The organism is Pseudomonas sp. DCB_BI (assembly GCF_026240995.1).
Classification (GTDB): domain Bacteria; phylum Pseudomonadota; class Gammaproteobacteria; order Pseudomonadales; family Pseudomonadaceae; genus Aquipseudomonas.
Genome location: NZ_JAPFCG010000011.1, coordinates 111,926 through 192,714 on the forward strand (window position 1 = coordinate 111,926; position 80,789 = coordinate 192,714).

Genomic DNA, 80,789 nt, shown 5'->3' on the forward strand with positions numbered 1-80,789 from the left:
CGACTCACGGCGTAATTTCCCTTAACCAGCAAAAAGGCCCCGATTTGGGGCCTTTGTTTTGCCTGCAGCGCCGTGGATCGGCCGCTGCAAATGCGCAGTCGATTACTGCAGCCAGCTCTCAACGGTATCCGAGCCGTGTTCCTGCTTCCACTGCTTGAGGATCTTGTGATTGCCACCCTTGGTTTCCACGACCTCGCCACTGTGCGGGTTCTTGTAGCGCTTAACTTCACGCGGCTTGCGCTGAGCTCCGCTCGACACGCTTGCGGCACCCACGCTCACGCCCTTGGACGGGTCCAGAATGGTGATCACCTGGCGCAGGCTCATGCCGTACTCTTCCAGCAAGGCTTTCAGCTTCTGTTCAAACTCGATCTCCTGCTTCAGGCCGGAATCGTTTTTCATCGCATCCAGCTGTTGAAGTTGCGCGGCCAGCTGCGCTTCCAGTGCTTTGAATTCAGCAAGTTTGGACATGAGAGATCTTTCCTAGGTATGAGACATGTGAATGCATAATAACTGAGACACACTCAATATCCGAGTATTAATTCCCAATCTAAGAGTCATTTAATGCGCATTAATTGCAAAACTCTGTGACAGATCAGTCAGCCAAGTTCTGACAGAGATGCGCCACCACTTCGCGAGGCGCCCCGCTGCTGCCAATCTTGAACAAGATGTCGCGCTGGCTGCGCGGCAACTTTTTCGCACAGCGCTTGGCGGCAGACCGAATGGCAGCATCTGTGCCATGAATTCGGTCCGCCAGCAACACGATCAATACAGCATCACTCAGCGTCATCAGCGCCCCAGCTCAGAAAAATGATGCCGGTCAGTCTACCCCCACTCGAAAGGGTCGGCTATGCCGATCGACCGGCTAATCCGATGCGCCACACTTCGGATTATCGCACTCGCGAAAAAGGCAAAGGCGGTAAAGGGTAATGGTGTCAATGGAAGGGGGCGCAAGGGTAAGAGACTTATCCGAAAAGGCAAAAGGACCTTTTGAACGCAAGGCAGGTACTGCGATGAGATGCTGGTGGTTCAAACCGCAAAAAGGCCTTCCCGAAGAAACCACCCCCGCCGTCGTGGGCTTTCATCAACCTCTAACGGCGGAATCACTGCTTGCTGCCAGCCACCGGAAAAGGCTACTCGAGCGCATCTGGCAATACACGGCCCTCTCCCCGCTACAGTTCGAACAACTCTACCTCGAACCGATTCATCGCTACGCCACCTATGTACAGCAACTACCGGCCAGTGAGAGCCATCACCATGCCTATCCAGGTGGCATGCTCGACCACGGTTTGGAACTGGTGGCGTGCAGCCTGAAGTTACGCCAGTCCTACTTACTCCCCAGTGGTGCCGCACCGGAAGACCAAGCTGCGCAGGCTGATGCCTGGAGCGCCGCCATTGCCTACGGCGCCCTGCTGCATGACGTTGGTAAAATTGCCGTCGATGTCCAGGTGGAGTACCAGAATGGTGAACGCTGGCACCCCTGGCACGGCCCCATGAACCAGCCTTACCGCTTCCGTTACAATACCGACCGGGACTACCAGCTACACGGTGCCGCCGCCGGGCTGCTGTATACGCAGATCTTGACGCCCGCGCTACTTGACTGGCTCAGCAGTTACCCTGAACTGTGGAAACAATTGCTCTCCTTGCTGGCCGACCACTACGAGCACGCCGGCACCCTCGGAGAGCTGGTCCTGCAAGCCGACCGGGTATCCACGGCACAGAACATCGGCGCCAACCCCACCAAAGCACTGCAGGCACCTAAACATTCGCTGCAGCATCACCTGCTGATGGGGCTACGCCACCTGGTCAAAAACGAGTTCAAGCTCAACCAGCCTGGGGCTGCCGGCTGGCTCACCGCGGATCATCTGTGGCTGGTCAGCAAAACCGCGACCGACAAACTGCGTGCCTACCTGCTGGCTCAATCGGTGGACGGTATTCCCTCCTCCAATATCGCCTTGTTCGATGAGCTGCAATCACATGGATTGGTGGATGCGACAGGTGAAGGGAAAGCGGTGTGGAGCGCCGCAGTCACAGACGGGGACTGGCAGTATCGTTTTACCTTTCTTCGCCTGCGGCCGGGCCTGATTTGGGCCGATGAGCCCCGGCCAGACTGCTTCAGCGGCAAGGTTGAGCCGTTAATCGACGGTTCCCTAACGACCGGTGAAACAAACGAACTATCTCCGGATCGGCATCCAGCGGCACCAAAAGTTAATCAACCCGTTGCCGTGCTGCGAGATCAGAAATTCGACTACCTCGACGATCTAATAGAAATGTTGCAAGTACCGGGCGAACACGAGAGTGGATCAGGCGCTGAAAAGACGCGATCCGCCACTGCTCCACCAGAGAATGCGGTGGGGTTGGCCTTTCTTGAGTGGCTGCGCCAAGGGGTTCACAGTCATCGCTTAGTGATCAACGACAGCAGGGCCAAGATTCACACAGTCAACGACACATTTTTTCTGGTTTCGCCAGGTATTTTCCAACGATATGCGGCCGAGCATCCAGAATTGGTCGGTAGAGATACCGAGAGTGATATCTGGCGCTGGGTCCAACGCCAGTTTGAGAAGTTGGAAGTTCATAAAAGACAGCCGAACGGCCAAAACATCTGGACCTGTGTGGTAAAAGGTCGACGCAAATCCGGATCACTCAATGGCTATCTGCTTCAGAACGGCATAAGCATTGCAAGTGCAATCCCAAATAATAATCCGCACTTGATATTATCGTCAGCCTAAAAAATAACACGCCAATTAAAAACAACACCTCAAAAACCAAACTCAGCATCGCAGAAGTGAGTGACAAATCACGAGAAAAACTAATCATGCATTTCCAAATGCACCAAGCGCGCGCCACATACGCCCAACCACAAACCAAACCACAATCGTTGCAAAAATCAGCAGACGTACGAGCCGTTACTATTACCTAACAACACATCCCTACCAACGGTGCACCTTATCCACGACTTGGCTCGCAAGATGGGCAGCGTAAACTTTTCGACAACGAGACCGACTTACTTATTGCCTCCTGATTGAAAGCACACTATATTAATAGCCGGTTACCACACCCAAGCACTGGCGATGGGGTGGCCGACTTGAGCCCAGTTAGTTTTCGCTCAAGACCAAAAGAAAAATTAGCCAACACTTGGGATATCATGGAAAAATTCATTTTTGAGGCGCTTTCAATAGAAAGGATGATCGCGCATACAATCTTCGCCAGAACCAAAGATGGCGTACTCGTTCCTCCACAGCTTTCCGAAGAGCTGATCCAGCTAGACGTCGACTCCAAAGATCTTCTTCAAGTACGAATCACTGATGCATTAGGCAGCAACTCTCACGGAATTGAGATAAATGCTGATAAAATTGATTCTTCGTCGTTCATGCAAAAATCGGCTGAAGCAATTCGAGCGAACGAAGCAAGATTTGTAGAGATTTCAAAAGTCATCGCAGCCGACCTCGCAGAGGCACAGACAAATCCCAAATGGCCCGGCGGCGTATTAATTGTGCTCACTGGTAAAGTCGGAAAGCACCAACACCCATTCCTCGCAGCAATCAAAGCAGAAACGGACAAGGGCTTCAATATTGTTGAAAAAAATGGATCAGTGAGCCTCACACTAATTAAAAAGATGCTACTTTCACAGACTCAGCGCCTCTATAAAATTGGTGTCAGCGTAGAAGTATCCTACGAACCTCCAATTGGGAGCCTGTACAAACTAGATAACTATAAGTTTTTCCTTTTTGACCATTTACTTACCAGCACAGAAACAAAAGCAGCTGCTGCTTATTTTTACAACGCGTTCCTAGGCATGAATATTTTGAAATCATCAAAATATCAGACCCGGAAGTTCTATGAAGAAACCAAGACCTATATCAACACACTACCCTTACCACAGCCAGAAAGAGTTGAGTTGATTGAGGCCTTGCGATCTGAGCTCAGAAGCAATAAGGGCACAATGTCTGTTTCTACATTCGCTGCAGAGCATATGCCAGTCGAGATAAAACCCGAGTATATCGCGGTGATGACTGCCAAAGGCCTTCCAGAAACAGCCATGGTCAAAGATCTTGCCTACATCAAGTCCAAGCTGCGGCGGCCTCGTCGTGTCGATTTTAGTACAGGAGTAAAAATCCAAGTACCCGCAGATTTAGATTTCCGAGATCATGTTCAAACACTGGGCCAAGAGAACGGCTACACTAACGTCAGAATTAAGGGCGCCGTGGAGAGCCAAGAGTAATGAAAATTGAGCAGTTTAAAGAACATCTTTCAGCTGCTCAACCCGGCCTCAAAGCTTGGGGAGAGCTCGTTAAAAAAAGTATAAAACGAATCTCAAAAGATCATGACATAAAGTTACAAATATTATCACTACGAGTGAAGGATATAGATTCCGCAATAGGGAAACTTGCGCGAAAGTCTTATACCAACCCGCTACAAGAAATGACCGACCTAGTCGGAGTCCGAGCAGTCTGCTTATTATCAGCCGATGTAGAAATACTCTGCCAGGCAATAACCGCAACATCCGGATGGGAAATTCAAAAATCAAGAGACACTTCAAAAGAATATGAAGAGGCGCCAGACAAATTTGGATATCAATCACATCACTTTGAGATTCGTCCAAAAACAGACTTAGAGCTGGGAGGATCTAAAATATCTAAAACAACTTGCTGCGAATTGCAAATCCGAACACTGATGCAGCATGCCTATGCAGAAGTTGTTCATGATAGTATTTATAAAAGCTCTTGGAAAGCCCCTACTCGTGCGGTAAGATTTGTTTCAAGCAGCGCAGCATTGATTGAAACGGCGGACCACTTATTCTGTGAAACCATGAACATACTTGAGTCAGAATCTAAAATCCGAGGTAGCCTTCTCGAAGAGCTAACGGATATTTACGACTCAACAATAACCACTTCAAAATTTAAGGATCAAAAGTTCAATATGTTGGTCCTTGATAATTTATCCGACGTCATCAACGAGGACACACTGGATAATGTCCGCCATTTGCTAGGTGATAGAGCATACATAACAGAAAGGATAAAATCTCGCTTAGACTCTAATATTTTTTGGTCTCAGCCGGTATCAATTCTCGCCTACCTCTTGGCCGTCGAGCAGCCTTTAGCACTCAAAGAACTTTGGCCATATGCTGAATCCGAAGAATCTCTCGAGATAATTTATAGCGATCTAGGCAAAAAGTACCACAACTAGGGATTTTGCAGATCAGGCCTAAAATGACAACACCACCCACAAAGCAGTCATGTTTCGACTTCTAAGCAATCAGAAATACATCATTTAACACCACAACCCTAAAATAATGATTCAATACACTTCACATAACAAGACGCCACCCAAAGGTTCAAGCCTTGCACTCAATTTAACTCAAGACTTGTCCACAAGCACAGATGCGAGGGAGGCGTGAGAAAAGCCGAAGACCTTAATGCTGCATGAACAAAAGGGACCAGCCTAACTTAACGCAAGCATCAATAGCATATACTGCACGCCCCACTTAGCTCTAATTATTAGCCCGAACGCAGCATCTACCGCTTCGTACTTAAATGCGCCCTGAGCTTAAAGCCATCAATCTTTTCATAGCCTGCATATGCCATTTCATTGTACAGATTAAAAGGAACCTCCGAGTGATCTCCAAACACTTCAAGATCCATGTGCTTAAGTAAAGAAAAGCGCTCTACATAATACTTAAGGCCGTGACCCTGGACAGATAAGCAATTTAAGAAAATCACTCGCAATTCGCTCGGGCTCAATTGAGCTCGAAGCATGTTCGCATATTTCCTTTGAGAGATATAATTATCAATCCACGCCCTTAAATTTGCCCTAGAGCTTGGCTTTGAAACTCGCAATGCATCCATCCCAAAACCATCTACATGCTTCATTATCTGATAGAGATTTCTGCAATAATGAGCAAGCCTACTACTATAGTACTTTTGCATATTCGCACTATTAGTATCAAACCGCTGTTCGTAGCGAGCGACTGTCAATCCTGAATATGGCTGTGGAAAATACATTTCCGCAAGCTTATCAAAAGCCAATACACCATGATAAATATTGCTTGCCTCCCTGCCATCCACACCGTACTCACTCACACTTACTTGCAAGTCATTAACCAGCCTAGAGTGAACATCCAACAGCCTGAAGAAAACCGACTCAAAATTTTGCCTTTCGAATATCTGGCTTTGCTGAACTTGGATTCTATGATTTTCCTTAGCATCGTCTCTTGCAAGAGCCAATTCTTTACTTTGAACTCTTAGGCTATATATAACCGCTACTAGCGCTGCAAAACTTAATAATGGATTGAGCACTCCACCAACAAAATCTCCGATCTGCCCCCAATGCGCTGCAGTACCGGCATTTTTAACGTCAAACCAAGGAAGATCTATGCCATACTGAAAGTGCACGATTACGGCGCCAGTCACGAATAGAATAGGAACTACGGCTATCAGCGCAAGCAGATAGACTCCATTATCCCGCACCAAAGCTATCTTTGATAGCCAGTACATCTTGATCCGCTGAAGCTCAAAATTTGAAAGTACTTCCCAAAGATCCTCTAGATTCCCCGAATGAAGATCTTTCCGTTCTTCTTTTTTGTTAAAGCCCATACTGGTACAGCCCCAACTGCCGCGATTAAGATATAAAATGCGTTTCAGACCCGATAACTTCCATGCAGAGCATGCTCAACAGCAATCAAAAACATCTCCGTGACACCTTCGCACCATACATAGCCAGAGCCTTTTTTTGGCAACCCGCAAGCAAGGAAGCGAGCATGGACGAACCAGCCACAGATATCAAGTGGCCATCATGTTATAGTTAACCGATGCGAGCGCAACAGTACTTAATCGAAGACTCGCAGCCGTTGTGCACGATGGATTCGTGCATGAATGAAAGTCAAGAATGAAGTCAATTTGACTCGATAGACTCTCTTGTAGAAAATTTGCGTGTCACTAAACAGCAGATCTCGGAATTCAGGTGACCTGCTCCCAAGCTTCTAGGTGCACGCTTTATCACTCGATCATGACTTACTGTGCAACTCATGGTTTGCGCCACTTCAGCGAGACCGCTGAGCGTGTCGTGCATTTTGATTATCCAATTCAGGGTGTTTGGCCTTACCGTTGATCGGCTCGCCCTACGCCAAGGCGCGGAAGGCCGACACATAACTACGGTCGAGGTCAAAATAGCCGCGTGAGCACCGATGGTGAGCGCAACCTTTTGAGTATGCGTGTTTGGCTGTCAGGAACCGAACCATTTCGGGCGGATCTGCATTCAAAACCGCATGCGGCGTGGCCTACGCGGGGTAATGCCTTTCAAGTCTGATGAAAGCGAGGCATCGATTCAGAACGAGCTAGCAACGCCCAGCGCTCACGCATCCTCTTCTGGTTTCTAGTGCTGCGTGATTTTTCTGCGAAACCAAACATGACTGACTAGTAAGCTAAGCAAGAGAAATACTCAAATCTCTCAAGCACAGCCCAGCATACCAGCCGGGGCTTTGGGTCAGCATGTGCACCACTATCCGCACAGCACCATAGAAAGCCGACCTGAAAATGGGGGACCAAATGGGGGACCAAAAACGACCAGGCACAAAAAAACCCTGAAAAATCAGGGCTTTAATGAGGATTAGTGGCGGAAGCGTAGAGATTCGACCACATATCCGGGAACACTCCACCCGAAAAATTATACAAAAGCCGCTTCCGCGGCACTTATCACAATCAGTCCGCCTATCTGCTCGACTGGCCGATAATGACCTCCGCAGAGAAACGCAGGCGATTTCTCGGGTGGGGGGATAAGTAGGGGTATTTTTCCGATCAGTGAAATTTCTGATGCTCATAAAAAAATCCAGTCACCGCTAAGTGACTGGATTTTTTGGAGTTATTTGGTCGGGACGGAGTGATTCGAACACTCGACCCCTTGCACCCCATGCAAGTGCGCTACCGGGCTGCGCTACGCCCCGACTGGGCTTGAAGCATGTTCTCAATCTTGCCGAGAACGTTGAAGAATTTACCCTAACCCTCTGATAAATGGAAGCTTTTTCTCAAAAAAATTTCCATTCATCAGAAACCCGGTTTACTTCTTCAAAACCACCAACACATCCTCCAATTCAACAATCATCTGCCGAATCAGCTGCTTGTACTGGCTAGATTCATCTTTAGCCTCATCACTGGAGAGCCGTAACCGCGCCCCGCCAATGGTAAACCCCTGCTCATAAAGCAGCGCACGAATCTGGCGGATCATCAGCACATCCTGCCGCTGATAATACCGCCGGTTCCCCCGCCGCTTCACAGGGTTCAGCTGGTCGAACTCCTGCTCCCAATACCGCAGCACGTGTGGCTTTACGGCACACAACTCGCTCACTTCACCAATGGTGAAGTAGCGTTTGCCCGGTATGGGGGGCAGTTCGTCGTTATGGCTTGGTTCCAGCATAGGCCTCAACCCGGGCCTTCAACTTCTGCCCTGGACGAAAGGTGACGACGCGCCGTGCGGTGATCGGGATCTCTTCCCCTGTTTTGGGGTTGCGGCCCGGCCGCTGGCGTTTGTCGCGAAGGTCGAAGTTGCCGAAACCGGACAGCTTGACCTGCTCGTTCTCTTCAAGTGCGTGCCGAATTTCTTCAAAAAACAGCTCGACCAGCTCCTTGGCCTCACGCTTGTTAAGCCCCAGCTCCTCGTACAGCCTTTCGGCCATCTCAGCTTTCGTCAGAGCACCCATGCCGTTATTTCCTTAACGTGGTGTTCAACCTTTGTTCGAGCGAGGTGAGGATGTTTTGCAGGGTAGTGTTCACCTCATCGTCGTTAAGAGTGCGCGATGGATGCTGCCAGGTCAAGCCAACGGCAAGGCTTTTTCTATCAGGATCAATGCCTTTACCTTGGTACACATCAAACAGCCTGAGGTCTGTGAGCCATTCGCCTGCATTGTCACGAATTAATTCAAGCACCGCGCTAGAAGCGACGTCACGTCCTGCGATCAAAGCCAGGTCGCGGCGGGTTTCCGGGAACTTGGACAGTTCGCTGAATTTCGGCAGGCGGCCTTCGACCACGTCACCCAGCACCAGCTCGAACAGGAACACAGGGCGGTCCAGGCCCAGGGCCTTGGCCAGCTCTGGGTGGATGGCGCCGAGGTAGCCGACCAGTTTGCCGTCGCGCTCGATGGCGGCGGTCTGGCCTGGGTGCAGGGCTGGGTGTTTGCCGGCGCTGAAGGTGAAGTCGCTCAGGGCGCCGGAGTAACCCAGCAGGGCTTCGACGTCGGCTTTGACGTCGAAGAAGTCGACGCCGTCGCGGCCGTTGGCCCAGCCTTCTGGCAGGCGGCTGCCGGTGATGACGCCGGCAATCATTGGCTGCTGCTGCAGGTCACCCAGTTGGCCGACAAAGCGCAGGCCGCTTTCGAACAGGCGCACGCGGTCTTGCTGGCGATTCAGGTTGTGCTGCAGTGCCTTGACCAGGCCCGGCCACAGCGAGGCGCGCATGGCGGCCATGTCGCTGGAGATGGGGTTGGCCAGCAGCAGCGGCTCTACGCCAGGGCTGAACAGTTCGAACAGTTTCGGATCGATGAAGCTGTAGGTGATGGCTTCCTGGTAGCCGCGGGCAACCAGCAGGCGGCGCAGGGTCGGCAGGTCACCGCGGGTTTCCGGCTTGCCCTGTGGGGCCAGGCGGGCTTGCGGGTAACGAACCGGCAGGTTGTTGTAGCCGTACAGGCGGGCCAGCTCTTCGATCAGGTCCACTTCCAGGCTGATGTCGAAACGGTGGCTTGGAACGGTGACGGTCCACTGCCCTTCTGCACTTTTTACCGTGGTCAGTTCCAGGGCGTTGAGCAGTTGCTCGACCTGAGCTGGGTCCATTTCCATGCCGAGCATCTGGGTGATGCGTTCGGCGCGCAGGGTGACCGGAGCTACTTGCGGCAGGTGCTGTTGGCTGACGGCTTCGACGATCGGGCCGGCTTCGCCGCCAACGGTGTCCAGCAGCAGCTGGGTGGCACGCTCCATGGCTTCGCGGGCCAGTTGCGAGTCGACGCCGCGCTCGTAACGGTGCGAGGCATCGGTGTGCAGGCCGTAGGAACGGGCTTTACCGGCGACGGAAATCGGCTCGAAGAAGGCGCTTTCCAGGAACAGGTCGCGGGTTTTTTCGGTGTTCACACCGCTGTGCTCGCCACCCATGACGCCGGCGATGGCCAGGGCGCGGGTGTGGTCGGCGATGACCAGGGTGTCGGCGCGCAGGGCCACTTCCTGGCCGTCGAGCAGGACGAGTTTTTCACCCTCTTCGGCCATGCGTACGCGAATGCCGCCGTTGATTTCTGCCAGGTCGAAGGCGTGCATCGGCTGGCCGAGTTCGAGCATCACGTAGTTGGTGATGTCGACGGCGGCGTCGATGCTGCGAACATCGCTGCGGCGCAGGCGCTCGACCATCCACAGTGGGGTTGGCTTGCTCAGGTCGACGTTACGGATAACGCGGCCGAGGTAGCGCGGGCAGGCAGCCGGGGCGCTGACTTCAACCGGGCGTACTTCGTCGTGGGCAGCGGCTACGGCCGGCACTACCGGGCGAGTGACCGGGGTGTCGTACAGGGCGCTGACGTCGCGGGCCAGGCCGGCGATGGACAGACAGTCACCGCGGTTCGGCGTGAGGCCGATTTCGATGCTGGCGTCATCCAGGCTCAGGTAGGTACGAATGTTTTCGCCGACCGGGGCGTCGGCTGCCAGTTCCAGCAGGCCGTCGTTCTCTTCGCTGATTTCCAGCTCGGCTGCCGAGCACAGCATGCCAAAGGACTCGACGCCGCGCAGCTTGGCCTTCTTGATCTTGAAGTCGCCCGACAGCTCGGCGCCGATCATGGCGAACGGCACCTTGATGCCTGGGCGGGCGTTAGGGGCGCCGCACACGACCTGGAAGGTTTCCTGGCCGTTGGTCACCTGGCACACGCGCAGCTTGTCGGCGTCCGGGTGTTGTTCGGTGGCGAGGATCTCGCCCACCACGATGCCGCTGAACTGGCCGGCAGCGGGGGTAACGCTGTCGACTTCGAGGCCGGCCATGGACAGGCGGGCGACCAGTTCGTCACGAGAGACTTGCGGGTTTACCCAACCGCGCAGCCACTGTTCACTGAATTTCATGCTGTTCTCCTGAAAGTTGCGTCGGGCATTGACCTAGCGGAATTGCGCGAGGAAGCGCAGGTCGTTGTCGAAGAACAGACGCAAATCGTTGACGCCATAGCGCAGCATGGCCAGGCGCTCGGCACCCATGCCGAAGGCGAAGCCCTGGAACTCTTCAGGGTCAATGCCGGACATGCGCAGCACGTTCGGGTGCACCATGCCGCAGCCCATCACCTCCAGCCAGCCGGTCTGCTTGCACACGCGGCAGCCTTTGCCGGAACACATCACACACTGGATGTCGACTTCAGCGGACGGCTCTGTGAAGGGGAAGAACGATGGGCGGAAACGCACCGCCAGTTCTTTTTCGAAGAACACGCGCAGGAATTCTTCGATGGTGCCCTTGAGGTCGGCGAAGTTGATATCGCGATCGATCAGCAGGCCTTCGACCTGGTGGAACATCGGCGAGTGGGTGATATCCGAGTCGCAACGGTACACGCGGCCTGGGCAGACAATCCGAATGGGCGGCTGGGTGGACTCCATGGTCCGCACCTGCACCGGCGAGGTGTGGGTACGCAGCAGCATGTTGGCATTGAAATAGAAGGTATCGTGCATCGCCCGGGCCGGGTGGTGGCCGGGGATGTTGAGCGCTTCGAAGTTGTGGTAGTCGTCTTCCACCTCTGGGCCTTCGGCAATGCCATAGCCAATGTGGGTGAAGAACTGCTCGATGCGCTCGAGGGTACGGGTGATCGGGTGCAGGCCACCGGTGGCCTGGCCGCGGCCTGGCAGGGTGACGTCAATGCATTCGGCAGCCAGGCGAGCGCTGAGCTCGGCCTCTTCAAAGGCGGCCTTGCGGGCATTGAGCACAACGGTAACGCGCTCTTTGGCGTCGTTGATCAGCGCGCCGACTTTCGGCCGCTCTTCGGCTGGCAGGTTGCCCAGGGTCTTCATCACCTGGGTCAGCTCGCCCTTCTTGCCGAGATAATTAACCCGGATCTGTTCCAGGGCATTGATGTCTTCAGCGCGCTCCACGGCCTCTAGGGCTTGGGAGACCAGCGCATCCAGGTTTTCCATGTACAGACTCCAGATACGAAAATAGGGGAAGAGCTTTGAAGGCTCTTCCCCTATCGATGACGTTCAATGCCCGACGGCGCTAGCACCGCCGGGTGATTGTCGCGGGTACTTAAGCCAGAACGGCTTTAGCTTTCTCGACAATCGCAGCAAACGCCGCTTTTTCGTTCACTGCCAGATCGGCCAGAACCTTACGGTCGATTTCGATCGAAGCCTTTTTCAGGCCAGCAATCAGACGGCTGTAGGACAGACCGTTGGTGCGGGCACCGGCGTTGATACGAGCGATCCACAGTGCGCGGAACTGACGCTTTTTCTGACGACGGTCACGGTAGGCATATTGACCAGCCTTGATGACAGCCTGCTTGGCAACGCGGAATACGCGCGAGCGTGCACCGTAGTAGCCTTTAGCCAGTTTCAGAATTTTCTTGTGACGCTTACGAGCGATGACGCCACGCTTAACACGAGCCATGAGTAACTTCCTCTATCTAAACCAGAATTAACGTACGCGCAGCATGCGCTCGACTTTTGCCACGTCAGACGGGTGCAGCAGGCTGGCACCGCGCAGTTGACGCTTACGCTTGGTCGACATTTTGGTCAGGATGTGGCTCTTGAAAGCGTGCTTGTGCTTGAAGCCGGAAGCGGTCTTCAGGAAGCGCTTCGCAGCACCGCTCTTGGTTTTCATTTTTGGCATGTTGGAACTCCGCATTCGATAAAAATTACACAATAATCATCAGGCCTGCCGTGCCCGGGAGATTACTTCTTCTTTTTGGGGGCGATGACCATCATAAGCTGGCGTCCTTCCATCTTAGGATGCTGCTCAACGGCGCCGTATTCAGCCAGGTCAGCTTCAACCCGCTTCAACAGCTCCATGCCCAGCTCCTGGTGGGCCATCTCACGACCACGGAATCTCAGAGAGATCTTGGCCTTGTCCCCATCGGTAAGGAAACGTACCAGGTTGCGTAGTTTTACCTGGTAATCCCCTTCTTCCGTCCCTGGACGAAACTTGATTTCTTTGATCTGGATCTGCTTCTGGTTTTTCTTGGCTTCGTTGGCCTGCTTCTTCTTTTCGAAGAGGTGCTTGCCGTAGTCCATCACCTTGCAGACAGGCGGTACTGCGTCTGCAGAGATTTCCACCAGATCCAGCTTCGCTTCTTCAGCGATACGAAGCGCTTCATCAATCGAGACGATGCCAACCTGCTCGCCGTCTGCGCCAATTAACCGAACCTCGCGGGCCGAGATATTCTCGTTGATCGGGGCCTTCGGTACAGCACGCTTATCGTTTCTCATTTCACGCTTAATAGTCATTACTCCGATTCTTGGCGACCACGCCGGGAAACCGCATGTGTCAGCAGCTCAGCGAACTGGGCGACGGGCATGGAGCCCAGGTCAGCGCCTTCGCGAGTGCGCACAGCGACGGTTTGCGTTTCGACTTCGCGATCCCCTATAACCAAAAGGTACGGGACCTTGAGCAAAGTATGCTCGCGGATTTTAAAGCCGATCTTCTCATTTCTCAAGTCCGACTTGGCACGGAAACCGCTACCGTTCAGGGTATTTTCCACCTCGAGGGCAAAATCGGCCTGTTTGTCGGTGATGTTCATGATCACCGCCTGGGTCGGTGCCAGCCACGCCGGGAACACGCCCGCGTAGTGCTCGATCAGCATGCCGATGAAGCGTTCGAACGAACCGAGGATGGCGCGGTGCAGCATGACCGGGCGCACTCGGCTGTTATCTTCGGCGATATAGCTGGCATCCAGGCGCTCTGGCAGGTTCGGGTCGTACTGCAGGGTACCACACTGCCAGTTACGGCCGAGGCAGTCGCGCAGGGTGAACTCGATTTTCGGGCCGTAGAAGGCGCCCTCGCCTGGCTGGTATTCCCACTCCAGGCCCGATTCGTTCAGGGCGTCGGCCAGTGCACCTTCGGCGCGGTCCCACAGCTCTTCGGAGCCCACGCGCTTGGCCGGGCGGGTCGACAGCTTCATGGCAATGTCGGTGAAGCCGAAGTCCTTGTACACATCCAGGGTCAGCTTGATGAAGTCGGCGGCTTCTTTCTTCACCTGTTCTTCGGTGCAGAAGATGTGCGCGTCGTCTTGCACGAAGCCACGCACGCGCATGATGCCGTGCAAGGCGCCGGACGGCTCGTTACGGTGGCAGGCACCGAACTCGGCCAGGCGCAGCGGCAGGTCGCGGTAGCTTTTCAGGCCCTGGTTGAACACCTGCACGTGGCACGGGCAGTTCATCGGTTTTACCGCGTAGTCACGGCTTTCCGACGAAGTGGTGAACATGTTCTCGGCATAGTTGGACCAGTGGCCGGAACGCTCCCAGAGAATGCGGTCGACAACCTGCGGGGTCTTGATTTCCTGGTAGCCGTTTACGCGCTGGACCTGACGCATGTACTGCTCGAGTACCTGGTACACGGTCCAGCCGTTGGCGTGCCAGAACACCATGCCCGGGGCTTCTTCCTGAAGGTGGAACAGATCGAGCTGCTTGCCGATCTTGCGGTGGTCGCGTTTTTCAGCTTCTTCGATGCGCTGGATGTAGGCAGCCAGCTGCTTCTTGTCAGCCCAGGCGGTGCCGTACACGCGCTGCAGCTGCTCGTTCTTGGCATCGCCACGCCAGTAGGCGCCGGACAGCTTGGTCAGCTTGAATGCCTTGAGGAAGCGGGTATTCGGCACGTGCGGGCCACGGCACATGTCGACGTATTCTTCGTGGTAGTACAGACCCATGGCCTGCTCATCCGGCATGTCTTCGACCAGGCGCAGCTTGTAGTCTTCGCCACGGGCGGTGAACACGTCGATGACTTCGGCGCGCGGGGTGACTTTCTTGACGACGTCGTAGTCTTTTTCGATCAGCTCCATCATGCGCTTTTCGATGGCGGCCATGTCTTCTGGGGTGAAGGGGCGCTCGTAGGCGATGTCGTAATAGAAGCCTTCGTCAATGACCGGGCCGATGACCATCTTGGCGGTCGGGTACAGCTGCTTCACTGCGTGGCCAACCAAGTGGGCGCACGAGTGACGGATGATCTCCAGTCCCTCTGCATCTTTAGGGGTGATGATCTGCAGGGTGGCGTCTTGGCTGATCAGGTCGCACGCGTCGACCAGTTTGCCATCGACCTTGCCGGCCACGGTGGCCTTGGCCAGGCCAGCACCGATGGATGCGGCAACGTCGGCTACGGATACGGCGTGATCAAACGAACGTTGACTGCCATCGGGAAGAGTAATAACGGGCATGGCGCCTCCTCTCCTAGTGGTGACCCCTACCAAAGGTCACGTGGGTTGGGATGAGCCAGTACAAGATCCGACCTGCCTTCCTTAAAAGGAAGCCTGCCTCACAGTGGCAGAAGCCTTTCGGCTTGCGAGGGACGAACCAGAGTGACTGGAAAGAAAAAAGATAGCTGCGGCCGGCAACGGGGCGACCACAAGCCGAGCATGCTAGCACGCGGGTTGCACCCCAGGCAGAAATATTTGGCAATTACATCTTTCGGGTGAACTAACGCGGAAAAAGTCCTATCAGACCTTGGGAAGCAACCTACTCTTGATGAGACCTTAACCCAAGGAGTAACTGGTTATGCGAGTTCCGTCTCTTCTGGCCCTGGCGGCCGCTGGCGCCCTGCTGCTGCCGGTGGCTGCGAACGCTGGCAACTTCCCACCGGGGAAAGAGGCCGGTTACATGGCTCAGTGCACGCAAGTGGCCAGCGGCCAGGGCGTTGACGCTGCGACCGCGAAAAAACACTGCGACTGTGGCGCTCAAGCCATCAAGAAGAATTTCACCGACGCTGAAATTGCCGACCTGGACAGCCAGGATGGCGTGGACGCGAAACTGATGCAAAAGGCGCAAACCGTTGTAAAACAGGCCTGCGCGCCGAAGAGCTGAAACCTTAAAGCCAGGCCTGGCCGCCGATTCTTTGAGCTGGATCAATATCCTGCGAAGGTAAAAGGCGCTAGATGCGCAGAATTAGACTATGATGTGTCCCGTGCTCCGTAGCCTCGGCCGCATTGCACCACTGAAAAAACTAAATGTTCTGGAGATTCACCCATGTCCAATCGCCAACAAGGCACCGTCAAATGGTTCAATGATGAGAAAGGCTACGGCTTCATCACCCCAGCAGGCGGCGGCGACGACCTGTTCGTTCACTTCAAAGCCATCGAATCCGACGGCTTCAAGAGCCTGAAAGAAGGCCAGACTGTTTCCTTCGTCGCCGAGCGCGGCCAGAAGGGCATGCAGGCTGCACAGGTTCGTCCGGAGTAATTCGGATAGCTGTAAAAAAACCCGCCCTTGTGGCGGGTTTTTTTATGGCCGATTGCATCATCTGAGCAGGGACGGGATTGCCCGTGAAACAGACTGCAGGGTGGATGGCACAGGCTTCGCCCGCAGTGACCATGCCTGCCCGTGCATCAACCGCAGTTGACGCGGGTTACCTTGCCCTGCTCGTCCACGTTCAGGTTCAAGCGCTCGGAGCGGTATTCCAGGGTTACCACATCGTGCGGTTTGAGAATGCGCGCCATCTGCGAACCACTGGCCTTGCGTGCCTGCTCCAAAAGCTCGGCACTGCCCTGCTTGCCAATGGCGAAGTCTGCGCCGCTGGCTTCGCAGCGGCCATCGTTGCCAGCTGGGGTGGCCGGTGCAGCCCCCCCACCAGCGTCACCACCAGTGCTGCAACCAGCCAGGACAGCAGCCACCGCCAGGGTTGCCAGGTAAGCACGGGTACGGAACATGAAGCCTCCTAAATCGGTCTGGGAACTGTCTGATCCGACAGTTCCGCTCATCGTTTGTTGCAAAACCGATCAAGTCTGCCTGAACTCTAGCACCGAAGGCGAAACGCAATCGTGACTGGATTTTGCACAACCCGCTGCGTTTGCCATATGCTTAGCTCGCACGGTCACTGGCGCAAGGCCATGATTTGCTGCAAGAAGTGGAGCGCATCCCGCCTCCATCGAGCACCAGGGTCAGGTGTTCATTCCTTCGTTCCGGGCCCCTAGCGAGAGCTTTTCATGAGCAGCCACAGCATCGATGCCGATATCAAGGTCAAGTGGGCCGAGGGCCAGAGTGCGTACAGCCCAGGCACACCAGAGGAGTTGCTGCTGATTGGCATCGACCTGCTGGTGCGCGATCGCGGCGCCGAGGCGGCGCGCAGCTTCATCGAACAAGTGCTGGAGCGCTATGCACCGCACGCGGCTATTCCAATCGCGCCAACCGGGCGCTGAGCAGGTCGAACAGGCCCTGGGCATCGCCCTGCTCCACCCACAGCACGTTGGCCGGCTGCTTGAGCACACCGTACCAGTCGGCGATGGTCTGCCCGAAAGTCGGGCCTTCGCGGCTGTCGATGCTTACATGGATGCGCCGACCACTGAACAGTTCGGGCTTCAACAGGTAGGCGATGACACTGGCGTCGTGCACCGGGCCGCCGGGCATGCCGTACAGGTCCATGTCGTGGGTGATGTAGGCGTTGAGGATATCGACCACACGCTTGCTGGCCTGGTTGTTCACGGCGGCCAGTTGCTTGAGGCGCGCGTCGCTGGTCAGCAGCTTGTGGGTAACGTCCAGCGGCAGGTAGGTGAGCGGCACGCCACTGGCCAGCACCACTTCGGCCGCATGCGGGTCGGCGTAGAGGTTGAATTCCGCCGCCGGGGTGATGTTGCCGCCATTGAAGTGGGCGCCGCCCATGACCACCACCTGCTTGATGCCTTTGACGATGTCCGGGCGCTGGATCAGCGCCAGGGCCAGGTTGGTCTGCGGACCGAGCATGGCCAGGGTGATGCTGTGGGGCTTGGCAGTACCGAGGGTGTCGACCAGGTATTGCACAGCGTTGCCTTGGGCCAGTGGCGCTTTGGGCTCGTGCACCTGCACGCCGGTGAGGCCTTCTTCACCGTGGACCTCGGCGGCGTAGATGGGTGCGCGTACCAGCGGGCGGCCAGCGCCTGCGTACACGGGGATGTCTTCGCGGCCGGCCCATTCGCGGGCCAGGCGGGCGTTGCGCGAGGTTTTATCCAGGCGCACGTTGCCGGCAACGGTGGTGATGGCGCGGATGTTGAGGTCTTCGGGCGAGGCCATGGCCAGGAACAGCGCGACCACGTCGTCGGCGCCGGGGTCGGTGTCGATGATCAGGTCGATAGGGGCGGCCTGGAGGGTGGTGGCTGTGGCCATGAAGGCGATTCCTTGTAGCAAGGGCTTCAGCATAAGTCAGGCACTCCTTGTTGCCAGAGCAGATCATGCAGGCGAACCGAAATCTCATATGGGAGCGGGTTTGCCCGCGCCCATGGGAATTGCGCGAGCTTCAAGGTACCGCTTCGGCTGTTAGAACGTAACGCCGGAGACCAGGGCGATGTTGCTGTACGGCTGGCACTCCCCCGTACGCACCACCGCGCGGGCACTGCGCGACAGCACTTTGAAATCCTCATGGCTCAACCATTCGCGCTTGCCCAGCTTGCCCTTCAGGCGCTCGATCTCGACCAACGCTGGCGGCACCACTTTCTGCATTTCTTCAGCCAGCACATGCCGCTCTACCTGCAACTCGCTCAACACCACCCGCAACACACTGGCGAAATCCGGCAGGCCCGGAGTAATTGCCAGGTCGATCAGCTCGACACCGGGCGGCACCGGCAGCCCGGCATCGCCGATCACCAGAATATCGCCATGCCCCATGCCGGCGATGGTCCGCGACAGGGCAACGTTCAGCAGTTGCGTTTTCTTCATGGCGTCAACTCCGCAAGGTAAGGGATCGACGGTTGCGCGCCAGCGCGGGTGACCGACAGCGCGGCAGCACGCTGGCCGAAGGCGATAGCCTCGCCCTCTTCCCACCCTCGGACCAGCCCAGCAGCAAAACCGCCGATGAAGGTGTCGCCAGCAGCGGTAGTGTCCAGCGGCTGCACCACAGGCGCCGGATAGTGCTGATGCCCATTGGCAGTAACCAGCAACGCCCCCTGTGCGCCCAGGGTGATGATCACTTTACCCGCCCCAAGCTGCAGCAAACGCTCACCGGCAAGCAAGGCGCTGCGCTGGTCGGTGACAGGGATGCCAGTCAGGGCTTCGGCCTCGCTTTCGTTAGGGGTGAGGTAATCAATGCAGGCGAACCAGTCCGCGGGCAACGGGCCGGTGGCGGGCGCCGGGTTCAGGATCACCTGCTTACCCAGCTGACGCCCCCTGGCCAGGGTCCAGGCCACGGTTTCTTCCGGCACTTCCAGCTGGCAGATGACCACCTCGGCTGCCTGCAACAGCGCATCGAAGCGCTGGACCGATTCCGGCGTCAGCAGGCCATTGCCACCCGGAATGATGACAATGCAGTTCTGGCTGGCGGCATCCACAGTAATCAACGCCACCCCGCTGGACACCCCAGGGCAGGTGTTGACGCCCTGGCAGTCGATGCCCTCGACATACAGCGCCCGGTGCAACTGCCGGCCGTAATCATCGTCGCCGACATTGCCGATCATCGCCACACTGCCACCCAGCCGCGCCACCGCTACGGCCTGGTTGGCGCCCTTGCCGCCCGGCACGGTGAAAAAACTTTCGCCGGGGACTGTTTCGCCTGCACGGGGCAGGCGCTGGGCGCGGACCACCAGGTCCATATTGAGGCTGCCGACCACCACGACCTTGGCATTCATGACATTTCCTTAGCGTTAGCGGTAATCGTTGAACAGGTCCGGGCGCGGCCCGGTGGACTCACGCAGGACAATGCGCGGTGCAACAATGCGTTGCTCCGCCGCCCCTTGCCGGGGGGTGCCGATACGCGTCAGCAGCAGCGAGGCGGCGCTCTCGCCCAATTCGCGGATCGACTGGCCGACCGTGGTCAGCGGCGGATACACGTAGCGGCTGAGTTCGATGTCGTCGAAGCCGATCACCGACAATTCACTAGGCACGTTGATGTTGCGCTCGGCGGCGGCACGCAGCACGCCAAAACCGATCATGTCGTTACCGGCAAAAATCGCCGTGGGCCGCTTGCCGTCCAGCACCTGCGCTGCTGTCGCATGGCCGCCCGGGCTGGTGAAATCACAATGCCGCACGCGGTTGCCCAGCACTGGCGCCCCTACCTCGGCCATGGCCCGGCGAAAACCGCTCAGGCGCAGCTGGGTCACCCCGGTTTCTGCAGGGCCGCCGATATAGGCGATATCGCGATGACCCAGCGCCAGCAGGTGCTGGGTGGCAAGGTAGGCGCCCTGCTCATGGTCGATGCGCACCAGGTCGGCATCGACGCCTTCCAGTTCGCGGTCGACGATGACCATGGGCGTGCGCACGCTGGCCAGGCTTTGCAGCAGGTCGCTGTCCTGCCCCACCGAAGCCACCACCAGGCCATCGATGCGCTTTTCCAGCAGCACGCGCAGGTAGCTGCGCTGCTTTTGTGGGTTGTCGTCGGAGTTGCACAAAATCACGCAGTAGCCGTTGCGCTCGCAGGCGTCCTCGATCCCACGGGCCAGTTCGGCGAAGTATGGGTTGACGCTGTTAGGCACCAGCAGGCCGATGGTGGCAGTGCTGCGCGCTTTCAACGAACGCGCCACCGCACTGGGCACGTAATCGAGCTCGATGATGGCGGCTTCCACTTTCAGCCGCACCTGCTCGCTGACGGGTCGGGTCTTGTTCAATACATGGGACACGGTGGTGTACGAAATACCGGCCAGTGCCGCGACGTCTTTGATGGTTGCCATGTTTTCAGTTCCGCCGGCCTGCACGCCGGCTACGGTAAGTGTCGAGCACCACGGCGATGACGATCACCGCCCCGGTGATGATGCGTTTGGTCGGTTCGCTGGCACCGATCTGGGCCAGCCCGGCGGCCAGGACCGAAATGATCAGTACCCCAAAGAACGTGCTGATGACCGAGCCGCGCCCGCCCATCAGGCTGGTGCCGCCGATCACCACAGCGGCGATCACCTGCAGCTCCAGGCCGGAGCCGGCATTGGGGTCGGCCGCTTCCAGCCGGGAAATCTGGAACAGCGCGGCCAGGCCGGCGAGCAGGCCCATCAGGGCGAACACCAGCACTTTGTATGGGCGCGGGTCGATACCCGCGAGGCGAACGGCCTCTTCGTTGGTGCCGATGCCGATCAGGTAGCGCCCGAACACCGTGCGGGTCAGGACCAGATGGGCCAGCACGATTACCAGCAAGGCGATCACGAACGCCGGCGAGATGCCAAAGGCCACCGGGTTGGAGAACCAGGCATAGGCATCGCCGATATAGGCGGTACGCGAGTCGGTGAACTGGTAGGCCAGGCCGCGGGCCATTTCCAGCACACCGAGTGAAACGATGAACGACGGGATGCGCCAGGCCACGGTAACACCACCGGTGATGCTGCCCGCCAGCGCCGCCACGGCCATGCCCAACAGCGCCGAAGGCAGCACGCCCCAGCCCCAGCCGAGAATCGCCACACTCACCGTAGAGGCGGCCAAGGCCAGCACCGAACCTACCGACAGGTCGATGCCGCCGATGATGAGCACGAAGGTCATGCCCACCGCCAGCACCATCAGGTCGGGGATCTGGTTGGCCAGGGTGCTGAAGGTGTTGTACGACCAGAAGTGGGTGCTGAGGAACGAGAACAGCACGATCATCGCCAGCAAGGCGCCGGCCAGGCCCAAGTAGGTGCCCAGGCCAAAATAAGTGCCACTGCGGCGCACGGGGGCGGCGCCTTGGCTGTCGAGCGGGGTGGTTTTCATGCGTTCATCCTGGGGGCTGCCTCATGCAGCAGTGCGTCACGTTTCTGGTAACCAGCAAAGGCAGCGGCCAGTAGCTGGTCCTGGCTCCAGCGGTCGCGGTCGAAGGTGTCGATCAGACGACCGGCAGACAGCACCGCAATGCGGTCGCAGATCAGCATCAGCTCGCGCAGGTCGCTGGACACCACTACCAGCCCCTTGCCCTGGCGTGCCAGTTCGGCCAGCAGGCCGTAGATGTCGAACTTGGCGCCGACGTCGATACCACGGGTGGGTTCGTCGAACAGCAGCACCTGGCAGTCGCGCTCCAGCCAGCGGCCGATCACCACCTTCTGCTGGTTGCCGCCAGACAGCTCCCCGACGATTTGCTGCGTGCCAGCACTGCGAATGCGCATGGCCCGGACCTGGCGCTCGGCCAGGGCCTTTTCCGCCTCGCCATCAAGTATGCCGGCCCGCGACACGGCACCAAGGTTGCCCAGGGCGATATTGGCGCTGATCGACTGAGTCAACAGCAGGCCTTCGCCCTTGCGGTCTTCGGTAATCAGCGCGATACCGGCCCGGACCGCAGCCCTGGGGGAGTCGATGGAGACGGGCTGCGGGGGCTGGCCCAGTGCAATGCTGCCGCTTTCGGCACGGTCAGCGCCGTAGATCAGGCGCAACAGCTCGGTGCGCCCGGCACCGATCAGGCCAGAAATACCAAAAATCTCCCCTGCCCTGACCTCGAACGAGACCTCACGCACCTTGTCACCACGGCTGAGCCTGTCGACCTTGAGCAATGGTGCGCCGATCTGCCGGCGGCCGAGGTCAATATGCTCGCCCAGCTCGCGGCCAACCATCAGGTTGACCAGCTCGGCGCTGCTGTAGCGCTGGATAGGTTCGTCGCACACCAACTTGCCGTCGCGCAGCACGACGATGCGCTGGGCCACGCGTTGCAGCTCTTCCAGGCGGTGCGAGATGTAGACGATGGCCACGCCACGCTCGCGCAGGCGCTCGATCTGGGTGAACAGCAGCTCCACCTCACGTGCGGTGAGCATGGCGGTGGGTTCGTCAAAGATCAGCACATGGCAGTCGCCGATCAGGTTGCGGGCGATTTCGACCATTTGCTGATGGCCGATGCCCAGCTCACCAACCGGTGTATCCGGGTCGATGGCGTCGAGGCCGACCTGGGCCATGGCGGCCGTCGCCAGTTGGCGCAGGCGTTTGTGGCTGATCCAGCCAAAGCGGCTGGGCAGGTTGTCGAGGAACAAGTTCTCAGCCACCGTCAGCGTAGGCAGCAGGTTCAGCTCCTGCATGACCATGCGCACCCCAAGGCGCTCGGCGTCTCGCCGGCTGGCCGGCGCGTAGACCTGCCCGCGATAGACCATCTGCCCGGTGGTGGGGGTTTCCAGGCCGCTGATCAGCTTGGACAACGTGCTCTTGCCCGCACCGTTTTCGCCGGTCAGGGCCAGCACTTCGCCGGCCCGCAGGGTCAGGCTGACCTCGCCCAGCACGGGCTGGGCGTAGGTCTTGCCCAAACCGCTGGCGGCTAGCACTACTTCATTGGCCGATGCAGGCATGGCCGTTTCTCCAGGCAGTGTCAGGGCTTCTTGGTGATAAGTTCGACCGGGGTCTGGATCACGTTGTCGGCATCCACGTCAGGTTTTTCGCCATTAACCATTTTCAATGCCGCCTGAATACCGAATACGGCTTGTTGGCTGGCAGCCTGGTCGAGGGTGGCGAGCACACGGCCGTCGGCGAGCATCGGCTTGATGGCGTTGATGTTGTCGTAGCCCACCACTTGCACCTGACCAGCCTTGCCGGCAGCACGAACGGCCGACACGGCGCCCAACGCCATGCTGTCGTTACCGGCCAGCAGGGCCTTCAGGTCGGGGTACTCGTTGAGCATGGAGGCGGCGACGGCGTTGCCTTTGTCGATTTCCCAGTTGCCGCTTTGCACCGACACGATTTTCATCTGCGCAGCGTTCATGGCGTCTTTGAAGCCGGCGGTGCGCTGCTGGGCGTTGGTGGTGGTCGGCACGCCTTCGATGATGCCGACCTGGTCGCCGGGCTTGAGCTTCTGGCTGGCCAGGTAATCACCGACCAGACGCGCGCCCTTGCGGTTGTCGGGGCCGACAAAGGGCACGCTGATGCCCTTGCTCTTGAGCAATTCAGGGTCCAGGCGGTTGTCGATATTGACCACCACCACACCTTTGTCCATGGCCTTCTTCACTGCCGATACCAATGCTTTGGAATCGGCCGGGGCGATCACCAGGGCCTTGGCGCCGGAGTTGACCATTTGCTCGACGATGCGGATCTGCTCGGATGTGTCGGTTTCGTTCTTGATGCCGTTGGCGATCAGGTCGAAATCATCAGCGTGGGCTTTTTGGTAATCCTTGGCGCCGTCTTCCATGGTGCGGAAAAACTCGTTGGCCAGCGATTTCATGACCAGGGCGACCTTGGGCTTTTCTTCGGCGTGGGCGGCCGACACAGGCAGGGCGAATGACAACGAGGAAAGGACAGCGAGGGCGAGCAGACGACCGGGGAACGGCAGTTTCATGGACGATGACTCCGAATCTTGTTTTTTTATCGGATCGCAAACGTTTGCGGTACCTAACTATGGAAACAGGACCGTGGTTTGTCAAATCCGTTTGGCTGTCGGAGGCCAACGACTTCTGCTGCTGATTATCCAGATTTTTCCGAAAAACCGAACACCTTTTCCTATGCTTGTTCGGATTTACGAACGCCGCAGAAGCAGCCTGCCGTCGTAATGGGCTGTGTAACACACCCAACAGCCTGTGCCGAAGCGCCGATTTCCCGGGGCAATGCTCCCCTTTACCGATGGCAGGCTGCCACTGTGCAAGCAGCGCATACCGGCTTGGTACGAAAGATGCCTTGAAGCCTGGGCGACTCAATAATCATCTCACCGGAAAGAGAGAGAACAATAACGATGAATGCCGCACTTAAAACCTTCGCCCCCAGCGCGCTCGCGCTGCTGCTGATCCTGCCCGCCACCGCCTCCGCCAAGGAAGCCGAAAACCAGCAAAAGCTGGCCAACGTGGTCATCCTCGCCACCGGCGGCACCATTGCCGGTGCCGGCGCCAGCGCCGCCAACAGCGCCACCTACCAGGCTGCCAAGCTGGGCGTAGACAAATTGATTGCCGGCGTCCCGGAACTGGCCGACATTGCCAACGTGCGCGGCGAGCAGGTCATGCAGATCGCCTCGGAAAGCATCAGCAACGACGACCTGCTGAAACTGGGCAAACGCGTCGCCGAGCTGGCCGATAGCAAGGATGTCGACGGCATCGTCATTACCCACGGCACCGACACCCTGGAAGAAACAGCCTACTTCCTCAACCTGGTCGAGAAGACCGACAAGCCGATCGTGGTGGTTGGCTCGATGCGCCCGGGCACCGCCATGTCCGCCGATGGCATGCTCAACCTTTACAATGCCGTGGCCGTGGCAGGCGACAAGCAGTCGCGGGGCAAGGGCGTGCTGGTGACCATGAACGACGAGATCCAGTCCGGCCGTGACGTCAGCAAGTCGGTCAACATCAAGACCGAAGCGTTCAAGAGCGCCTGGGGCCCGATGGGCATGGTCGTGGAAGGCAAGTCGTACTGGTTCCGACTGCCGGCCAAGCGCCACACGGTCAACTCCGAGTTCGACATCAAGCAGATCAGCAGCTTGCCGCAGGTGGACATCGCCTATGGCTATGGCAACGTCACCGACACCGCCTACAAGGCATTGGCACAGAACGGCGCCAAAGCGCTGATCCATGCCGGCACCGGCAACGGTTCGGTGTCGTCGCGGGTGGTACCGGCGCTGCAGGAACTGCGCAAGAACGGTGTGCAGATCATTCGCTCGTCGCACGTCAACCAGGGTGGTTTCGTGCTGCGTAACGCCGAACAGCCGGACGACAAGAACGACTGGGTCGTGGCCCATGACCTGAACCCGCAGAAGGCGCGGATCCTGGCGATGGTGGCGATGACCAAGACCCAGGACAGCAAAGAGCTGCAGCGGATCTTCTGGGAATACTGATTGCCAAATGGGTTGGCCGGTGCCCCTTTGCACCGGCCAACCCTTAACCCCCAGGTAGCGAGCTGCGCCGCTGACACCTGGGTGTGGGCAAAGCATCCAGCATGTTGGCGGCTACCTGAACTGGTACGCCAACCCGGCCCCCGCATACCATGAACGCCCAGGCGCAGCCTCGTAGTAACGCCCGTTGCTATCCCCGACAATCACCGACCCCACATATTGCCGGTCAAACAGGTTGTCCAGCCGCACCAGCTGGTGGAACGTCCATGCCCCCACATGCTGTTCAAAGCGTGTACGCCAGTTGAACACCGCGTATGCCGGTGCTGCCTTGGCGTCGTTGCTGTCGTCCACATACACCTTGCTGCGGTACTGCCCTTCAACCCCCATGCTGACCGACGCAACAGGCCTCCACACCAGCTCGCCGTAAAGGTTGTCCAGCGGCACACCTGGCAGCCGGTTGCCACTTTGGATGGCCTGGCTGACATCCTCGGCGTAGCGTGCATCGGTGCGGGTGTACACCACGGTAGCCTGCCACTGCTCATTCAAGTCGCTCTGCAGGCTGGCCTCGAAGCCTCGCCGTAGGGTACGCCCCGCATTGCGGTAGCTGGTGCGGCCATCGGTAGCGCTGGCCACGACGATTTCGTCATCGGTATGAATCTCATACAGCGCCGCATTCAGCCGCGTACGTTCGCTCAGCCGATACTTCACACCCATTTCATACTGCAGGCTGGTAGCCGGCTTGAGCCCGAAGTTGAAGCTTTCGACTTCACCCGGTGCGTAGGCCATCTCGGCCTGGGTGGGCGTCTCGAAGCCCTTGCCAACGCTAACGTAGCCACGCAGGTCTGGCGTGAACGCGTACATCACCGACAGCGAAGGCGTGGCCTGCTGATACTTTTTCGAGCCGCTGGAATCGCCGTTTACCAGGTAATGGTCATCGACGCGCATGTTCATGGTGCTGTAGCGCAGCCCCAGTTCGCTGGTCCAGTTGCCGATTTCCCAATGCGCCTGCAGGTAGGGGTCCAGGCTGGTGGCGGTGTCCTGCTCGTCACGCCGCAGTTCGCCTTTCACGCCCAGCTGGCCACCGCTGAAGTTCTGGTAGCCGCGGCGGTCGTCCTTGCTCTGGTCATAATCGGCGCCCACAGTGAAGGTCAGGTCGCCGGGCACATTGGCAACCGGCTGGATCCAGCGCAGGGTGCCGCCATGGAACTCACGGTCGAAGTCGACCACGCCGCCGCCACGCTGGCTGTTGGAGGCCACCGACCTTGGAATGGACAGATACTGCACGACGCTGCGTTGCCCCGCGTACAGGTTGAACTGCAAGGTAGCGTCGCCGAAGTAGCGCTCGTAGTTCATGCCCACCTGCTGGTGGTCGATGCTTTTGCGCGTGTTGTAGGTTTGCGCCGCTGCGGCGGTGGAACGCGGGTCGTGCTTGTAGGCCTCCCAGGTCTGCCCTAGCGGGTCCTGGGTGTTGTTCTGCTCAAGGCTGCTGTAGATCAGCGCCATGCGCGAATCGTCATCAGGCTTGAAGTTGACCTTGGCGAAGGTCTGGTCACGGCGCGCGGCACTGTGGTCGCGGTAGCCATCGGTGTCCATGCGCGAGCCATCCAGCACGAACCCGGCAGCGTCGTTGCCGCCCTCGGCGGACAGGTGGTTCTTGTTGAAGCCGTCGCTGCCGAACGTGGTTTCGGCCCCCACACGGGCTGGGCCCTGGCCATCGCGGCTGAACATCTGGACCACCCCGCCAGCGTTGCTGCCATAAAGCGTGGCGGCCGGGCCGCGCAACACTTCGATGCGCTCGGCCACGTCCAGGTTCAGCGTAGCCGCCTGCCCTTGGCCGTCGGGGGTACTGGCCGGGATGCCATCACTGATCAGCTTGATGCCGCGCACACCGAATGCCGAGCGTGCGCCATAACCTCGCGAGGAAACCTGCAGGTCCTGGGCATAGTTCTGGCGGTTTTGCACCACCAGCCCTGGCACCTTGGTCAGCACTTCCGACAGGTTGACGCCAAGCTGGCCATCGGTGCCACGGGACAGGTCGACGGTGTCGACCGAAAACGGCAGGTCGAAGGAGCTGGTAGGCGCGTAGACGCCGGTGACTACCACTGGGTCGATCAACAGTGCATTGGAACCCTCGGCAGCGGCATGGCATGGGGCACTGATGCCCAATGTCAGAAAAACCAACCGCCCACAATGGGCGGGTATGCGTAAAACAAGCGGATACATTCAAAACTTCCATAAACCCAGCAGCCTTCAGGGCCGCTTCGCAGCTCGTCGTCGGCAGGTCAGGCGCCCACACGTACAGCGCGAAACTTCTCAGCTGCGCTGCACCCTTGGGCGCCCGGCTTGCCGGGGACGGGCACTAAATTCTATTGATGTAGCAATGCCCTTGAGTGCTGACCACAGACACCCGCTTTTCGATCGCCCTGCCCTGGTAATCCAGGGCGGTACGCACGATCTGCAGCAGCGGCGCCCCAGTTGCGATACCCAGCGCCTGCGCCTGGCTGGCATCGGCGCTGATGGCAAAGATCCGCTCCTGGGCATGGGCGACCGTCGCGCCAAAGCGCTGCTGGTACAACCGGTACAGGGTGTTGGGCAACACCTCGGGCTGCCGCTCGAGGCCAATGAAGCGGTCGGCACAGAGGATGATGTCCTCGTAGATGACCGGCTTGCCGTCCAGTTCGCGCGTGCGCGAAATGTGGATCACCTTGCCGCCTGTTGCCAGCCCCAGCTCCTGTGCTTCCTGTGCAGTGGCCTTGCGCACCTTGCGACCGAGCACCATTGACACCGGCAGGCAGCGTTCGCCGTCCGGGCGGCAGATGTTGAAGAAGCGGAACAAGGCATGGTCACCATCATGGGTGGCAACCGATGTGCCCTTGCCCTGCTGGCGCACTACGACATTCTCGGCCACCAGCTCATTGAGGGCCTTGCGCAAGGTGCCGACGCTGACCTGGTAAGTGGTCGCCAGTGCCGCCTCACTTGGAATGAACGTGCCAGGCGACCACTCCCCCGAATTGATGCGCTCCATCAGCAAGTCCTTGATCTGCATGTACAGCGGCTGGAAGGTCGGGGCCTTCTGCGGGTTTTGCAGTGCTTCGTTCATGGTCATCGGTCATCACTGGCGGGTGTTGCCCAAGTATAACCCGGACGAGAAAAAAACAACTCACCTTGACTATCCTATAACCCATGTCCTATACATGACTTACGGCATATGAATGTCCGTCACAGGAGAACAACAATGAGCATTGATTTTGTCGTCCACGATGCTGATGACGCCGTCGGCGTCGTAGTAGTCGAAGGCGTGCAGGCGGGCCAGAAGTTGACAGGCTGGGTCATGGACCAGGACCAGACCCTGGAATTCGTGGTACGCGACGCCATCCCGATCGGCCACAAGCTGGCCATCCGTGACCTGCAGGAAGGCGATACGGTGATCAAGTACGGCGTCGACATCGGCCGGGTGATCAAACCCATCCGTGAAGGCGAGCACCTGCACGTTCACAACGTCAAGACCAAGAGGTGGTAAGCATGCAATCCAATGGGCGCACTTTCCTGGGCTACCGCCGCGACAATGGCCGCGTGGGCATTCGCAACCACGTGATCATCCTGCCGGTGGACGATATCTCCAATGCGGCTGCCGAAGCCGTGGCCAACAACATCAAGGGCACCCTCGGGCTGCCACATCCATATGGCCGTCTGCAATTCGGCGAGGACCTAGAGCTGCACTTCCGCACCCTGATCGGCACGGGCTGCAACCCCAACGTGGCAGCGGTGGTGGTGATCGGTATCGAACCCGGCTGGACCCGGCGGGTGGTCGAAGGCATCCGTGCCAGCGGCAAGCCGGCCGAAGGCTTCTGGATCGAACAGAACGGCGACCACAACACCATCTGCGCCGCCTCCCGCAAAGCCCGTGAGTTCGTGCAGTACGCCACCGAGCTGCGACGCGAAGAATGCGACATCAGCGAGTTGTGGGTGTCGACCAAGTGCGGCGAGTCCGATACCACCTCCGGCTGCGGCGCCAACCCCACTGTCGGCAACGCCTTCGACAAGCTGTATGCACAAGGCTGCACCCTGGTTTTCGGGGAAACCTCCGAGCTGACCGGTGGTGAACACCTGGTGGCCGAGCGCTGCAGCACCCCGGCAGTACGCGAGCGGTTCCAGTTCATGTTCGACCGCTACAGCGCCATGATCGACCGCTGGAAAACCAGTGACCTGTCTGAGTCGCAGCCGACCAAGGGCAACATCGAAGGCGGCCTGACCACCATCGAGGAAAAGGCCCTGGGCAACATCCAGAAGATTGGCCGCAAATGCCGGGTGGATGGTGTGCTGGACAAGGCCGAGGCGCCCACCGGGCCGGGGCTATGGTTCATGGACTCATCATCTGCCGCCGCCGAAATGGTCACTCTGTGCGCAGCCTCCGGGTATGTGGCGCACTTTTTCCCCACCGGCCAGGGCAACGTCATCGGCAACCCGATCCTGCCGGTGATCAAGATCTGCGCCAACCCGCGCACCTTCCGTACCATGGGTGAGCACATCGACGTGGATGTTTCCGGCCTGCTGCGACGCGAAATCAACATGGACGATGCCGGCGACCGCTTGCTCGACATGCTGATGCGCACCGCCAACGGCCGCTACACGGCCGCCGAAGCACTGGGGCACCGCGAGTTCGTGCTGACCCGCCTGTTCGAAAGCGCCTGACCTGCCGCGCCGTTGCCTGCCAAGGGCAACGGCGCGCTTCCCTGCCTGCGTTCAAGAAGTACGTCTCACAACAACCATAAATGGAGACCTTCATGAAACCGCTCTGCCCTGCCCCTGCATCCCCAGCGTTGTTTCTCCCCAAGCCCATGCAGCGCCGACGATCGTCCTGACCGCCGCGTGTCACGCCCACGAACCGAACCTGCTCCCCTGCCCTGATCAGCGTGATTGGCGTGGGGTATCCGCTCATGGAGAAACAACCGTGAAAATCCTCAAGAACCTGTATGTCCAGGTGGTCATCGGCCTGATCGCCGGCATCGCCCTCGGCTACTGCTGGCCCGCACTGGGGGTGGAGATGAAACCTTTGGGCGATACCTTCATCCGCCTGATCAAGATGCTCATCACCCTGGTGATTTTCTGCACCGTTGCCATCGGTATCGCCCGCATGGAAAGCCTCAAGGAACTGGGCAAGGTCGGCTTCAAGACCTTCATGTACTTCGAGATCGTGACCACCCTGGCGCTGCTGCTGGGCATGGTCATCGCCAACCTGGTTCAGCCCGGTGCCGGTATGAACATCGACCCTGCCAGCCTCGACGGTGGCGCCATGTCGGAGTACCTGGACCAGGTACATGCTCAGGAATCGTCCAGCCTGCTGACTCAGCTGATTCCCAATTCGGTGGTCGGGGCGTTCGCCAGCGGCAACTTGCTGCAGGTGCTGCTGTTCTCGGTACTGTTCGGCGTGGCGCTGTCCGGCATGTCCAGGCGCAGCCGCCTGGCCGCGCGAGTGATCGAGCAGTTTGGCGAAACGCTGATGCGCATCGTCGGCATGATCATGTGGCTGGCACCGATCGGCGCTTTCGGGGCCATGGCCTTCACCATCGGCAAGTACGGCATTGGTGCCCTGCAGCAGATGGGCTTGCTGATCGTCTGCCTGTACGTCACCAGCCTGCTGTTCATCGGCATTGTCCTCGGCTCGATCAGTTTTGCCTGCGGCGTGAACATCTGGTCGTTGATCAAGTACTTCCGCGAGGAGTTGCTGATCGTGCTCGGCACCTCCACCACCGAGTCGGTGCTGCCGCGGCTGATGCAGAAAATGGAACGTCTGGGTTGCGACAAGTCAGTGGTCGGCCTGGTACTGCCAACCGGTTACTCATTCAACCTCGACGGCGCAGCCATCTACCTGACCCTGTCGTCGCTGTTCCTCGCCCAGGCATTGAACATTGACTTGTCATGGGGCCAGCAACTGAGCCTGCTGGTGATTCTGCTGATCACCTCCAAGGGCGGCGCCGGGGTCGCCGGTGCGGCACTGATCGTGCTGACGGCGACGCTGGCCAGCCATGACATCATCCCGGTGGCGGCGATTACGCTGATCCTTGGCATCGACCGTATTCTCAACGAGGTGCGCGCGCTGACCAACATGATGGGCAACGTGGTTGGCACCCTGGCGATCGCCCGCTGGGAAGGCAAGCTCGACCTGGCCCAGGCCCGCGCCGAGCTGACCACGCCTGTGCGTTCCCGGACGCTAGAGCAGCCCCCGCTGAACCTTTCGCAGAAAAAATCCTGAAGCCAGTTTGCAAGGAGCCCCCATGACTGTGCAAATCAGCGTTCGCCAGGCCCATGAACTGGCCATGCGGGCCTTACTTGCCGCCGGCATGCCACACACCACGGCAGTCAGCTGTGCGCAAGCACTGTTGCAGGCCGAGCGCGAAGGCCTGCCCTCCCATGGTCTGTCGCGCCTGCCGTTCTACCTGGAACAGATGGCCACGGGCAAAGTCGACGCAACGGCTGTGCCCGATGTGCAGGTCGATGGAGCACTGGTACGGGTCGACGCCCGCCACGGCCTGGCATTCGCGGCGATCGATGCCGGCCTCGGGCCGGCGATGACCACGGCACGCCAGCTGGGTATCGCGGCGCTGGCCATCGGCCGTTCGCACCATTTTGGCGTGGCTGGGCAGCCGGTGGAGCGGGCGGCACGCGAGGGCTTGCTGGCACTGGCACTGAGCAACGCACCGGCCGCGATGGCGCCGTGGGGCGGGCACACGCCACTGTTCGGTACCAACCCGGTCGCCTTCGCCTCGCCACGGCTGAATGCCGACCCGGTAGTCATCGACCTGTCGCTGTCCAAGGTTGCCCGCGGCAAGGTGATGCTGGCCAGGCAGGCCGGCACCGCGATCCCGGCGGGTTGGGCCATTGATCGCCAAGGTAATGACACCACGGACCCGGCTGCGGCTTTGGCGGGCAGCATGGTCCCGATGGGCGATGCCAAGGGTGCCGCACTGGCATTGATGGTCGAGCTGCTGACGGCGGGCCTGACAGGCAGCCATTTCGGCTTCCAGGCCAGTTCGTTCTTCGATGCCCAAGGGGAGGCGCCGGGGGTAGCGCATTTGCTGTTACTCATGGACCCGCAGCGTTTCGCAGTGGGGTATCAGGCACATGTCGAGGCACTGTTTGCGGCAATGCTGGAGCAACCCGGGGTGCGGTTGCCGGGGCAGCGGCGGATACGTGAGCGTCAGGTCCATAGTGATGTCATCGAAGTACCCCAGGCGTTGCTGGACAGGTTGCAAAGTTGCGTTTGAGTAGACACCCTGACGGTGCTTTGCGCCCCTTTCGCGGGACACGCCCGCTTCCACAGGATTGCGCTAGATTCTAGAAATCGAGCAAGCCAGTTGTTTGCCCAGGTACTGCTTCAGCCTCAAGCCTGCGGGGTATCTGTGGGAGCGGGCTTGCCCCGGGTACAAACCGGAGACATCGTTTACATTTCAAACCGGGGACATGGTTTACAGGCTAAAGCCACGTACTGTACAGGCCTCAGGCTGTGGGCGCGGCCGTGTCGCGAGAGGGCTGCACAGCAGCCCCGGCATCAATCAGACGAAGCAAGGTCAGGCATCCGGCAACAACACCAGCTTGCCAGCCGCCGTGCGCTGTTCATGCAGATCACTGAACGCCCGCGCACCCTCGCTCATTCCTCGCGTCTCGACCCAACCCAGCTCACCAAACGCCCCCTCCTCCAGCGCCCGCACCGTGGCATGCATGTCGGCCATGCTGTAGGTGTACGTACCAAGCAATGAGACCTCCGCCAGGGTCAGCTTGCGCATATCTATCTCACTGGCCCAGTCCTGCAAGCCGATGTGCATGATCACCCCGCCGGGCTTCACCGCTTCCAATGCAGCATCCCGGGTAGCCTTCGCCCCCACCGCATCGATGACGTAATCGAAGGTATTGGCCGCTGCTGGGGTTTCCAGCGGGTTGAACGCCTCGCAGCCGGCGTGCTCGCGAGCCGACTCCCGGCGCAGCGGGTTGACCTCGGCCATGCTCACCCGCCGGCAGCCATAGCTGCGCAGCAGCAAGGCCGCCAGCAGCCCTACCGCCCCGCCGCCAATCACCAGGGTGCGCAGCTCCGGCAGCGGCCGTGCCAACACCCGCATGGACAGGTTGATGGCGTGCAGCGCGGTCGCCGCAGGCTCGCTGATCGCCGCCTGGACCAGCGACAGGCCATCAGGAAGGGAAATCACCGAGGCTGCCGGTATCGCCAGGTACTCGGCAAAAGCCCCCGGCCGGCTCATGCCGATCATGCTGCGGTTGGCGCACAGGTTATCGCGCCCGCCACGGCAATACTCGCATTCGCCACAGGTAATCAGCGGGTTCACCGTTACCCGCTGGCCGGCCTGCAAGCGCGGGGCGGCACTTTCCGCCACCACACCGGCCAGTTCATGGCCCAGCACCAGGCCCGGCTGGCGCCGCGGATCATGCCCGTGGTACGCATGCAGGTCCGAACCGCAGATACCGGCAGCCGCCACCTTGATGATCACTTCCCCGTCGTGTAGCTCGGGGTAAGGCCGCTCCTGCAACTGCATGTGCAACGGCTGGGTATAGACAAGCGCTTTCATGGCATCTCCTTGTTATCGTGCTTGCAGCCGGCGCATCAACGCGCCGTGGCAGGTTCAAAAGCGGGCTCGGCCATGCCCACGGCCTGGTGCCGGCCTATCCAGCGGGCGCACCAGGCACTCAGCAGGCCGATACCCAGCACATAGCTGCACAGCAACCACGGGTTTCCGGCATTCAGGCCAGTCAGCAGCGCAGCGATGATCGGCGTCATGCCCCCGGCGAACACTCCCGCCACCTGGTACACGAACGAAATGCCGGTGTAGCGCACCGAGGCGTCGAAGCATTCGGAAAAGAGCGACGACATGGTGCCGAACACGGCGGCATGGAAAACCCCGAAGGGTATGATGATCGCCAGCCACACCAGCGCCAGCTGCCCCGGGAAACTGTGCATCACCCAGAACGCCGGGAACACCGACAGTGCCGACAGCAGCGCCCCGCTGCCATACACCCGGGCTTTGCCAACGCGATCGGCCACATGCCCCCAGAACGGGATGAAGCAGCTCATCAGCAAGGCACTCAGCATGATCCCGACCAGTGCACTGGTGCGCGGCAGGTTCAGCGATTGCGTAAGGTAGTTGAGCGAATAGACGCCGAACACATTGAAGAACACCCCATCGATCATGCGCGCGCCCATGCAGGCGAAGATCATCCGCGGGTAGCGGCGCAGCATGAGCACGATCGGCAGTGGCTGCCGTGTCTGCACTGCGGCCTCGGGCCGGGCCTGCTTGAAGTCCTGGGTTTCGCTGACATGCGTCCGAATGTAGCTGCCCAGCAGCACGAATACACCGCTTAACAGGAAGGCGCAGCGCCAGCCCCAGCTCATGAACTGCTCGTCGGTCAGCAGCCAGGACAGCAGGCCAATCACTCCCGAGGCGCTCACCAGGCCCAGTGACATGCCGATCTGCGGCAGGCTGGCGTAGAAGCCGCGCCGCGCCGGAGGCGCCGACTCGTAGGTCATCAGCACCGAACCGCCCCACTCGCCGCCCAGGCCGATGCCCTGGAGGACACGGCAGGCCAGCAGCAGGATCGGCGCCAGCACACCGATTTGTTCATAGGTCGGGACCAGGCCGATAACCACCGTCGCCCCACCCATCAGGGCCAGGGTGATGATCAGCATTCTCTTGCGGCCCAGGGTGTCACCGAAGTGGCCGAAGACGATGCCGCCCACCGGCCTTGCGATAAAGCCCACGGCGAACACGCCATACGACAGCAACACCGAAATCAACGGATCGTCGGCGGGAAAATACAGTTTGTTCAACACCAGGCCGGCGACGACGCCGTAAAGGAAAAAGTCATACCATTCGATCACCGAGCCAAGCACGCTCGAAATCGTGGCACGTCGCAGGTTGGATGAGGCAGGCGCAGTGGAAGTCATTGTTGTTATCTCCACGGTCGAACCGGTTGTGGCCGCCCCCTGGGCGGGCCGGGTTAGTTGGCGGTGTAGCCGCCATCGACCATCAACGTCTGGCCGGTGACATAGCTGCTGGCATTGCTGGCGAAGAACAACGTGGCACCGGCCAGGTCTTCGAGTTGGCCGTTGCGCCCGATGCAGGTGCGCTCGGCATGTCGCTGGGCCAACCCTTGGTCGGCGAACACCTGGGCGGTCAAGGCGGTGGGGAAGAAGCCTGGGCCGATGGCATTGCAGGTGATGCCGTGGCGCGACCAACGCTGGGCAATCGCCCGGGTGAGCTGGACGATGCCGCCCTTGCCGGCGCCATAGGGCGCGCTGTCGGCAAAGGCCCGGCTGGATTGCAACGAGGCGATATTGATGATGCGCCCCCAACCCGCCTCGGCCATGCCCGGGGCCAGGGCCTGTACCAGGAAGAACGGCGCTTTCAGGTGCAGCGCCAGCTGCTCGTCCCAGGTTTGCGGGCTCACCTCCTCGAACGGTTCACGGTGGTTGACCCCTGCGGCGTTGACCAGGATGTCCACCGTGCCGAGCGCCCGCGCCGCCGCCTGCAAGCTGTCAACGCAGGTCAGGTCACAGCAGCGGTAACTCGCCTCGATGTCCTGCTGTTGCAAGTGCTCGACCTGTTCCTGCAAGGCCGCTTCGCCACGCGCCATCAACACCACACGCGCACCTGCGGCGCCTAGGGCCTCAGCCATCACGGCACCAATGCCGCTGCCACCCCCCGTCACCAGCGCGGTCCGGCCGTGCAGGTCAAACAGTGTTGCCGGGTTCATGAAACACTCCTGTCGCCCGGGCCAGCGCCCGGGCAAGTCTGGGTCAAAGACATGTTCGATAGCCTCAACGGGTCACAGGCTCACCGCAGTCGAAGCGCTCGTCGGGGAAGTACTTGGCCAGCCGGTCATCGGCCGTGCGGGCGTGGGCCTCCATGCCTTCCAGGCGGGAGATGCGCGCGGTCACCTGGCCGATCTGGCGCACCGCCTCGCGGGGCATGCGCTGCCAAGTCAGGGTCTTGAGGAACTTGTGCACCGACAGCCCTCCAGAGTAGCGGGCCGCGCCCTTGGTCGGCAGCACATGGTTCGGCCCGCTGCATTTGTCGCCGAAAGCCACGGTGGTTTCTTCACCGAGGAACAGCGAGCCGTAGCAGGTCAGGTTGTCCAGCCACCAGCCCAGGTCGTGCGCGTGCACTTCCAGATGCTCGCTGGCATAGCGATCGGACACCTCCACCACCTCCTCGCGGCTGTCGCACACAATCACTTCGCCATAGTCGCGCCAGGCGCAGAAAGCGGCATCGCGGGCTACCGGCGGCAGTGCTTCGATCAGCTGCGGGACCTTGGCCATCACCGCTTGGGCCAGGCTGCGCGAGGTGGTGAACAACCAGGCCGGCGACTCGTGGCCATGCTCGGCCTGGCCCACCAGGTCACTGGCCACAATCGCCGCATCGGCACTGTCATCGGCGATGACCGCCACTTCCGACGGCCCGGCGAATACATCGATGCCCACCTTCCCGAACAAGCTGCGCTTGGCCTCGGCAACGAACTTGTTGCCAGGCCCCACCACCACATCGGCCGGCTTGCCGCTGAACAGGCCATAGGCCATTGTGGCGATGGCCTGCACCCCGCCAAGGGTCATGATCACGTCAGCACCGGCCGACTTGAAGGCATACAGCACGTAGGGGTGGATGCTCTCGCCGAGGAACGGGCTGGAGCAGGCCAGAATGGTCTTTACCCCGGCCGCCTTGGCCGTGGCGACACCCATGTAGGCCGAGGCGATATGCGCGTAACGCCCGGCCGGTGCGTAGCATCCCACCACGTTCACCGGCACCACCCGCTGCCCGGCAATCACCCCGGATGGCAAGGTCACTTGCAGGTCTTCGATGGAGCGGCGCTGGGCGCAGGCGAATTCGTATACCTGGCGCGCAGCGAAATCGATGTCGTCACGCACCCGCTTGGGCACCTGCGCGGTACGTCGGTCGATCTCGGCGTCACTGAGCACGATATCGCCCTGCCACTTGTCCAGCGTGCGTGCATAGTCGCGCACAGCGTCCTCGCCACGGCGCTGGATGTCGTCGAGCATGTCAGTGACCACGCGCTGTGCTTCGGCGGTGTTGGAGTCGGCGGTTTTGCTGGCCTGCTTGAGGTAGGTGATGGTCATGGCGTCTCCGGCAAGTTTTCATGCAAAGAAATGAAAGCGCTTTCATTCAAAGTAGTCGCCACCGGAAGCAGGTCAAGAATGCTGGGAAAAAAGTGCCGAATGGTTGTATTGTCAGGAACCGCTCCGATGCCAGACCGCCATGACTTCACGTCCACGCTTGCATGATGTAGCCGCCCTGGCCGGGGTGTCCCCCGCCACAGTGTCCCGTGCGTTGTCCAACCCGCAGCTGGTGCGCGCCGACACCCGGGACAAGATCCAGCAGGCTATCGAGCGCCTTGGCTACCTGCCCGACGGCTCGGCCCGGGCGCTGGCGTCGGGGCGTGCGCGCACCATTGGCGCAATCATGCCGACGCTCGACAACGCGATTTTCGCCCGCGCCGTGCAAGGCCTGCAGACCACGTTGGCCAACCACGGCTACCAGCTGCTGCTGGCCACCCACGAGTACAACCCCAGTGCCGAACTGGAACTGGTGCGCGCCCTGCTAGGCCAGGCCATCGATGGCCTGGTACTGGTAGGCGCCGAACATTCGCCGCAGGTATGGGAAATGGTGCGGGCGCACGATGTGCGGCTGCTGGTGACCTGGGCCAGCCACCCTACCCAGCCGTCGCTGGCATTCGACAACTACCGCATCGGCCAGCTGGCCGCTGAACACCTGCTGCGCCTGGGGCATCGGCGCATGGGCGTCATCTCTGGCTTCTTCCGCCATAACGACCGGGCGCGGGCGCGCCTGGCCGGCTTTCGTGAGACCCTGGCCGGCGCTGGTTGCGCGCTGCCAGACGCCACTATCGTCGAGCAACCGTTCGGATTTGAAGGCGGCCGTGCCGGGCTCAACCAGTTGCTGCGGTTGAACGAACGGCCAACAGCGGTGTTCTGCGGCAATGACGTGCTCAGCGTAGGCTGCCTGTTCGAAGCTCAGGCGCTGGGCTTGAACGTGCCGGCCGAACTGTCCATCGTCGGTTGTGACAACCTGCCGCTTACTGCGCAGGTCACCCCGGGTGTCACGACGGTGCTGTTGCCCACCTACGAGCTGGGCCAGCGGGCAGCAGAGACTTTGTTGCAATGGATCCGCAGCGGGCAACCGCCGCAAAGCGAATGCCTGCCGATCGAACTGGTCGTGCGCGGCACCACTGCACCGCCGCAGCCTGGGTGACGGCGCTTCGCCGGTGTAAGCGGTGGCGTACGCTGGACACAACCGCGCATGGCTCCACGCAGGCCTGAGCGCAGCTTTCACCTGACAAGCTGTTGCGAAATTACTTACACTCAAATACTGTACGCACATACAGCACAACAAGGAAATTCCTGTGTCCAGCACCGCCACCCCGAGCAGCTATGAACAGCTGGGTGTACGCATCCAGAAGATCATCAACAGCCCCACCGCCCAGCGCAGCCGCGCGGCGCTGATCTTCCGCCTGGAACAGGAAAGCCCGGACGATTGGGAAACCTTGCTCGAAGAAATCGCCGAGAACGACAATGTCACCCTCGCCCACCGTGACGATGGCGGCGTGCAGATTTTCTGGACCGTGCCAAAGGAAGACTGACCACGCATGCGCAGTCGCCGGTCTGCCAGTGGCATCCGTGCACTGCCTCGACTTTCACTTCAAGCGACAAAGTCTTACTGCTTTGAGGCTGTTTTTCGAGTGAATAGAAGCGAATAGCCTAGGCCCACTTTCGAATCAGATAGAGGTAGTGCCATGAAGGCTATCGTTTACTCCCAACCCGGGTTACCTATCCAGCACGCCCAGTCTCTGTATGACGCGGAACTCCCGCAGCCAATCCTCGGCGCCCGTGATCTGCTCGTCGAAGTCCGGGCTATTGCCGTCAACCCGGTCGACACGAAAATCCGGGCCAGCCGTGGTGGTGAGCAACCGCAGGTTCTTGGCTGGGATGCTGTCGGTGTTGTCCGCGAGACGGGCTCGGAGGTAACGCTTTTCAGGCCTGGGGACGAGGTGTTCTACGCCGGAGCCATCGACCGACCTGGCAGCTACAGCGAACTCCATGTGGTGGACGAGCGCATCGTCGGCCACAAGCCTCGCAGCCTGGACAATGCCGGGGCTGCCGCTTTGCCACTCACCTCCATCACTGCATGGGAATTGCTGTTCGACCGTTTGGCAATAGCAGAAAATGGCGGCGCAGGCCAAAGCCTTCTCGTCATCGGGGCTGCGGGTGGGGTGGGCTCGATCCTGGTACAACTGGCAAGGCAGTTGACGCAGCTTACCGTCATAGGCACCGCGTCAAGGCCCGAGACGCAAACCTGGGTGAAAGCGCTGGGCGCCCATCATGTGATCGATCACTCTGAGTCGATCCCGCTTCAGCTCGAAGAGCTCGCGCTGACGCCTGTCGATTACGTGATCAGCCTGACCCACACCGACACCTACTTGCCGCAGTTGGTGGAAGTGCTTCGCCCACAAGGCAAGCTCGCGCTGATCGATGACCCGGCGCAGTTGGATGTCATGCCACTCAAGCGCAAATCGCTGTCATTGCACTGGGAGCTCATGTTCACCCGCTCGCTGTACAAAACCGACGACATGGTCAAGCAGCACCAGCTTCTCGAACGGGTCTCGCAACTGGTCGATGAAGGGGTGCTGAAAACGACTGTTGGAGAGCATCTCGGACGCATTTGCGCCGACAACCTCAAACGTGCCCATGCTTTGATCGAAAGCGGCAAGGCCCGAGGCAAGATTGTCCTGGAAGGTTTTTGATCAATACTCAAAAAAGCCCGCGTGATCGCGCGGGCTCTTTTGCATGGAGAGTGATCAGTTATCCAGTTCGTCCTTGATGACTTTGCCATCGTGTGGATCGACCTGGAACTCATATTGTTTGCCGTCAGCTTTCAACCCCTCACCTTCCCAATGACCATCATCGGCCTCGATCTTGGTGATCTGTGTGTAGCCGGCGCCTTTCAAAGTGGCCTCAGCCTGGTCCTTGGTTACCTTCCAGTCAGCGCCAGGCTGGTCTGCCCAGGCTGAAGTGCTTGCCAGTGCGCCAACAATGGCAAGGCCAGTGAACAGTCGGGTCATCGCTTTCATCGCTAACATCCTTTCTGGTGACAGTTAACGATCCGACCCGCCCGCTAATCTCGTTGTTCAGTTTATGTGCGCAGCGACGATGTAGTGCAGGACGTTGCTCACCTCAAGGGCGCCAACGGCGCTCACGCCCGGGCAATCCAGCGCAGGCCCGGCCAGATCTTGATGCACGTGAAGCCCCTCGTTTAGCCCTCGTTAATGTAGAGGGGCCTCTTGGGCTCGTGCTCTAAACGTGTGGCGAGCCATCAAAACCGAAAAACATTAATTGACACTGCGACTTCAAGGAAAGAATATCACGCCGCTTTATGGGAAATATTCTTATTAGCATTACGCTTCCTATTGGAGGCCTGGCTTTCCTTACGAACTGGAGTCAATGGATGTCCGCTTGTTTGTCGTCTACCGCTATCAGCATTCGCCGAGCTGCACTGGCGTTCAGTCTCTCGGGGTCTTTGCTAGCGGCTACCAGTGTCCACGCGGACGCTGTCAGTTACAGCATTCCGGCAGGGTCTCTGGCCAATGCCCTGAACCAATTTGCGAGTGCCAGCGGAGTGACGGTCAGCTTCAGCAGTGAGGAAATAGCGGGGTTGCGCAGCGAGGGGTTGCGAGGCAATTACGACCTGCAACAAGGTTTCGCTCAACTACTGGAAGGTAGCGGCCTGCAGGTACAACAGGTGGGTGACAACCGCTACAGCGTGGTTCGCCCAAGCCAGCACGGCTTGATGGAGCTTTCCGCCACGACGATTTCCAGCGCCGGGCTGGGTGCCACCACTGAAGGCACCGGCAGTTACACCACTGGCTCGGCCAATACCGCGACCGGGCTGCGACTCTCGCAACGTGAAACGCCACAATCCGTCAGTGTGATTACACGCCAGCAGATCGAAGATCAGAACCTCAACAGTGTTGCCCAGGTGCTTGAACAAACCCCGGGTGTGGTCGTCGACAGCATGGGCCCTGCTGGTAGTGATGCAAACCATATCTACGTGCGCGGTTTCGAGGTAGGCAGCATCCAGGTGGATGGTATCAACAGGCCCGATACCTACGGATTCCGGGACGACCTCGCCGACATGGTGTCCTATGACCGGGTAGAAGTGGTACGGGGTGCCACAGGGCTGATGTCCGGCACAGGCGATCCTGGTGCAACAGTCAACCTGATTCGCAAGAAGCCGACGCTGGAAACGCAACGGAAACTGACCCTCAAGGCTGGTTCCTGGGACGACTATCGCCAGGAATTGGACATGTCTGGCAAGTTGTCGGAAAGCGGCAACTTACGCGGGCGGATCGTCGCGTCGAACACCAACAGCCAGAGCTACGTCGACCGCCAATCCTTGGAAAAGCAAGCGTTCTACGGGGTACTGGAATGGGACATCACTGAGAGCACGATGCTTACAGTGGGCGCGGAATACCAGGAGATGGACAACGACGGTGCCGGTAACCACGGTTTCCCGATGTACAACTCCGACGGCAGTCACTTCAGCCCGTCCCGCTCGTTCAACTCCGCCTCGGACTGGAGTTATCACAAGCGTCGCACCAAGACGGTATTCACCACACTGGAGCATCAGCTGGACAACGGCTGGCAGTTGAAGCTCAACGCCGAGCACAACCGCCGCAGCTATGACGACGCCTTCGCCACCGCAGCCAGCGGCACCGTCAACCCCGACGGCAGTGGCATCACTACCTGGACAGGGCGCTGGGCGGGCGAGCCGCGTCAGACCTCGTTCGACCTGTCAGCCGCAGGCCCTTTTGAACTGTTCGCCCGCGAGCACCAGGCTTATCTTGGGGCCAGTCACTACAGGGCCTATTACCGTAACGACGGCTACCCGCTGTGGTCATACCAGACCATCGACGACATCAACAGCTGGGACGGATCGCTGGCGATCCCGGACGCCATTTACACCAAGTCGTCGGAAGACGCCCTGGATGAAACCCAGGATGGTTTGGTCGCCTCGGTGCGCTGGAGCCTGGCCGACGATCTGTCGCTCATCACCGGGGCACGGGTAATCGACTGGAAACGTGATGAAACCTCGACCACCCTATCCAGCGGCGACACCAGCCGCACCTCGCGAAGCGAGACGGGGGTTGTCACGCCGTACCTTGGCCTGGTGTACGACCTCGACGAAAACTGGTCGGCTTACGCCAGCTACACCACCATTTTCAAACCACAGAGCAAACAGACCGTCTCTGGCAGTTACATCGACCCATTGGAGGGTGTGAACTACGAGCTGGGCCTGAAAAGCGAGTTCTGGGACAAGCGTCTGACCACTGCTTTCAGCGTTTTCGAGGTGCACCAAGACAACCTGGCAGTGGCCGATGGCAGCAACTTGGCGCCAGACGGCGACCAGGCCTACCGTGCCGAATCGGGTACCAAGACGCGCGGTTTCGAAATGGAAGTGGCCGGCGAGATCCTTCCCGATTGGCAGGTATCGGCCAGCTACACCTATGCCGTCAGCAAGGATTCCGATGGCGACCGCCTGAACACTGAGGTACCGCGAGACACACTTAAAGTGTTCACCACCTACCGTCTGCAGGCGCTGCCGCAGGTGAAGGTGGGCGGCGGTGTGCGCTGGCAGGGGCGCGAGTACTACAAGGGGGCTGGGCCAAACGACGAGACGTTCACCCAAGACCCCTACAGCATCGTCGACTTGATGGCGCAATACGCGTTCACCCCTCAAACCAGCGTCTCGTTGAACCTCAACAACGTCTTCGACAAGACCTACTACACCGCCATCGGCGCACGTGGATGGTATGGGTCGCCGCGTAGTGCCACCGCCACATTGGTATACGCGTTCTGAGTCATCGCCTGCTGAAATGGGGCCCCACGGGTGGGCCCCTCATCGCGCAATTGATCAGCCAGCGCTGATGCATGCTCTAGGTGAGGGCGTTGGCTGCAAGCGGCTAAAACCGCCAACTGACCTGTTCCAGGACCCTGGCAAACGTCCTGGCCAGGGGCTTGAGAGTTCTATGCAGTCAGCGCTGGCAATTGAGTCGATAGCAGCCCAGCGGCTGTTGCATTCAGCATCGATGGATTTAGCTTGTCTCTGAGCACCCATTTGCAAGCCACGATCTCGTTGCGAGCCATGGGCCTTTCTTCATCATCGAAATGCGTGGTGAACACGTGGTGCACAGTCAACCCGACCTGAACAGTGCACAGAGGAAGCAAGCCATGGCCTGCAATGGACGTTTCTTCATGGAGTTCCCGGGCAGCGGCTGCAAGAGGCGACTCTCCCGGCTCGATGAGACCGCCAGGAAAATTCCATTTCCGGCTCTTTTTCCTGACCAAGAGAATTCTGCCACTTCGAAGACAGATGATTGTTGCCCTGGCCTTGATCTTGACCTTACGCGCCTTTTTTTCCCGCATGCACACACTCAGCTCGTCAATAGGTTCATATCCGTCTCGTTGTAGCGACTGGAGACTGACTCCCTGAAGACTCACCTTAATGACGACTCGTTCAACCTGATAGGCACAGTCCACATCTGGGGATATCGAAGCCGGCACTAGCTGTCTGAGTCAGATAGAGGTTGAAGGGGCCGACAGAGTGCCGACAACCTGTAACCCTTTCTGCGGGCCGGAAGACACAAACGCTCACATCAGAACCTGAACGAGGTCGAAAAACATGGTAAATCAGATTGCCGAGCTTGACGGATACCTGGCACTCCTCGCCCAGATAGCTGACGAGCTTGAACAGCAAGTAGCGCCCTGCCCCATGACTAAGCCGTTGCTGATAGCGTGGTTGACGGAGTGGGTTCGAAGCCCAGATGCGTTGAGGGAAATCAGGCGCGGGTTGCCTCACCTTCCCCCGGCACTGATCTCGGGCTACAGCAGCTGGATCCACCTGGGTGTCGGTCAGTAGGTCGCTGCGCAGGCGCAAGCAGCCGATCATGCCAGCTGAATGTAAACCGAGTAACTCCCAAGCAGCACCCAGAATACAAGGAAGATCCATGGCGTGCGGAGGGAAAACAGCAAGGACTTGCGATGCCCCGCCAGCGATGTCTCAGCCTCGCAGAACAGCGGCGACTCATCATAGGCCAAGCCCATCATCGGTTCGCTGCGCAGCAGATGGCTCTGTTTCAGCTGCCAATGCTCGATGATTCGATAAGCTGCACGAATGCCTGGCCAGGCATTCAGAGAACTGAGGATGCCCAATAACGCCAGAAAGGCCGGCACCATCAGGGTGAACATCTCTCCCCAACTCTGGTTCAGGTTACCCATTGACGAAACGAACGCGATGACCAGAAAGGACTGCGCAGCCAGGTAGGCGTCCGTTCGGTTGGCCAGAATACTGGTTTCGTATTGAATCTCTCTGCGGTAAAAATCCAGGCGCTCCTTGGGTGAACCGAACATTCTGGCATTGCGCTCGGCGACCTCATGTTCTGGGGTTTCCGGCGTGATGATTTGAGGCACTGCACTGCTCCTGAACGTCGTTCACGCCTGGGGCATGAGTGATGACCAACTGTCTGCAGTAGAACGGAGCCGCGCCTGAAAATTCATTGCGAGATGCAGTGGCGCCCCCATAGGTCACATCCCGAATCCCGCCGCCATTGCCACATTCACCCGCAGCCTAGAGTTTGAAACGCACATGAATGCAGCTCTTGCCGTCCAGTCGCTCCACCGTCACCGCTGAGCTTCCGTACCCGGAATAGCTTCTGACCAGCCGCATTCCCAGGCCTGTGCCCGTGGGTTTCGGATAGGTATCAGGAAATCCCTGGCCTTCGTCCTTCACCGTCAGGCGGGCATGATCCCCAGCGTGCTTGACCACGACCTCAACGGTACCTTTGCCATACTTCAGTGCATTGGTGATGAGCTCAGAGAGCACCAGGCCCAGAGGTGCCATTCGCTCGGGCGGCAACAGGAAGTCGTCAGCCTGCAGCACAATTTCTCGATCAGCCAGAGCGCGGCCAAGATCGCCCAGCAATGCATTCAGGTACACCGCTGCCATGACGCCTTTGTCTGCTGCAGAGTGATAAAGACGCTCATGCACGCTGGCTATGGTGACCACCCGGCCTGCCGCCGTCTCCAACTGTTGCTTCACCGCCGTATCCGGCGTGAGATTCGCCTGCAGCAACAGCAATGTATTCACCAGATGCAGGCTGTTCTTCACCCGGTGGTCTATCTCCTCCAGGTAAAGGTCACTGGCATTCTGCCGGGAATTCTGGGCTTCAATCAGCGATAGCAATTGATCTTCGTACTGATGACGCTCGGTAATGTCTCGGGACACCGCGATGAGCCTTTCCAGCTGACCGTCTGCGGCGAGGATCGGTGCCACCGTTACATCCCACCATTTGGGCTCGTTCGGCGCAGTCGGGAAAAACGCTTCGAACCTCGCCGTCTCGCCTGAAGCGACCTTGGACAGCGCATCCTGCACCAGCGGCTTGGACTCCTCAGGCCAAAACTCAGACCAGGCCTGGCCTTTGACGTCAGGTAAAGCGGCGAGGTGCATGAGCTCCAGACCTTTTTCATTCATGAACTCAATCACGCCATCGGGCGACAGAATCTTCACGCAGTCAGGGCTGGCATTCAGAAAGCTTTCTGAATACGGATCGGGATGCGGTGCATCAACGCCTGTTGCAATGCGGTCAACAGCCAGGGAGATGACGTTGGAAATCCCCTCCAGGAAGACCAGGTCGCTTTCAACGAAATCATCGCCATTGCTGCTGTCCGCTTCAAGCACACCGAACGGCCCCAGCGGGCCCCGTATGGGGACATTAATGGCCCGCTCGATCCCGTACTTTTTCAGCAGATCCGGGGTACGAAAGCGCTCCTCCAGGCCCAGGTGGTTGGACAGGACGGGGCGGTAGGTGGAAAGTGCATACCCTGCCGGGCTGGCTATGTCGCCGCCAACGGTCGCATGCCCGATGTCAGACTCATCCCAGCCCACCCCATGGGACAGGACATAGTCATCACTGTCCGCAAGCGGCTGAAGGATTTTGGCGAAACGCGTGTTCATGCCTTCCGCGACCACGGCGCAGGCCTGGGTGAGCAAAGCATCAACGTCGTCCACCTTGAGGGACATGACGCCGAACTCCACAACCAGCTCATGCTGTCGGTGTAGCCTGGCATGGGATTTCTTCAAGGCAGCCCGAATAGTCTCTTCCGGCGGTAGCTGTTGCATAACCTCTCCATCCAGATGCGCAGTGACAACAGAGTGTGTCATCTGCCGTGCCAGCGTTTCGCTTATCGCCCTGAAACCATAGACGTTAATCGAGGCAAGCAGGTGCTATGCCACTCATCGGCCGGCAGCAACGAAGCATAGGCGCTAAAGCCCAATGGGTATGAGACACGAGTTCGCCCCATGCCCAGCCATATTTTGCTAGTCGAAGACGATGAATTACTAAGAGAGCTGACTGCCGAAAGCCTTTCGTCACTGTACGCCCTTCAGATTACATGTTGCGCAAATGGTGACGAGGCGTTGGCGTTTCTGTGCAACGGGCCGGCCGTCAAGCTGGTATTCACCGACATCCACATGCCAGGGAAGGTGGACGGTTTGCAACTGGCTCGGGAGGTCTGGCGCAGGTGGCCCGCTGTTCCCGTACTGCTCACCTCGGGCGATGCAGTGATTCCGCCCGAGTCCTTACCCTGCAAGGCTGCATTTTTGCCCAAGCCCTGGACTTTTGAGCAGGTGGCGGAGGAAATTGAAAAGCTGCTGCATGCCTGATCACCCACTGGCAATGCGAGCCCAGAAAGGCGTGTGGCTGAGCCTCAGGTCAATCCCTGCAGGTAGGCGCTGGCCTCCCGGTAACGGGCCAAACGGGCCAGATCGGCGGGGCCTGGGCATGCGATGCGCGAAAGATCGCTGTTGTCGGCAAGGTCAGCTAACTTGACGGTACGCGCCAATGGGTCATCGCCCAAGCGCACCACGAAGTCCTGGTAGGCTTCACCCTCGCGGCGGCTAAGCGCCAGCAAGGCGGCAAGAATCTTTAGTGCGAAGCCCTCACGCGCCAGATCCGAAAGGGTCAGCGGGGTATCTTCGATCACATCGTGAAGCACCGCGACAATTCGTTGCTCTGGTGTGGCAACCCGCATCATCACGCGTAGCGGGTGAAGGATATACGCCGCCCCACCCTTGTCGTATTGCCCTTCATGCGCCCTGGCGGCCACGGCAATGGCCCGTTCCAGTGTAGACATGCGGCGCTCCCCGTTCAGCATCACCCAACCCAAGCATAGCCAAGATGTGTGAACAGGGTCTATCACGTGCTCTGGTACGCCGGTTTGCCCGACCTCCACGGCCAAGCGCGGCCCGGGACCGTTTCGAATTGCGGGCGTGGGGCTTAGCGTGCTGCCCCGTGCTGGATAACCACCGAGTCAGTTCCTAACTTGGCCATTACTTCATCCCGGCGCGCCTGCGCTTCTTCACGGGTGGGGAACGGCCCCATCAGCACCACCGGTTTGCCGTCGCGGTACTCCACCGAAGACGGGATGCCCTTTTCGATCAGGCGTGCAGTCATATCGCTGAGGGCACCCATGTTGGCCCCCTGAACCACTTCAACATCCCAGCCCTGGGGTGCCGGTTGGTCGGCCAGCGCTTCTGCGCGGCGCTGCAGGTCAGCGCCGCCGCACAGCTCGCGGATGCGCAGGTTGTTGCCGGTGTCGTCGACAATGATGTCGTACTGGCCATCGCGCTTGATCGCCACGTAGCTGCGATAGGCCTCGTACTGCCCGGCATCGTCCTTGCCGCGGACCTGGCCGCAGATGGTGCCCTGGGTGTCGATCCGCACGTTGCCGAACTTGGCCGTCTTGGGGTTGTGCAGGTGCTCGGCCACCTGCTTGTGCACGCCTTCGACCTCGTTCTCACAGCCCGCCAGGGCGAGCACTGCCATTACCACAGCCAGTTTGCGCACGCGTGTACCTCCAGATTCGAAGGTGCGGATTCTAGCATGCCGGGCCATGGCCGAAGCGCGACCAAAGGTTACAGGCTGCTTCGTGGGCAAATGCAAAAAGGGCGATCATTGCTGATCGCCCTTTTTGGGATTTGGTAGGCACAATTGGACTCGAACCAACGACCCCCACCATGTCAAGGTGGTGCTCTAACCAACTGAGCTATGTGCCTGTCGTGTGGTGCGCATATTAGTGACCGGATGCGTACCTGTAAAGCGTTTTTTTCAGAAAAATCAAAACCTTTCGAAGGTACTGCGGAATGCCTGGACGATGATCGTGGGCTACGAAACAAGCCAATGAAAAAAGGGGCGACCCTTGCGGATCACCCCTTCTTCGATTTGGTAGGCACAATTGGACTCGAACCAACGACCCCCACCATGTCAAGGTGGTGCTCTAACCAACTGAGCTATGTGCCTGTCGTGTGGTGCGCATTCTACGCATTCCAAAAACCCTGTCAACACTTTTTTTCGCGCTAAGCTACTGAATCTAAACCTCTTTATAGAGAAGCGCTGGTCGGGGCCCAGTAAAGGATTTTCAACAGACGACTAGCGGGTGTTTATTATTATTGATAGCATCGGTACATTCGTTAAAAATATAAAACACGAGGTTTCTGCAGCATGGCTAACACCCCCTACCCCCAGTCCTACTACGCCGCCTCGGCCAACCCGGTGCCGCCACGTCCGGCGCTGCAGGGTGAGGTGGAAACCGATGTGTGCATCATCGGCGCCGGCTACACCGGCCTCTCCAGCGCCCTGTTCCTGCTGGAGAATGGCTTCAAGGTGAGCATCGTGGAAGCGGCCAAGGTCGGCTTCGGCGCGTCGGGCCGCAACGGCGGCCAGATCGTCAACAGCTACAGCCGTGACATCGACGTCATCGAACGCACTGTCGGCCCCAAGCAGGCACAATTGCTGGGCCACATGGCCTTCGAAGGCGGCCGTATCATTCGTGAGCGTGTGGCCAAGTACAACATTCAGTGCGACCTGAAAGACGGTGGCGTGTTCGCTGCCCTGACCAGCAAGCAGATGGGCCACCTGGAGTCGCAAAAGCGCCTGTGGGAACGCTTTGGGCACAACCAGCTGGAGCTGATGGACCAGAAGCGCATCCGTGAGGTAGTTGCTTGCGACAGCTACATCGGCGGTATGCTCGACATGAGCGGCGGCCACATCCACCCGCTGAACCTGGCCCTGGGCGAAGCTGCCGCAGTCGAGTCGCTGGGCGGCATCATCTACGAACAAACCCCGGCCATCCGCATCGAGCGTGGTGCCAACCCAGTGGTGCACACCCCGCAGGGCAAGGTCCGCGCCAAGTTCATCATCGTCGCCGGCAACGCCTACCTGGGCAACCTGGTGCCAGAACTGGCGGCCAAGTCCATGCCATGCGGTACCCAGGTGATCACCACCGAACCGCTGGGCGAAGAGCTGGCACGTACCCTGCTGCCGCAGGACTACTGCGTCGAAGACTGCAACTACCTGCTCGACTACTACCGCCTGACCAGCGACAAGCGCCTGATCTTCGGCGGTGGCGTGGTGTACGGCGCGCGTGACCCGGCCAACATCGAAGCGATCATCCGTCCGAAGATGCTCAAGGCCTTCCCGCAGCTGAAGAACGTGAAGATCGACTACGCCTGGACCGGCAACTTCCTGCTGACCCTCTCGCGCCTGCCGCAGGTTGGCCGTATCGGCGACAACATCTACTACTCGCAGGGTTGCTCGGGCCACGGCGTGACCTACACCCACCTGGCGGGCAAGGTACTGGCCGAGGCCCTGCGTGGCCAGGCCGAGCGTTTCGACGCCTTTGCCGGCCTGCCGCACTACCCGTTCCCGGGTGGCCAGATGCTGCGTGTACCGTTCAGCGCCATCGGTGCCTGGTACTACAGCTTGCGAGATCGCCTGGGCTTCTGATGCCAGCAGGTCTGGTCCTGTCGCGGGGCAAGCCGGCGACAGGACCAGCACCGGCAACACTATTTATCCAGGCTACTCACCGCCTGCCTGGCCGCAATCTCCTGCCCCGCCCGCGACAGCTCATCTGCCGCCTGCAACCAGCGCTGGCGATCCACCTGGGCCGGCAATTGCCGGGGTGGCTGCACCAGCACCGCCCAACTCCCCTGCTTCGCCCAGGCCGAGGCAAAATCGTCGAACGCCATGACCTGCCGCCGGTGCATGCCCGAGCGCAACAGTACCCGCTGCTTGTAGCGGTCATAACCGATCAGGACCGCATAGCGTGGCTCGGCCCACCAGGCCGAACCGTCTTCGTAACGCAGCAGCACCGGGTTGCCCGCCGCCACTTGGGTCAATAGCGCGTCCAGCTGTTTGTCCAGTGGGTACACCACCATGCCGTAGTCCCGCGCCACGCGGGGTATGCCGGTGTCCAGCGCCTCGGCCCCCTGCGGCAGGTTCAGCGGCTTGTCCAGCAGCCCCGGGGTGATCGGTGCACCCTGTTGCGACAGCACTGCCGCCAGGGCCATGGCCCCGCTATGGTTGGCGTTGCCACGGTAGAACGGCACGCTACTGATTTCGACCCGCTGCGGCAGGCCCTTGAGGTTGGCGGGCGGCGCGCTGGCACAGCCAGCCAGTGAAGCCGCCACGATAACGGCAGCCAGCAACCGACGGTGAGCGGTCTTGAAGGAATGTTGCGGCATGGACACTCGCTTGCTTCAACGCCAGGCAGGCAGCGCCCGGCTCTGGCAAACGATCATAGGTCCCACAGCGGCGCGGGTATAGTCCGACAGCGGCTTGGAGCGAATCGGACCAAGAGATAGACCTTTGTTCGATGGAACGTCACAGGCGAAGGGCTAGACTAAAGCAGTGTCTGGAAGGCAAGCACTGGCCAATCGAGGGCTTGCCGTAGAGATGGAGGCACAAATGAGCCTGACCCTGGCAATCCTCATGCTGGTAGGCATGTGGCTGAGCGTCGCAGCCGCCATGCTATGGGGCGTACTGCGTATCGTGCGGCGTCATGCACACCATCACCACCTGCCACCTCAGGCGCCGCCCAAGCCACAGCCCATGCGGCGGGCGCGGCGGCATGCCGGGGTGCACTGACACTGGATTTGATCAAGACTGGGAACGGGGCGCCAGGCGCCCCGTCGTTACATCAGCCTTCAGTCGCTTCACGCTTCAACCGCGCCCGACGCGCCAGGATGTTGAGGATCTCGATCACCGTCGAGAACGCCATCGCCGCATACACATAACCTTTCGGTACATGGGCGCCAAAGCCTTCGGCGATCAGCGTCATGCCGATCATGATCAGGAAGCCCAGGGCCAGCATCACCACGGTCGGGTTGTCATTGATGAAGTTCGCCAGTGGGTCGGCGGCCACCATCATCACGATCACGGCAGTGATCACGGCAATGATCATGATCGGCAAGTGCTCGGTCATGCCCACGGCGGTGATGATGCTGTCGACCGAGAAGACAATGTCCAGCAGCAGAATCTGGAAGATCGCTGCAGCAAAGCCCAGGGTAACCGTCGAGCCGAGCTTGGCTTCTTCCTTGGCGCCGTGTGGGTCGACGTTTTCGTGGATTTCCTTGGTCGCCTTCCACAGCAGGAACAGGCCACCGGCAATCAGGATCACATCCTTCCACGAGAAGGCGTTGCCAAGCACTTCGAACACCGGGTCGGTCAACTGCACGATCCAGGCCACCGTACTCAGCAAGGCCAGGCGCATGATCAGGGCCATGCTGATACCGATACGCCGCGCCTTGGATCGGTACGCGACCGGCAGTTTGTTGGTCAGGATCGAGATGAAGATCAGGTTGTCGATGCCCAGTACAACTTCCATGGCGACCAGCGTAGCCAGGGCAATCCAGGCGGTAGGGCTAGCGGCGAGTTCCAGCAAATATTCCATTGTTCAGATCCTGCAGCGGCGGTTGGGGTCAGATTTCCTGGGTTTCTTCTTTCTTTTCGGCATCCTTGGGCTTTTGCCCTTCGGTGCCGATGGCATCGCTCAACGCTTGCTGGGCGGCCTTGTTGGTGTCGTCGATGGCCTGCTTGGCCGATTGCGCTGCCTGGTCGAGCATTTGCTGGGCGGATTTCTCGGCTTGGTCGCAACCGGCCAGGGTGAACAGGGCCAAGGCCAGTACCAGCGGCGTGCCGATGGATTTGAATTGCAGCATGGGTTCCTCGCTTGTCGATATTCCGGCGGCGCACAGGGCGCCTGATGGAGGTGAATTCTAGACAAGGCAATACATCAGGAAAATTCGTATTTTCAGCGGTTATACTTCGGTTTTTACGAATCTGGAACACACCGATGCTTAACTATCGGCAGTTGCACTACTTTTGGGCGGTGGCCAAGACCGGCAGCATCGCCCGCGCCAGCGAGCAACTGAACCTGACCCCGCAAACCATCAGCGGGCAGATAAGCCTGTTCGAACAAACCTACGGTCTGGAATTGTTCCAGCGCGTGGGCCGGCAGTTGGAACTGACCGAAACCGGGCGCCAGACGCTGGTCTATGCCGAACAGATGTTCCAGCTGGGCGGTGAGCTGGAGGCCATGCTGCGCGCTGGCCCACAGGAGCAGATCCTGTTCCGGGTGGGCGTTGCCGACGTGGTGCCCAAGTCCATTGTGTATCGTTTGCTGGCACCGACCATGGAGCTGGACGATGTGCTGCGCATCAATTGCCGCGAAGACAAGCTCGAGCGGCTGCTTGCCGACCTGGCGATCCAGCGCCTGGACCTGGTGATTTCCGACAGCCCCATGCCGAACAACCTGGACATCAAGGGCTACAGCCAGAAGCTTGGCGAGTGCGGGCTGAGCTTCTTTGCCACCCCGGCGCTGGCCCAGCGTCACGGGGGGGCCTTCCCTGCCTGCTTGCAAGACGCTCCACTGTTGATTCCCGGCCAGGAAACCGTTGTGCGCAGCCGTCTGCTGCGCTGGCTGGGGGAGCAACACGTACAGCCGCGGATTGTCGGCGAATTCGATGACAGCGCGTTGATGCAGGCGTTCGGTCAGTCCGGCAGCGGGATATTCGTCGCCCCCAGCGTCATTGCCGAAGAAGTGTGCCGCCAGTACGGCGTGCGGCTGATCGGGCAGACGGAAGCCGTTCATGAGTCGTTCTACGCGATTTCGGTGGAGCGCAAGGTCAAGCACCCGGGGATCGTGGCCATTACCGAGGGCGCGCGCCGGGAGTTGTTTCACTGGTGAGCCCGCAGAGGTCGGCGCAGGACTGCACTGCGCTTATGGTAAAGTCCGCCCCTTTCCAGAATTCGAGACGCTGCTGCACATGACCCCTGTCTTCCGCTTCCTCAACCGCACCAGCCTGGTGGCGCAAATTGTCATCGGCCTGCTTGCCGGCATCGCCCTGGCCCTGCTGGCGCCCAGCGTGGCCCTCGACCTGGGCTTCTTTGGCAAAGTGTTCGTCAGCGCCCTCAAAGCGGTGGCGCCCGTGCTGGTGTTCATCCTGGTCATGGCTTCGATCGCCAACCACCGTCATGGCCAGGAAACCCACATTCGCCCGATCCTCTGGCTGTACCTGCTGGGCACCTTTGCCGCAGCAGTAGTGGCCGTGTTCGCCAGTATGCTGTTTCCGTCCAACCTGGCACTCAGCGCCTCCGAGGCTGCGCTGAGCGCGCCTGGTGGTATCAGCGAGGTGCTGCTGAACCTGCTGCTGAGCGCAGTCGACAACCCGATCAACGCCCTCCTCAATGCCAATTTCATCGGCATACTGACCTGGGCCATCGGCCTGGGCATAGCCCTGCGTCATGCCGGTGAAACCACTCGCACCGTGGTCGACGACCTGTCCAACGGCGTAACCTTGATTGTCCGCGTGGTCATCCGCTTCGCCCCGCTGGGCATCTTTGGCCTGGTCAGCGCTACCCTGGCGCAATCCGGCCTCGACGCTCTGCTCGGCTACCTGCACCTGCTGGCGGTGCTGATTGGCTGCATGCTGTTCGTGGGACTGGTAATGAACCCGCTGATCGTGTACTGGAAGATTCGCCGCAACCCTTACCCGCTGACCCTGCTGTGCCTGCGCGAAAGCGGCATTACCGCATTCTTCACCCGCAGTTCGGCGGCCAACATTCCGGTCAACATGGCACTGTCGGAGCGCCTTGGCCTGCATGAAGACACCTACTCGGTGTCAATCCCGCTGGGTGCGACCATCAACATGGCCGGCGCGGCGATCACCATTACCGTGCTGACCCTGGCGGCAGTGCATACCTTGGGTATTCCGGTAGACCTGCCTACCGCCGTGCTGCTCAGCGTGGTGGCGGCAGTGTGTGCCTGCGGTGCTTCGGGTGTGGCGGGTGGTTCGCTGCTGCTGATACCGCTGGCGTGCAGCCTGTTTGGTATCCCCAGCGAAATTGCCATGCAGGTGGTGGCGGTGGGCTTCATCATTGGCGTGCTGCAGGACTCGGCCGAGACGGCGCTGAATTCCTCGACCGATGTGCTGTTCACCGCAGCGGCCTGCCTGGCTGAAGAGCGGCGTAACGCTTGAGGTTGCCGGGGCCGCTTTGCGGCCGATCGCGGCACCAGCCCGCCCCTACAGGAGAGCGCATTGCTCTGTAGCGGCGGGCTTGCCCTATCAAGACGCAGATGATTGCTTAAGCCAGGCGCTTTACCTAGGCTAGTGGCCTTTCCCCAGCAATGAGACAGGGCCATGTCAGAACACGAAACCGTCGGCGAAGGCCGCTTCACCAGCATCGAGATTCGCGTGCTCGGCGCGTTGATCGAAAAGCAGGCCACCAGCCCCGAAAGCTACCCGCTGACCCTCAATGCCCTGGTCCTGGCCTGTAACCAGAAGACCAGCCGCGAGCCGGTGATGAACCTGACCCAGGGCCAGGTCGGCCAGGCCTTGCGCGCCCTTGAAGGGCAGGACATGACCCGCCTGCAGATGGGCAGCCGCGCCGATCGCTGGGAGCAACGGGTGGACAAGGCACTGGAGCTGGTGCCGGCGCAACTGGTGCTGATGGGCCTGATGTTCCTGCGCGGCCCACAGACCCTCAACGAACTGCTGACCCGCAGTAACCGCCTGCATGACTTCGACGACACCGAGCAGATCCAGCACCAGCTGGAGCGCCTGATCTCTCGTGACCTGGCCTTGCACCTGCCACGCCAGGCCGGCCAACGCGAAGACCGCTACACCCATGCCCTGGGCGACCCGGCAGAGATCGAGGCGATCCTCGCTGCACGTCAGCACGAAGGTGGCGCCCGCAGCGCTGGCGGCAGTGTGTCGGAAGACCGTATCGAAGCCCTCGAAGCCCGCATCGCTGCGCTGGAGGCACGTTTGGCCGAACTGGAAGGCTGAGCCGTCACGGCTCGGGGTCGGGGAAATGGCGGCAGCTCTTGCGCTCGGCCAGTTCCCGGTCACTGGGGCGCTGGTCGACGAACACGGTGCGGCCGTCGGCGTAGATTTCCAGGTAGCCCCAGTGCAGGTCCTGCTCTTGCTGACCGGGCTTGGGGGGGACTAGCCACCAGGGTTCGCGGCTGATCAGGGTCATGGGTGTGATTCCTGAGAGGATCTGCACTAATCATAGACACCCCTCGGGTTCTTCTTTGCCTGGACCCGCCCTTTCGCGGCCGCTCCTACAGGGATTTACACAGTATTCAAAACTGCGCAGTACCTGTGGGAGCGGCTTTAGCCGCGAAGAGGCCGGTACAGGCTTATGCCGGTGCCGAAGTACGGATCAGGTGATCGAAGGCCGCCAGCGAGGCCTTGGCCCCCTCTCCCACCGCAATCACGATCTGCTTGTACGGCACAGTCGTCACGTCACCCGCGGCGAACACACCCGGGATGCTGGTCTGGCCCTTGGCATCGACCATGATCTCGCCACGCGACGACAGCTCGACAGTACCCTTCAGCCAGTCTGTGTTCGGCAACAGGCCGATCTGCACGAAGATACCTTCCAGCGCCAGTTCATGCTGCTCGTCCGTGGAACGGTCCTTGTAGCGCAGGCCGGTCACCTTTTCACCATTGCCCAGCACCTCCGTGGTCAGCGCACTGGTGATCACTTTCACGTTTGGCAGGCTGTGCAGCTTGCGTTGCAATACCGCATCGGCACGCAGCTGGCTGTCGAACTCGATCAGCGTCACTTGGGCAACGATACCGGCCAGGTCGATGGCCGCTTCCACGCCCGAATTGCCGCCACCGATCACCGCCACGCGTTTGCCCTTGAACAGCGGGCCGTCACAGTGCGGGCAGTAGGCCACGCCGCGTGCGCGGTATTCCTGCTCACCCGGCACGTTCATTTCGCGCCAGCGAGCCCCGGTGGCCAGGATCACGGTCTTGGCCTTGAGCGAAGCACCGCCAGCCAGGCGAACTTCGTGCAGACCGCCATCGATAGCCGGGATCAGCGCTTCGCCACGCTGCAGGTTCATGATGTCGACATCGTATTGCTTGACGTGCTCTTCCAATGCCGTGGCCAGCTTCGGCCCTTCGGTTTCCTGCACCGAGATGAAGTTCTCGATGGCCAAGGTGTCCAGCACTTGGCCACCAAAACGCTCGGCAGCGACACCTGTACGGATGCCTTTGCGTGCTGCGTAAATGGCAGCTGCCGCGCCAGCGGGGCCACCGCCGACCACCAGCACGTCGAAAGCGTCCTTGGCGTTGATTTTCTCGGCCTGGCGGGCACCGGCGCTGGTGTCGATCTTGGCGAGGATTTCTTCCAGGCCCATACGGCCCTGGCCAAAGATTTCGCCGTTCAGGTAAATGCTCGGCACCGCCATGATCTTGCGCGCTTCCACTTCAGCCTGGAACAGCGCACCGTCGATGGCCACGTGACGCACGTTGGGGTTCAGCACCGCCATCAGGTTCAGCGCCTGGACCACGTCCGGGCAGTTCTGGCACGACAGCGAGAAGTAGGTTTCGAAGGTGAACTCGCCTTCCAGCGCCTGGATCTGCTCGATCACTTCGGCACTGGCCTTGGACGGGTGGCCACCGACTTGCAGCAGCGCCAGTACCAGAGAGGTGAACTCGTGGCCCATGGGTATGCCGGCGAAGCGCAGGCTGATGCCGTTGCCATTCAGGTCAGCACCCGGGCGGTTCAGCGAGAACGATGGGCGACGGGCATCGGTACCGTCCGCGCTGAAGGTAATAAGGTTCGACAGGCCGGCGATTTCCACCAGCAGGTCGTGCAATTCGCGGGACTTCGCGCCGTCGTCGAGGGAGGCAACGATCTCGATCGGCTGGGTGACCCGCTCCAGGTAGGTTTTCAGTTGCGATTTAAGCGTGGCGTCCAACATACGGGCGATTCCTTTTTCAAAACTCGGATACAAAAACGCCCAGGCGATGTCGCCCGGGCGCTTTTACGGGGCGGTAGGTACTTCAGCTTTGGCGGCTGGTTACCGCCCGCGGGGTGCGCATGACCTTAGATCTTGCCTACGAGGTCGAGCGATGGCGCCAGAGTGGCTTCGCCTTCTTTCCACTTGGCCGGGCAAACTTCGCCTGGGTGGGCGGCAACGTACTGGGCAGCCTTCACTTTACGCAGCAGTTCGGCAGCATCGCGGCCTACACCACCGTCGTTCAGTTCGACGATCTTGATCTGGCCTTCCGGGTTGATCACGAAGGTACCGCGATCGGCCAGGCCGGCCTCTTCGATCAGCACGTCGAAGTTGCGCGAGATGACGTGAGTCGGGTCACCGATCAGAGGGTATTCGATCTTGCCGATGGTGTCGGAAGTGTCGTGCCAGGCTTTGTGGGTGAAGTGGGTGTCGGTGGACACACCGTAGATTTCCACGCCCAGTTTCTGGAATTCGGCGTAGTTGTCGGCAAGGTCACCCAGCTCGGTCGGGCAGACAAAGGTGAAGTCGGCCGGGTAGAAGAACACGACGGACCACTTGCCTTTCAGGTCGGCTTCGCTGACCTGCACGAACTCGCCTTTGTGGTAGGCGGTGGCGTTGAACGGTTTGACCTGGCTGTTGATGATTGGCATGAGAGACGCTCCTTCATGGGGTTGGAATCAGTTGATGGATAGAATCCTAACTAATCATCCCGCTGATGGCTCATTGGCAAAGCTCATGCTTGTGATTGGTTTTGGCTATAACCGGTGTTTATTGATAGAAGGGAATGGGCTGAGCAAAGGATTGCGAAGTCTGTAGCGGTACAAGGAGGGCCAAGCCCAGGTCCTCTCACGGTGGTCGCTATCGTGGCCTGCATGAGGACTTTCATCGTGCGTCTGAATGTCATGCCTCAGAACGGGCACATCATAGGGCGACTTGGTGCTACGGCAGCCTGGAAGTACAACGTAAATCCAGAATGCTGCGCGAACGGCGTGGAAGCGGGCTTGCCCAAGGAAACCGACGCCGTGGTGCATGGCACGGGCTTCGCCCGTGTTCGCGGGACAAGCCCGCTCCCACAGGGGATCGCGCTGGATTCTAGAAATTGAGCAAGCCAGGTGTTTCCCCAGGTACTGCATCAGCCTCAAGCCTGCGGGGTACCTGTGGGAGCGGGCTTGCCCCGCGAAGCATCCACCACAGTGCATGGCACCGGCTCCGCCGGCTTTCGCGGCAAAGTGCTCCCACAGGGATCGCGCTAGATTCGCGGTCAGCGGGTAGCGGTGCGCATGGTCACGAACTCTTCAGCCGCCGTGGGGTGCACGCCGATGGTTTCGTCGAACTGCTGCTTGGTTGCACCGGCCTTCAGGGCAATGCCCAGGCCCTGGATAATCTCGCCAGCGTCAGGGCCGACCATATGGCAGCCCAACACCTTGTCGGTCTCGGCATCGACCACCAGCTTCATCAGGGTCTTTTCCTGAATGTCGGTCAGGGTCAGCTTCATGGCGCGGAAGCGGCTTTCAAACACCTGCACCTTGTGCCCGGCCTCCAGTGCCTGCTCCTCGGTCAGGCCAACGGTACCGATTGGCGGCTGGCTGAACACTGCGGTCGGGATGTTCTGGTAGTCAACCGGGCGATACTGCTCCGGCTTGAACAGGCGCCGCGCAACGGCCATGCCCTCGGCCAGGGCCACCGGGGTGAGCTGCACACGGCCGATCACATCACCAATGGCCAAGATCGACGGCGCGGTGGTTTGGTACTGCTCGTCAACCCGGATATAGCCGCGCCCATCCAGCTCGACACCGGTATTCTCCAGGCCCAGGTCGTCCAGCATCGGGCGTCGCCCAGTGGCGTAGAACACGCAGTCGGCGACCAACTCGCGACCGTCCTTGAGGGTGGCCTTTAGGCTGCCATCCTCCAGCTTGTCGATACGCTGGATATCGGCATTGAACTGCAGGTCGAGGCCACGCTTTTCCAGTTCTTCCTTCAGGTGTGTGCGCACCGAACCATCGAAGCCGCGCAGGAACAGGTCGCCACGGTACAACAGTGTGGTGTCGGCACCCAGCCCCTGGAAGATACCGGCGAACTCGACGGCGATGTAGCCGCCACCCACCACCAACACTCGCCGAGGCAGGTCCTTGAGGTAGAAGGCTTCATTCGAGGTGATGGCCAGTTCCTTGCCCGGGATGTCCGGCACTTGCGGCCAGCCACCGGTAGCGATGAGGATGTGCCCGGCGCTGTAGCGCTCGCCGTCCACTTCTACCTCGTGGTCGCCGGTAAGGCGCGCATGGCCCTGCAGCAGGGTCACCCCGCTGTTGACCAGCAGGTTGCGGTAAATGCCATTGAGGCGCTCGATCTCGCGGTTCTTGTTGGCAATCAGGGTGCCCCAGTCGAAATGCCCTTCTTCCAAGGTCCAGCCGAAACCTGCAGCCTGCTCCAGTTCGTCGGCAACATGCGCGCCGTACACCAGCAGCTTTTTCGGCACACAACCGACGTTGACACAGGTACCGCCCAGGTAGCGGCTTTCGGCCACTGCCACTTTTGCGCCAAAACCGGCGGCAAAGCGCGCCGCGCGCACGCCGCCGGACCCGGCACCAATCACGAACAGATCAAAATCGTAGGCCATGTATTCACTCTCCTAGGCAGGCGCCCAGCATAACGCACTGGGGCCGCTTTGCGACCCTTCGCCGGCACGCCCGCTCTCACAGGGTTACGCAACCTTGAAGGCTTGCACAGTACCTGTAGAGCGGGAATGCCCGCGAAGGGCCGCAACGCGGCCCCAGTTATCAACGCTGATACGAGTAGCGGCTTACTCAGTAAGCCTTACCAGTCTTGTAGTAGTTCTCGAAGCAGAAGTTGGTCGCATCGATGTAGCCTTCGGCACCACCGCAGTCAAACCGCTGGCCCTTGAACTTGTAGGCGATTACGCAGCCGTTTTGCGCCTGTTGCATCAGCGCATCGGTGATCTGGATTTCGCCGCCCTTGCCTGGCGGAGTGTTCTTGATGATGTCGAAAATGTCCGGGGTCAGGATGTAACGACCAATGATCGCCAGGTTCGACGGTGCATCTTCCGGCGCAGGCTTCTCGACCATGTTGGTGACACGGTAAATGTCGTCACGGATCATGTCGCCGGCAATGACGCCGTACTTGTTGGTTTCCTGCGGATCCACTTCCTGAATGGCGATGATCGAGCAGCGGAACTGGTTGTACAGCTTGACCATCTGGGTCAGCACGCCGTCACCTTCCGGATTGACGCACAAGTCGTCCGCCAGCACCACGGCAAACGGCTCGTCACCGATCAGCGGGCGACCCGTGAGGATAGCGTGCCCCAAGCCCTTCATTTCGGTTTGACGGGTGTAGGAGAACGAGCACTCATTGAGCAGGCGACGGATACCGACCAGGTATTTTTCCTTGTCGGTGCCCTTGATCTGGTTTTCCAGCTCGTAGCTGATGTCGAAGTGGTCCTCGAGCGCGCGCTTGCCGCGACCGGTAACGATGGAAATTTCGCTCAGACCCGCATCCAATGCTTCTTCAACGCCATACTGGATCAGTGGCTTGTTGACCACCGGCAGCATTTCCTTGGGCATGGCTTTGGTAGCAGGCAGGAAACGAGTGCCGTAACCGGCTGCCGGGAACAAGCATTTCTTGATCATATACGTCCTTACAAAAGGCTAGGCCTGTGGAATTCGGCGCAGTCTAATCAGGCGGCACGCACCTTACAATGCCTCACCTGTGGCCGACCGATGGGAAGATAGAGATAACCCAGTGTAGATAGTTCCGGGGGATCGTAAATATTGCTGTCATACATGACCGGTGGATGACAGCACAAGCCTCTGTGCCGGCCCCGCGGCGTGTGAGCCCTGGCGGAGGCCGGCACAGATACGCATCAGTGACCAGCCCCTTGCCCGATCAGCACCCCATCGACCTCTTGACCATACAGGTTCACCCCATCGTTGGCATGAAACTTCACCCGCGTCTTCTCGATGGAGCCTTCGACCAGCCGCGGGTCCTGTGGACGCTCATGGCGGTTGATCCACGCCGCCACGTCCCAGGCCTGCTCGTCGCTCAGGCTGCCCGGCTTGCCCAACGGCATGTTGTGCTTGATGAACGAAGCGGCGGTGTTGATACGGTGCATGCCAGCGCCCCAGTTGTAGGAATCCTTGCCCCACAGCGGTGGCATCACGTACTCGCCAGCCACTTTCTGCCCTTCGCCGTTGTTGCCGTGGCAGATCGCACACTGCTCAGCGTAAACCTGCTGGCCGCGCTTGAAGTCATGACCGCCCTTGGGCTGCGCCACCTCGGGGTAGCCACGCCCGGCAATTTCCACACCGGTCGGCGCCTTGGTCGACAGCCAGTATGAATACACCGCCAGCGCAGTCATTTGCGGGCTGTCGGCGGCTGGCGGCCTGCCGTTCATACTGAACTGGAAGCAGCCCTGGATACGCTCGGCAAAGGTGTTGACCTTGTCGTTTTTCTTGCGGTACGCCGGGTACATCGGGTAAGCACCCCACAGCGGTGCAGAATGCGCGAGGCGCCCCTGGTCGAGGTGGCAATTGCTGCAGTTCATTCCATTGCCCACGGCTTCGGGCATCAGCCGGCGGGTGTCGACGAAAAGAGCATGCCCTTCGCGCACCATCTTGCCAAAGGCATTGTCAGGCAGCTCGCGCTCAGCGGGCGGCACGAACCGTGGCGGCGCCTGCACGCCGGGCACCCTCAGCTGCGATTGGTCTTCCATGGCAATGGGCGCGGCCTGAGGGCAACTCACGACCAGCAGCAACAAGGCGGGAATCGTCGCTCTCATGGCTTGACCTCCTGGCTGGCGGGGCGGGCGAAGAACTCGGCAACGGCCTTGACCTCGTCTTCGGTCATGGCCTTGGCCACGCCGACCATCAACTGATTGGGGTCATTGCGGCGGCTGCCGTTGCGCCAGGCATCAAGCTGCGCCACCAGGTAACTGGCGGGCTGGCCGGTCAAGGGCGGGAAATGCTCGCCCACCCCGCCACCACCGGGGCCGTGGCATTGCACGCAGCCGGGAATCTGCCGGTTCCAGTCGCCGTAAAGGGCCATGCGGGTGGTGGGGTCATCAGCAATCTGCTGCCGGCGCAGATCGCCAGCGGGGTCTGCGGGCAGGCTGGCCAGGTAGGCACTGACGGCGGTGATTTCCTCTTCGCTCAGGGCCTTGGCCAGCGGCTCCATCACCGGCTGCTTGCGGGTGCCACTGCGCCAGTCGTGCAATTGCTTGCTGAGATACCCTGCCGGAAGCCCGGCCAAGCGGGGGAAGCCGGCAGCGGCAATGCCCTTGCCGTCCGGACCATGGCAGCCCAGGCAAGCCATGGCAGCGGGGTTGGCCCCGCCCTGGGTGAAGATTTTCTGGCCATCGGCAGCATGCGCCACCGGCCAGGCCAGGATCAGCAGACTGCCGATCACTGCGCATCTCAACGGTACCATCACGACGCTCCTTTTCTTTTGTTATATGTTTAGGCTTAAAACATATAAGCAAAGAAAGGAGGGGCCGTTGCCTCAGATCAACTTCCGGAGATGCACTGGGTAGCGGCAGTGCGCACATCGCCCAGGCGCAGCGGGAAATTGTTCAGCCGCTCATGCAGCTTGATACTGCTGCCGCTACCACGCTTGTCGATGTCCACCAGTGCGGCCGGGCCAGCACCTGCGGTGAGTTTCTGCGGCACGACCAGTCGCAGGCCGTCGCCACGCTGCTCTTCGACCAGCGGGTCACGGGTATCGGCCAGCTTTTGCTTGATGCAATCGGCGTAGGCGCGCGGGCTCTTGCCAGAGATCACGTCCATCGTTTCATGCGACTGTTCCAGCTCGGCAACACTTACACAGCCGCCCAGCGTTAGCGACAACGCCGCCACCATCCACTTCATTTGCAGCACCTCTGCCATCAAGAATACGCTTCGACCACCGCCAGGCGGTTTTGCTCCCTGCTTTGGCAGATTTATCTACGCCTGGCGAACAGCGCGGCAGTGTAACGGCACATCGTGGTATCGTTTGCGTTTGCAGATACAGACCTTGCGGAGCATCACATGAAATTCGTACACCAGCGCGAGCACCTCAACGAGGACGACATCGTCGTCATCGAGTGCTCCCAGCGCTGCAATATCCGCCTGATGAACGACGCCAATTTCCGCAGCTTCAAGAACGGCGGCCGTCATACCTACCACGGCGGCCATTTCGAAAAGTTCCCGGCGAAGATCACCGTGCCCAGCACCGGTTTCTGGAACATCACCATCGATACCGTAACCACGCGCCCGATCTCGGTAACCCGCAAGCCGACCCTGACCCACAAGATCAAGATCATCCGTCGTTCGTCGTCGAAACTCAGATAAGGCCACCATGACCCAGACCATCAAGTACGTCATCAAATACAAGCTCGACGGCCAGCGCCGCTGGGATTTCGCACTGATGCCCGATGCCTCCCAAGCGCAAGCGCTTGAGGCCCTGCGCAAGATTCACGGCGAAGACGCCGACAAGATCAGCGACATCCAGGTCAGCAAGGCCCTGTAGCAGCCGCCACAAGCGCCCGTCGCCGCACCGTTCGCCCCACGCAAGGAGTATCGCATGAGCCACTGGCCCAACCGCCGTATCCTCGACCTGCTGGGCGTCGAACTGCCCATTCTGCAGGCGCCCATGGCGGGCGCGACAGGCTCGCCCATGGCCGTTGCCGTGGGCTTGGCCGGTGGGCTGGGCGCCCTGCCCTGCGCCATGCTGAACGGCGAACAGGTGCGCGCCGAGATCGCAGCGTTCCGCGCAGGCTGCCCGGGGCGCCCGCTGAACCTGAACTTCTTCTGCCATCAGCCGCCAGCGCCGGACGCCGAGCGTGATGCGCGCTGGAAGCAGGCGCTTGAGCCTTATTACGAGGAAGTGGGTGCCGACTTCGCAGCGCCAACACCCGTGTCCAACCGTGCGCCATTCGACGAGCAGAGCTGCCAGTTGGTCGAAGAACTGCGCCCACAGGTGGTGAGCTTCCACTTTGGCCTGCCCCAAGCCGCGCTGCTGCAGCGGGTCAAGGCCAGCGGCGCCAAGGTACTGTCCAGTGCCACTACCGTGGAAGAAGCGGTCTGGCTGGAACGCAACGGCTGCGACGCAATCATTGCCATGGGTTATGAAGCCGGTGGCCATCGCGGCATGTTCCTTAGCGATGACATCACCAGCCAGATCGGCACCTTCGCCTTGGTGCCCCAGGTGGTCGATGCCGTCAGTGTGCCCGTGATTGCTGCAGGTGGCATTGGCGACCACCGCGGCCTGGTGGCCGCACTGGCCCTGGGCGCCTCTGCCGTGCAGATTGGTACGGCGTACCTGTTCTGCCCCGAGGCCAAGGTTTCGCCAGCCCATCGCCGGGCGCTGGACAGCGCGCCTGCCAGCGACACGGCGCTGACCAACCTGTTCACCGGCCGCCCAGCGCGTGGCATCAACAACCGCATCATGCGTGAGCTGGGGCCAATGAGCGCACTGGCGCCACGTTTCCCGCTGGCGGGTGGGGCATTGATGCCATTGCGGGCGATCACCGATCCGCTGGGTAACAGTGATTTCAGCAACTTGTGGTCGGGCCAGGCACTGAGATTGGGGCGGCATATGCCGGCTGAGGCGCTGACTCGGGAAATTGCTGCAAACGCACTGATCTCGCTTGGCCAGTAAGCCGTGTTCTTGAACAGGCCGGGCATCATCAAGCACCTTCCCGACAATTGGCCTATCGCTATATAGTTGAAGATATAACGATAATCCCAAGGAGCTGTCTTCATGCGTATCCGCCCTTCACACCTGGCCTTCACCGCCCTGGCCAGCCTGTTCATCTTCAACTCTGCCTGGGCCGATGAAGTCCAGGTCGCGGTCGCAGCGAACTTCACAGCGCCAATCCAGGCCATTGCCAAGGACTTCGAGAAGGACACCGGCCACAAGCTGGTCGCCGCCTACGGCGCCACCGGGCAGTTCTATGCCCAGATCAAGAACGGCGCGCCGTTCGAGGTGTTTCTCGCCGCCGACGACAGCACTCCGGCAAAGCTTGAAGAAGAAAAGGAAATCGTCCCCGGCTCGCGCTTCACCTATGCCGTAGGCACCTTGGCCCTGTGGTCGGCGAAGGACGGGTATGTAGATGCCAAGGGTGAAGTATTGAAGAAGAACGCATTCAACCACCTGTCCATTGCCAACCCCAAAGCGGCACCGTACGGCCTGGCCGCCACGCAGGTGCTGGACAAACTCAAGCTCACCGACGCCACCAAAGGCAAGATCGTCGAGGGCCAGAACATCACCCAGGCCTTCCAGTTCGTCTCCACCGGCAACGCCGAACTGGGCTTCGTGGCCCTCTCGCAGATCTACAAGGACGGCAAGGTGACCAATGGCTCGGCCTGGATTGTGCCGTCCAACCTGCACGACCCGATCCGCCAGGACGCCGTAATCCTTAACAAAGGCAAGGACAATGCGGCCGCCAAGGCACTGGTCGAATACCTCAAGGGCCCGAAAGCCGCAGCGGTGATCAAGTCCTACGGTTATGAAATCTGATGCCCCTGGATGCCAGTGACCTGGGAGCGATCTGGCTGACCATCAAGCTGGCCAGCCTCACCACCTTGATCCTGCTGATCATTGGCACGCCCATCGCCTGGTGGCTGGCGCGCACGCGCTCATGGCTGCGCGGGCCGGTGGGCGCGTTGGTGGCGCTGCCGCTGGTGCTGCCACCGACGGTGATCGGGTTTTATCTGCTGATCGCCCTCGGCCCGCACGGCTGGCTCGGTCAGGCCACCCAGGCGATGGGCCTGGGGACTGTGGTGTTCAGCTTCACCGGCCTGGTAATCGGTTCGACCGTGTATTCCATGCCCTTCGTGGTCCAGCCGCTGCAGAACGCCTTCGGCGCCATCGGCCAGCGCCCGCTGGAGGTGGCGGCAACGCTGCGCGCCAGCCCCTGGGACACCTTCATCCATGTTGTGCTGCCGTTGGCTCGCCCAGGCTTCATTACCGCCAGCATCCTTGGCTTCGCCCACACCGTGGGCGAGTTCGGTGTGGTACTGATGATCGGTGGCAACATCCCCGACAAGACCCGCGTGGTTTCGGTGCAGATCTTCGATCACGTCGAAGCCATGGAGTACTCGCAAGCCCACTGGCTGGCCGGTGCCATGCTGGTGTTCTCTTTCCTGGTGCTGCTCCTGCTGTACGCCGGGCGCCGTGGCAAAGCTGGCTGGAGCTGAAATGACTGCATCGATAGTGGCCCGCCTGAAGCTGGCGCGCGACGATTTTACCCTGGACGTAGACCTGCACCTGCCCGGGCGCGGTATCAGCGCGCTGTTCGGCCATTCCGGTTCAGGGAAGACCAGCTGCCTGCGCTGCCTGGCCGGGCTGGAACGCGCCGCCAGCGCCTACATCGAGGTCAACGGCGAGGTCTGGGAAGACAGCAGCCGTGGCTACTTCCAGGCACCCCACCTGCGGCCGGTGGGCTACGTGTTCCAAGAGGCCAGCCTGTTCCCGCACCTGTCGGTGCGCGGCAACCTGGAGTTCGGCTGGCGGCGGGTGGCCGCCGCCGAACGCAAGGTCAGCCTCGACCAGGCCTGCCAGTTGCTGGGTATCGGCCACCTGCTGGCGCGTCGCCCCGCGACGTTGTCCGGTGGCGAAGCGCAGCGCGTGGGCATTGCCCGCGCCCTGCTCAGCAGCCCGCGGCTGTTGTTGATGGACGAGCCGCTGGCGGCCCTCGATGGGCCGCGTAAACGCGAGATCCTGCCCTATCTGGAGCGCCTGCACGACGAGCTGGACATCCCGCTGGTGTATGTCAGCCACGCCCAGGATGAAGTGGCGCGGCTGGCCGACCACCTGGTGTTGCTTGAGCAAGGCCAGGCGATCGCCAGCGGCCCGATTGGCGAAACGTTGGCCCGCCTCGACCTGCCTCTGGCCGAGGGCGACGACGCCGGGGTGGTGTTCGAGGGCATGGTGGTGGGCCACGACCCCCACTACGACCTGCTTGACCTGCGCCTGCCCGGCAGCAGTGGGCCGCTGCTGCGCATTGCCCACCCGGCGCATGTGATGGGCAGCAGCCTGCGGGTCAAGGTGCAGGCCCGCGACGTCAGCCTGGCACTGTCGGCAGACAGCCTTTCAAGCATTCTCAACCGCCTCCCGGTGCGGGTGCGCGAGAGCCGTCCGGCTGCCAACCCGGCGCATGTGCTGGTCAGCCTGGATGCCGGCGGCAATGCCCTGCTTGCACGCATCACCCGCTTCTCGGCCGACCAACTCGGCCTGCATCCTGGCCAGGCGCTGTTCGCCCAGATCAAGTCGGTGGCCTTGCTGGGCTGAGCATCCTCTGCCCGCGTGTTGTCCATAGATCAGTGATCTTGATCGAGGCCAGCCGCCCATGCTCGACTGCCCCCTACCACGCAGCCTGCACTACGTCGACGACAGCCAACCGGGCCTGACCCGGCGCCGCTGGCGCGAGCGATTCATCTATCTGGATACCGATGGCCAACGGGTACGCGACAAGGACACCCTTGCGCGGATTGCCGCGCTGGTCATTCCCCCGGCCTACACCGATGTATGGATCTGCGCCGACCCGCAAGGTCACCTGCAAGCCACAGGCCGCGATGCCCGTGGGCGCAAGCAGTACCGCTACCACGCTCAATGGCGTGAACTGCGCGACCAGCACAAGTACGGGCGCATGCTGGCCTTCGCCCAGGCCCTGCCCAAGCTGCGCGCACAGCTGGAAGCCCACCTGGCACGACCAGGCCTGGACCGGGAAAAGGTCATGGCGCTGGTGGTAAGCCTGCTGGACCATACCCTGATCCGCATTGGCAACCAGCGCTACCTGCGCGACAACCAATCCTACGGCCTGACCACCCTGCGCAACCGCCACGTGCAGGTCAAAGGCAGCACCATTCGCTTTCAGTTTCGCGGCAAACGCGGCGTCGAACACAACGTCACCCTCAACGACCGACGCCTGGCCAACCTGCTCAAGCGCTGCATGGAGCTGCCCGGGCAGGCACTGTTCCAATATCTGGATGAAGACGGCCAGCGCCACAGCGTAGGCTCTGCCGAGGTCAACCAGTTCCTGCAGCAGCTGACCGGCGCCGACTTCACCGCCAAGGACTACCGCACCTGGGCCGGCAGCAGCCTGGCACTGGACTTGCTCAGGCCTTTGGCCTGGGAGCCTGAAACCGAGGCTAAACGGCAGGTCGCCGCCATCGTCCGCCAGGTGGCTACGCGGCTGGGCAATACCCCGGCAGTGTGCAGGCGTTGCTACATCCACCCGGCGGTGCTTGAGCACTATGCCCTGGGGCGCCTGGCCGACCTGCCGAAAAACCGTATTCGCAAAGGCCTGGACCCAGAAGAAGTGGCATTACTGTTATTTCTTCAGGCACTTGAGGAACAGGACGACCATTAAGCCTGTCTATTTACCCCATGATGCGAAGAAATTTCCCATTGGTCGCCAAGCGCCCTATTCTTGCCATCGAGCACCTTGACCGACAAACCGCTGACGGTTTGCTTCGGCACCTGCAAGTGAAAGCACGCAACAGAATTTTTCTGTCGGGGAATTACTATCCGCCGAAAGCGTCTTTAATGAGAAGGAAGAGGGACCAGCTCCCGCCGCCGTGGCAACTAGCCCAGCGGTCTTTTATATCACCAAGGAGAACTACATGCTGATACTCACCCGTAAGGTTGGCGAAAGCATCGTCATCAACGATGACATCAAAGTCACCATTCTGGGCGTCAAAGGGATGCAGGTGAGGATTGGTATCGATGCACCCAAGGATGTGCAGGTACATCGCGAAGAAATCTTCAAGCGCATCCAGGCCGGCAGCCCAGCCCCGGAGAAGCACGACGACTCGCACTGAGCCACCTTCCTCTAAGTGCATGGATGCGCTCGACCGCCAGCCTCAGGTGCTCAGTAACTGGCCCACCTTGGCGATCATCTCGTCCATGTCGAACGGCTTGTCGAAGATTGCGGCAAACAGGGCCGGGCATCCTTGGCTGGCCTGGGCGCCGCTCATGAGAATGATCGGCAGTTCGCACAACGCCGGATCTTCGCGCATGGCCCGCGCCAGCTCTTCGCCATTGAGCAGCGGCATCATGTAATCGGTAATCACCAACTGCACGCGCTTTTCCTTCAGCACCTCCAGTGCCTTGCTGCCGTTGCTGGCCTTTTCCACCAAATAGCCTTCATCCTCCAGGGCAAAACCAAGGATGTCGGCAATCAGGTACTCGTCATCGACGATCAGGATGGTATTCATCGGCCTGCCTGTCACCCGCTCCCTGGCGGCGTCGGCGTCCCCGAAAGCACCCCACAGGCGCCTTCGAACGCTTTGCGCAAGGCGATGCCCTGCGGCTGGATCAGCAGCTCATGCAAAGCCGGGTCATGGTGGCTGTCGCGCACCTTGAGGATCGACAGCATGCGCCGCAGTTGCGAATCCAGCTCGACAAAGCGCATCAGCATCAGGTTGTCGACGATGCTCGACAGGTCCGGGGCCGGGGCGCTGATTTCCGAGCCGAAGATATCGCGCATTTCCCAGGTCAGCATCACGCTCACATCACGCGCGCGCAACTCCCCGGTCAGTGCGCGGAAAAACGCGTTCAGCCGCGCCGGGTCAATGGCCAGGCGGCTGAATGCACCGAGGCTGTCGATCAGCACGCGCTTGGTGCCCTGCGCCGCGACCCGTTCGAGCAGCCGCGCACCGACTTGGTCGAGCAGGCCCTCGGTGGTGGGCTGCCAGCACAGCTGCAGGCTGCCGGCCTGTTCCATCGCGGCAAAATCGTAACCCAGCGACGCGGCCTTGCTGCGCAAGCGTTCAGGCGTTTCGTAAAAACCGAAATGCAGCCCAGGTGCCTGTTGGGTGCTGGCGCCGAGAAAGGCCAAACCCAGTGAGGTCTTGCCAATTCCCGAAGGCCCGATCAACAGGCTTACCGACCCCGCGGCCAGGCCGCCGTCAAGCATTTCGTCAAGGGTTGGGACGCCGCTGCTGATGCGTCCGAGGCCAGCGCTGCCCAGCTGGCTGGGGTGGCTGAACAGCGCTTCCAGGCGCGGGTAGACGTGCATGCCAGCCTCATCGATGAGGCATTCGTGGCGCCCCGACAAGGCGGCACTACCACGGGTCTTGCGTAGCTGGATATGACGCACCGCGCGGCTGCCGAGCAATTGTTCACCCAGCTCGATCACCCCGTCGACCATGGTATGTTCTGGGCTACCCTCGTCCAGCCGGGCGCTGGTCAGCAAGAGTACGGTGCAGCCTGCGAAAGCCGCATGCCCCTGCAGTTCGGAGACGAATTTCTTGGTGTCGAGGGCGGTTTCCGCGCGCACTCGGGCATTGAGCACGCCATCGACAATCAGCAGGCTGGCCTGCTGCCGGGCGATTTCCTGGCGCAGCAACCGGACCACGGCGTCCAGCCCGTCCTGCTCCAGTGTGTCGAAAGCGCTGACGAACTGGATCTGGTCACCGACCAACGCCGGGTCGAAGAAATCCAGGGTGGCCAGGTACTGGAACAGGCGCTCGTGCGATTCACTCAGCAAGGTGGCCACCAGCACCCGGCCACCGCCACGCACATGCCCACAGGCCAGTTGGTTGGCGAGGATGGTCTTGCCGGCTCCCGGGGGGCCCTGAATGATGTAAGAGGCACCGGCCACCAGGCCACCCCTGAGCAACGCGTCGAGCCCGTCGATCCCCGTCACCAGCCGCCTGAGTACTTGTGCCATGGTGTCTACCTGTTGGGTTGGCTGTCTGTCTGATCCTGATACATTGGCAAGTAAAGCTGCATGCAAGTTCCGCGGCCGGGTTCGCTGTCGACACAAATCGCGCCACCACTCTGCCTGGCGAAGCCATACACCTGGCTAAGGCCAAGACCAGTGCCTTTACCGAAGGGCTTTGTGGTGAAGAATGGCTCGAAGATACGCGGTATTACATCGGCGGGTATACCCTCGCCGCTGTCCTGGACCTGGAAACGCACAAAACTCCCCAGCAGCCCATCGACCTCCCCAGTCAACTCAACCCCATCGACCGTCAAGGCAATCTCGCCTTGCCCTGTGATTGCGTCCCGGGCATTGAACAACAGGTTGAGCAAGACCATCTGCAACTGCCCGGCATCCACCTCGATCAGTGGCAGGTCCGGTTGCAGCAGCACCTTGAGCTTGATCGAACCTGGCAACGCATGCTCCAGCAGGCCTCGGGTCGCGGCAACCAGGTCTGCCGGGGCAACGCTGGCGACATCGAGTTTGCGGTGGCGGGCAAAGCTGAGCAGTTGCTGGGTCAGTTCGATACCACGCTGCCCGGCTTCGAGGATGTGTTGCAGCATGCGCTGGGTGCGCGCCGGATCCTGAGTGGCCAGCGCCAGGCGCGCTGAGCTCATGATGATGGTCAGCATGTTGTTGAAGTCATGTGCCAGGCCACCGGTCAACTGGCCCAGGGCTTCAAGCTTCTGCGCCTGAAACAGCTGGGCGCGCACGGCGTCCAGTTGCAACGCTGACTCACGGCGGTCAGTGATGTCGCGGGTTACCTTGGCCAGGCCGATGATCTGGCCATTGTCATCACGGATCACATCCAGCGCGGCCAAGGCCCAGAACTGCGTGCCATCTTTGCGTACCCGCCAGCCTTCGTCCTGTGCCACGCCCTGGTCCAAGGCCTGGCGCAGCAGGTGGTCGGGGCGGCCGTCGGCACAATCCTGCGGGGTGAAGAACAACGAAAAATGTTGCCCGATCACCTCATCGGCGCGGTAACCCTTGATCCGTTGCGCGCCCGCGTTCCACGACACCACATGGCCGGTTGGGTCAAGCATATAGATGGCGTAATCCACCACCGACTGAACCAACTGTTCATAGCGGTGGGCAGGCATGATGGGGTGGTTGAGGCAATCAGCTGAAACCATGAAGACTCCACTGGCACAGCAGGAGGGACAAAATGAACGTAGCGCAGCATACCCGGCAACGACCACGCTTGCGACAACAGGCTTTCAGGGGTGCAGTTCCATCAGCACCGGACTGAGCTGCGCGCCTCTCCCTGTGTCATCGCCAACCGCTGTTGGATCCAAGAAAAAGGTCACAGTGGCGTAATGACAGCAAGGTGTCAATTGCCCCTACGATCGGCCCTTCACTGTGTTGATCATAGGCGCTGCGGTTGACTCAACTATAACAATGGGTTATAAAGCCCGCTTGATTGCGAAGCCCTTCTACTTAGAAGCGAGCTGGTCGTTGCGACCCCTTCAAGCGTGCGAGTGTGGTGGAATTGGTATACACAGCAGACTTAAAATCTGTCGGCGTGAGCCTTGCGGGTTCGAGTCCCGCCACTCGCACCAAACTTCCTTGAAAAGGCGCCCTTGCGGCGCCTTTTTGCTGCCTGCCGGCAATGTCTTGCGCAGCTGCTAGAGTGGAGCTTGAACTCGTCCACTGGAACGCCACCATGCGCTACTCCCTGTTCGATGGTCAACGCGACATCATTATCCTGCTTGCTCGCGTACTGCTGATGATCCTGTTCGTCTTGTCTGGCTGGGCCAAGCTCACCGGTTTTGAAGGTACGGTCGGCTACATGACCTCACTGGGTGCCCCTGCCCCGATGCTGGCCGCAGCGGTTGCCGTGCTGATGGAGTTCATCGTCGGCATCCTGCTGATCCTCGGCTTCTACACACGCCCACTGGCTTTCCTGTTCGCACTGTTCGTGCTGGGCACGGCGCTGCTTGGCCACCCGTTCTGGAACATGATCGACCCCGAGCGCAGCGCCAACATGACCCAATTCATGAAGAACATGGCCATCATGGGCGGCTTGCTGCTACTGGCCGTGAGTGGTCCGGGGCGTTTCTCGGTGGACGGGCGCTGAGTCAATCGTCTTCGCAGTCATCGTACCAGGCTGGATGATCGCGCTCCTCTTCGTCGAGGTCATCCAGCGTCTCCTCGTCTTCCTCTATTTCATCCTCGGCACCCTGTGCATCGGCCTCGGCATCCATGCCATCGTACAAAAACTCATGATCAAGCAAGTGATCGTGCTCAGGTTCGTGCAGGTCGTCTTCGTCGTTCATGCTGGCTCCTGGGTTGATGGCAGGCCTGTATAGGCGCTTGAGCATGCCGGGTCAATGCGTTATCGCTTAATCCTGGGTTAACGGGGCGGGCCCAGTCTGCAGGCTCTCCCTTCAAACGTTGTTTGCCCGCCTTCATGGCGGGCTTTTTTATCGGGCACTTCTGCCCGGACGATGACAACCTCATGACCTGCCCTTCACGAAAAGCCGACATGCACCTGGGCACACTGACCCTGCTCCGTACGTTTTTGCAGCCCGCCGCATCTTTGCCGCGGGCTTTTCTTTGTTCCGCAAATGCCAACCAGGCCTCCCCTGGTATTTCGTGAGAGCGTCCACCATGACCTGAAGCAGTTTTGCCTGGCCAGGCAAGGGCTATGCTGTCCCAGCAATAAACCAAGCCCACATCGGATAGATACGGAGGCTCTTATGAAAGCTGCTGTTGTTGCACCAGGCCGTCGCGTGGACGTGGTAGAGAAAACCTTGCGCCCTCTCGAGCACGGCGAAGCGCTGCTGAAGATGCAATGCTGCGGGGTGTGCCATACCGACCTGCACGTGAAAAATGGCGACTTCGGTGACAAGACCGGTGTAGTGCTGGGCCATGAAGGCATTGGCGTGGTGCAGGAAGTTGGCCCCGGTGTCACTTCGCTCAAGCCGGGCGACCGCGCCAGCGTTGCGTGGTTCTACCAGGGTTGCGGGCATTGTGAATATTGCACCAGTGGCAACGAAACCCTGTGCCGCGAAGTGAAGAACTCCGGCTACACCGTCGACGGCGGTATGGCCGAAGCCTGCATCGTCAAGGCCGATTACTCGGTCAAGGTACCCGATGGCCTTGACTCCGCTGCCGCCAGCAGCGTGACCTGCGCCGGTGTCACCACCTACAAGGCGGTGAAAACCTCCAATATTCGCCCCGGCCAATGGATCGCCATCTACGGCCTCGGCGGCTTGGGCAACCTGGCCCTGCAATATGCGAGGAACGTTTTCAATGCCAAAGTGATCGCCATCGATGTCAACGAAGAGCAACTGCGCTTCGCCAGCGAGATGGGCGCCGACTTGGTGATCAATCCGCGCACTGAGGATGCAGCCAAGGTCATTCAGGAAAAAACCGGCGGGGCGCACGCTGCCGTAGTGACGGCGGTCGCCAAAGCAGCATTCGACTCTGCCGTGGATGCCCTGCGCGCTGGCGGCCGCCTCGTCGCAGTCGGTCTGCCATCGGAAGCCATGAACCTTAACATCCCCCGCCTGGTGCTGGACGGCATCGAGGTGATCGGCTCGCTGGTCGGCACTCGCCAAGACCTGCAGGAAGCTTTCCAGTTTGCCGCCGAAGGCAAGGTGGTACCCAAAGTGACGCTGCGGCCGATCGAAGATATCAACCAGATCTTCGATGAGATGCTGGAGGGCAAGATCAAAGGCCGGATGGTGATTCAGTTCGAAGGTTGATCAGGCTGGACACAGGCCATTGCGCAAGACTACAACAACGCCCACAGATGATCTTCTGCGGGCGTTTTGCCTTTTACACGTCAAGGAACAGACCATGAGCTTCGACTGGCATGCCGGGCCGATTACCCGTTCAACCCCGCTGGACAAGCACTACCGCAACACGCAGAAGGTCCGTCAATTTCTGCTCAGCGAGTGCGGGGCCGCATTCGTGTTTGACCGGGCCTTCATCGCCTGGATCAAGAGCGGCACACCGTCCAACATGGGCGAGGTGGCGGATGAGTGGCTGCGAATACACCGATGACCGTCAGCAACCAACGGCCGCCTGCAGGGCTGCTCTGCTCTCTCGTCTTGCGCTGCGGGCGCTGCTTTCAGCATCCTGTCCAACGATTCAACCATGCTGAAATAATCCATTTTCCGACTCCCTCGCTGGTGGTTTCTGCTCGACGCCCCAAACATAGCGTTTGAACATTGCAGAATTGGAAGTGGCAAGCCCAAGCAGGCACGTGCCCCTCCATGCTGATGACCAGCAAGCTGGTCGCCAGGTTCAAGCGAAGATGGCAGAATCCTGGCCAGGCCGGTGAGTGATCACCACGGAAGCCGATAGGCATGAATTGCCGCTAGCCAGGGGGAGCCCATGACGATTCGCAGCTTGGCCAGAAACCTCCCAGCCGACCCAGACAACCAGGGTTGGGTACTTGGCTGGGGCGTGCTACGAGACCGGTATCCATGGCATTTTGTCGATGTATACGCCGATCAGAAGACCGCCAAGGTGGAAGCCGAGCGCCTCGGTGCGGGCTACGTGGTCGAGTACGGATCACACCGGCTTGGCTCGGATGAGTTCATCTGTGGGGTAAGCCTGCCCGAGGGTTAGCGCTCTGGCTGAATGTTATTCCAATGGGCGCTTGTGGTAACTGTAACGCTCTGCGTGGGATACCCGCGATGGGTCCGGCGGGCCCTGCTTCTGCTCCCTTCGAAAGGGAGGGCTGTCGAAATTGTCTTCACGGCCCTCGTGGCAACCACGCTTGTCGTGATCGACGGATCGCTCTAGCGGTCCCTCGTTACCGGCTGGCTGACTGACCTGTCTGTCACTATCTACGCCATACCTGTCTCTGGACATACACACCTCTCAATGCTCAGAAGTCCTGAGCGCTTTGAGTATGCGCTTCAACCTCATCCAGAAAATTTAAAACGGACCACCGGGACACGGCTCGTGATGAGGGTGCGTCGCCAGATCAAATGCTCAATCCAACTCACTCAAGCGCCGGTCGCCTGGCTTTTCAAATTTCATGAGGAAGGTGAAACTGCCCGTAAGGCTCTGGCGTAGCTCGCGGGGCATTGCGAAGGAAAAATGGATGAGCCACGAACCATCTTTCAATCGAAATGTATCACCCCGGTAAAGAGCCACATCCGTCACGCTGACGCCAATCCGCGCGGCAATATCCAAATCACTTGGCGCATGAAACATACTTGTGCCCTCGCGTACGCTATGGAGCGACAAAGCAGTGCATTTGGGCGCGCTATCGTTTGTGGATCGGATTGGCGGTGTGCGGGGTCGTCCAAACGACCTTCGGCTTACTCGCGAGCACTCCGCTGACGCCGGAAGGAACGCTTTCAATCAGGCCTCCCTGGTTGATGAACAGTTCGGTCTGTTCATTCAAGCGCTCATGGGCACGCTGCGTCTCGGGGGATATGGCCTGGTGCATGACAGCTACCTAGTGAAGAACCGCAGAAAGCGGCTACTCGATCACTATACAGGGAACTGGCAGAAGCCGTGTCAATTCTGACGAGATACTGAAATTTGGCAGCAAAATAAATACAAAATTCAGCAATTTTTGTATAGAAATCCAAGCGGCGCGGCATTTGCCGCCAGATCATCAGGAGATGGTGTCACCTGCAAGCCTTGCCAGAAGCGTCTCGACGCTGCTGCCAAAGCAGAGGCCCTGGCCAAGTTTGCCAAAGCAGAGTACGACTCGAACGTCGACTCTCGGGACGAATGCAAGTGTCCGCATTGCGCCGCGGTCATACACATCGAAACCGAGGACTACGACGCCAAAAAGATGAGCTGCGACGTGTGCACTGGCCCGTTCGAGCTGACCCTCAACTACGAGGTCGCCTTCAGCACCAAGGTCATTGGCGAGCGAGTTACGGCCTGAACCTCCGGCACTGCCCACCAGCGCCTCAGCGCTTGTCGTGAAGCTCGGGAGGCCGAGGCCTTCGAATACCACGCCTGACCCTACCGAGGATCACCCCATGCAGACAGCAATGCACCCTGCTTTCGAGCAGAAGATTGCCGTGCTCGCGGCCCTGCTCGAGCGCAGCAAGTCAGTGAGGGCCGAGGCACACTCCAAGATCGAGATCGCCACCGGCGCCGTGCAAGGCTTCGCCTACAGCTACAAGGCAGCGATGCGCTTTGTCGATGCCTGCGAGGCCGGGGCGGCAAGCAAGACAGACACGCGGCAATGACCAAGCGCAAACCCCACAACATGCGGGCACGCCTGGAGCGGACGTGCCGAGCCCTGGTCTCGGCCAACCACGCCGCCGTGGTGAACATCGACCCCAGCGGCCAGCAGGTGCTGATCAACTGGAAGAACCTTAAGCAGATCCGCGTGCGCCAGGTCGTCGACGCCGTCTGCGATATCCCGCACCGGTGGACCATCTATCTCAGCGTCCTTTGTCGGACTGAGTTCGGCGAGCGGTACAACAAGTCGATCGAGGTCGCGCCGCAAGGCAACTACCGCGCCGAGCACCTGACCGACGTGATCGAAGCGACCTACTTAGGCCTACGGGCCACGGCCAATCCAAATCAACTGGTGGCGGCCGGCTGGATCGCCATTCCTACCGACAAACGCTCGACGAAGCAGAGGCCTCCTAGATCTTTGCCGCCGTCGGCGCCTGGAATCAGCAGAAAGCAGCATGAAACGCATCACCGCACGCGTCAGGCACGGCCGGCGCCAGCAACACATGAATCCGCTCCCCAGAGACGTGAGAGCCTGTACCCATATGGCAGTGCTACCGTCGAAAAATTTATTACCTCAATGAGCGAAAAGGAATATCAGATTTTACAATGTCAACATTGCTAAGCCCTCTGGTTTTAAGCAAGGACCATAAGGACTTTTCTGCCAAATCCTGATTTGCAACCGGACCGATATGGATAGCACGTATAGCTTCGACATTAAACTCAATATCAACATACGGAATAAGATGGTCATTCTTAGCGCGATACTTTAACTCAATCTCCCCGACCCCAGATATAATTCTTACCTCTTTCTCCTCATCGAAGCTTTTGTTTTTGAATTTTGCAAGCCCATATACAGCGTCAAAATGGGCTTCAAGTGCAGCATTTATCCGAGACCGATCACCGGAGCTGTACAAGTCCGTCAGCCTTCCGTGCGCCCCATCAATCAGATACCTAGACTCCAAGATTTTCTGCTCATCATCGTATATGCAATCATGCAATTCGAATGTTTTCTCAAGAACGCGCCGATCAAACTCGATAGCGAAATTTCCATAGGCACGCCATTGACTTAACAAATTAGCCGACTTACTAAACGAACAAACAAACAAACAATGGATTGTTGCTATAGCCCAATGCAAGACCATCAACCAACAACTCTTCAACAATCTTCAGAGCCCTTAGCTCAACCTCTCCCCTAGTGCTATCCACAGCCCTCATCAACTTTAAGGCTTGTTTTATTCTTTCAGTACCCTCCAACAACTCCATGGAGTCATTCAGAAACTCCATATGCGTCAACCACAATTTTTTGAGCCTAACGATGGACTCTACCGCACCAATATCGGTGTAATGGAAAAGCGTTTCCTGTGCCACTGCGTCTAGTCCGCCTTAAAAACTAAAGCCTCTATAAATACTGGATCCCAATCCAAATTGCCACCATGCCGCATCCGGCTTTTGGAGGCATGACGCTGCCCACACATATCAGGAGAGCGCGATGAGCAAAGCCCTGAAGCTGGTTTACGGTGTCGGAGCAAACGACGCCGACTATCAAGTCTGTGTAACCGAAACAGTTGGCGGACGTCGGCGATCCGTATGGACCTGCCCGTTCTACAAGGTATGGACCGGAATGCTTGAACGTTGCTACAGCGAGAAGTTTCAGGCCAGGAACCCTAATTATCGGGACTGCTCGGCATCCAGCGACTGGCTCACCTTCTCGTCCTTCAGGTCCTGGATGTCCACGCAAGATCATGAAGGCAAGCACCTGGACAAGGATCTCCTTATTCCAGGCAACAAGGTGTATTCCAGGGCGACTTGCGCGTTCATCCCGCCTGACCTGAACAGGTTCATGGTCGATAGCCAAGCGATACGTGGCGACCTGCCGATAGGAGTTTCTTGGCACAAGGCTAGGCAGAGATTCGTGGCTCAGTGCAGGAACCCTTTCACTGGTCGTCACGAGTTTCTCGGCTATCACGCCAGTGCCCTCGAAGCTCATCAGGCGTGGCGAGAGCACAAGCACCGGATTGCGATTGCATACGCCGAAACGCAGTCGGACGCTCGTATTGCCGCAGCATTGCGAACTCGATACGCCGCCTGACTCTCCGGCGCTGCCCGCCAGCGACTAATCTGCTCCGGCATTGACCTATCTGATCTCAGTTCCGTTTATCGTCATCCGTTGGAGGGCTGTACATCCCTCTATCCTCGCTGAGTCGGTGAAAAGGCGACCGCTTCAGCCGAGGGATTGCGAAATGGTAAACAATCAACAGCGTTGCCCATCCAGCAAGGCAGAAAATCGAACGCTCGCTTTTGCTCAATGACAGGGCGAAAGAGATTGCCACTATCGCAAACATGATGCTGACGAAGAAGAATCCAGTTGCCAGGGCATTGACGAGGAAATTAAGCCTGTGCCAACGATCTGGGATCAGTTCGAGGGGGCCTGTGGCGATCAGAGCAATTCCAAACGGCACGGAATAGCTGATCAACGACGCAGATGGCTTTCCCAGCCAAAGAAACGCTATCCAAATCGCGAGCCCTATGAATGATGCCGTTCGGGTCTTCATCGCGGCAGCTCTTGATCTTGGCGATCTTCCTCGATCTCGCAACCCCATTACCACCCTCCTTGTTTGGTGAGCGGCGAAGCATATCACCAGCAGCTGCCCGCCAGCGCCTTCCCCTATTCAACGATAACGATCACGCCACACCGGCGAGGACCGCCCATGTCTGCATTTCAGAAAAAGAACCCTCTCGACTTCAAAACCCAGTACGGCCTCGGCTTCGACCCTCAGGACGATGAGATCGTGGTGGACTTCTTCTGCGGTGGCGGCGGCGCCGGTACCGGGCTGGAGATGGGCCTGGGCCGACCAGTCACCGTGGCCAAGAACCACAGCCCGGCAGCCATCAGCATGCACACCGCCAACCACCCAG

The 80,789-nt window shown here is 59.8% G+C and carries 86 protein-coding genes, 4 tRNA genes and 2 pseudogenes (1 of these 92 cut by a window edge); 39 read left to right on the forward strand and 53 right to left on the reverse strand.

Annotated elements, in window-relative coordinates:
• Positions 1-15, forward strand: the 3' portion of a protein-coding gene (locus OO258_RS13905; RefSeq protein WP_103469198.1) for an ArdC family protein. Its footprint begins 924 nt before the window's first position; only the last 15 of its 939 coding nucleotides appear in the window; its start codon lies off the left edge, out of view; its stop codon occupies positions 13-15.
• An 87-nt stretch (positions 16-102) separates the two neighbouring features.
• On the opposite strand, the gene OO258_RS13910 is transcribed toward OO258_RS13905, so the two are convergent.
• Positions 103-468 carry a histone-like nucleoid-structuring protein, MvaT/MvaU family gene (locus OO258_RS13910; protein WP_103469199.1) on the reverse strand — a complete coding sequence of 122 codons (366 nt, stop codon included), beginning with the start codon at positions 466-468 and terminating at the stop codon, positions 103-105.
• A 124-nt stretch (positions 469-592) separates the two neighbouring features.
• Complete coding sequence (locus OO258_RS13915; RefSeq protein WP_103469200.1) at positions 593-787, reverse strand: hypothetical protein; 195 nt, start codon at positions 785-787, stop codon at positions 593-595.
• A 223-nt stretch (positions 788-1,010) separates the two neighbouring features.
• Between OO258_RS13915 and mobH the strand changes: the two genes are divergently transcribed.
• The 3 genes from mobH to OO258_RS13930 all read left to right on the forward strand — a co-directional run bounded on the left by mobH (position 1,011) and on the right by OO258_RS13930 (position 5,184).
• Positions 1,011-2,726: a MobH family relaxase gene (gene mobH, locus OO258_RS13920; RefSeq protein WP_103469201.1), complete on the forward strand. Its 1,716-nt coding sequence runs from the start codon at positions 1,011-1,013 to the stop codon at positions 2,724-2,726.
• A gap of 347 nt (positions 2,727-3,073) precedes the next feature.
• Positions 3,074-4,219 (forward strand): nucleoid-associated protein, encoded by a 1,146-nt coding sequence (locus OO258_RS13925; protein WP_146050474.1) that lies wholly within the window; start codon positions 3,074-3,076, stop codon positions 4,217-4,219.
• Positions 4,219-5,184, forward strand: a complete 966-nt coding sequence (locus OO258_RS13930; protein ID WP_103469203.1) for a GTP pyrophosphokinase — start codon at positions 4,219-4,221, stop codon at positions 5,182-5,184. The genes OO258_RS13925 and OO258_RS13930 overlap by 1 nt, the downstream gene beginning before the upstream one ends.
• A gap of 329 nt (positions 5,185-5,513) precedes the next feature.
• On the opposite strand, the gene OO258_RS13935 is transcribed toward OO258_RS13930, so the two are convergent.
• From OO258_RS13935 to thrS, 10 genes are all read right to left on the reverse strand, one after another.
• A complete protein-coding gene (locus OO258_RS13935) occupies positions 5,514-6,590 on the reverse strand; it encodes a putative phage abortive infection protein (protein WP_103469204.1) in 1,077 nt (358 codons plus the stop codon).
• Positions 6,591-7,859: 1,269 nt separating this feature from the next.
• A tRNA-Pro gene (locus OO258_RS13940) sits at positions 7,860-7,936 on the reverse strand.
• A 113-nt stretch (positions 7,937-8,049) separates the two neighbouring features.
• Positions 8,050-8,406: a MerR family transcriptional regulator gene (locus OO258_RS13945; RefSeq protein WP_044046958.1), complete on the reverse strand. Its 357-nt coding sequence runs from the start codon at positions 8,404-8,406 to the stop codon at positions 8,050-8,052.
• On the reverse strand, positions 8,387-8,689 hold the full coding sequence (ihfA, locus tag OO258_RS13950) for an integration host factor subunit alpha (protein WP_003250679.1): 303 nt from the start codon (positions 8,687-8,689) through the stop codon (positions 8,387-8,389). Before ihfA ends, OO258_RS13945 begins: the two co-directional genes overlap by 20 nt.
• Before the next feature lie 4 nt (positions 8,690-8,693).
• Entirely contained in the window at positions 8,694-11,075 is a 2,382-nt protein-coding gene (pheT, locus tag OO258_RS13955; protein WP_266031006.1) for a phenylalanine--tRNA ligase subunit beta, read from the reverse strand.
• A gap of 33 nt (positions 11,076-11,108) precedes the next feature.
• A complete protein-coding gene (gene pheS, locus OO258_RS13960) occupies positions 11,109-12,125 on the reverse strand; it encodes a phenylalanine--tRNA ligase subunit alpha (RefSeq protein WP_110743936.1) in 1,017 nt (338 codons plus the stop codon).
• A gap of 109 nt (positions 12,126-12,234) precedes the next feature.
• Complete coding sequence (rplT, locus tag OO258_RS13965) at positions 12,235-12,591, reverse strand: 50S ribosomal protein L20 (RefSeq protein WP_003250671.1); 357 nt, start codon at positions 12,589-12,591, stop codon at positions 12,235-12,237.
• Between the two features lie 27 nt (positions 12,592-12,618).
• Positions 12,619-12,813 (reverse strand): 50S ribosomal protein L35, encoded by a 195-nt coding sequence (rpmI, locus tag OO258_RS13970; RefSeq protein ID WP_003250667.1) that lies wholly within the window; start codon positions 12,811-12,813, stop codon positions 12,619-12,621.
• Between the two features lie 62 nt (positions 12,814-12,875).
• On the reverse strand, positions 12,876-13,427 hold the full coding sequence (gene infC / locus OO258_RS13975) for a translation initiation factor IF-3 (protein WP_016711338.1): 552 nt from the start codon (positions 13,425-13,427) through the stop codon (positions 12,876-12,878).
• Positions 13,427-15,349: a threonine--tRNA ligase gene (gene thrS, locus OO258_RS13980; protein ID WP_110743935.1), complete on the reverse strand. Its 1,923-nt coding sequence runs from the start codon at positions 15,347-15,349 to the stop codon at positions 13,427-13,429. Before thrS ends, infC begins: the two co-directional genes overlap by 1 nt.
• 337 nt (positions 15,350-15,686) lie before the next feature.
• Here thrS and OO258_RS13985 point away from each other — a divergent pair, with 337 nt between their 5' ends.
• Positions 15,687-15,992, forward strand: a complete 306-nt coding sequence (locus tag OO258_RS13985) for a hypothetical protein (RefSeq protein ID WP_110743934.1) — start codon at positions 15,687-15,689, stop codon at positions 15,990-15,992.
• Between the two features lie 162 nt (positions 15,993-16,154).
• Complete coding sequence (locus OO258_RS13990) at positions 16,155-16,367, forward strand: cold-shock protein (RefSeq protein WP_003250656.1); 213 nt, start codon at positions 16,155-16,157, stop codon at positions 16,365-16,367.
• Positions 16,368-16,513: 146 nt separating this feature from the next.
• On the opposite strand, the gene OO258_RS13995 is transcribed toward OO258_RS13990, so the two are convergent.
• Complete coding sequence (locus tag OO258_RS13995) at positions 16,514-16,834, reverse strand: I78 family peptidase inhibitor (protein WP_110743933.1); 321 nt, start codon at positions 16,832-16,834, stop codon at positions 16,514-16,516.
• Between the two features lie 276 nt (positions 16,835-17,110).
• Between OO258_RS13995 and OO258_RS14000 the strand changes: the two genes are divergently transcribed.
• On the forward strand, positions 17,111-17,323 hold the full coding sequence (locus tag OO258_RS14000; RefSeq protein WP_110743932.1) for a hypothetical protein: 213 nt from the start codon (positions 17,111-17,113) through the stop codon (positions 17,321-17,323).
• Here OO258_RS14000 and OO258_RS14005 read toward each other — a convergent pair.
• The 7 genes from OO258_RS14005 to OO258_RS14035 all read right to left on the reverse strand — a co-directional run bounded on the left by OO258_RS14005 (position 17,295) and on the right by OO258_RS14035 (position 24,285).
• Positions 17,295-18,296 carry a nucleoside hydrolase gene (locus OO258_RS14005; protein WP_110743931.1) on the reverse strand — a complete coding sequence of 334 codons (1,002 nt, stop codon included), beginning with the start codon at positions 18,294-18,296 and terminating at the stop codon, positions 17,295-17,297. The two genes, OO258_RS14000 and OO258_RS14005, sit on opposite strands and share 29 nt — an antisense overlap.
• A 117-nt stretch (positions 18,297-18,413) precedes the next feature.
• Positions 18,414-18,812 (reverse strand): D-ribose pyranase, encoded by a 399-nt coding sequence (gene rbsD, locus OO258_RS14010; protein WP_266031012.1) that lies wholly within the window; start codon positions 18,810-18,812, stop codon positions 18,414-18,416.
• Positions 18,809-19,717 (reverse strand): ribokinase, encoded by a 909-nt coding sequence (gene rbsK / locus OO258_RS14015; protein ID WP_266031014.1) that lies wholly within the window; start codon positions 19,715-19,717, stop codon positions 18,809-18,811. Before rbsK ends, rbsD begins: the two co-directional genes overlap by 4 nt.
• A gap of 15 nt (positions 19,718-19,732) precedes the next feature.
• Positions 19,733-20,755 carry a LacI family DNA-binding transcriptional regulator gene (locus OO258_RS14020; RefSeq protein WP_266031016.1) on the reverse strand — a complete coding sequence of 341 codons (1,023 nt, stop codon included), beginning with the start codon at positions 20,753-20,755 and terminating at the stop codon, positions 19,733-19,735.
• A gap of 4 nt (positions 20,756-20,759) precedes the next feature.
• Positions 20,760-21,755 carry an ABC transporter permease gene (locus tag OO258_RS14025; protein ID WP_266031018.1) on the reverse strand — a complete coding sequence of 332 codons (996 nt, stop codon included), beginning with the start codon at positions 21,753-21,755 and terminating at the stop codon, positions 20,760-20,762.
• Complete coding sequence (locus OO258_RS14030) at positions 21,752-23,305, reverse strand: sugar ABC transporter ATP-binding protein (protein WP_266031019.1); 1,554 nt, start codon at positions 23,303-23,305, stop codon at positions 21,752-21,754. The genes OO258_RS14025 and OO258_RS14030 overlap by 4 nt, the downstream gene beginning before the upstream one ends.
• A gap of 20 nt (positions 23,306-23,325) precedes the next feature.
• On the reverse strand, positions 23,326-24,285 hold the full coding sequence (locus OO258_RS14035; protein ID WP_266031021.1) for a sugar ABC transporter substrate-binding protein: 960 nt from the start codon (positions 24,283-24,285) through the stop codon (positions 23,326-23,328).
• Positions 24,286-24,675: 390 nt separating this feature from the next.
• Between OO258_RS14035 and OO258_RS14040 the strand changes: the two genes are divergently transcribed.
• Positions 24,676-25,764, forward strand: a complete 1,089-nt coding sequence (locus OO258_RS14040) for an asparaginase (protein WP_110743924.1) — start codon at positions 24,676-24,678, stop codon at positions 25,762-25,764.
• A gap of 111 nt (positions 25,765-25,875) precedes the next feature.
• On the opposite strand, the gene OO258_RS14045 is transcribed toward OO258_RS14040, so the two are convergent.
• Both OO258_RS14045 and OO258_RS14050 read right to left on the reverse strand, forming a co-directional pair.
• Positions 25,876-27,984 carry a TonB-dependent receptor family protein gene (locus OO258_RS14045; RefSeq protein WP_266031023.1) on the reverse strand — a complete coding sequence of 703 codons (2,109 nt, stop codon included), beginning with the start codon at positions 27,982-27,984 and terminating at the stop codon, positions 25,876-25,878.
• Between the two features lie 136 nt (positions 27,985-28,120).
• Positions 28,121-28,861 (reverse strand): GntR family transcriptional regulator, encoded by a 741-nt coding sequence (locus OO258_RS14050; RefSeq protein WP_266031025.1) that lies wholly within the window; start codon positions 28,859-28,861, stop codon positions 28,121-28,123.
• Between the two features lie 135 nt (positions 28,862-28,996).
• On the opposite strand from OO258_RS14050, the gene OO258_RS14055 reads away from it, so the two are divergent.
• The 4 genes from OO258_RS14055 to OO258_RS14070 all read left to right on the forward strand — a co-directional run bounded on the left by OO258_RS14055 (position 28,997) and on the right by OO258_RS14070 (position 33,026).
• Positions 28,997-29,281, forward strand: a complete 285-nt coding sequence (locus OO258_RS14055) for a UxaA family hydrolase (protein WP_043199623.1) — start codon at positions 28,997-28,999, stop codon at positions 29,279-29,281.
• 2 nt (positions 29,282-29,283) lie between these two features.
• A complete protein-coding gene (locus tag OO258_RS14060) occupies positions 29,284-30,453 on the forward strand; it encodes a UxaA family hydrolase (protein ID WP_266031028.1) in 1,170 nt (389 codons plus the stop codon).
• Between the two features lie 259 nt (positions 30,454-30,712).
• Positions 30,713-32,014 (forward strand): C4-dicarboxylate transporter DctA, encoded by a 1,302-nt coding sequence (dctA, locus tag OO258_RS14065; protein WP_266031030.1) that lies wholly within the window; start codon positions 30,713-30,715, stop codon positions 32,012-32,014.
• A gap of 22 nt (positions 32,015-32,036) precedes the next feature.
• Positions 32,037-33,026, forward strand: a complete 990-nt coding sequence (locus tag OO258_RS14070; RefSeq protein ID WP_266031031.1) for an Ldh family oxidoreductase — start codon at positions 32,037-32,039, stop codon at positions 33,024-33,026.
• A gap of 303 nt (positions 33,027-33,329) precedes the next feature.
• Here OO258_RS14070 and OO258_RS14075 read toward each other — a convergent pair whose 3' ends face one another.
• The 4 genes from OO258_RS14075 to hisD form a co-directional block, all read right to left on the reverse strand.
• A complete protein-coding gene (locus OO258_RS14075) occupies positions 33,330-34,337 on the reverse strand; it encodes an alcohol dehydrogenase catalytic domain-containing protein (protein WP_266031033.1) in 1,008 nt (335 codons plus the stop codon).
• A gap of 35 nt (positions 34,338-34,372) precedes the next feature.
• A complete protein-coding gene (locus OO258_RS14080; protein ID WP_266031035.1) occupies positions 34,373-35,710 on the reverse strand; it encodes an MFS transporter in 1,338 nt (445 codons plus the stop codon).
• A 53-nt stretch (positions 35,711-35,763) separates the two neighbouring features.
• Positions 35,764-36,519 carry an SDR family NAD(P)-dependent oxidoreductase gene (locus OO258_RS14085; RefSeq protein WP_266031037.1) on the reverse strand — a complete coding sequence of 252 codons (756 nt, stop codon included), beginning with the start codon at positions 36,517-36,519 and terminating at the stop codon, positions 35,764-35,766.
• Between the two features lie 64 nt (positions 36,520-36,583).
• A complete protein-coding gene (hisD, locus tag OO258_RS14090) occupies positions 36,584-37,897 on the reverse strand; it encodes a histidinol dehydrogenase (protein WP_266031039.1) in 1,314 nt (437 codons plus the stop codon).
• Between the two features lie 139 nt (positions 37,898-38,036).
• Between hisD and OO258_RS14095 the strand changes: the two genes are divergently transcribed.
• From OO258_RS14095 to OO258_RS14105, 3 genes are all read left to right on the forward strand, one after another.
• Complete coding sequence (locus tag OO258_RS14095) at positions 38,037-39,047, forward strand: LacI family DNA-binding transcriptional regulator (protein ID WP_266031041.1); 1,011 nt, start codon at positions 38,037-38,039, stop codon at positions 39,045-39,047.
• 151 nt (positions 39,048-39,198) lie between these two features.
• Complete coding sequence (locus OO258_RS14100; RefSeq protein ID WP_110743922.1) at positions 39,199-39,435, forward strand: DUF1654 domain-containing protein; 237 nt, start codon at positions 39,199-39,201, stop codon at positions 39,433-39,435.
• A 153-nt stretch (positions 39,436-39,588) separates the two neighbouring features.
• On the forward strand, positions 39,589-40,596 hold the full coding sequence (locus OO258_RS14105; protein WP_266031043.1) for a zinc-binding alcohol dehydrogenase family protein: 1,008 nt from the start codon (positions 39,589-39,591) through the stop codon (positions 40,594-40,596).
• A 54-nt stretch (positions 40,597-40,650) separates the two neighbouring features.
• On the opposite strand, the gene OO258_RS14110 is transcribed toward OO258_RS14105, so the two are convergent.
• The gene (locus OO258_RS14110; protein WP_110743920.1) at positions 40,651-40,923 is read right to left on the reverse strand and encodes a PepSY domain-containing protein; all 273 of its coding nucleotides are present in this window, start codon (positions 40,921-40,923) and stop codon (positions 40,651-40,653) included.
• 374 nt (positions 40,924-41,297) lie between these two features.
• On the opposite strand from OO258_RS14110, the gene OO258_RS14115 reads away from it, so the two are divergent.
• Positions 41,298-43,709, forward strand: a complete 2,412-nt coding sequence (locus OO258_RS14115) for a TonB-dependent siderophore receptor (RefSeq protein WP_266031045.1) — start codon at positions 41,298-41,300, stop codon at positions 43,707-43,709.
• Between the two features lie 167 nt (positions 43,710-43,876).
• Here the strand turns inward: OO258_RS14115 and OO258_RS14120 are convergent, their stop codons facing one another.
• From OO258_RS14120 to OO258_RS14130, 3 genes are all read right to left on the reverse strand, one after another.
• Entirely contained in the window at positions 43,877-44,275 is a 399-nt protein-coding gene (locus OO258_RS14120; protein ID WP_266031046.1) for an NUDIX domain-containing protein, read from the reverse strand.
• A gap of 519 nt (positions 44,276-44,794) precedes the next feature.
• Entirely contained in the window at positions 44,795-45,319 is a 525-nt protein-coding gene (locus OO258_RS14125; protein WP_266031048.1) for a hypothetical protein, read from the reverse strand.
• A 157-nt stretch (positions 45,320-45,476) separates the two neighbouring features.
• Positions 45,477-47,027: a sensor histidine kinase gene (locus OO258_RS14130; RefSeq protein ID WP_266031050.1), complete on the reverse strand. Its 1,551-nt coding sequence runs from the start codon at positions 47,025-47,027 to the stop codon at positions 45,477-45,479.
• A 180-nt stretch (positions 47,028-47,207) separates the two neighbouring features.
• Between OO258_RS14130 and OO258_RS14135 the strand changes: the two genes are divergently transcribed.
• Positions 47,208-47,570 carry a response regulator gene (locus tag OO258_RS14135; RefSeq protein ID WP_110743914.1) on the forward strand — a complete coding sequence of 121 codons (363 nt, stop codon included), beginning with the start codon at positions 47,208-47,210 and terminating at the stop codon, positions 47,568-47,570.
• 44 nt (positions 47,571-47,614) lie between these two features.
• Here the strand turns inward: OO258_RS14135 and OO258_RS14140 are convergent, their stop codons facing one another.
• From OO258_RS14140 to OO258_RS14155, 4 genes are all read right to left on the reverse strand, one after another.
• Positions 47,615-48,040 carry a GTP pyrophosphokinase gene (locus OO258_RS14140; RefSeq protein ID WP_266031052.1) on the reverse strand — a complete coding sequence of 142 codons (426 nt, stop codon included), beginning with the start codon at positions 48,038-48,040 and terminating at the stop codon, positions 47,615-47,617.
• A gap of 143 nt (positions 48,041-48,183) precedes the next feature.
• Positions 48,184-48,753: an SPOR domain-containing protein gene (locus OO258_RS14145; protein ID WP_003250559.1), complete on the reverse strand. Its 570-nt coding sequence runs from the start codon at positions 48,751-48,753 to the stop codon at positions 48,184-48,186.
• A gap of 132 nt (positions 48,754-48,885) precedes the next feature.
• Positions 48,886-48,962 (reverse strand) — tRNA-Val (locus tag OO258_RS14150).
• A 167-nt stretch (positions 48,963-49,129) separates the two neighbouring features.
• A tRNA-Val gene (locus OO258_RS14155) sits at positions 49,130-49,206 on the reverse strand.
• Between the two features lie 201 nt (positions 49,207-49,407).
• Here OO258_RS14155 and OO258_RS14160 point away from each other — a divergent pair.
• A complete protein-coding gene (locus OO258_RS14160; protein WP_110743913.1) occupies positions 49,408-50,691 on the forward strand; it encodes an NAD(P)/FAD-dependent oxidoreductase in 1,284 nt (427 codons plus the stop codon).
• Between the two features lie 59 nt (positions 50,692-50,750).
• On the opposite strand, the gene OO258_RS14165 is transcribed toward OO258_RS14160, so the two are convergent.
• Positions 50,751-51,428 (reverse strand): peptidase C39 family protein, encoded by a 678-nt coding sequence (locus OO258_RS14165; RefSeq protein ID WP_266031054.1) that lies wholly within the window; start codon positions 51,426-51,428, stop codon positions 50,751-50,753.
• Positions 51,429-51,651: 223 nt separating this feature from the next.
• On the opposite strand from OO258_RS14165, the gene OO258_RS14170 reads away from it, so the two are divergent.
• Entirely contained in the window at positions 51,652-51,831 is a 180-nt protein-coding gene (locus tag OO258_RS14170) for a hypothetical protein (protein ID WP_266031055.1), read from the forward strand.
• A 52-nt stretch (positions 51,832-51,883) separates the two neighbouring features.
• Here OO258_RS14170 and OO258_RS14175 read toward each other — a convergent pair whose 3' ends face one another.
• The gene (locus tag OO258_RS14175; RefSeq protein WP_266031057.1) at positions 51,884-52,636 is read right to left on the reverse strand and encodes a TerC family protein; all 753 of its coding nucleotides are present in this window, start codon (positions 52,634-52,636) and stop codon (positions 51,884-51,886) included.
• A gap of 28 nt (positions 52,637-52,664) precedes the next feature.
• Positions 52,665-52,904, reverse strand: coding sequence for a hypothetical protein (locus OO258_RS14180; RefSeq protein WP_266031059.1), 240 nt, complete (start codon positions 52,902-52,904; stop codon positions 52,665-52,667).
• 134 nt (positions 52,905-53,038) lie between these two features.
• Between OO258_RS14180 and nhaR the strand changes: the two genes are divergently transcribed.
• The 3 genes from nhaR (at position 53,039) to OO258_RS14195 (ending at position 56,033) form a co-directional block, all read left to right on the forward strand.
• On the forward strand, positions 53,039-53,932 hold the full coding sequence (gene nhaR, locus OO258_RS14185; protein WP_266031061.1) for a transcriptional activator NhaR: 894 nt from the start codon (positions 53,039-53,041) through the stop codon (positions 53,930-53,932).
• Positions 53,933-54,011: 79 nt separating this feature from the next.
• Positions 54,012-55,223 carry a serine/threonine transporter SstT gene (gene sstT, locus OO258_RS14190; protein WP_266031062.1) on the forward strand — a complete coding sequence of 404 codons (1,212 nt, stop codon included), beginning with the start codon at positions 54,012-54,014 and terminating at the stop codon, positions 55,221-55,223.
• A 162-nt stretch (positions 55,224-55,385) separates the two neighbouring features.
• Entirely contained in the window at positions 55,386-56,033 is a 648-nt protein-coding gene (locus OO258_RS14195; RefSeq protein WP_266031064.1) for a YceH family protein, read from the forward strand.
• Between the two features lie 4 nt (positions 56,034-56,037).
• Here OO258_RS14195 and OO258_RS14200 read toward each other — a convergent pair whose 3' ends face one another.
• The 8 genes from OO258_RS14200 to OO258_RS14235 all read right to left on the reverse strand — a co-directional run bounded on the left by OO258_RS14200 (position 56,038) and on the right by OO258_RS14235 (position 63,882).
• Positions 56,038-56,226 (reverse strand): hypothetical protein, encoded by a 189-nt coding sequence (locus tag OO258_RS14200; protein ID WP_266031066.1) that lies wholly within the window; start codon positions 56,224-56,226, stop codon positions 56,038-56,040.
• Positions 56,227-56,389: 163 nt separating this feature from the next.
• Entirely contained in the window at positions 56,390-57,967 is a 1,578-nt protein-coding gene (gene ahpF, locus OO258_RS14205; RefSeq protein ID WP_266031067.1) for an alkyl hydroperoxide reductase subunit F, read from the reverse strand.
• Between the two features lie 125 nt (positions 57,968-58,092).
• On the reverse strand, positions 58,093-58,656 hold the full coding sequence (gene ahpC, locus OO258_RS14210) for an alkyl hydroperoxide reductase subunit C (RefSeq protein WP_003250537.1): 564 nt from the start codon (positions 58,654-58,656) through the stop codon (positions 58,093-58,095).
• Between the two features lie 611 nt (positions 58,657-59,267).
• A complete protein-coding gene (gene gorA / locus OO258_RS14215; protein WP_266031069.1) occupies positions 59,268-60,623 on the reverse strand; it encodes a glutathione-disulfide reductase in 1,356 nt (451 codons plus the stop codon).
• 187 nt (positions 60,624-60,810) lie between these two features.
• Complete coding sequence (galU, locus tag OO258_RS14220; RefSeq protein WP_110743902.1) at positions 60,811-61,650, reverse strand: UTP--glucose-1-phosphate uridylyltransferase GalU; 840 nt, start codon at positions 61,648-61,650, stop codon at positions 60,811-60,813.
• Between the two features lie 233 nt (positions 61,651-61,883).
• A complete protein-coding gene (locus OO258_RS14225; protein ID WP_266031072.1) occupies positions 61,884-62,798 on the reverse strand; it encodes a c-type cytochrome in 915 nt (304 codons plus the stop codon).
• A complete protein-coding gene (locus OO258_RS14230) occupies positions 62,795-63,445 on the reverse strand; it encodes a c-type cytochrome (protein WP_266031074.1) in 651 nt (216 codons plus the stop codon). The genes OO258_RS14225 and OO258_RS14230 overlap by 4 nt, the downstream gene beginning before the upstream one ends.
• A 77-nt stretch (positions 63,446-63,522) precedes the next feature.
• Positions 63,523-63,882: a hypothetical protein gene (locus OO258_RS14235; RefSeq protein WP_266031076.1), complete on the reverse strand. Its 360-nt coding sequence runs from the start codon at positions 63,880-63,882 to the stop codon at positions 63,523-63,525.
• Positions 63,883-64,041: 159 nt separating this feature from the next.
• On the opposite strand from OO258_RS14235, the gene OO258_RS14240 reads away from it, so the two are divergent.
• The 8 genes from OO258_RS14240 (at position 64,042) to csrA (ending at position 69,819) form a co-directional block, all read left to right on the forward strand.
• Positions 64,042-64,344, forward strand: a complete 303-nt coding sequence (locus OO258_RS14240; RefSeq protein ID WP_003250918.1) for a DUF1883 domain-containing protein — start codon at positions 64,042-64,044, stop codon at positions 64,342-64,344.
• Between the two features lie 7 nt (positions 64,345-64,351).
• The gene (locus tag OO258_RS14245) at positions 64,352-64,522 is read left to right on the forward strand and encodes a hypothetical protein (protein WP_165944137.1); all 171 of its coding nucleotides are present in this window, start codon (positions 64,352-64,354) and stop codon (positions 64,520-64,522) included.
• A gap of 54 nt (positions 64,523-64,576) precedes the next feature.
• Positions 64,577-65,653 carry an NAD(P)H-dependent flavin oxidoreductase gene (locus OO258_RS14250; RefSeq protein ID WP_266031079.1) on the forward strand — a complete coding sequence of 359 codons (1,077 nt, stop codon included), beginning with the start codon at positions 64,577-64,579 and terminating at the stop codon, positions 65,651-65,653.
• A 102-nt stretch (positions 65,654-65,755) separates the two neighbouring features.
• Positions 65,756-66,514, forward strand: a complete 759-nt coding sequence (gene modA, locus OO258_RS14255) for a molybdate ABC transporter substrate-binding protein (protein ID WP_266031081.1) — start codon at positions 65,756-65,758, stop codon at positions 66,512-66,514.
• Positions 66,514-67,194: a molybdate ABC transporter permease subunit gene (modB, locus tag OO258_RS14260; RefSeq protein ID WP_110743896.1), complete on the forward strand. Its 681-nt coding sequence runs from the start codon at positions 66,514-66,516 to the stop codon at positions 67,192-67,194. The genes modA and modB overlap by 1 nt, the downstream gene beginning before the upstream one ends.
• A 1-nt stretch (position 67,195) precedes the next feature.
• Positions 67,196-68,287 carry a molybdenum ABC transporter ATP-binding protein gene (gene modC, locus OO258_RS14265; protein ID WP_266031084.1) on the forward strand — a complete coding sequence of 364 codons (1,092 nt, stop codon included), beginning with the start codon at positions 67,196-67,198 and terminating at the stop codon, positions 68,285-68,287.
• 58 nt (positions 68,288-68,345) lie between these two features.
• Positions 68,346-69,368, forward strand: coding sequence for a DNA topoisomerase IB (locus OO258_RS14270; protein ID WP_266031086.1), 1,023 nt, complete (start codon positions 68,346-68,348; stop codon positions 69,366-69,368).
• A 253-nt stretch (positions 69,369-69,621) separates the two neighbouring features.
• On the forward strand, positions 69,622-69,819 hold the full coding sequence (csrA, locus tag OO258_RS14275; RefSeq protein WP_004375914.1) for a carbon storage regulator CsrA: 198 nt from the start codon (positions 69,622-69,624) through the stop codon (positions 69,817-69,819).
• A gap of 42 nt (positions 69,820-69,861) precedes the next feature.
• On the opposite strand, the gene OO258_RS14280 is transcribed toward csrA, so the two are convergent.
• The 3 genes from OO258_RS14280 to OO258_RS14290 are packed head-to-tail and all read right to left on the reverse strand — an operon-like array spanning position 69,862 to position 72,838.
• The gene (locus tag OO258_RS14280) at positions 69,862-70,215 is read right to left on the reverse strand and encodes a response regulator (protein ID WP_110743893.1); all 354 of its coding nucleotides are present in this window, start codon (positions 70,213-70,215) and stop codon (positions 69,862-69,864) included.
• A gap of 11 nt (positions 70,216-70,226) precedes the next feature.
• Positions 70,227-71,672: an ATPase domain-containing protein gene (locus OO258_RS14285; protein ID WP_266031089.1), complete on the reverse strand. Its 1,446-nt coding sequence runs from the start codon at positions 71,670-71,672 to the stop codon at positions 70,227-70,229.
• A gap of 5 nt (positions 71,673-71,677) precedes the next feature.
• Positions 71,678-72,838, reverse strand: a complete 1,161-nt coding sequence (locus tag OO258_RS14290; protein WP_266031090.1) for a two-component system sensor histidine kinase NtrB — start codon at positions 72,836-72,838, stop codon at positions 71,678-71,680.
• 341 nt (positions 72,839-73,179) lie between these two features.
• On the opposite strand from OO258_RS14290, the gene OO258_RS14295 reads away from it, so the two are divergent.
• Both OO258_RS14295 and OO258_RS14300 read left to right on the forward strand, forming a co-directional pair.
• A tRNA-Leu gene (locus OO258_RS14295) sits at positions 73,180-73,264 on the forward strand.
• A gap of 104 nt (positions 73,265-73,368) precedes the next feature.
• The gene (locus OO258_RS14300; protein ID WP_110743890.1) at positions 73,369-73,782 is read left to right on the forward strand and encodes a DoxX family protein; all 414 of its coding nucleotides are present in this window, start codon (positions 73,369-73,371) and stop codon (positions 73,780-73,782) included.
• Between the two features lies 1 nt (position 73,783).
• Here the strand turns inward: OO258_RS14300 and OO258_RS14305 are convergent, their stop codons facing one another.
• The gene (locus OO258_RS14305) at positions 73,784-73,981 is read right to left on the reverse strand and encodes a hypothetical protein (RefSeq protein ID WP_110743889.1); all 198 of its coding nucleotides are present in this window, start codon (positions 73,979-73,981) and stop codon (positions 73,784-73,786) included.
• A gap of 423 nt (positions 73,982-74,404) precedes the next feature.
• Between OO258_RS14305 and adhP the strand changes: the two genes are divergently transcribed.
• The 3 genes from adhP to OO258_RS14320 all read left to right on the forward strand — a co-directional run bounded on the left by adhP (position 74,405) and on the right by OO258_RS14320 (position 76,286).
• The gene (gene adhP, locus OO258_RS14310) at positions 74,405-75,415 is read left to right on the forward strand and encodes an alcohol dehydrogenase AdhP (RefSeq protein ID WP_266031092.1); all 1,011 of its coding nucleotides are present in this window, start codon (positions 74,405-74,407) and stop codon (positions 75,413-75,415) included.
• 94 nt (positions 75,416-75,509) lie between these two features.
• The gene (locus OO258_RS14315; protein ID WP_266031093.1) at positions 75,510-75,716 is read left to right on the forward strand and encodes a DUF6434 domain-containing protein; all 207 of its coding nucleotides are present in this window, start codon (positions 75,510-75,512) and stop codon (positions 75,714-75,716) included.
• A 333-nt stretch (positions 75,717-76,049) separates the two neighbouring features.
• Positions 76,050-76,286, forward strand: coding sequence for a hypothetical protein (locus tag OO258_RS14320; protein WP_266031094.1), 237 nt, complete (start codon positions 76,050-76,052; stop codon positions 76,284-76,286).
• Positions 76,287-76,655: 369 nt separating this feature from the next.
• On the opposite strand, the gene OO258_RS14325 is transcribed toward OO258_RS14320, so the two are convergent.
• Positions 76,656-76,880: a hypothetical protein gene (locus OO258_RS14325; RefSeq protein WP_266031096.1), complete on the reverse strand. Its 225-nt coding sequence runs from the start codon at positions 76,878-76,880 to the stop codon at positions 76,656-76,658.
• A 52-nt stretch (positions 76,881-76,932) separates the two neighbouring features.
• Positions 76,933-77,118 (reverse strand): hypothetical protein, encoded by a 186-nt coding sequence (locus OO258_RS14330; RefSeq protein WP_266031098.1) that lies wholly within the window; start codon positions 77,116-77,118, stop codon positions 76,933-76,935.
• A 547-nt stretch (positions 77,119-77,665) separates the two neighbouring features.
• Here OO258_RS14330 and OO258_RS14335 point away from each other — a divergent pair.
• Both OO258_RS14335 and OO258_RS14340 read left to right on the forward strand, forming a co-directional pair.
• Positions 77,666-77,878 carry a hypothetical protein gene (locus OO258_RS14335; RefSeq protein WP_266031099.1) on the forward strand — a complete coding sequence of 71 codons (213 nt, stop codon included), beginning with the start codon at positions 77,666-77,668 and terminating at the stop codon, positions 77,876-77,878.
• A pseudogene (locus tag OO258_RS14340) lies at positions 77,875-78,287 on the forward strand (hypothetical protein). Before OO258_RS14335 ends, OO258_RS14340 begins: the two are co-directional and overlap by 4 nt.
• 155 nt (positions 78,288-78,442) lie before the next feature.
• Here the strand turns inward: OO258_RS14340 and OO258_RS14345 are convergent.
• The gene (locus OO258_RS14345) at positions 78,443-79,015 is read right to left on the reverse strand and encodes a DUF2971 domain-containing protein (RefSeq protein ID WP_266031101.1); all 573 of its coding nucleotides are present in this window, start codon (positions 79,013-79,015) and stop codon (positions 78,443-78,445) included.
• A gap of 347 nt (positions 79,016-79,362) precedes the next feature.
• Between OO258_RS14345 and OO258_RS14350 the strand changes: the two genes are divergently transcribed.
• Positions 79,363-79,962, forward strand: coding sequence for a hypothetical protein (locus tag OO258_RS14350; protein ID WP_266031103.1), 600 nt, complete (start codon positions 79,363-79,365; stop codon positions 79,960-79,962).
• Between the two features lie 55 nt (positions 79,963-80,017).
• Here the strand turns inward: OO258_RS14350 and OO258_RS14355 are convergent, their stop codons facing one another.
• Complete coding sequence (locus OO258_RS14355) at positions 80,018-80,425, reverse strand: hypothetical protein (protein WP_041166750.1); 408 nt, start codon at positions 80,423-80,425, stop codon at positions 80,018-80,020.
• Positions 80,426-80,581: 156 nt separating this feature from the next.
• Between OO258_RS14355 and OO258_RS14360 the strand changes: the two are divergent.
• Positions 80,582-80,789: pseudogene (locus OO258_RS14360) on the forward strand (DNA methyltransferase); the annotation flags it as partial.

What these genes read in the sequence shown, in the direction of transcription:
- OO258_RS13910 (WP_103469199.1), bottom strand. Translation starts at nt 468, where the DNA reads ATGTCCAAACTTGCTGAATTCAAAGCACTGGAAGCGCAGCTGGCCGCG.
- OO258_RS13915 (WP_103469200.1), bottom strand. Translation starts at nt 787, where the DNA reads ATGACGCTGAGTGATGCTGTATTGATCGTGTTGCTGGCGGACCGAATT.
- mobH (WP_103469201.1), top strand. Translation starts at nt 1,011, where the DNA reads ATGAGATGCTGGTGGTTCAAACCGCAAAAAGGCCTTCCCGAAGAAACC.
- OO258_RS13930 (WP_103469203.1), top strand. Translation starts at nt 4,219, where the DNA reads ATGAAAATTGAGCAGTTTAAAGAACATCTTTCAGCTGCTCAACCCGGC.
- OO258_RS13935 (WP_103469204.1), bottom strand. Translation starts at nt 6,590, where the DNA reads ATGGGCTTTAACAAAAAAGAAGAACGGAAAGATCTTCATTCGGGGAAT.
- OO258_RS13945 (WP_044046958.1), bottom strand. Translation starts at nt 8,406, where the DNA reads ATGCTGGAACCAAGCCATAACGACGAACTGCCCCCCATACCGGGCAAA.
- ihfA (WP_003250679.1), bottom strand. Translation starts at nt 8,689, where the DNA reads ATGGGTGCTCTGACGAAAGCTGAGATGGCCGAAAGGCTGTACGAGGAG.
- pheT (WP_266031006.1), bottom strand. Translation starts at nt 11,075, where the DNA reads ATGAAATTCAGTGAACAGTGGCTGCGCGGTTGGGTAAACCCGCAAGTC.
- pheS (WP_110743936.1), bottom strand. Translation starts at nt 12,125, where the DNA reads ATGGAAAACCTGGATGCGCTGGTCTCCCAAGCCCTAGAGGCCGTGGAG.
- rplT (WP_003250671.1), bottom strand. Translation starts at nt 12,591, where the DNA reads ATGGCTCGTGTTAAGCGTGGCGTCATCGCTCGTAAGCGTCACAAGAAA.
- rpmI (WP_003250667.1), bottom strand. Translation starts at nt 12,813, where the DNA reads ATGCCAAAAATGAAAACCAAGAGCGGTGCTGCGAAGCGCTTCCTGAAG.
- infC (WP_016711338.1), bottom strand. Translation starts at nt 13,427, where the DNA reads ATGACTATTAAGCGTGAAATGAGAAACGATAAGCGTGCTGTACCGAAG.
- thrS (WP_110743935.1), bottom strand. Translation starts at nt 15,349, where the DNA reads ATGCCCGTTATTACTCTTCCCGATGGCAGTCAACGTTCGTTTGATCAC.
- OO258_RS13985 (WP_110743934.1), top strand. Translation starts at nt 15,687, where the DNA reads ATGCGAGTTCCGTCTCTTCTGGCCCTGGCGGCCGCTGGCGCCCTGCTG.
- OO258_RS13990 (WP_003250656.1), top strand. Translation starts at nt 16,155, where the DNA reads ATGTCCAATCGCCAACAAGGCACCGTCAAATGGTTCAATGATGAGAAA.
- OO258_RS13995 (WP_110743933.1), bottom strand. Translation starts at nt 16,834, where the DNA reads ATGTTCCGTACCCGTGCTTACCTGGCAACCCTGGCGGTGGCTGCTGTC.
- OO258_RS14000 (WP_110743932.1), top strand. Translation starts at nt 17,111, where the DNA reads ATGAGCAGCCACAGCATCGATGCCGATATCAAGGTCAAGTGGGCCGAG.
- OO258_RS14005 (WP_110743931.1), bottom strand. Translation starts at nt 18,296, where the DNA reads ATGCTGAAGCCCTTGCTACAAGGAATCGCCTTCATGGCCACAGCCACC.
- rbsD (WP_266031012.1), bottom strand. Translation starts at nt 18,812, where the DNA reads ATGAAGAAAACGCAACTGCTGAACGTTGCCCTGTCGCGGACCATCGCC.
- rbsK (WP_266031014.1), bottom strand. Translation starts at nt 19,717, where the DNA reads ATGAATGCCAAGGTCGTGGTGGTCGGCAGCCTCAATATGGACCTGGTG.
- OO258_RS14020 (WP_266031016.1), bottom strand. Translation starts at nt 20,755, where the DNA reads ATGGCAACCATCAAAGACGTCGCGGCACTGGCCGGTATTTCGTACACC.
- OO258_RS14025 (WP_266031018.1), bottom strand. Translation starts at nt 21,755, where the DNA reads ATGAAAACCACCCCGCTCGACAGCCAAGGCGCCGCCCCCGTGCGCCGC.
- OO258_RS14030 (WP_266031019.1), bottom strand. Translation starts at nt 23,305, where the DNA reads ATGCCTGCATCGGCCAATGAAGTAGTGCTAGCCGCCAGCGGTTTGGGC.
- OO258_RS14035 (WP_266031021.1), bottom strand. Translation starts at nt 24,285, where the DNA reads ATGAAACTGCCGTTCCCCGGTCGTCTGCTCGCCCTCGCTGTCCTTTCC.
- OO258_RS14040 (WP_110743924.1), top strand. Translation starts at nt 24,676, where the DNA reads ATGAATGCCGCACTTAAAACCTTCGCCCCCAGCGCGCTCGCGCTGCTG.
- OO258_RS14045 (WP_266031023.1), bottom strand. Translation starts at nt 27,984, where the DNA reads ATGTATCCGCTTGTTTTACGCATACCCGCCCATTGTGGGCGGTTGGTT.
- OO258_RS14050 (WP_266031025.1), bottom strand. Translation starts at nt 28,861, where the DNA reads ATGAACGAAGCACTGCAAAACCCGCAGAAGGCCCCGACCTTCCAGCCG.
- OO258_RS14055 (WP_043199623.1), top strand. Translation starts at nt 28,997, where the DNA reads ATGAGCATTGATTTTGTCGTCCACGATGCTGATGACGCCGTCGGCGTC.
- OO258_RS14060 (WP_266031028.1), top strand. Translation starts at nt 29,284, where the DNA reads ATGCAATCCAATGGGCGCACTTTCCTGGGCTACCGCCGCGACAATGGC.
- OO258_RS14070 (WP_266031031.1), top strand. Translation starts at nt 32,037, where the DNA reads ATGACTGTGCAAATCAGCGTTCGCCAGGCCCATGAACTGGCCATGCGG.
- OO258_RS14075 (WP_266031033.1), bottom strand. Translation starts at nt 34,337, where the DNA reads ATGAAAGCGCTTGTCTATACCCAGCCGTTGCACATGCAGTTGCAGGAG.
- OO258_RS14080 (WP_266031035.1), bottom strand. Translation starts at nt 35,710, where the DNA reads ATGACTTCCACTGCGCCTGCCTCATCCAACCTGCGACGTGCCACGATT.
- OO258_RS14085 (WP_266031037.1), bottom strand. Translation starts at nt 36,519, where the DNA reads ATGAACCCGGCAACACTGTTTGACCTGCACGGCCGGACCGCGCTGGTG.
- hisD (WP_266031039.1), bottom strand. Translation starts at nt 37,897, where the DNA reads ATGACCATCACCTACCTCAAGCAGGCCAGCAAAACCGCCGACTCCAAC.
- OO258_RS14095 (WP_266031041.1), top strand. Translation starts at nt 38,037, where the DNA reads ATGACTTCACGTCCACGCTTGCATGATGTAGCCGCCCTGGCCGGGGTG.
- OO258_RS14105 (WP_266031043.1), top strand. Translation starts at nt 39,589, where the DNA reads ATGAAGGCTATCGTTTACTCCCAACCCGGGTTACCTATCCAGCACGCC.
- OO258_RS14110 (WP_110743920.1), bottom strand. Translation starts at nt 40,923, where the DNA reads ATGAAAGCGATGACCCGACTGTTCACTGGCCTTGCCATTGTTGGCGCA.
- OO258_RS14115 (WP_266031045.1), top strand. Translation starts at nt 41,298, where the DNA reads ATGTCCGCTTGTTTGTCGTCTACCGCTATCAGCATTCGCCGAGCTGCA.
- OO258_RS14120 (WP_266031046.1), bottom strand. Translation starts at nt 44,275, where the DNA reads ATGCGGGAAAAAAAGGCGCGTAAGGTCAAGATCAAGGCCAGGGCAACA.
- OO258_RS14130 (WP_266031050.1), bottom strand. Translation starts at nt 47,027, where the DNA reads ATGCAACAGCTACCGCCGGAAGAGACTATTCGGGCTGCCTTGAAGAAA.
- OO258_RS14135 (WP_110743914.1), top strand. Translation starts at nt 47,208, where the DNA reads ATGCCCAGCCATATTTTGCTAGTCGAAGACGATGAATTACTAAGAGAG.
- OO258_RS14140 (WP_266031052.1), bottom strand. Translation starts at nt 48,040, where the DNA reads ATGTCTACACTGGAACGGGCCATTGCCGTGGCCGCCAGGGCGCATGAA.
- OO258_RS14160 (WP_110743913.1), top strand. Translation starts at nt 49,408, where the DNA reads ATGGCTAACACCCCCTACCCCCAGTCCTACTACGCCGCCTCGGCCAAC.
- OO258_RS14165 (WP_266031054.1), bottom strand. Translation starts at nt 51,428, where the DNA reads ATGCCGCAACATTCCTTCAAGACCGCTCACCGTCGGTTGCTGGCTGCC.
- OO258_RS14170 (WP_266031055.1), top strand. Translation starts at nt 51,652, where the DNA reads ATGAGCCTGACCCTGGCAATCCTCATGCTGGTAGGCATGTGGCTGAGC.
- OO258_RS14175 (WP_266031057.1), bottom strand. Translation starts at nt 52,636, where the DNA reads ATGGAATATTTGCTGGAACTCGCCGCTAGCCCTACCGCCTGGATTGCC.
- OO258_RS14180 (WP_266031059.1), bottom strand. Translation starts at nt 52,904, where the DNA reads ATGCTGCAATTCAAATCCATCGGCACGCCGCTGGTACTGGCCTTGGCC.
- nhaR (WP_266031061.1), top strand. Translation starts at nt 53,039, where the DNA reads ATGCTTAACTATCGGCAGTTGCACTACTTTTGGGCGGTGGCCAAGACC.
- sstT (WP_266031062.1), top strand. Translation starts at nt 54,012, where the DNA reads ATGACCCCTGTCTTCCGCTTCCTCAACCGCACCAGCCTGGTGGCGCAA.
- OO258_RS14195 (WP_266031064.1), top strand. Translation starts at nt 55,386, where the DNA reads ATGTCAGAACACGAAACCGTCGGCGAAGGCCGCTTCACCAGCATCGAG.
- OO258_RS14200 (WP_266031066.1), bottom strand. Translation starts at nt 56,226, where the DNA reads ATGACCCTGATCAGCCGCGAACCCTGGTGGCTAGTCCCCCCCAAGCCC.
- ahpF (WP_266031067.1), bottom strand. Translation starts at nt 57,967, where the DNA reads ATGTTGGACGCCACGCTTAAATCGCAACTGAAAACCTACCTGGAGCGG.
- ahpC (WP_003250537.1), bottom strand. Translation starts at nt 58,656, where the DNA reads ATGCCAATCATCAACAGCCAGGTCAAACCGTTCAACGCCACCGCCTAC.
- gorA (WP_266031069.1), bottom strand. Translation starts at nt 60,623, where the DNA reads ATGGCCTACGATTTTGATCTGTTCGTGATTGGTGCCGGGTCCGGCGGC.
- galU (WP_110743902.1), bottom strand. Translation starts at nt 61,650, where the DNA reads ATGATCAAGAAATGCTTGTTCCCGGCAGCCGGTTACGGCACTCGTTTC.
- OO258_RS14225 (WP_266031072.1), bottom strand. Translation starts at nt 62,798, where the DNA reads ATGAGAGCGACGATTCCCGCCTTGTTGCTGCTGGTCGTGAGTTGCCCT.
- OO258_RS14230 (WP_266031074.1), bottom strand. Translation starts at nt 63,445, where the DNA reads ATGGTACCGTTGAGATGCGCAGTGATCGGCAGTCTGCTGATCCTGGCC.
- OO258_RS14235 (WP_266031076.1), bottom strand. Translation starts at nt 63,882, where the DNA reads ATGAAGTGGATGGTGGCGGCGTTGTCGCTAACGCTGGGCGGCTGTGTA.
- OO258_RS14240 (WP_003250918.1), top strand. Translation starts at nt 64,042, where the DNA reads ATGAAATTCGTACACCAGCGCGAGCACCTCAACGAGGACGACATCGTC.
- OO258_RS14245 (WP_165944137.1), top strand. Translation starts at nt 64,352, where the DNA reads ATGACCCAGACCATCAAGTACGTCATCAAATACAAGCTCGACGGCCAG.
- OO258_RS14250 (WP_266031079.1), top strand. Translation starts at nt 64,577, where the DNA reads ATGAGCCACTGGCCCAACCGCCGTATCCTCGACCTGCTGGGCGTCGAA.
- modA (WP_266031081.1), top strand. Translation starts at nt 65,756, where the DNA reads ATGCGTATCCGCCCTTCACACCTGGCCTTCACCGCCCTGGCCAGCCTG.
- modB (WP_110743896.1), top strand. Translation starts at nt 66,514, where the DNA reads ATGCCCCTGGATGCCAGTGACCTGGGAGCGATCTGGCTGACCATCAAG.
- modC (WP_266031084.1), top strand. Translation starts at nt 67,196, where the DNA reads ATGACTGCATCGATAGTGGCCCGCCTGAAGCTGGCGCGCGACGATTTT.
- OO258_RS14270 (WP_266031086.1), top strand. Translation starts at nt 68,346, where the DNA reads ATGCTCGACTGCCCCCTACCACGCAGCCTGCACTACGTCGACGACAGC.
- csrA (WP_004375914.1), top strand. Translation starts at nt 69,622, where the DNA reads ATGCTGATACTCACCCGTAAGGTTGGCGAAAGCATCGTCATCAACGAT.
- OO258_RS14280 (WP_110743893.1), bottom strand. Translation starts at nt 70,215, where the DNA reads ATGAATACCATCCTGATCGTCGATGACGAGTACCTGATTGCCGACATC.
- OO258_RS14285 (WP_266031089.1), bottom strand. Translation starts at nt 71,672, where the DNA reads ATGGCACAAGTACTCAGGCGGCTGGTGACGGGGATCGACGGGCTCGAC.
- OO258_RS14290 (WP_266031090.1), bottom strand. Translation starts at nt 72,838, where the DNA reads ATGGTTTCAGCTGATTGCCTCAACCACCCCATCATGCCTGCCCACCGC.
- OO258_RS14300 (WP_110743890.1), top strand. Translation starts at nt 73,369, where the DNA reads ATGCGCTACTCCCTGTTCGATGGTCAACGCGACATCATTATCCTGCTT.
- OO258_RS14305 (WP_110743889.1), bottom strand. Translation starts at nt 73,981, where the DNA reads ATGAACGACGAAGACGACCTGCACGAACCTGAGCACGATCACTTGCTT.
- adhP (WP_266031092.1), top strand. Translation starts at nt 74,405, where the DNA reads ATGAAAGCTGCTGTTGTTGCACCAGGCCGTCGCGTGGACGTGGTAGAG.
- OO258_RS14315 (WP_266031093.1), top strand. Translation starts at nt 75,510, where the DNA reads ATGAGCTTCGACTGGCATGCCGGGCCGATTACCCGTTCAACCCCGCTG.
- OO258_RS14320 (WP_266031094.1), top strand. Translation starts at nt 76,050, where the DNA reads ATGACGATTCGCAGCTTGGCCAGAAACCTCCCAGCCGACCCAGACAAC.
- OO258_RS14325 (WP_266031096.1), bottom strand. Translation starts at nt 76,880, where the DNA reads ATGTTTCATGCGCCAAGTGATTTGGATATTGCCGCGCGGATTGGCGTC.
- OO258_RS14330 (WP_266031098.1), bottom strand. Translation starts at nt 77,118, where the DNA reads ATGCACCAGGCCATATCCCCCGAGACGCAGCGTGCCCATGAGCGCTTG.
- OO258_RS14335 (WP_266031099.1), top strand. Translation starts at nt 77,666, where the DNA reads ATGCAGACAGCAATGCACCCTGCTTTCGAGCAGAAGATTGCCGTGCTC.
- OO258_RS14345 (WP_266031101.1), bottom strand. Translation starts at nt 79,015, where the DNA reads ATGGTCTTGCATTGGGCTATAGCAACAATCCATTGTTTGTTTGTTTGT.
- OO258_RS14350 (WP_266031103.1), top strand. Translation starts at nt 79,363, where the DNA reads ATGAGCAAAGCCCTGAAGCTGGTTTACGGTGTCGGAGCAAACGACGCC.
- OO258_RS14355 (WP_041166750.1), bottom strand. Translation starts at nt 80,425, where the DNA reads ATGAAGACCCGAACGGCATCATTCATAGGGCTCGCGATTTGGATAGCG.